The organism is Streptomyces griseiscabiei (assembly GCF_020010925.1).
In the GTDB taxonomy this organism is placed as follows: domain Bacteria; phylum Actinomycetota; class Actinomycetes; order Streptomycetales; family Streptomycetaceae; genus Streptomyces; species Streptomyces griseiscabiei.
The window spans coordinates 285,365-399,565 of sequence record NZ_JAGJBZ010000003.1 but is presented as its reverse complement, the minus strand read 5'-3'; the positions used below and the strand labels follow the sequence as shown (position 1 = coordinate 399,565).

General features: G+C 71.7%; 103 protein-coding genes (2 of these 103 only partly in view). 37 read left to right on the top strand and 66 right to left on the bottom strand.

The annotated features are described in order from the left end of the window. The 3 genes from J8M51_RS35705 to J8M51_RS35695 all read right to left on the bottom strand — a co-directional run. A protein-coding gene (locus tag J8M51_RS35705; RefSeq protein ID WP_267299775.1) for a hypothetical protein crosses the window boundary here: on the bottom strand, window positions 1-337 show its 5' portion. It extends 176 nt beyond the left edge of the window; 337 of the gene's 513 nt are visible here — the first part of the coding sequence; its start codon is at window positions 335-337; its stop codon lies off the left edge, out of view. Between the two features lie 99 nt (window positions 338-436). Then, window positions 437-1,237: a TIGR03943 family putative permease subunit gene (locus J8M51_RS35700; RefSeq protein ID WP_086763698.1), complete on the bottom strand. Its 801-nt coding sequence runs from the start codon at window positions 1,235-1,237 to the stop codon at window positions 437-439. Then, window positions 1,234-2,217: a permease gene (locus tag J8M51_RS35695; protein WP_086763696.1), complete on the bottom strand. Its 984-nt coding sequence runs from the start codon at window positions 2,215-2,217 to the stop codon at window positions 1,234-1,236. The genes J8M51_RS35700 and J8M51_RS35695 overlap by 4 nt, the downstream gene beginning before the upstream one ends. Before the next feature lie 188 nt (window positions 2,218-2,405). Between J8M51_RS35695 and rpmF the strand changes: the two genes are divergently transcribed. Both rpmF and J8M51_RS35685 read left to right on the top strand, forming a co-directional pair. Then, window positions 2,406-2,576, top strand: a complete 171-nt coding sequence (gene rpmF / locus J8M51_RS35690; RefSeq protein ID WP_086763694.1) for a 50S ribosomal protein L32 — start codon at window positions 2,406-2,408, stop codon at window positions 2,574-2,576. Window positions 2,577-2,580: 4 nt separating this feature from the next. Next, window positions 2,581-3,732 carry a GTP-binding protein gene (locus tag J8M51_RS35685; protein ID WP_086763692.1) on the top strand — a complete coding sequence of 384 codons (1,152 nt, stop codon included), beginning with the start codon at window positions 2,581-2,583 and terminating at the stop codon, window positions 3,730-3,732. A gap of 110 nt (window positions 3,733-3,842) precedes the next feature. Here the strand turns inward: J8M51_RS35685 and J8M51_RS35680 are convergent, their stop codons facing one another. Continuing rightward, a complete protein-coding gene (locus J8M51_RS35680) occupies window positions 3,843-5,825 on the bottom strand; it encodes an NAD-binding protein (RefSeq protein ID WP_267299903.1) in 1,983 nt (660 codons plus the stop codon). Between the two features lie 283 nt (window positions 5,826-6,108). On the opposite strand from J8M51_RS35680, the gene J8M51_RS35675 reads away from it, so the two are divergent. Together J8M51_RS35675 and J8M51_RS35670 are read left to right on the top strand one after the other, a co-directional pair. Continuing rightward, window positions 6,109-6,879 (top strand): hypothetical protein, encoded by a 771-nt coding sequence (locus tag J8M51_RS35675; RefSeq protein ID WP_179202947.1) that lies wholly within the window; start codon window positions 6,109-6,111, stop codon window positions 6,877-6,879. A gap of 273 nt (window positions 6,880-7,152) precedes the next feature. Beyond that, window positions 7,153-7,782: a sigma-70 family RNA polymerase sigma factor gene (locus J8M51_RS35670; protein WP_086753777.1), complete on the top strand. Its 630-nt coding sequence runs from the start codon at window positions 7,153-7,155 to the stop codon at window positions 7,780-7,782. A gap of 92 nt (window positions 7,783-7,874) precedes the next feature. Here J8M51_RS35670 and J8M51_RS35665 read toward each other — a convergent pair whose 3' ends face one another. Beyond that, window positions 7,875-9,707, bottom strand: coding sequence for a S9 family peptidase (locus J8M51_RS35665; RefSeq protein ID WP_179202946.1), 1,833 nt, complete (start codon window positions 9,705-9,707; stop codon window positions 7,875-7,877). Between the two features lie 153 nt (window positions 9,708-9,860). Here J8M51_RS35665 and J8M51_RS35660 point away from each other — a divergent pair, with 153 nt between their 5' ends. Continuing rightward, window positions 9,861-10,253 carry a nuclear transport factor 2 family protein gene (locus tag J8M51_RS35660; RefSeq protein WP_086753773.1) on the top strand — a complete coding sequence of 131 codons (393 nt, stop codon included), beginning with the start codon at window positions 9,861-9,863 and terminating at the stop codon, window positions 10,251-10,253. Between the two features lie 62 nt (window positions 10,254-10,315). Then, window positions 10,316-11,176, top strand: coding sequence for an SURF1 family protein (locus tag J8M51_RS35655; protein WP_086753771.1), 861 nt, complete (start codon window positions 10,316-10,318; stop codon window positions 11,174-11,176). Between the two features lie 81 nt (window positions 11,177-11,257). Here the strand turns inward: J8M51_RS35655 and J8M51_RS35650 are convergent, their stop codons facing one another. From J8M51_RS35650 to J8M51_RS35635, 4 genes are all read right to left on the bottom strand, one after another. Further along, complete coding sequence (locus J8M51_RS35650) at window positions 11,258-12,760, bottom strand: hypothetical protein (RefSeq protein WP_236067840.1); 1,503 nt, start codon at window positions 12,758-12,760, stop codon at window positions 11,258-11,260. Beyond that, entirely contained in the window at window positions 12,757-13,434 is a 678-nt protein-coding gene (locus J8M51_RS35645) for a SigE family RNA polymerase sigma factor (protein WP_086753769.1), read from the bottom strand. Before J8M51_RS35645 ends, J8M51_RS35650 begins: the two co-directional genes overlap by 4 nt. A gap of 545 nt (window positions 13,435-13,979) precedes the next feature. Continuing rightward, complete coding sequence (locus tag J8M51_RS35640) at window positions 13,980-15,065, bottom strand: aspartate-semialdehyde dehydrogenase (protein WP_086753767.1); 1,086 nt, start codon at window positions 15,063-15,065, stop codon at window positions 13,980-13,982. Beyond that, complete coding sequence (locus J8M51_RS35635) at window positions 15,065-16,345, bottom strand: aspartate kinase (RefSeq protein WP_086753207.1); 1,281 nt, start codon at window positions 16,343-16,345, stop codon at window positions 15,065-15,067. The genes J8M51_RS35640 and J8M51_RS35635 overlap by 1 nt, the downstream gene beginning before the upstream one ends. 361 nt (window positions 16,346-16,706) lie before the next feature. On the opposite strand from J8M51_RS35635, the gene J8M51_RS35630 reads away from it, so the two are divergent. Together J8M51_RS35630 and J8M51_RS35625 are read left to right on the top strand one after the other, a co-directional pair. Beyond that, window positions 16,707-17,426: a response regulator transcription factor gene (locus tag J8M51_RS35630; RefSeq protein ID WP_086753765.1), complete on the top strand. Its 720-nt coding sequence runs from the start codon at window positions 16,707-16,709 to the stop codon at window positions 17,424-17,426. Continuing rightward, window positions 17,423-18,811: a HAMP domain-containing sensor histidine kinase gene (locus tag J8M51_RS35625; protein WP_086753763.1), complete on the top strand. Its 1,389-nt coding sequence runs from the start codon at window positions 17,423-17,425 to the stop codon at window positions 18,809-18,811. The genes J8M51_RS35630 and J8M51_RS35625 overlap by 4 nt, the downstream gene beginning before the upstream one ends. A gap of 117 nt (window positions 18,812-18,928) precedes the next feature. Here the strand turns inward: J8M51_RS35625 and J8M51_RS35620 are convergent, their stop codons facing one another. The 4 genes from J8M51_RS35620 to J8M51_RS35605 all read right to left on the bottom strand — a co-directional run bounded on the left by J8M51_RS35620 (window position 18,929) and on the right by J8M51_RS35605 (window position 22,613). Next, on the bottom strand, window positions 18,929-19,429 hold the full coding sequence (locus tag J8M51_RS35620; RefSeq protein ID WP_086753761.1) for an SgcJ/EcaC family oxidoreductase: 501 nt from the start codon (window positions 19,427-19,429) through the stop codon (window positions 18,929-18,931). A 152-nt stretch (window positions 19,430-19,581) separates the two neighbouring features. Then, window positions 19,582-21,636 (bottom strand): tetratricopeptide repeat protein, encoded by a 2,055-nt coding sequence (locus tag J8M51_RS35615; RefSeq protein ID WP_179202945.1) that lies wholly within the window; start codon window positions 21,634-21,636, stop codon window positions 19,582-19,584. Window positions 21,637-21,681: 45 nt separating this feature from the next. Continuing rightward, entirely contained in the window at window positions 21,682-21,864 is a 183-nt protein-coding gene (locus J8M51_RS35610; protein WP_179202944.1) for a DUF397 domain-containing protein, read from the bottom strand. After that, the gene (locus J8M51_RS35605) at window positions 21,864-22,613 is read right to left on the bottom strand and encodes a helix-turn-helix domain-containing protein (protein ID WP_086753781.1); all 750 of its coding nucleotides are present in this window, start codon (window positions 22,611-22,613) and stop codon (window positions 21,864-21,866) included. Before J8M51_RS35605 ends, J8M51_RS35610 begins: the two co-directional genes overlap by 1 nt. A gap of 141 nt (window positions 22,614-22,754) precedes the next feature. On the opposite strand from J8M51_RS35605, the gene J8M51_RS35600 reads away from it, so the two are divergent. Next, on the top strand, window positions 22,755-23,180 hold the full coding sequence (locus J8M51_RS35600) for a hypothetical protein (RefSeq protein ID WP_086753755.1): 426 nt from the start codon (window positions 22,755-22,757) through the stop codon (window positions 23,178-23,180). Further along, window positions 23,177-24,019 (top strand): alpha/beta fold hydrolase, encoded by an 843-nt coding sequence (locus tag J8M51_RS35595; protein WP_086753753.1) that lies wholly within the window; start codon window positions 23,177-23,179, stop codon window positions 24,017-24,019. Before J8M51_RS35600 ends, J8M51_RS35595 begins: the two co-directional genes overlap by 4 nt. Here J8M51_RS35595 and J8M51_RS35590 read toward each other — a convergent pair. Together J8M51_RS35590 and J8M51_RS35585 are read right to left on the bottom strand one after the other, a co-directional pair. After that, complete coding sequence (locus J8M51_RS35590) at window positions 24,016-24,951, bottom strand: M56 family metallopeptidase (RefSeq protein WP_267299774.1); 936 nt, start codon at window positions 24,949-24,951, stop codon at window positions 24,016-24,018. The two genes, J8M51_RS35595 and J8M51_RS35590, sit on opposite strands and share 4 nt — an antisense overlap. Before the next feature lie 218 nt (window positions 24,952-25,169). Continuing rightward, the gene (locus tag J8M51_RS35585; RefSeq protein ID WP_267299773.1) at window positions 25,170-25,613 is read right to left on the bottom strand and encodes a hypothetical protein; all 444 of its coding nucleotides are present in this window, start codon (window positions 25,611-25,613) and stop codon (window positions 25,170-25,172) included. A gap of 120 nt (window positions 25,614-25,733) precedes the next feature. Between J8M51_RS35585 and J8M51_RS35580 the strand changes: the two genes are divergently transcribed. Next, complete coding sequence (locus J8M51_RS35580; protein ID WP_086763315.1) at window positions 25,734-26,465, top strand: sulfite exporter TauE/SafE family protein; 732 nt, start codon at window positions 25,734-25,736, stop codon at window positions 26,463-26,465. A gap of 74 nt (window positions 26,466-26,539) precedes the next feature. Here J8M51_RS35580 and J8M51_RS35575 read toward each other — a convergent pair whose 3' ends face one another. The 3 genes from J8M51_RS35575 to J8M51_RS35565 all read right to left on the bottom strand — a co-directional run bounded on the left by J8M51_RS35575 (window position 26,540) and on the right by J8M51_RS35565 (window position 28,252). Then, window positions 26,540-27,205 (bottom strand): DUF5063 domain-containing protein, encoded by a 666-nt coding sequence (locus J8M51_RS35575; RefSeq protein WP_086763313.1) that lies wholly within the window; start codon window positions 27,203-27,205, stop codon window positions 26,540-26,542. Continuing rightward, window positions 27,198-27,797, bottom strand: coding sequence for a recombination mediator RecR (gene recR, locus J8M51_RS35570; protein WP_216591758.1), 600 nt, complete (start codon window positions 27,795-27,797; stop codon window positions 27,198-27,200). The genes J8M51_RS35575 and recR overlap by 8 nt, the downstream gene beginning before the upstream one ends. 110 nt (window positions 27,798-27,907) lie before the next feature. Then, complete coding sequence (locus J8M51_RS35565; RefSeq protein WP_216591757.1) at window positions 27,908-28,252, bottom strand: YbaB/EbfC family nucleoid-associated protein; 345 nt, start codon at window positions 28,250-28,252, stop codon at window positions 27,908-27,910. A 278-nt stretch (window positions 28,253-28,530) separates the two neighbouring features. Here J8M51_RS35565 and J8M51_RS35560 point away from each other — a divergent pair, with 278 nt between their 5' ends. After that, entirely contained in the window at window positions 28,531-29,298 is a 768-nt protein-coding gene (locus J8M51_RS35560) for an SLATT domain-containing protein (RefSeq protein WP_216591756.1), read from the top strand. 189 nt (window positions 29,299-29,487) lie between these two features. Here the strand turns inward: J8M51_RS35560 and J8M51_RS35555 are convergent, their stop codons facing one another. From J8M51_RS35555 to J8M51_RS35545, 3 genes are all read right to left on the bottom strand, one after another. Further along, window positions 29,488-31,809: a serine/threonine-protein kinase gene (locus J8M51_RS35555; RefSeq protein WP_086754779.1), complete on the bottom strand. Its 2,322-nt coding sequence runs from the start codon at window positions 31,807-31,809 to the stop codon at window positions 29,488-29,490. 143 nt (window positions 31,810-31,952) lie between these two features. Further along, window positions 31,953-32,480, bottom strand: coding sequence for a MarR family winged helix-turn-helix transcriptional regulator (locus tag J8M51_RS35550; RefSeq protein WP_086754778.1), 528 nt, complete (start codon window positions 32,478-32,480; stop codon window positions 31,953-31,955). Beyond that, window positions 32,477-33,088: a DJ-1/PfpI family protein gene (locus J8M51_RS35545; RefSeq protein ID WP_086754777.1), complete on the bottom strand. Its 612-nt coding sequence runs from the start codon at window positions 33,086-33,088 to the stop codon at window positions 32,477-32,479. Before J8M51_RS35545 ends, J8M51_RS35550 begins: the two co-directional genes overlap by 4 nt. 334 nt (window positions 33,089-33,422) lie before the next feature. Between J8M51_RS35545 and J8M51_RS35540 the strand changes: the two genes are divergently transcribed. The 4 genes from J8M51_RS35540 to J8M51_RS35525 all read left to right on the top strand — a co-directional run bounded on the left by J8M51_RS35540 (window position 33,423) and on the right by J8M51_RS35525 (window position 38,872). Continuing rightward, window positions 33,423-34,784 (top strand): aspartate aminotransferase family protein, encoded by a 1,362-nt coding sequence (locus J8M51_RS35540; RefSeq protein ID WP_086759495.1) that lies wholly within the window; start codon window positions 33,423-33,425, stop codon window positions 34,782-34,784. Between the two features lie 154 nt (window positions 34,785-34,938). Beyond that, a complete protein-coding gene (locus J8M51_RS35535; RefSeq protein ID WP_086759493.1) occupies window positions 34,939-35,664 on the top strand; it encodes a GntR family transcriptional regulator in 726 nt (241 codons plus the stop codon). After that, window positions 35,661-38,120 carry a dolichyl-phosphate beta-glucosyltransferase gene (locus J8M51_RS35530; RefSeq protein WP_086759491.1) on the top strand — a complete coding sequence of 820 codons (2,460 nt, stop codon included), beginning with the start codon at window positions 35,661-35,663 and terminating at the stop codon, window positions 38,118-38,120. The genes J8M51_RS35535 and J8M51_RS35530 overlap by 4 nt, the downstream gene beginning before the upstream one ends. Before the next feature lie 101 nt (window positions 38,121-38,221). After that, window positions 38,222-38,872 carry a hypothetical protein gene (locus J8M51_RS35525; RefSeq protein ID WP_086759490.1) on the top strand — a complete coding sequence of 217 codons (651 nt, stop codon included), beginning with the start codon at window positions 38,222-38,224 and terminating at the stop codon, window positions 38,870-38,872. Between the two features lie 35 nt (window positions 38,873-38,907). Here J8M51_RS35525 and J8M51_RS35520 read toward each other — a convergent pair whose 3' ends face one another. After that, entirely contained in the window at window positions 38,908-39,201 is a 294-nt protein-coding gene (locus J8M51_RS35520) for a DUF3303 family protein (RefSeq protein WP_086759488.1), read from the bottom strand. 118 nt (window positions 39,202-39,319) lie between these two features. Then, window positions 39,320-40,603: an adenylosuccinate synthase gene (locus tag J8M51_RS35515; protein ID WP_086759486.1), complete on the bottom strand. Its 1,284-nt coding sequence runs from the start codon at window positions 40,601-40,603 to the stop codon at window positions 39,320-39,322. Window positions 40,604-40,800: 197 nt separating this feature from the next. Between J8M51_RS35515 and J8M51_RS35510 the strand changes: the two genes are divergently transcribed. Beyond that, complete coding sequence (locus tag J8M51_RS35510; protein WP_267299772.1) at window positions 40,801-42,012, top strand: diacylglycerol kinase family protein; 1,212 nt, start codon at window positions 40,801-40,803, stop codon at window positions 42,010-42,012. A gap of 560 nt (window positions 42,013-42,572) precedes the next feature. Then, entirely contained in the window at window positions 42,573-43,130 is a 558-nt protein-coding gene (locus tag J8M51_RS35505; RefSeq protein ID WP_216870057.1) for a hypothetical protein, read from the top strand. A 92-nt stretch (window positions 43,131-43,222) separates the two neighbouring features. Here J8M51_RS35505 and J8M51_RS35500 read toward each other — a convergent pair whose 3' ends face one another. Continuing rightward, window positions 43,223-43,729, bottom strand: a complete 507-nt coding sequence (locus tag J8M51_RS35500; protein ID WP_086756604.1) for a GNAT family N-acetyltransferase — start codon at window positions 43,727-43,729, stop codon at window positions 43,223-43,225. Window positions 43,730-43,845: 116 nt separating this feature from the next. Here J8M51_RS35500 and J8M51_RS35495 point away from each other — a divergent pair, with 116 nt between their 5' ends. Together J8M51_RS35495 and J8M51_RS35490 are read left to right on the top strand one after the other, a co-directional pair. Next, window positions 43,846-44,406, top strand: a complete 561-nt coding sequence (locus J8M51_RS35495; RefSeq protein WP_086756602.1) for a YciI family protein — start codon at window positions 43,846-43,848, stop codon at window positions 44,404-44,406. Window positions 44,407-44,488: 82 nt separating this feature from the next. Then, window positions 44,489-44,917, top strand: coding sequence for a DNA-binding protein (locus J8M51_RS35490; RefSeq protein WP_086756600.1), 429 nt, complete (start codon window positions 44,489-44,491; stop codon window positions 44,915-44,917). 62 nt (window positions 44,918-44,979) lie between these two features. Here J8M51_RS35490 and J8M51_RS35485 read toward each other — a convergent pair whose 3' ends face one another. Continuing rightward, window positions 44,980-45,543, bottom strand: coding sequence for a GbsR/MarR family transcriptional regulator (locus J8M51_RS35485; protein ID WP_086756598.1), 564 nt, complete (start codon window positions 45,541-45,543; stop codon window positions 44,980-44,982). A gap of 123 nt (window positions 45,544-45,666) precedes the next feature. Between J8M51_RS35485 and J8M51_RS35480 the strand changes: the two genes are divergently transcribed. From J8M51_RS35480 to J8M51_RS35470, 3 genes are read left to right on the top strand one after another with little or no spacing between them, the layout of a single operon-like run. Further along, window positions 45,667-46,608, top strand: coding sequence for an ABC transporter ATP-binding protein (locus J8M51_RS35480; protein ID WP_086756596.1), 942 nt, complete (start codon window positions 45,667-45,669; stop codon window positions 46,606-46,608). Continuing rightward, a complete protein-coding gene (locus J8M51_RS35475; protein WP_086756593.1) occupies window positions 46,605-48,224 on the top strand; it encodes an ABC transporter permease in 1,620 nt (539 codons plus the stop codon). The genes J8M51_RS35480 and J8M51_RS35475 overlap by 4 nt, the downstream gene beginning before the upstream one ends. Window positions 48,225-48,283: 59 nt before the next feature. Continuing rightward, entirely contained in the window at window positions 48,284-48,598 is a 315-nt protein-coding gene (locus J8M51_RS35470; RefSeq protein WP_267299771.1) for a hypothetical protein, read from the top strand. Here J8M51_RS35470 and J8M51_RS35465 read toward each other — a convergent pair. The 20 genes from J8M51_RS35465 to J8M51_RS35370 all read right to left on the bottom strand — a co-directional run bounded on the left by J8M51_RS35465 (window position 48,581) and on the right by J8M51_RS35370 (window position 70,406). Further along, window positions 48,581-49,798, bottom strand: coding sequence for a cytochrome P450 (locus tag J8M51_RS35465; RefSeq protein ID WP_086756592.1), 1,218 nt, complete (start codon window positions 49,796-49,798; stop codon window positions 48,581-48,583). The two genes, J8M51_RS35470 and J8M51_RS35465, sit on opposite strands and share 18 nt — an antisense overlap. Window positions 49,799-49,895: 97 nt before the next feature. Then, window positions 49,896-50,561, bottom strand: coding sequence for a response regulator (locus tag J8M51_RS35460; RefSeq protein WP_086756590.1), 666 nt, complete (start codon window positions 50,559-50,561; stop codon window positions 49,896-49,898). Beyond that, entirely contained in the window at window positions 50,558-51,907 is a 1,350-nt protein-coding gene (locus tag J8M51_RS35455; protein WP_179203142.1) for a sensor histidine kinase, read from the bottom strand. Before J8M51_RS35455 ends, J8M51_RS35460 begins: the two co-directional genes overlap by 4 nt. A gap of 122 nt (window positions 51,908-52,029) precedes the next feature. Beyond that, window positions 52,030-52,704: a response regulator gene (locus tag J8M51_RS35450; protein WP_086756588.1), complete on the bottom strand. Its 675-nt coding sequence runs from the start codon at window positions 52,702-52,704 to the stop codon at window positions 52,030-52,032. Continuing rightward, the gene (locus tag J8M51_RS35445; protein WP_236067990.1) at window positions 52,701-54,140 is read right to left on the bottom strand and encodes a sensor histidine kinase; all 1,440 of its coding nucleotides are present in this window, start codon (window positions 54,138-54,140) and stop codon (window positions 52,701-52,703) included. The genes J8M51_RS35450 and J8M51_RS35445 overlap by 4 nt, the downstream gene beginning before the upstream one ends. 10 nt (window positions 54,141-54,150) lie before the next feature. Beyond that, the gene (locus J8M51_RS35440) at window positions 54,151-55,344 is read right to left on the bottom strand and encodes an acyltransferase family protein (RefSeq protein WP_216591137.1); all 1,194 of its coding nucleotides are present in this window, start codon (window positions 55,342-55,344) and stop codon (window positions 54,151-54,153) included. 187 nt (window positions 55,345-55,531) lie between these two features. Continuing rightward, on the bottom strand, window positions 55,532-56,566 hold the full coding sequence (locus tag J8M51_RS35435) for an alpha/beta hydrolase family protein (RefSeq protein WP_267299770.1): 1,035 nt from the start codon (window positions 56,564-56,566) through the stop codon (window positions 55,532-55,534). Between the two features lie 196 nt (window positions 56,567-56,762). Continuing rightward, window positions 56,763-57,665: an alpha/beta hydrolase gene (locus J8M51_RS35430; RefSeq protein ID WP_267299769.1), complete on the bottom strand. Its 903-nt coding sequence runs from the start codon at window positions 57,663-57,665 to the stop codon at window positions 56,763-56,765. Window positions 57,666-58,113: 448 nt separating this feature from the next. Next, window positions 58,114-59,439, bottom strand: coding sequence for a kynureninase (locus J8M51_RS35425; RefSeq protein ID WP_267299768.1), 1,326 nt, complete (start codon window positions 59,437-59,439; stop codon window positions 58,114-58,116). After that, window positions 59,432-60,277: a tryptophan 2,3-dioxygenase family protein gene (locus J8M51_RS35420; protein ID WP_216591826.1), complete on the bottom strand. Its 846-nt coding sequence runs from the start codon at window positions 60,275-60,277 to the stop codon at window positions 59,432-59,434. The genes J8M51_RS35425 and J8M51_RS35420 overlap by 8 nt, the downstream gene beginning before the upstream one ends. Window positions 60,278-60,430: 153 nt before the next feature. Beyond that, window positions 60,431-60,844 carry a DUF3151 domain-containing protein gene (locus tag J8M51_RS35415; protein ID WP_216591827.1) on the bottom strand — a complete coding sequence of 138 codons (414 nt, stop codon included), beginning with the start codon at window positions 60,842-60,844 and terminating at the stop codon, window positions 60,431-60,433. A gap of 138 nt (window positions 60,845-60,982) precedes the next feature. Next, entirely contained in the window at window positions 60,983-62,512 is a 1,530-nt protein-coding gene (locus J8M51_RS35410) for an MFS transporter (RefSeq protein ID WP_267299767.1), read from the bottom strand. Between the two features lie 174 nt (window positions 62,513-62,686). After that, the gene (fbaA, locus tag J8M51_RS35405) at window positions 62,687-63,709 is read right to left on the bottom strand and encodes a class II fructose-bisphosphate aldolase (RefSeq protein WP_086762451.1); all 1,023 of its coding nucleotides are present in this window, start codon (window positions 63,707-63,709) and stop codon (window positions 62,687-62,689) included. A 174-nt stretch (window positions 63,710-63,883) separates the two neighbouring features. Next, window positions 63,884-64,438: an orotate phosphoribosyltransferase gene (gene pyrE, locus J8M51_RS35400; protein WP_086762453.1), complete on the bottom strand. Its 555-nt coding sequence runs from the start codon at window positions 64,436-64,438 to the stop codon at window positions 63,884-63,886. A gap of 32 nt (window positions 64,439-64,470) precedes the next feature. Then, the gene (locus J8M51_RS35395) at window positions 64,471-65,265 is read right to left on the bottom strand and encodes an aldose epimerase family protein (protein WP_086762455.1); all 795 of its coding nucleotides are present in this window, start codon (window positions 65,263-65,265) and stop codon (window positions 64,471-64,473) included. 89 nt (window positions 65,266-65,354) lie between these two features. Continuing rightward, complete coding sequence (locus J8M51_RS35390) at window positions 65,355-66,182, bottom strand: SRPBCC family protein (protein WP_179203434.1); 828 nt, start codon at window positions 66,180-66,182, stop codon at window positions 65,355-65,357. A gap of 130 nt (window positions 66,183-66,312) precedes the next feature. Beyond that, window positions 66,313-67,953 (bottom strand): polyamine aminopropyltransferase, encoded by a 1,641-nt coding sequence (locus J8M51_RS35385; protein ID WP_267299766.1) that lies wholly within the window; start codon window positions 67,951-67,953, stop codon window positions 66,313-66,315. A gap of 295 nt (window positions 67,954-68,248) precedes the next feature. Next, a complete protein-coding gene (locus tag J8M51_RS35380; RefSeq protein WP_086763925.1) occupies window positions 68,249-68,770 on the bottom strand; it encodes a DUF2617 family protein in 522 nt (173 codons plus the stop codon). A 494-nt stretch (window positions 68,771-69,264) separates the two neighbouring features. Next, window positions 69,265-69,690 carry a hypothetical protein gene (locus J8M51_RS35375; protein WP_267299765.1) on the bottom strand — a complete coding sequence of 142 codons (426 nt, stop codon included), beginning with the start codon at window positions 69,688-69,690 and terminating at the stop codon, window positions 69,265-69,267. Between the two features lie 497 nt (window positions 69,691-70,187). Next, entirely contained in the window at window positions 70,188-70,406 is a 219-nt protein-coding gene (locus tag J8M51_RS35370; protein ID WP_216588473.1) for a hypothetical protein, read from the bottom strand. Between the two features lie 119 nt (window positions 70,407-70,525). Here J8M51_RS35370 and J8M51_RS35365 point away from each other — a divergent pair, with 119 nt between their 5' ends. Next, entirely contained in the window at window positions 70,526-71,740 is a 1,215-nt protein-coding gene (locus J8M51_RS35365) for a pyridoxal phosphate-dependent aminotransferase (RefSeq protein ID WP_267299764.1), read from the top strand. A 63-nt stretch (window positions 71,741-71,803) separates the two neighbouring features. Here J8M51_RS35365 and J8M51_RS35360 read toward each other — a convergent pair whose 3' ends face one another. Both J8M51_RS35360 and clpB read right to left on the bottom strand, forming a co-directional pair. Further along, on the bottom strand, window positions 71,804-72,349 hold the full coding sequence (locus J8M51_RS35360; protein WP_086757441.1) for a YbjN domain-containing protein: 546 nt from the start codon (window positions 72,347-72,349) through the stop codon (window positions 71,804-71,806). A 149-nt stretch (window positions 72,350-72,498) separates the two neighbouring features. Beyond that, entirely contained in the window at window positions 72,499-75,129 is a 2,631-nt protein-coding gene (gene clpB, locus J8M51_RS35355; protein ID WP_086757440.1) for an ATP-dependent chaperone ClpB, read from the bottom strand. A gap of 151 nt (window positions 75,130-75,280) precedes the next feature. Here clpB and J8M51_RS35350 point away from each other — a divergent pair, with 151 nt between their 5' ends. Then, window positions 75,281-75,694 (top strand): pyridoxamine 5'-phosphate oxidase family protein, encoded by a 414-nt coding sequence (locus tag J8M51_RS35350; RefSeq protein ID WP_179203183.1) that lies wholly within the window; start codon window positions 75,281-75,283, stop codon window positions 75,692-75,694. A gap of 209 nt (window positions 75,695-75,903) precedes the next feature. On the opposite strand, the gene J8M51_RS35345 is transcribed toward J8M51_RS35350, so the two are convergent. Further along, complete coding sequence (locus J8M51_RS35345) at window positions 75,904-76,239, bottom strand: Rieske (2Fe-2S) protein (RefSeq protein WP_086757438.1); 336 nt, start codon at window positions 76,237-76,239, stop codon at window positions 75,904-75,906. A 315-nt stretch (window positions 76,240-76,554) separates the two neighbouring features. On the opposite strand from J8M51_RS35345, the gene J8M51_RS35340 reads away from it, so the two are divergent. Further along, window positions 76,555-77,565: a helix-turn-helix transcriptional regulator gene (locus tag J8M51_RS35340; protein WP_256965155.1), complete on the top strand. Its 1,011-nt coding sequence runs from the start codon at window positions 76,555-76,557 to the stop codon at window positions 77,563-77,565. 19 nt (window positions 77,566-77,584) lie between these two features. Further along, the gene (locus J8M51_RS35335; RefSeq protein WP_267299763.1) at window positions 77,585-78,583 is read left to right on the top strand and encodes a helix-turn-helix transcriptional regulator; all 999 of its coding nucleotides are present in this window, start codon (window positions 77,585-77,587) and stop codon (window positions 78,581-78,583) included. Here the strand turns inward: J8M51_RS35335 and J8M51_RS35330 are convergent. Then, the gene (locus tag J8M51_RS35330) at window positions 78,540-79,601 is read right to left on the bottom strand and encodes a helix-turn-helix transcriptional regulator (RefSeq protein WP_267299762.1); all 1,062 of its coding nucleotides are present in this window, start codon (window positions 79,599-79,601) and stop codon (window positions 78,540-78,542) included. The two genes, J8M51_RS35335 and J8M51_RS35330, sit on opposite strands and share 44 nt — an antisense overlap. Before the next feature lie 347 nt (window positions 79,602-79,948). Between J8M51_RS35330 and J8M51_RS35325 the strand changes: the two genes are divergently transcribed. Further along, window positions 79,949-80,758, top strand: coding sequence for a response regulator transcription factor (locus J8M51_RS35325; protein ID WP_086763818.1), 810 nt, complete (start codon window positions 79,949-79,951; stop codon window positions 80,756-80,758). Window positions 80,759-80,810: 52 nt separating this feature from the next. On the opposite strand, the gene J8M51_RS35320 is transcribed toward J8M51_RS35325, so the two are convergent. The 3 genes from J8M51_RS35320 to J8M51_RS35310 form a co-directional block, all read right to left on the bottom strand. Next, window positions 80,811-82,976, bottom strand: a complete 2,166-nt coding sequence (locus J8M51_RS35320; protein WP_267299761.1) for an ABC transporter permease family protein — start codon at window positions 82,974-82,976, stop codon at window positions 80,811-80,813. Then, complete coding sequence (locus tag J8M51_RS35315; RefSeq protein ID WP_086763374.1) at window positions 82,973-83,659, bottom strand: ABC transporter ATP-binding protein; 687 nt, start codon at window positions 83,657-83,659, stop codon at window positions 82,973-82,975. Before J8M51_RS35315 ends, J8M51_RS35320 begins: the two co-directional genes overlap by 4 nt. Before the next feature lie 158 nt (window positions 83,660-83,817). After that, complete coding sequence (locus J8M51_RS35310) at window positions 83,818-84,204, bottom strand: hypothetical protein (protein ID WP_086763376.1); 387 nt, start codon at window positions 84,202-84,204, stop codon at window positions 83,818-83,820. A gap of 578 nt (window positions 84,205-84,782) precedes the next feature. Between J8M51_RS35310 and J8M51_RS35305 the strand changes: the two genes are divergently transcribed. Continuing rightward, window positions 84,783-85,691, top strand: a complete 909-nt coding sequence (locus J8M51_RS35305; RefSeq protein ID WP_086763378.1) for an aminoglycoside phosphotransferase family protein — start codon at window positions 84,783-84,785, stop codon at window positions 85,689-85,691. 107 nt (window positions 85,692-85,798) lie between these two features. Here J8M51_RS35305 and J8M51_RS35300 read toward each other — a convergent pair whose 3' ends face one another. From J8M51_RS35300 to J8M51_RS35270, 7 genes are all read right to left on the bottom strand, one after another. Beyond that, complete coding sequence (locus J8M51_RS35300) at window positions 85,799-86,317, bottom strand: hypothetical protein (protein WP_216588455.1); 519 nt, start codon at window positions 86,315-86,317, stop codon at window positions 85,799-85,801. 286 nt (window positions 86,318-86,603) lie between these two features. Beyond that, a complete protein-coding gene (locus J8M51_RS35295; RefSeq protein ID WP_086757760.1) occupies window positions 86,604-87,761 on the bottom strand; it encodes a sugar ABC transporter substrate-binding protein in 1,158 nt (385 codons plus the stop codon). Between the two features lie 541 nt (window positions 87,762-88,302). Beyond that, entirely contained in the window at window positions 88,303-88,809 is a 507-nt protein-coding gene (locus J8M51_RS35290; protein WP_086757762.1) for a hypothetical protein, read from the bottom strand. A gap of 192 nt (window positions 88,810-89,001) precedes the next feature. Next, entirely contained in the window at window positions 89,002-89,265 is a 264-nt protein-coding gene (locus J8M51_RS35285) for a DUF6406 domain-containing protein (RefSeq protein WP_086757764.1), read from the bottom strand. 313 nt (window positions 89,266-89,578) lie between these two features. After that, window positions 89,579-89,860: a DUF6406 domain-containing protein gene (locus J8M51_RS35280; protein WP_086757766.1), complete on the bottom strand. Its 282-nt coding sequence runs from the start codon at window positions 89,858-89,860 to the stop codon at window positions 89,579-89,581. An 81-nt stretch (window positions 89,861-89,941) separates the two neighbouring features. After that, a complete protein-coding gene (locus J8M51_RS35275; RefSeq protein WP_086757768.1) occupies window positions 89,942-91,684 on the bottom strand; it encodes a C2 family cysteine protease in 1,743 nt (580 codons plus the stop codon). Continuing rightward, window positions 91,681-94,518 carry an ATP-binding protein gene (locus tag J8M51_RS35270; protein ID WP_107473756.1) on the bottom strand — a complete coding sequence of 946 codons (2,838 nt, stop codon included), beginning with the start codon at window positions 94,516-94,518 and terminating at the stop codon, window positions 91,681-91,683. The genes J8M51_RS35275 and J8M51_RS35270 overlap by 4 nt, the downstream gene beginning before the upstream one ends. A gap of 508 nt (window positions 94,519-95,026) precedes the next feature. On the opposite strand from J8M51_RS35270, the gene J8M51_RS35265 reads away from it, so the two are divergent. Next, complete coding sequence (locus J8M51_RS35265) at window positions 95,027-97,123, top strand: hypothetical protein (protein ID WP_086757769.1); 2,097 nt, start codon at window positions 95,027-95,029, stop codon at window positions 97,121-97,123. A gap of 115 nt (window positions 97,124-97,238) precedes the next feature. Here the strand turns inward: J8M51_RS35265 and J8M51_RS35260 are convergent, their stop codons facing one another. From J8M51_RS35260 to J8M51_RS35240, 5 genes are all read right to left on the bottom strand, one after another. Beyond that, a complete protein-coding gene (locus J8M51_RS35260) occupies window positions 97,239-97,718 on the bottom strand; it encodes a heat shock protein transcriptional repressor HspR (RefSeq protein ID WP_398857537.1) in 480 nt (159 codons plus the stop codon). Next, complete coding sequence (gene dnaJ, locus J8M51_RS35255; protein WP_086757772.1) at window positions 97,715-98,893, bottom strand: molecular chaperone DnaJ; 1,179 nt, start codon at window positions 98,891-98,893, stop codon at window positions 97,715-97,717. The genes J8M51_RS35260 and dnaJ overlap by 4 nt, the downstream gene beginning before the upstream one ends. A 54-nt stretch (window positions 98,894-98,947) precedes the next feature. Beyond that, window positions 98,948-99,634, bottom strand: a complete 687-nt coding sequence (gene grpE / locus J8M51_RS35250; RefSeq protein ID WP_086757774.1) for a nucleotide exchange factor GrpE — start codon at window positions 99,632-99,634, stop codon at window positions 98,948-98,950. After that, window positions 99,631-101,484 carry a molecular chaperone DnaK gene (gene dnaK / locus J8M51_RS35245; RefSeq protein ID WP_216591614.1) on the bottom strand — a complete coding sequence of 618 codons (1,854 nt, stop codon included), beginning with the start codon at window positions 101,482-101,484 and terminating at the stop codon, window positions 99,631-99,633. The genes grpE and dnaK overlap by 4 nt, the downstream gene beginning before the upstream one ends. 162 nt (window positions 101,485-101,646) lie before the next feature. Beyond that, window positions 101,647-102,831 (bottom strand): MraY family glycosyltransferase, encoded by a 1,185-nt coding sequence (locus J8M51_RS35240; RefSeq protein WP_267299760.1) that lies wholly within the window; start codon window positions 102,829-102,831, stop codon window positions 101,647-101,649. Window positions 102,832-103,078: 247 nt separating this feature from the next. Here J8M51_RS35240 and J8M51_RS35235 point away from each other — a divergent pair, with 247 nt between their 5' ends. Beyond that, on the top strand, window positions 103,079-105,358 hold the full coding sequence (locus J8M51_RS35235; RefSeq protein WP_086763822.1) for a (Fe-S)-binding protein: 2,280 nt from the start codon (window positions 103,079-103,081) through the stop codon (window positions 105,356-105,358). Between the two features lie 108 nt (window positions 105,359-105,466). Here J8M51_RS35235 and J8M51_RS35230 read toward each other — a convergent pair whose 3' ends face one another. Next, the gene (locus J8M51_RS35230) at window positions 105,467-106,297 is read right to left on the bottom strand and encodes a DUF6281 family protein (RefSeq protein ID WP_086763828.1); all 831 of its coding nucleotides are present in this window, start codon (window positions 106,295-106,297) and stop codon (window positions 105,467-105,469) included. A 255-nt stretch (window positions 106,298-106,552) separates the two neighbouring features. On the opposite strand from J8M51_RS35230, the gene J8M51_RS35225 reads away from it, so the two are divergent. Both J8M51_RS35225 and J8M51_RS35220 read left to right on the top strand, forming a co-directional pair. Further along, window positions 106,553-108,028: an FG-GAP-like repeat-containing protein gene (locus J8M51_RS35225; RefSeq protein ID WP_086763824.1), complete on the top strand. Its 1,476-nt coding sequence runs from the start codon at window positions 106,553-106,555 to the stop codon at window positions 108,026-108,028. A gap of 75 nt (window positions 108,029-108,103) precedes the next feature. Beyond that, a complete protein-coding gene (locus J8M51_RS35220; RefSeq protein ID WP_086763826.1) occupies window positions 108,104-109,483 on the top strand; it encodes an FG-GAP and VCBS repeat-containing protein in 1,380 nt (459 codons plus the stop codon). Between the two features lie 83 nt (window positions 109,484-109,566). Here J8M51_RS35220 and J8M51_RS35215 read toward each other — a convergent pair whose 3' ends face one another. Further along, the gene (locus J8M51_RS35215; RefSeq protein ID WP_267299759.1) at window positions 109,567-110,436 is read right to left on the bottom strand and encodes a class I SAM-dependent methyltransferase; all 870 of its coding nucleotides are present in this window, start codon (window positions 110,434-110,436) and stop codon (window positions 109,567-109,569) included. A 219-nt stretch (window positions 110,437-110,655) separates the two neighbouring features. On the opposite strand from J8M51_RS35215, the gene J8M51_RS35210 reads away from it, so the two are divergent. The 4 genes from J8M51_RS35210 to J8M51_RS35195 all read left to right on the top strand — a co-directional run. Next, window positions 110,656-111,051: a nuclear transport factor 2 family protein gene (locus J8M51_RS35210; protein ID WP_086763591.1), complete on the top strand. Its 396-nt coding sequence runs from the start codon at window positions 110,656-110,658 to the stop codon at window positions 111,049-111,051. 171 nt (window positions 111,052-111,222) lie between these two features. Then, entirely contained in the window at window positions 111,223-112,701 is a 1,479-nt protein-coding gene (locus J8M51_RS35205) for an integrin alpha (RefSeq protein ID WP_256966294.1), read from the top strand. 112 nt (window positions 112,702-112,813) lie between these two features. Further along, window positions 112,814-113,854, top strand: a complete 1,041-nt coding sequence (locus J8M51_RS35200) for a Yip1 family protein (RefSeq protein WP_086763595.1) — start codon at window positions 112,814-112,816, stop codon at window positions 113,852-113,854. Between the two features lie 190 nt (window positions 113,855-114,044). Beyond that, window positions 114,045-114,201 carry the 5' portion of a hypothetical protein gene (locus J8M51_RS35195; RefSeq protein WP_256966295.1) on the top strand. It continues 674 nt past the right edge of the window, so only the first 157 of its 831 coding nucleotides appear in the window; its start codon is at window positions 114,045-114,047; its stop codon lies off the right edge, out of view.

Sequence of the window (114,201 nt, the reverse complement as noted above, 5' to 3'; positions counted from 1 at the left end):
GGTCGGTCAGCCGCTCCTGGAACTTGCTGGGCGTGCCGCCGGGAGCCCCGGCCCCGCCGGACGGCGGTTGCGGCGCGGCGGCGGCCGGCGGGTCGTGCCGCTCCCACCCCCCTCCCCCGGGCCCCCCGCCCCCCGGACCCCAGAGCGTGACGGCCGGATCGGCGCCGCGGGCCCGCAGGGTCTGGGTCATCTCGCCCACCGCGTACGCCACGGGGAAGCGGTAGGGCGACTGGGCGCCCACCCGCCAGGAGGCCGAGGAGGGCTCGTAGAACATCGCGACCCAGCGCGGGGCGCCGGGCGGCTGCGGACTCTCGGGACGTGTCTGCACGGGGCTCATCCCTTCGGATACGGCGTTGCGGGCGACCATAACTGACGGACCGTCAGCTATCCAGGGCGCGCGGACGCCCGCCTCGGCGGTGCGGCGGCGGGGGTGCGCTCAGCCGTTCCAGGCCTCGTCGTACGGGTCCTGGGGAGCCTTGACCGGCCTGGTGGTGGTGACGTGGAGGTACGGGACGGCGGTGCCGTTGAGGGGGTCCTTCGTGCGCTTCGGGGTGTAGGTGCCGGTGACCTCGATCCAGGTGTCGGGCTGGAGGACGGCCGGGAGTTCGCCGGTGAGGGCGACCTTCACGGGCTGGGCGTCGGCGGCACAGCAGTTGAGGGCCATGCGGACGAGGTACGGGGTGCCGGAGCCGTCGAACGCGAGGAAGCCGGTGACCTTGAGCGGGCGGCCGGCGAGGGCGCGGCCCTTGTCGTAGACGGCGCGGCCGGCGTAGTCGGCGACGCTCAGGCGGAGGGGGCCGTCGGCGGGGAGGTCGGGGTAGCCCCAGGGCTGTTTCTGGAGGGCCGTGCCGGTGCGCATCGCGGTGTAGGAACCGGCGGCCGGCGGGGCGACCAGGACGAGGGCGAGGAGAGGGAGGACGAGGAGCCAGGAGACCCGGGGTTCGCGGTGGGCGTGCGGCTCGTCGGCGTGGGCGTACGGCTCGTCGGCGCCGGTGCGGGGCTCGCCGTCCTGAGTGTGCGGCTCGCCGTCCTGGGTGGGCCGCTCGGCGTCCTGGCGTCGCGCCCGGCGTTCGTACCAGAGCGTGGCGACGGCGGCGGCTATGAGGACGACGCCCGCGCCGATGAGGAGGGGGCGCAGCCCTGCCTTGACGTAGCGGAGGTACAGGTCGGTGAAGCCGGCGTGCAGGAGGGCGCCGCCGGTGAGGAAGAGGATGACGGTCTGGGCCTGGCGGTTCACAGGAGCACCGCCCCGACGAGGGCCGACACCAGGATCGCGAGGGCGAAGGTGGCGGGGGCGAAACGCAGCGCGAAGGCGCGGCCGAAGGTGGCGGTCTGCATGGCGAAGAGTTTCAGGTCGATCATCGGGCCGACGACCAGGAAGGCCAGCCGGGACGTCAGGGAGAACTGGGTGAGCGAGGCCGCCACGAACGCGTCCGCCTCCGAGCAGATCGACAGCAGGACGGCCAGGACGGCGAGGGCGAGGATGGCGACGACGGGGTTGTCGGCGGCGGCGTTCAGCCAGGTCGCCGGGACGACCGCCTTGAGCGTGGCCGCCGCCATCGCGCCGACGACCAGGAAGCCGCCGGCGTGCATCACATCGTGGCGGACCGAGCCCCAGAAGGCGGCGCCCTTGGTCTGCCCCTCGTAGGAGGGGCGCTCGGGAGGGCGCATCCACTCGCCGCGCCCCAGCCCCTGCCACAGCCAGCCCATCGCGCAGGCCACCAGCAGGCTCGCCACGAGCCGGGCCAGCACCATCTCGGGGTTGCCCGGGAAGGCCACGGCGGTCGCCGTCAGCACGATCGGGTTGATCGCGGGGGCGGAGAGGAGGAAGGCGAGCGCCGCCGCGGGCGTCACACCCCGGCGTACGAGGGCGCCCGCGACCGGTACCGAGGCGCACTCGCAGCCCGGCAGCACCACCCCGGCCACGCCCGCCGCAGGTACCGCGAGCGCGGGGCGCTTCGGCAGGGCGCGGGCGAAGAACGACGCGGGCACGAACACGGCGATGGCCGCGGACAGCAGCACCCCGATGACCAGGAAGGGCAGGGCCTGCACCACCACCGCCACGAAGACCGTCATCCAGCTCTGCGTCACGGGCGCGGACAGCAGACCGCGCAGCGGGCCCTGCGCGACCACCGCCAGCACGAGCACCATCGTGAGCAGCAGGGGCGGGTCGAGATGCCTCCCTCGCCGGGAGGCTTCTTCCTTGATTGTGGCCACGGGGGACGGTACCTCCGTAGGGAACGGCTGCGGCGAGCGGGCCTGTTCGACCCTTTCCTCCCATACGGCGCCCGGAGCGGGGTTGCTCACGGTCGCCGCCCTCAAAGGCGGGGCCATTTTTAGTAATGGGATCCATTTTCATGTAGCGTCCGGTCCATCACCCTGTGGACCCTGTGGAGGAGGACCCCATGGCCGTACCCAAGCGGAAGATGTCCCGCAGCAACACCCGTCACCGTCGCGCCCAGTGGAAGGCGAGCACCCCGGCGCTGGTGCCGTTCACCGTCGACGGCACCACCCATCTCGTACCGCAGCGGCTGCTGAAGGCGTACGAGCGCGGGCTGCTCCACCCCGAGGGCTGAGGCCGTGACCACCGCGGTCCCGGCACGGCTGCCCGTCACCGTCCTCTCCGGATTCCTCGGCGCGGGCAAGACCACCCTGCTCAACCATGTCCTCGCCAACCGCGAGGGGTTGCGGGTGGCGGTGATCGTCAACGACATGAGCGAGATCAACATCGACGCCGCGCTCGTGCGGGGCGGCGAGGCGGCGCTGTCCCGCACCGAGGAGCGGCTCGTCGAGATGACCAACGGGTGCATCTGCTGCACCCTGCGCGACGATCTGCTGGAGGAGGTGGACCGGCTGGCGCGGGAGGGGCGTTTCGACTATCTGCTGATCGAAAGCTCCGGGATCAGTGAACCCATGCCCGTCGCGGCCACGTTCGCCTTCGCGCGCGACGACGGGGCCACGCTAGGGGATCTCGCACGGCTCGACACCATGGTGACGGTGGTCGACGCGGTGAACTTCCTGCCGGAGCTGGCGGGCGGGGACGAGCTGGTGGAGCGGGGGCTCGACCAGTACGAGGACGACGAGCGCACGGTCAGCGATCTGCTCATGGACCAGGTGGAGTTCGCCGATGTGATCGTGCTGAACAAGCTCGACCTGGTGGACACGGCGGCCGCCGGGCGGCTCGCGGCGGCGCTGGCGCGGCTCAATCCGGCGGCGCGGATCGTGCCGGTGAGCCATGGGCGGGTGCCGGTGGCCGAGGTTCTCGGCACGGGGGCGTTCGACCTCGAACGGGCGCAGGGGGCGCCGGGGTGGGTGCGGGAGCTGAACGGGGAGCATGTGCCGGAGACCGAGGAGTACGGCATCTCGTCGATGGTCTTCCGCGCCGAAGCCCCCTTTCACCCCGGGCGGTTGTGGGATTTCGTGACCGAGGGGCTCGACAGCGGCGCGTTCGGGCAGGTGCTGCGGTCCAAGGGGTTCTTCACGCTCGCCGGTCGGCCGGGGGTCGTCGGGTTGTGGTCCCAGGCCGGGTCGGTGGCCCGGTTCGAGCCGACCGCCGCGCAGGATGAAGAGGCGCCGTTCGCGCAGGAGTTGGTGTTCATCGGGACGGGGTTGCGGGTGGACGCGCTGCGGGCGGCTCTGGACGGGTGCGTGGTGGCGGAGGCCGAGGGCGGGTGCGGGGTCTTTGACGACCCGTTTCCGGCGTGGGACGCGCAGGGGGTCGTCTGCGGGTGAGTCGCCTGCGGATGAGTGGGGCGGAGGGTGCGGTTCCCCGCGCCCCTGAAAAGCCGGGGCTGCACGCGAAGCCCCCCCGTCGGCCGGCAGCCGACCGGCGGCCCGACCGCCTACGCCCCCGCTCCCGCCCGCCTCCCCAGCAGCTCCGCCAGCCCCCGCCGCGTCGCCGCCAGGACCACGCGGTCCTCGGCGCGGAGCACGTATGTGGGCGGGAGGTCCCAGACGAGGCCCGAGGGCGGGCCCGGTTCTCCGGGGGTGGCCATGTCCAGGGCCAGGACCCGCCAGGCGCCGGGGCGGAAGGCCTCGGCGAGCGTGCGGCCCTCCAGACGGGCGTGGCCGCGGACCTCGACTGCGGCGAAGAGCAGGACGCGGCGTTCGACGGGGATCGCGCCCAGGATCTGGCGGCCCATCATCGCGCCGGCGAAGGCGGGGGCGGCGAGATGGGTGACGCTGCGGCTGCGGGTGAGCGCGCCCGGGTGCGCGGCGCGCAGGGTGCGGTAGACGGCGGTGGCGAAGTCGTCGTCGTACAGGCGCAGGACGACGCGCAGATCGGGGCGTACGGAACGGGCGTACAGGCCGGCTTCGAGGTTGGTCGTGTCGGAGCTGGTGACGGCGAGGAGGGCGTGGGCGCGGTGGATCTTGGCGGCCTCCAGGACGCCCTCCTGGGTCACGTCGCCGAGGATGACCGGCACCCGCAGCCGACGGGCCTCCGGGAGGCCGCGCGCCTCGGGGTCCTCCTCGACGCAGACGACCGGGATGTGGAGTTCGCGCAGCCGGGCGAGGACGCGGGTGCCGATCTTGCCCAGGCCGAGGAGGACGACATGTCCGGACAGGCCACGCGGCGGCTTGCGCAGGGCGGTGCCGCTGCGGAACGTGCCGAGCGCCTCCAGCACGGCGGCCAGCAGCACGGGCAGCAGGAGTAAGCCCATGAGGCCGGAGAGGAGTTGGAGGATCTGGCGGGAGTCGCTCTGGTCGGTGGCCGGGTCGGCGATCCCGAAGAGGTCGAGGAGGGTCGCGTACGTCGCCTGGAGCGGGTGTTCCCCGGTGATCAGGATCTGGGCGACGGCCAGGGCGAACACGCATCCGATCATCCCCGCGAGGGACCAGCGCAGCCGCCGGGAGAGCAGGGTCCCGAAGGCGCCCAGCGATCCGCCGCCCGCGCGGCCGGGCGGCAGCGCGGGTCCGGCGTAGCGCACGGTGTCGAGGACGACGGTGCCGCGTCCTGTCGCCTCGGCCACCGCCCGTTCGTCGGGCAGGAGTTGGGGGCCGCGCTCCCCGCTGCCCTCGGAACCCTCGGTTCCGGCGGGGTCGTTGGTGGTGGCCGACAGGAGCGCGAGCGTGCACAGGCCACCCGGGCTCTGACCGGCGCGGCCGGGCGGGCGTTCGACGGCCCGCAGCATCAGCCCGTCCGTCTGGACCACCTTGCTGGTACCGGCGACGGCGGTCGCGGCCAGCGCGGGCGCGGCCGTGTCGGCGTCGGAGAGGACGGTCGTCGAGGCGCCGAACCCGTCGACGCCGTCGGTGGCGTCACCGCCCGTCGCCAACGCCGAGGCCTGGTCGAGGAGTTCCTCGATGTGCTGCCCCAGCCGGCGGTTGTAGAGCCGCAGGACGAGCCGCAGCCGGGGGTTGAGGCGGCGGGCGGTGAGGGCCGCGCGGATGTTGGTCTCGTCGTCGTCGTACACGAGTGCCAGCGCGGCGGCGCGTTCCACCCCGGCCTCGGCGAGTACGGCCTCGGTGGCCTCGCCGGCCTCCAGGATCCGTTCGGTGGCTCCGGCGCGGTCGCCCTGGCCGCCTGCGGGGCCGTGTCCGCCGTGGCCGCCCGCGGGGCCGTGGCCGCCGCCGCGTGCGCCGCCGTCGGGGGTGGCCGGTTCGCCGGTCCGGTCGCCCGTCGCCGGATCGCCGTTGCCCGCCGCCCGGTTGACCACCGCCGTCACCCGGTCGAGGAGGGAGGCCGCGGTGCGGGCGCGGCCGACGACCGGCCGCTGCGCGATCCGGGCCGTGGGCGGTACGACGAGGGTGACCTGTTCCCGGTACACGGTCCGCAGTTCGGCGGCGAGCCGGTGCGCCAGCCCGTCGTCCCCGCAGACGACCATGTGCGCCCCGGCGTCGGCGGCCGGTCTGCCGCGCCCGCCGGGGACGGGCAGCCGGCCCACGCGGAGCGGACCGGACGGTGCGCCGGAACCGGACGGCGCGCCCGGACCGATACGGCTGTTGTGCTGCGACGGGGTCCCCACGAAGCAGAAGACTGCCTCATCAACGGGGCCGGTTCCCGCGTGATCCGGATCACAGTTGGCGGTGTGAGTGCGACGCCGGGTGGAAATCCGTACTCAAGAGGGACGGGATGACGACGGTGTCCGGATGCGAGGATGGGGCGCCATGACCGCAGGGTGGGGTTCGCGCACGACACGCGCCGCGATGTTCGCGGCCGTCTGTGTGCTGCTCGCCGCCCTGGGCCACGTGCTGATGTCCGGCCGGCATGTCCCCTGGTGGGCCCTGGCCGCCGGGGTCGTCGCGACCGGTGCCGTCGGCTGGTGCCTGGCCGGGCGTGAGCGCGGGCTCCCCCTGATCACGTCCGTCGTGGTGGCCGCCCAGACGGCCCTGCACTCGGGCTTCGAACTGACCCAGTCCTCGGCCGCGATGGCCCACAACGGCCTCATGGGCGCGATGAGTTCATCGGGTTCGATGGGGTCGACGGGTTCGACGGGTTCGGCGAAGCTCATGGACATGGGTTCCGCCCACATGATTCACACGGTCCCCACGGGCGCGGCCGGTCACCTGGACCATGTGGACCACACCGGGTACCTCCTGGACGGCTCGTCCGCGTCCTCCTCGTCGCTCCTGTCCTCGCTGCTGTCGTCGCTCGCGTCCATGTACGCGTCCTCGTCCGGCATGTTCGCCGCGCATCTGCTGGCCGCGCTGCTGTGCGGGCTGTGGCTGGCGTACGGCGAGCGCGCCGCCTTCGGGCTGCTGCGGGCCGTGGCCGGCTGGCTGGCCGCACCGCTGCGGCTGTCGCTCGCGCTGCCCGTCGCCGCGGAACGGCCGCGTCCCCGGGTGCGCCGGGGCCGCTCGGACCGTTCGCCGCGCCGGCTCCTTCTCGTCCATGCGATCACCTCTCGGGGTCCGCCCGCCGGGACCGCTGTCATCTGACGACAGCCGGTGACCCGACGCAGCCACCGCGGCTCGCGCTTCGGGCTACGGCCGTACGCCGCCGCCGCGCGAGCCGTACGGCCGCCCCCTTCCTCACCGGACCGCCGACGCGTTCCCGTGCACGGACGCCCACGCCCACCTGCCCGTCTGCCCGACTGCCCGTCCGTACGACCAGTGCGGCCGGTGCGGCGGTGTCCTGCGGCCGTGTGCGTCCGTGTGCCCATGGGGCCCCGTCGGTGGTCCGGATCCCCGGATGACCTTGAAGGACACCAGGTGATCACTCTTACTCCCCTGCCCTCGTCGGTCCCGTCGGCCCGGTCCGCGACCGACGAGTCGATAACCGCCTGGGCGCTCGCCGCCCGTGGCGGTGACCCGGAGGCCGTCGAACGGTTCGTCGGTGCGCTGCACCGCGATGTGCAGCGGTTCGTCGCCCATCTCTGCGCGGACCCCCAGGCGGTGGACGACCTCGCCCAGGACACGTTCCTGCGGGCGCTCGGCAGCCTGCACCGGTTCGAGGGGCGCTGCTCGGCCCGTACGTGGCTGCTGTCCATCGCCCGGCGGGCGGTGACCGACAGCTTCCGGTACGCGGCGGCCCGGCCCCGGCCCGCCGATGTACCGGACTGGCGGCTGGCCGTCGAGCACGCTCAGCCGCGCGGGCTGCCCGGCTTCGACGACGGTGTCGCGCTCACCGATCTGCTGGGGGCGCTGTCCGAGGAGCGGCGGGAGGCGTTCGTGCTCACGCAGATACGGGGGCTGTCCTATGAGGACGTGGCGGAACTGACGGGGTGCCCCATCGGCACCGTGCGGTCGCGGGTGGCTCGGGCCCGGGCCACGCTCGTGGGGTTGCTGGCGGCGGCGGAGGAAGGGGTTCGGGAGGGGGAGGTGTTGGCCACCGCCGCCTGACGGGGCCCGGTACGTGCGGGTCGGAGCGGGTCGGTGCGGGCTGGTCGCGCGGTTCCCCGCGCCCCTGGCGGGGCGCGGGGGGGTGTGTTTTGTCAGGTGGCCGCCGGGTTCAGGTGGCGTGCCGCGAAGTCCAGTTCCAGGCGGAGTTGCTTGATGCGCTCGTCGACCACGAGGGACCCGTGACCCGCCTCGTACCGGTACACCTCGTGGACGGCGGAACGGGCGGCCAGCCGGTCGACGTAGTTGTCGATCTGGCGGATGGGGCAGCGGGGGTCGTTGACACCGGCGGAGATGTAGACGGGGGCCTTCACCTCGTCGACGTACGTCAGCGGCGACGACGCCTCGAACCGCTCGGGCACCTCCTCGGGCGTCCCCCCGAGCAGGGTGCGGTCCATCGCCTTGAGGGCCTCCATCTCGTCGTGGTACGCGGTGACGTAGTCGGCGACGGGCACCGCGGCGATGCCGAGCGTCCACGCCTCCGGCTCGGTGCCGATGCCGAGGAGGGTGAGGTAGCCGCCCCAGGAGCCACCGGTGAGGATCAGCCGCTCGGGGTCGGCGAACCCGGAGGTCACCGCCCACTCCCGGACCGCCGCGATGTCCTCCAGCTCGATCAGCCCGACCCGGTGCTTGAGCGCGTCGGTCCAGGCCCTGCCGTACCCGGTGGAGCCCCGGTAGTTGATCCGGATCACCGCGTACCCGTGGTCCAGCCAGGCCGCCGGGCCCGCCGCGAAGGCGTCGCTGTCGTGCCAGGTCGGGCCGCCGTGGATGTCGAAGACGGTGGGGTACGGGCCGGGGACTCCCGCCGGGCGCTGGACGAGGGCGTGGACACGGCCGCCCGGGGTGTCCACCCAGACGTCCTCCACCGGCACCGAACCGGGGGACCTCAGGCCGGGCGGATCGAGGACGACCTCGCCGGTGGTGGAGCGGACGACCGGCGGCTCGGCGGCCGAGGACCACAGGTACTCCACGCTGCCGTCGGGGCGGGGCGTGGCCCCGGAGACCGTGCCGCGCGGGGTGTCCACCCGCTCCAGGGCCCGGGTCGCCAGGTCATAGCGGAACAGCTCGCTGCGGGCCTCGAAGCTGTGGGCGACGAGCAGGGCGGAGCCGTCCGGGTACCACTCGGCGCTCAGGTCGCCCTCCAGCCGGTCGGCGAGCCCGAGGTCGGTCTCCTCGCCGGAGACCACGTCCCAGACCAGAGGCTCCCAACGGCCGCCCCGCTGGTGGCCGATGAGCAGCCGGGTGTCGCCGTCGACGGGCGCGAAGCCCATCACCTCCAGGCCCAGCTCGATCGTGCCGCCCTTGGTGTCGTCCAGCTCGGCGACCGCCGTGCCGTCCGGGCGGACCACGCGCAGCGCCGAGTGCATCGCGTCGCCGTGCTCGGTGTGCTCGATCGCGATCAGCGAGCCGTCGTGCGAGAGGTCGCCGACGCCGGCCGACTCGCGGTGGCGGTAGATCTCGACGGGGGTCTCGCCCTGCCGGGACAGATGGATGGTGGAGCCGTCCTCGTCGGTGGAGCGGCCGACGACCGCCGTACGGCCGTCGCGGCCGAGGGCCAGGCCCGCCGGGTACGACGGCTCCAGGCCCGGTGCCCCCTCGTCGTCCGGGCCGCCCCCGAACGGCTGGCGGCGCCAGACGCCGAACTCGTCGCCGTCCTTGTCGTCGAACCACCAGATCCACTCGCCGTCGGGCGAGAGCACCCCGTCCGTCGTGCCGTTGGCCCGGTTCGTGGCCTGGCGCTGCTCGTCCGTGGCACGGTCCCACGCGTACAACTCGTAGGTCCCCGTGGCGTTGGAGACGAACAGCGAGCGGTGCGGCGCGTCCTCCGCCCAGTCCGGCAGGGACACCCTCGGTGCCCGGAACCTCTTCTCCCAGTCGGGCATGGACCCGCTCTGCTCCTGCGGGGTGGACCCGTTGCTCTCAGTCATGGCCCCATACTGCCCCTCCGGCACGACAATGTGCCGCCGAGGTCCCCAGCCTGTGGATAACTTCCGCCGCGGACGGCTCCGGCTGTGGACGGCACTGACCGCCGCGGGTCTCCGTCCGGGCCGATTGTCAGTGGCCGGGTGCAGACTCGCCGCATGACCTCAACGACCTCGGGCACCGATCTGCGCAAGACCGTCGAGAGTTTCTGGGCCACCGCCGAGAGCCGGGACTGGGCCGCGTTCGCCGAGACCCTGGCGGCGGACGTCGTGTACGACCTGCCGCAGACGCGGGAGCTGATCCGCGGCCGGGAGCGGTATCTGGAGTTCAACCGTGACTACCCGGCCGACTGGCACGCCCGGATCGAGCGGATCGTCGCCGAGCCGGGGCAGGTGGTCACCTGGATCCATGTCACCGTGGGGCTGGAGGAGATGTACGCGATCTCCTTCTTCACGGGGGACGAGGACGGCCGGATAGCCGCGATCACCGACTTCTGGCCCGAGCCGTACGAGCCGCCGGCCGGGCGGGAGCACCTCGTCGAGCGGTACTGAGCGGTACTGAGGGGGCGACCCCGGGGCCCGGGGCCCCGCGCGGGCCCCGTACGGTGGAAGGCGTGTACCGGTTTCTGCTGACGCCCCGATGGTGGGGGATCAACGTCTTCGTGCTGCTCGCCATCCCGTTCTGCGTGTTCATGGGGTCGTGGCAGCTGAGCCGGTTCGAGGACCGGATGCAGGACCATCGCGCGGCCACCGAGCGGATCGACCCGGCGGACCGTGCCCCGGCCCGCCCGCTGGCCGAGTTGCTGCCGGTGGACAAGGAGACCTCCGGTGAACTGGCCACGGTGACCGGACGGTACGGCGAGCAGCTCCTCGTGCCCAACCGCGAGGTGGACGGCAGGAGCGGCTTCTACGTACTGACGCTGCTGCGCACCGACGGGGGCAAGGCCCTGCCGGTCGTACGGGGCTGGTTGCCCGGCACCGCGGACGCCGGACGTGCCCCGGCGGCGCCCTCCGGCGAGGTCACCGTCACCGGTGCGCTCCAGTCGGCCGAGACCCCGGGGTCGAACGGCGTGCCCGTGCAGGGCGGGCTTCCGGCCGGGCAGACCTCGGCGATCAGCGCGGCCGCCCTGGTGAACCTCGTGCCGGACGACCTGTACGACGCCTGGATCACGCTGGACAAGGCCGACTCGGGCATGAAGGCCGTGCCCGCGACCGCCCCGCAGGACACCGGGCTCGACCTCAAGGCCTTCCAGAACCTCGGCTACACCGGCGAGTGGTTCGTCTTCGCCGGCTTCGTCGTCTTCATGTGGTTCCGCCTCGTCCGCCGCGAGATCGAGTTCATCCGCGACACGGAACTGGGCCTCGTCCCGGACACGGACCTCCCGGCCGAAGACCGGTCGGCGGACCAGTCCGCGGGCCCGTCGGCGGACCCGTCTGCCGAGCCCCGGTCCCGGGAGGCCGAGCCGGCGCAGTAGGACGGCGGACCGGCCGGCCGCCCGACGGATCGGCGGTCCTCCCCCGCCGGGCGCGCTGCGGCGCCCGGTCCGGCCGCCCGGTCAGACGCCCGTCATCAGCCCCGTGCGGTAGACCACGCCCGCGCAGGCGTTGCTGACGGCCGTGGTGAAGGTGGCGACACCGCCCTCCGCGGTGTGGGAGACCAGCACACTGCCGTCGACCGCGCCGTCCTCGGTGAAGAGCTGGGTGGAGACGGAGTTGGAGCCGTCGGTGGTGGTGCCGGGCGTCTCCTCCCCCGTGGGCGTCGGGTCCGGTGACGGGTCCGGGTCACCGGTGCCGCCGTCGGTCGTACCGCCGCTGGTGGTGGGACAGGGCTCGGACGGCACCCAGGCGAACTGCACCTCGTACGCCGACCCCGGCGCCAGCATCAGCTGGGTCAGGGACAGCGACGGATCGGGCAGTCCGGCCGCGACGTCGCCCGCGACATGGTTCAGCACGCTGATCTTCGACCCGTCCGCGGCGCCCAGCGGGGAGGCGCTCACCCCGCCCGCGCCGGTGACCGTACAGCTCGTGCCGGAGATGTTGGAGACGCGGAACGTGCCGTAGACGGCGCCGCTGGAGTCCGGTGCGCCGACACTGCCGCCGCCGCCGAGCTGGGCCGCCGTGCACAGGGCCGAGGCGGCGGTCGTGGGCGTCGCCTGGGCGCCGCCCGTGGAGCCGTTGCTCTCGCCCTTGCCCTTGTCGCCCTTGCCCTTGCCGGTGTCCTTGCCGGACTCCTTGGAGCCGCCGGAGGAACCGCCCGAGGTACCGCCCGCGCCGGTCTGCCCCTTGGACTGGCCGGCCGATTCCTGCGTCTGCGAACCGTTGCCCAGGAGCGAGGGGTTGACGTCGGAGCCGGTGGAGTTGGAGACGTGGACGAGGGCCGGGATCGCCGTGCCGATGAAGAGCGCGGCGGCGGCCATGCCGACGACGGCCTGCCGCTTGCGCGCCCGGCGCGCCGGTACCGCCCGCCGCAGATGCTCCAGCGTGCCGTCCCGGGGCTCGATCTCCGACACCGCCCGCTGCAGCAGATCGCGCAGCTCCGGCTCGTCCGACCCGGTTGCGGAGCCGTCGGAACGCGAGCCGTTGGAACGCGAGCCGTTCAGGCCCGCCGACGGCAGCGCGCTCAGGCGCAGGCTCTCGAAGACCGGCCGCTCGGCCGTGTCCGAGGGTCCCGGTCCCGCATCGGCGTCGTCCGCGTCACCGGCATCCTCGGGCGCGCCGTCCGTACGCGCGCCGTCCGTGCTCCGGCCGTCCGTGCTCGGGTCGTCCGCAGGCGGGGCGCTCGCGGGCAGGACGCTCGTGGGCGAGTCGTCGCCGTCCTCGCCGTCCGCATCCAAGTCGTCCGGAGCGCGGCCTTCGAGATCCTGGCCCTTGGGGTGGGGGCCTTGTTCTTCGGGGCCGTGATTCACAGTTCCGTTCCCAGCGTGCGATGGCGTTTCTTCGTGCTCTTCGGACCCGCGCCCCCCGGCGTGCCCGTCCTGCTCGTCCTCGTCCCGGCGTCCCCAGGAGGCGCGCCTCCTGGCTCCGGGGTCGTCCTTGCCGTTCGTGCCGTTCGTGCTCATGCCGGCGCCTCCATGGCGACCCGCAGTGCCGCGATGCCCCGGGAGCCGTACGCCTTGACCGAACCCAGCGATATCCCGAGCGTCTCGGCGACCTGGGCCTCGGTCATGTCGGCGAAGTAGCGCAGCACGAGAACCTCGCGCTGGCGCCGCTGGAGCCCCTTCATCGCCTTGATGAGGGAATCGCGTTCCAGCTGGTCGTACGCGCCCTCCTCCGCGCTCGCCATGTCGGGCATCGGCTTCGAGAGCAGCTTCAGACCGAGGATGCGGCGGCGCAGGGCGGAGCGCGAGAGGTTCACGACCGTCTGACGCAGATAGGCGAGCGTCTTCTCCGGGTCACGGACCCGCTTGCGCGCCGAGTGCACGCGGATGAACGCCTCCTGGACGACGTCCTCGCAGGAGGCCGTGTCGTCGAGGAGAAGCGCCGCGAGACCGAGGAGCGAGCGGTAGTGGGCCCGGTAGGTCTCGGTGAGATGGTCGACCGTCGTACCGGAGGCCGGCACCGTCGACGTGTCGTCCGCGCCGTCGCGCTGGTTGGGTATGCGGGTCGGCCGCGCCGCAGGCATCGGCGCGATCACCGGCATGCCGCCGGCCGAACCGGGCAAGCGGGGACGGCGGGGTGGACGAAGGGCGGTGCCCCTCGTCTGTACCGCGGTGAAATCGAGTACCTCTGCCACGCCTGTTGGACCCGCGTCCCCCCCTCGGGGTTGTACGCGCCAGGCATCTCTTTTGCGTCAGACCGCACACGTATCCGCATACGCATCCCCATACGTATCCGTGCACGTGTCCGTATGCCACATGCGCCGGTCGGTACGGCCCGCCGAACACCGGACAGCGCGTCGAACGCCCTCATGCGTACCAGCTCTTCCCCTGTGCCCCGAGTGTTGGCGCCCAGCCCCGCCGAAGGGCGCCCGTGAAAGACGCTCCCCGTCCGCCGCGCGGTTGCGGCGGACGGGGAGAAAAAATCCTCGATCACCGGGAGGCCTGAATCAACCCGGAAATCCGGCGACGGCCCGGCCGGAAATCCTCCGTCCGCCGAACCTCCGACTCGAAGAACTTACACGCCGATACGGACAGAGGCCCACGTTGATGTGTTCGGGGAGGGCGGGTACGTCTGCGACCGCAGGCCCGCCAGGGCCTGCGGCCCTCAAGGGGCGCGGGGAACTGCGCGAGCAACCCCCACCGGACCCGCGGTCGCAGACGATCCCGCACCCCGGAGGGCCTACGCCCCCTTGACCACCAACTCCGCCACCTGCGCCGCGTTCAGCGCGGCCCCCTTGCGGAGGTTGTCCCCGCAGACGAACAGCTCCAGCGCCGTCGGATCGTCGAGGGCCCGCCGCACCCGCCCCACCCAGGCCGGGTCGGTGCCCACCACATCCGCCGGGGTCGGGAACTCCCCCGCGCCGGGATCGTCGTAGAGGACGACGCCCGGCGCCGTGGCGAGGATCTCCCGCGCCTTGGCGACCGTGACCTCGCCCTCGAAGCGGGCGTGCAGCGTCAGGGAGTGCGCGGTGACCACCGGCACCCGGACGCAGGTCACGGCGACCGGCAGCTTCGGCAGTCCGAGGATCTTGCGGGTCTCGTCCCGGACCTTCATCTCCTCCGAGGACCAGCCGTCCGCGCGCAGCGACCCGGCCCACGGCACCACGTTCAGCGCCACCGGCTCCGGGAACGGCCCGGTGTTGTCGCCCACGGCCCGCCGTACGTCACCGGGGGTGGTCCCCAGCTCCGTACCGGCGACCAGGGCGATCTGCTGCCGCAGGGTCTCCACGCCGGCCCGGCCCGCGCCGCTGACCGCCTGGTACGAGGAGGCCACCAGCTCACGCAGCCCGAACTCGGCGTGCAGCGCGCCGAGCGCCACGATCATGGAGAGGGTCGTGCAGTTGGGGTTGGCGATGATCCCGCGCGGCCGGTTGCGGGCGGCGTGCGCGTTGACCTCGGGGACGACGAGGGGCACCTCCGGGTCCATCCGGAAGGCGCCCGAGTTGTCCACCACGACCGCGCCCTTGGCGGCGGCGATCGGTGCCCAGCGCGCCGCGACCTCGTCGGGTACGTCGAACAGCGCGACGTCGACCCCGTCGAAGATCTCCTCGGCGCCCTCTGTGCCCTCTGCCAGAGCCGTCACCTCGACCTGCTCCCCGCGCACGGCCAGCTTGCGGCCGGCCGAGCGGGGGGAGGCGATCAGACGGATCTCGCCCCAGATGTCCGCCCGGTGGGACAGGATCTGGAGCATGACGGTGCCGACGGCACCGGTGGCGCCCACGACGGCGAGCGTCGGCCTGCCGGTACGCCCGGCGTCGACGGCCATCAACGACCGGTGCCCCCGTAGACGACGGCCTCGTCGCTGTCGGAGTCGAGTCCGAAGGCGGAGTGCACGGCGCGCACGGCCTCGGGGACGTCGTCGGCGCGGGTGACGACCGAGATACGGATCTCGGAGGTCGAGATCAGCTCGATGTTCACGCCCGCGTCGGAGAGGGCCTCGAAGAAGGAGGCGGTGACGCCCGGGTTGGTCTTCATCCCGGCGCCGACCAGGGAGATCTTGCCGATCTGGTCGTCGTAGCGCAGGGAGTCGAAGCCGATGCCGGCCTTGTTCTTCTCCAGGGCGTCGATGGCCTTGCGGCCCTCGGTCTTGGGGAGGGTGAAGGAGATGTCCGTCAGCCCGGTCGTCACGGCGGAGACGTTCTGCACCACCATGTCGATGTTGACCTCGGCGTCCGCGATGGCGCGGAAGATCGCGGCGGCCTCGCCCGGCTTGTCCGGGACGCCGACGACCGTGACCTTGGCCTCGGAGACGTCGTGGGCGACTCCGGAGATGATGGCGTGCTCCACCTTGTGGTCCCCTTGCGACTCGGGCTTCTCGTTGCTGACCCAGGTGCCCGGCAGTCCGGAGAAGGACGAGCGGACGTGGATCGGGATGTTGTAGCGGCGGGCGTACTCGACACAGCGGTGGAGCAGCACCTTCGAACCGGACGCCGCCAGTTCGAGCATGTCCTCGGAGGAGATCCAGTCGATCTTCTTCGCCTTCTTCACGACCCGCGGGTCGGCGGTGAAGACGCCGTCGACGTCGGTGTAGATCTCACAGACCTCGGCCTCCAGCGCGGCGGCCAGCGCGACGGCGGTCGTGTCCGACCCGCCGCGGCCGAGGGTGGTGATGTCCTTCTTGTCGGCGCTGACACCCTGGAAACCGGCGACGATGGCGATGTTGCCCTCGTCCAGCGCGGTCCGGATGCGGCCGGGCGTGACGTCGATGATCCGGGCTTTGTTGTGGACCGAGTCGGTGATGACGCCGGCCTGGCTGCCGGTGAACGACTGGGCCTCGTGGCCCAGGTTTTTGATCGCCATGGCCAGCAGCGCCATGGAGATCCGCTCTCCGGCGGTCAGCAGCATGTCGAACTCACGCCCGGCGGGCATGGGTGACACCTGCTCGGCGAGATCGATCAGCTCGTCCGTCGTGTCGCCCATCGCGGAAACGACGACGACCACCTGGTGGCCGTTCTTCTTCGCTTCCACGATCCGCTTGGCGACGCGCTTGATGCCCTCGGCATCGGCTACGGAGGAGCCTCCGTACTTCTGCACGACAAGGCCCACGTGCGCTCCTCGCTCCGTTTCAGTCCCTTATCCGCTCATACGCACGTACAGACGCAGTTTCCTGCGCACTCGGACGTGCCGCGGCGGTCGGCTCAGTCTAACGAGCGGCCGAATATCCCTTCCCTGGTATCGCATGGTGAGATGTCCCGCTCACCCTTTGATCGCCTGGGTTTTCTCCGGACGGTCCACCGATTTCAACCGGCTTCTCGCCCCGAACCCTCGACCGCTCCGGGAACGTCTCTGCCCAGGCCGTCGCCGAACAGTCGGCGGGAACATGGAAAAGTGCCCGGCGTCACACCAGGGGCACAGCCGGACCGCCCTTGACGACGGAACGCCAACTTTCAAGCACTAGGGTCGTGCCGTGCGCGTACTTCTGGTGGAAGACGACGAGCCGGTCGCCGAGTCCCTGCGACGAGGGCTCCTGCGGTACGGCTTCGAGGTGGAGTGGGTCAACACGGGCGGGGCGGCGCTGTCGTACGACGGTCCGTACGACGTCGTCCTCCTCGATCTCGGCCTGCCCGACACCGACGGTCTCGACGTCTGCAAGGCCCTGCGGGGCCGCAGCCAGGTGCCGATCATCGTGATCAGCGCCCGCAGCGACGAGACGGACCGCGTGGTCGGCCTGGAGCTGGGCGCCGACGACTACGTCTCCAAGCCGTTCGGTGTCCGCGAGGTGATCGCCCGCATAAGGGCGGTGATGCGCCGCGTCCAGCCGCGCGCCGCCGACGCGCCCCCGGCCGGCCCCGACCGCTACGGCCCCCGCCTCACCGTGGACCGCAAGGCCGCGCGCGTGCGTCTGGACGGTACGGAGGTGGCGCTCGCGCCGAAGGAGTACGACCTCCTCGCCTTCCTCACCGAGGAGCCGGGCGCGCTGATGTCGCGCGAGCAGATCATGGAGGCGGTCTGGGACGCGAACTGGTTCGGGCCGACGAAGACGCTGGACGTCCATGTGGCGGCGCTGCGGCGGAAGCTGGCCGGGGCGATCACCATCGAGGCGGTCCGGGGTGTCGGCTTCCGGCTCATCGTCAGCGAGGAGACCGGGGCCGCCGGCGCTCCGCGTGAGGGCGACGGCACGTCATGATCCGTCAGCTCATCCGCAGCTATGTGCTCCTCGTGGCGGTGGCGATCGCCCTGTTCACGATCCCGGTGGCGTTCACGCTCACGGATCAGCTGCGGGACGACACGAGCGAGGCCGTGCGGCGCGAGGCCCAGACGATGGGCCGGCTGCTGGGCGTGGGGGACACCGCCTCCTGCGAGGCACTGGCGCAGTTGGCCGGGGCGTACCCGGCCAAGGAGGAGAAGGTCGAGGTCACCGCGACCGACCGGTGTGCGCCCGAGCGGCTGGGGGAGCCGAAGGCGGATGCGGCGCTCGCCAGGGCCTTGGAACGCGGTGAGATCACCGTCGACTGGGGTTCCGACGTCATCTGGGGCGAGAACCTGGTGGTCACCGTGCCCGCCTTCGAGCGCTCGCCGGACGGGCGGACGCAGACGGACGAGGTCGTCGGGGCCGTCCGGATCAAGTTCTCCACCGACCACCTCACGGCCCGGCTCTGGCAGATCTGGGGTTTCCGGGCCGGCCTCGCCGTACTCGTCCTCCTGGCCGCCGCAGGCATCGGCGTCTTCGCCGCCCGGCGCCTGACCGCGCCGCTGCGCCAGCTCAACGAGATGGCGAGCAAGATGAGCGACGGCGACCTGACGGCCCGCTCCCCCGTCACCGGCCCCCAGGAGACACAGACCCTGGCACGCACGCTCAACCAGGCGGGCGAACGGCTCGACACGCTGATCGCGTCGCAGCGGATCTTCGTCGCCGACGCCTCCCACCAGCTCCGTACGCCCCTCACCGCGCTGCGGCTGTCGCTGGACAACATCGCGGACGGCACGGACGACGAGTTCGTACGGGAGGACGTGGAGCAGGCCACCGCCGAGGTCGTCCGGATGAGCCGCCTGGTCAACGGCCTGCTGGTGCTGGCGCGGGCCGAGGCGAAGGTGACGGCGGCGGAACCGCTGTCCCTTCGGGAGGTCATCCGGGAACGTCTCGACGTGTGGAGACCGGCCGCCGACGAGCGCGGAGTCACCATCACGCTCAGGGGGAGTGCCGACGGCCGGCCGCTTGTGCTGGCCAGTCCCGGTCATCTGGACCAGGTCCTGGACAACGTGCTTTCGAACGCCCTGGAGGTCTCGCCGGACGGTGCGACCATCACGGTCTCGGTGGAGACCCGGGGCGACGAGGTGGTGCTGTCGGTGCTGGACCAGGGGCCCGGGATGTCGGACGCCGAGAAGTCCCGGGCCTTCGACCGCTTCTGGCGCGGTCAGGGCCTCACCGGTAAGGGCGGTTCGGGCCTCGGCCTCGCCGTCGTCAAGCAACTCGTCACCGACGACAACGGCACCGTGACCCTCAAGGACGCGCCCGGGGGAGGTCTGTGCGTCGCGCTCACCCTGCGGGCGGCGCGGCACGGGGGTGGCTGAGCCGGGCAGGGTGGCCCAGCCGCCCCCGGACGACCGGGCCGGGAGAGGTGGCCCGGCCGGCCCCGGTGGCCGAGCCGGGGGGTGGCAGGCTCAGCCACGGTCGGGGAGGTCCGGTGATCAGCCCTCGGGCATCGCGGACGAGTGGTGGTTGACGATCTTCCACACGCCGTTCCGCTTCTCGTACTCGTAGGTGTAGCGGGCGTCGACGCGCTTCTTCTCGCCGGTCTTCGGGTCGGTGAGGATGAAGTAGTACGAGCCGGTGTCGATGGCCGAGTTGGCGTCCAGGACGTTGATGATCGTCTTGGTCTTCTTGCCGACCGGCTTGTTCTCCAGGAAGTGGTTGAAGTAGTCGACGATGCCGGCGCGGTCGGTGCGGATCTTGTTCGACACCGTCGGCAGGAGCACCGCGTCCTTCGCGTAGCGGTCCGCCACCTTCTTGCTGCTGCCCGTCTGGAGCGTCTTGTTCCAGCCGTCGAAGAGCGCCGCGATCTCCTTCTTGGAGGGCTTCTTCGGCGCGGCCTCGGCCCCGGCGGTGCTGACTCCGGCGGTGACCGTACCTGCGGTGACGAGTGCGGCGGCCGTGACGATGGCGGCGCGTATGCGGTTCTTCCTGGTCATCGCGATCTCCCGTATGAGGTGGGGGTGTTACTGCCTCCGCTTCTTGTGCGGTGGAAGTGACTCAAGATTCGCGTGACGGCGGTTAGGGGCTGGGCAGGGGAGATACAGCGGGGGGACAAGGGTCGTACAAAGCACGGAAGGTGAGGGTCTGATCACTCTTCGTCGGGGGCGGACCGGCCGGAGAGCCGCTCGATCAGGGCGAGGACCCAGCTCATCTGGCTACGGGTCCCCGGGATGTCGTCGACGCGCTGTTCCAGGTCGGCGAGCAGAGGGAGCAGCAGTCCCATGACGCGGGCCGTCTCGCCCAGGTCGGCCAGCAGACGGACGTGACGCAGGCGGAAGTTCAGGGTCAGCGCATCGGTGTCGCCGAGGATGGCCCGGCTCCGTTCGACCACCCTCTCCGCCAGCGCCGCCGCCTTGTCCAGTTCCCCGGCCTCGGCCAACGCGTCGACGAGATCGTTCTCCACACCGATGTTCTCCATGTCGCCCTCGCCGAACAGCCCGTGCGCCCTCCTGAGCCGGGATTCCAGGGTGGGCAGGTCCGGGCGCCGCTCCGTGATGTCACGCAGGGCCGCCTCGGCGTTGAACGTCAGCCGGTGCTCCGCCCCCAGTGCGCCGGACGCCGTCTCGACCGCCTGTTCGGCCAGGGCCAGGGCCCGTTGGGGGTCGGTGTGTCGTATGGCCCTCGCAAGCGAGATGAGGGCGGTGATGGTCTGTGGGTGCGCGTCACCCAACGTGCTTTGCCTGACCGTGAACTGCCGCTCGGCCAACGGGATTCCACGAGCCCGTTCGCCGTTGAGGACATAGAGCGCGAGCAGCGCGTCGTAGGTACTGTCCGCGCTCCCCCATTCCGGATGGCGTGCGAGGGATCTGGAGACTCGGTCGGCCAGTTCGACGCTGCGCCGGGGATGTTCCCGCGCGAAACCGGCCCCCGCCCGCACGAGCAGGATCGTCAGCAGTTCTGTGTCGTGCTCCTCCCCCAGGCAGCCGCCGAGCGCCTCGGTGTGGGTCGCCCACAGCCGTGCGGCGGCGTCGGCGATGATCGCCTTCGGCTGATGCCCGACCAGCACCGCCACCGCCTCGTCCCGCGCCGCGTCCACCTCCTCCGGCCCGCCCGCCCGGCTCACCGCCTGCACCAGCCGGTGCACCGACAGCGCATCCCCGCTCACCTTGATCATGCTGTGGGCCGCCAGCCGCCGTACGGCCTCGGTCACCTCCAGCGGGGTGCCGATCTCCGTCAGGTACGACCGTGGGATGTCGTCCGGCGCCCACCAGGCGATGAGCCGCAGGATCGCGGCGGCGGCCGGGGTGTCCGTGAGCGCGTCCAGGGTCACCTGCCACAGCCGGGCGACCGTCCGCTGCGCGTCCTCGCCCTCCGCCGTGGCCGCGTACATGTCGGCCGGGTAGCGGGCGAGGAGGTCGAGGTACGCGCGCGGGGTGACCCCGGCCTCGCGGCAGTACGCGGCGGCCTGGTCCACGGCCAGCGGCAGGTGCCCCAGCTCGGCGCACAGCTCCTCGACCCCGTCGGCGGGGCCGTCGTAGGTGCCGGTGAACAGCTCGACGGCCTCGTCCGGCGCGAGGACGTCCAGGTCCAGGGTGCGGGCGAGGCCCCGCCAACTCACGGGCCCCCGGCGGGTGGTGACGAGGAACCGGCCGCGCGAGGCCCGTGCCAGCAGGGGTTTGATGACGGCCGGGTCGGAGACGTTGTCGAGGACGATCAGCCACCCGTCGTTCGACGCGAGCCACTGGACCGTACGTTCGCGGAGGGCCTCCTCCGTGAGGATGCCGACCAGGGCGGGCTGGAGGGCCCGCCCCAGTGCGGAGAGACCGGCGTCGAGGTCGGTCGCCGTCTCCGCGGTGATCCACCAGACGGGGTTGAAGTCGGCCGCGTGGGCGCCGGCCCAGCGCGCGGCGAGCGTCGACTTGCCGATGCCGCCGAGCCCGTGGACGGCGTGGACGACGACACCGCCCGCCTTCCCGAACGTCTCGTCGAGCAACCGGAGTTCACGTTCGCGGCCGACGAACTGCCCCGGCCGGTCGGGCAGATGACGCATCCCGGGCGGGCAGGGGCCGAGCGAGAACGCCTCCGCCGGAAGCACCGTGGCCCGCGCGATCTGGGTGACGAAGTCACCGGTGGCCGCGTTGCCGATGTCCCGCCCGGCAGCCACGGCCCGCTCTCCCGACGCCTCCGTCGCCCCGTCGCTCATGGGGGACATCATGACGTGCGTGACCCCTTGCCGGGGCGGCTCAGGTCACGTACCCGCGGAGACGAAGGCGACCCAGGCCGGGGCGGTGAGGGTGAGGGTGGGGCCGGTGGGGTTCTTGGAGTCGCGTACGTGGACCGTCAACCGAGCGTCGGGGACGGCGACTTCTACGCAGTCGCCACCCTCGTTGTCGCTGTAGCTCGACTTGAACCACGCCAGCTGATCACTCATCACTCGTTCACCATCCGCTCGATGAAACGGGCCGATTCAGCGGGGCTGAGGGCCTGCGCGCGGATCATGCTAAGCCGCTCACTCACGCGACTGACAATGCTGGGATCGGCCGACAGTTCGCTGACGAACGGGCCTTCCGTGAAGGCGAATCGCTCGTGCTCGCGGGTCTCCAGCAGCACCATCGGCCCCATGAGGGCGTCGCTGATGACGCGCTCGAAGGGCAGCACCTGCAACCCGACGTTGCGCAGGCGGGACGCTTCCAAGAGCCGGTGCAGCTGCTCCGTACCCACCTGCGGAGTACGCAGAACCGCCTCGTAGAGCACGAAGCTGAAGGCCACCGGCGGCTTGCGCTCCGTGAGGATGGCGTGCCGCTCCATCCGGGCCGCGATCCTCTCCTCCACGGTCTCCTCGTCCAGGGGCGGCAGCCGGTTCTCGATCAGCGCTCGCGCATACGCCCTGGTCTGCAACAGACCCGGCACCAGCGCCACCTCGTACGACCACCGGCTGATCGCTTCCCTCTCCCGCTCCATGAAGTGCTGGGCCCGCGCCGGAAACTTCTCCCTCTGCAAGTACTCCTTCGCCGAACTCAGCAACCCCTGCGCCCCGCACAGCTCATCAGCCACATCCAGCACCCTCGGGGTCGGCATCCGTACCCCCTGCTCCATGGACTTGATGGTGTCCGGTGAGTAGTTCGCGGCCTCGGCCAGCTCCTCACGGGTCACGTTCGCCTTCGTGCGCCAGCGTTTCATCTGGTTGCCGCCGTAGCGCCAAGCCACCGGCGAAGGGGAGTTGTACTGGGCTGACACCGCGCGCACCTCCGACCGATACACACCGGCGTGTATCACCTCAGTCACTACCGAGCGTAGCCCCGCCCTCGCCACCGTGTGACCATGACGAACGCAATTCACCGGCCCCCGTGGGTACCCGTGGCGGGACACCGGCTGCGGGTGATCGGTGTGCACTTCGACGCCGTACGGATCGAGGGCGGGCGCGGGGAACTGGTCGCGCGGGAGTTGGTCGCGCGGGCCGACGGGGACGCCGGGCCGGTCGTGCTCGAACAGGCCGGGTTCCGGTGGATGTACTTCCTGCTGCGGCCGGGGACGGTGCACAGATACGCGTGGCTGCCGGGTGTGCAGCGGTTCGGGCCGAGTACGGGGAACATGCGGACGGTGACCTACGTCGGCATCCCGGCCCTGGACGGCAACACCTTCCCGCTGCGCTGGTTCTCGGAGCCGACCCCCGAAACAACTTACGTCGATCCGGAGTTGCTCCTCGCAGCGGTGACCGCCGTACCGAGAGGAGCAGCACGGCCATGAGCGAAGTGCGACTGAGCGAGACCTTCCGCAGTGCGTCGGGGGATGTGCGGTGGGGCCGGGCCGGGGAGCCCGGACGGCGACCGGTGGTGCTGCTGCACGGCACCCCCTTCTCCTCCTACGTCTGGCGTGGCGTCGCCCGCGCGCTGGCCGGGACCGGGAGGTACGAGGTGTTCGTGTGGGACATGCCCGGCTACGGGGAGTCGGAGAAGTACGCCGGGCAGGACGTGTCCCTGGCCGCGCAGGGGCGGGTGTTCGGCGAGCTGCTGGCGCACTGGGGGCTGGACGAGCCGCTGGTCGTGGCGCACGACTTCGGCGGGGCCGTGTCGCTGCGGGCGCATCTGCTGCACGGGGCGCGATACCGGGCGCTCGCGCTCGTCGATCCGGTGGCGCTGGCCCCCTGGGGCTCGCCGTCCTTCCGGCTGCTCGGCCGCCATGCCGAGGTCTTCGAGCAGCTGCCGCCCTCGCTGCACCGGGCTCTCGTGCGGGAGTACGTGAGTTCGGCGAGCGGTCCCGGGCTGCATCCGGCGGTCCTCGACCGGCTCGTGGAGCCCTGGCTCGGCGAGGACGGGCAGCCCGCCTTCTACCGGCAGATCGCCCAGGCGGACCAGGCCCACACGGACGAGATCGAGGGGCGGTACGGGGAGATCGGCATCCCGGCGCTGGTGTGCTGGGGCGAGGCGGACGGCTGGATCCCGGTCGCCAGGGGGCGGGAGCTGGCCGACCGGATTCCGGGGGCGCGGTTCGTGCCGATCGCCGGGGCGGGGCACCTCGTCCAGGAGGACGCGCCCGCCGAACTCACGGGCGCCCTGCTGGAGTTCCTCGGCGGCGACGGACTTTAGAGCGTGCCCAGCGCCGGGGCGAACGCGATCAGCAGCGGGAGCAGGGCCAGGAGCGCGGCGGCCGTCGTGGTGGCCGCGCGGTGGGTCCGGTCGAGGCGGGGCGGGGGCTCCAGCAGCCGCTCCACCCGGTCGCCCAGCAGACGGCGGGTGTTGGAGCAGCTCAACACGCCCCGGTGCTGGTTGAGTTCGATGAGGGCGAGGGCGGTGGTGAGGTGGCCGCAGCGGCGGGAGGCCGTGTCGTCGGCGGCGAGTTCGACCAGGCGGTGGGTCTGGTCGGCGAAGTGGGCGAAGAGGGGGATGCGCGGGAAGCCCGTGGCGAGGGCGGTGGAGAGGTGGAGCAGCCAGTCGTGGCGGGCGCGGGCGTGGCCGAGTTCATGGGCGAGCACGGCGTTCAGCTGACGGTCGCTCAGCTTGCCCAAGGCGCCGGTGGTGACGACCAGTTGGGGCGGCGCGCCCGGCATGAGCCAGGCGTCGGGGTACTCGTCCTCCAGCACCAGCAGCGGCCCCTTCGGCTGCGGCAGGCCCGCCGGGAGGTCGGGCGCGCGCTCCCGCAGGTGCTCCCGGCGCAGCCGGCGCCGGCGCCGGGCCTCGACCAGCTCGCGGGCCAGCATCGCACCGCTCCACGCCGCCCCGAGGGCCAGCGCCAGCGTCAGGACTGCCGTCCAGGGCGGCGCGGCCGTGAGGTCGTACGCGGCGGTCACGGCCGGGGGCGCGGGCGCGAAGGCGTGCGTCCGTACCGTCTCGAACACCGCCGCCGCCCCGAGCACGAGCGCCGCGAGACAGCTCAGCAGCGCCGCCGCCACCAGGCACTGCCACGTCCACAGCGCGACCACGGGTTCCCGCTCGGGCCACACCGCCTTCACCAGGGCACGGGGGCCGAGCACGGCGGCGGTCAGCGCCACGGCGGCGAGGAGGAGCAGGAGAACGGTCACGTCATTGGTCCGGTTCCTGGTCGGGGGCGGGCGGGCCGTGCGCGAGGGACCGGGCGGGTGGGGCTGGTGGGTGGGACTCACCCATGGGTGCCGCGGCCTCGACGGCCGGGTGACACGCTACCGGTGAACGGCACGGACGCCATCACCCACGCGTCCCGGACCCCCGACGGCCAAGCGGACGATCAGGCGGGTGATCAGGTGGGTGATCAGGTGGGTGATCAAGTGCCTGTCGACGCCGATCCGATGTCGCCGCCCGCCGCGATGGACCCATGACCGGAGGCGGTCACGCTCGTGCTCGGGCCGGGGGCCGCGCCGGAGGAGGGCGGGGTGGCGGGCGGGGTGGCGGGCGGATTGCCCTGGGGCGGCGGGGCCGTACCACCCGTGGAGGCCGAGCCGATGCTGCCTCCGGCGGCGATCGCGCCGGTACCGGACGCCTCGACGCCGCGCGGCCGAGGCGCGGGAGCGGGCGGGACCGGAGGGGCGGACGAGCCGCCGAACTGCGCGATGGCGGCGAGGACGAGGCCGATCACGCCCACGGAACCACCGGCCACGCTCGCGATCTGATCGGCCGCCCCCAGATCGACGAAGGCGAACCCGACCAGCGTGACCACGCCCGCCCCCGCGATCCCCAGACCGGCCCATGCCCACGGCTTCAGTGTCATGGGGGCATTGTCGCGAACGGCTGTCCCCACGGGGAGAGTTACCGCCGGGCACGGATCACCGGCCCGGGATCGGTTCCCGGTGTTCCACCGGGCGGGGCGCACCCGGCAGGATGCCCCTTCGTGACAGATGGGTGGGCGGCGAACGTACCGCTGGTGCTGATCGTGCTGCTCGGCTCCTCCGTGCAGTGGCTGACCGGGATGGGGTTCGCGCTGGTCGCGGTGCCCGCGCTCGTGCTGCTGCTCGGGCCCGCCGAGGGGGTCGTGCTGGCCAACTGCGCGGCCGGGGTGATCTGCGCGGTCGGGCTGGCCGACGGATGGCGGCAGGTGCGGACGAGGACGATGGTGCCGTTGTGCGTCGCGGCCGTGTGCACCGTGCCCGTCGGGACCTGGGTGGCCCGGCGGCTGTCCGCGCCCTGGCTGCTGACCGGGACGGGCGCCCTCGTCGTCGTGGCCGTCGTCGTGGTGATGTGCGGGGTCCGGGTGCGTGCGCTGCGCGGGTCCGGGGGCGCTGTCACCGCCGGTGCGCTCGGCGGGTTCATGAACGCGGCGGCGGCCGTCGGCGGACCACCGGTCTCCCTCTACGCCGTCAACGCGGGCTGGAGCGTACGGGAGTTCGTGCCCAACGCGCAGTTCTACGGGGTCGTCGTCAACGCCGTGTCCGTGGCGTCGAACGGGGTGCCCCGGCTCGGCCCGTCCGTGTGGGCGCTCGTGGCCGGCGCCATGGCGGTGGGCGCGCTGCTGGGGCGGGAACTGGCCGGACGCGTGCCGGAGAAGGGGGCGCGGTTCCTCGTACTGGCGCTGGCGCTCGGGGGCGGGGCGAGCGCCCTCGTGAAAGGGGTCCAGGGTCTGTGACGCGGACGGACCCCACCGCGTCGGACGGGGCCCGGTCCCGGACCGGCCGGCTGCCGAACAGCCGGCCCGGACGGCTAAGTGACCTTCCTGCCCAGCCCCAGCGGTCCCGCGATCTCCTCGGCCATGACCTGGCCCGCCTCGAACTCCAGGGTCTCGTCGCCCATGAGTTCCTGGTCGGTGTCGAGACCGTCCAGTTCGGCGAGGGGCTGGTTGAGGCGGACGTGCGCGACCAGGGACTGCAGGGCGCGGAGGGTGGCCGAGGCGGTGGAGCCCCAGTTGGAGAAGTAGGAGAACTGCCACCACCACAGGGCCTCGGTGGTGCGGCCCGCGCGGTAGTGGACCATGCCGTGGCGGAGGTCGGCGATGACGTCGGCGAGGTCGTCGGAGATACGGGCCGGGACCGGCGCCTTGCGGGGCTCGTAGGGGTCGAAGACCTCGGAGTAGACGTCGACCGGGTCGAGCATCAGGGCCAGGCGTTCGCGCAACTCGTCCACGTCCGGTTCGAAACCCGGGTCGGGCTCGTAGCGCTCGTCCGGCACGATGTCCTCGTGCGCGCCGAGGCGCCCGCCGGCCAGGAGCAGCTGGGACACCTCCAGGAGGAGGAAGGGGACGGCCGAGTCCGGCTCGTCGCCCTTGGCCACCTCGGTGACGGCGACCAGGAAGCTCTCGATCTGGTCCGCGATCTGGACCGCGAAGTCGTCCGGGTTCAGGTCCGTCGCGTGCAGCGTGGCGTCAGACATCCAGCAATCGTCTCCCCTCGAAGGCGCGGCCGAGAGTCACCTCGTCCGCGTATTCCAGGTCGCCACCCACCGGGAGGCCGCTGGCCAGGCGGGTGACCTTGAGGCCCATGGGTTTGATCATGCGGGCGAGGTACGTGGCCGTGGCCTCGCCTTCCAGATTGGGGTCCGTGGCCAGGATCAGCTCGGTGACCGTCCCGTCGGCCAGCCGGGTCAGCAGCTCCCGTATGCGCAGATCGTCGGGGCCGACGCCCTCGATGGGGCTGATCGCGCCGCCGAGCACGTGGTACCGGCCCCGGAATTCGCGCGTGCGTTCGATCGCGACGACGTCCTTCGGTTCCTCCACGACACAGATGACCGAGACGTCCCGGCGCGGGTCGCGGCAGATGCCGCACAGCTCCTCCTGCGCCACATTTCCGCAGGTCGCGCAGAAACGGACTTTCGCCTTCACTTCGAGGAGGGCCTGCGCGAGGCGCCGTACGTCCGTCGGCTCCGCCTGCAGGATGTGGAAGGCGATCCGCTGCGCGCTCTTGGGACCGACGCCGGGCAGCCGCCCCAACTCGTCGATGAGGTCCTGGACCACGCCTTCGTACACGGACTGCCGTCCTTCCTGGTGTCTTTCCGTACGTACCGTAGTCGGCCGCCGCCGCTCCGAGGAAGGCGGTACGGGGCACGGATGGGCTCAGAGGGGGGTCGCGGAGGTGCTCAGAACGGCAGGCCGGGAATGCCCGCGCCGCCGCCGAGACCCTGGGCGAGGGGGCCCAGCTTCTGCTGCTGGAGGGTCTGGGCGTTCTCGTTGGCCGCCTGGACGGCCGCGACGATCAGGTCGGCGAGGGTCTCGGTGTCCTCCGGGTCCACCGCCTTGGGGTCGATCTTCAGACCGCGCAGCTCGCCGGAGCCGTTGACCGTGGCCCTCACCAGGCCGCCGCCCGCCTGCCCGTCGACCTCCGTCCGCGCGAGCTCCTCCTGTGCCCTCGCCAGGTCCTGCTGCATCTTCTGGGCCTGCTGGAGCAGCTGCTGCATGTTGGGCTGGCCACCACCGGGGATCACGTTCGGCTCCTCGTGAGTACGGATATGTCTGCGGGTACGTCTGGGGGTACGTCTGTACTTCACTTCTCTATTCCGGTCGCCACGAGCCTACGTGGTCGGCCCGGCCCGCGCCGGGCCACTCTTTCGAGTGAGTCGGCCGGGGATTCGTATACCTGATCAAGGGCATCTTCCAGGGGAAAAGCGGTGAAAACACCATCTTCGCCACCCATTGGGCGGTAGGAAGGGTCCGGCCGCGTCAGGGTGGTGCGTGAGCGCCGTACGTACGTAGGGAGTGCCGGGTGAGCCAGCCGGAGATGCAGCCCGAGGGGGGACCCCAGGACGGGCGGGGTGAGGGGTCCGGGCTGTGGGCGGAGCCATGGGTGCCGGGGACCGGGCCGTGGGTGGGGGACCTGACCGGGCGGCCGTTTCCGCAAGGGGACTGGGGGGCGCCGGCCGAGCGGCTGGAGGAGCTGTACCACTGGGTCGAGCGGGCGGCCCTGGAGACCGCCGCGTGGTATCTCGCGGACCGGGTGTGGAAACGGACGGTGGCGCGCGTGCTGCGGATCGGGGCGGCGGCGGGGGCGCTCGCCGGGGCGGCACTGCCGTTGCTCGACCTCACCGGGGCGGTGGGCGGGGTGGCGCCCTGGGGGTACCTCGCGCTGCTGTCCTGTGCCGCCTGTGTCGCGGTGGATCGGTTCTTCGGGGTCACGTCCGGATGGATGCGGGATGTCGCCACGGCCCAGGCGGTGCAGCGGCGGCTGCAGGTCCTGCGGTTCGACTGGGCGTCCGAGAGCGCGCGGGAGGTGCTGGGCCCTGCGGAGGGGACGGCCGGGGAGGCGGCTGAGCGGTGCCTCGGCGTCCTGCGGAGGTTCTCCGAGGACGTGACGGAATTGGTGCGGGCGGAGACGGCGGACTGGATGGTCGAGTTCCGGGCGGGTCCCGCGCCGCTGGGGGTGCAGGTGGGGGGTGTGGTCGCCCGGCCAGAGGTGGGGATGAACGGACGGATCCCGCTGCCGCCGGGGGCTCGGCCGAACATGCCCCGGCAGCGGCCGCCGGAGGCTAGGTAGCGGGCTCGGTAGGGGGCTCGGTAGCGGTCGGGGGTGCGGGATTCGTCGGAGGGTGCGGGTGGGTGGGGGCTGGTCGCGCAGTTCCCCGCACCCCTGAAAAGCAGGGCTGAGCTTCTGAGGGACGCGAGGGACCGCGCGAGCGACCACGGCGCGCCCGCTGCCCGCCGACGAACCCCGCGCCCCCGGAGGTCAGTCGGTCTTCGTGTACGTCACCGACTTCCCCGCCGTGTCGACGCGCCGCAGTTGCCCGTCGGGCAGGAGGGTGACGGTGGTGGCGGCGCCGGGGGAGCAGGAGGCGGCCGGTTCGCCGGTGGTGACGGTCGAGGGGCCGATCTCCAACGGGCCGTCGTCGTCCGGTTCGTCCGTCAGCGCGGCCTCGAACACGCAGTGGTACGTCCCGCCGCCGTCGAGCGGGCCGTCCGCCGTGAGGGAGAGCACGGTGTCGCCGACCTCGCCCTGCTGGATGACGAGTTGACGGGTGTTCCCGCCGCCGGAGCCGTCGAGGGTGGCGTCCCAGGTGCCGAGGAAGTCCGCCGGGATCGGGCCCGCGTCGGGCGACTCGGTGGTGGGGTCCGGCGAGGTCTCCGGATCCGTCGGCTGTTCGCCGGTCGGTTCCAGGGTCCGCGGCGCGCTGGTCGCCCTACCGCCCTTCGCGTCGTCCTCCTTCCCTCCGTCGCCCCCCTTCTTCATCAACGCGTACACCGTGCCGCCGGCGCCGAGCGCGACCACCAGCGCGACGACGACGAGCAGCGCGGAGGAGCGGCGGTTGCCGCGCGCGGGTTCGGGGCCCGCCCCGGGCCCGTAGTTCGGGTCGGGTCCGTAGACAGGTTCGGGGCCGTACGGCGGGGTCGCTCCCAGCCCCGTCCCGGTGGCTCCTCCGGGGCCCGGCCCACCGCCGTAGGGCCCCTGCCCGTACGGCGCCTGCGGCGCGCTGTACGGGTAGCCGTAGCCGGGGGCGGTGCCGCCGGGGTGCTGCGGGTAGCCGGAGGCGGGGGGCTGCTGCCCGTATCCGCCACCGGCCGGCTGCTGGGTGTACGGCGGAGGGAAGCCGTACCCGGCGGGCGCGGCACCGGGTCCGCCGGGTACGGGCCCCGGCGGAGCGGTGGGCGGCGGCGGCGCTCCCTCCGCCCCGACGACCTGCGTCGGCATCCGGTCGAGCGACGAGGCCCCGGGCGCTCCCGGCGGCGGCGGTCCGGCCCCCTCGGGCGCGGCGGCCGGGTGCTCGGACGGGGGCGCGGCACCGCCGGGAGGGGCACCCGCCCCACCCGCCTGCGATGCACCGGCCGGTGCCCCCGAACCACCGTACGGAGAACTGGGATCGCCCAGCGGATACACGGGCGGGGTCGACGGCGGCGGCCCGGCGGGAACGGGCGGCATCGCAGAAGCGGAAGCGGATGCGGGCGTGGGTGCGGGCGTGGGTGCGGGCGTGGACGGGGACGGGGTGCCGGAGGCAGGACCGGCCGGGTCCACGGAAGCCGACGGTGACGGGCTCGCGTCACCCGAAGCCGCCGCCGGACCACCCGCGGCGGCGACACCCGCGGCGCCCGCCGGCTCCCCCGATCCGCCGGGCTCCCCCGGCCCCCCGGACTCCTCCGGATCCTCCACCTCCAGCAACTGCACGGCGTGCCGCCCCAGTTGGGCCACCAGCGCGCTCGGCAGCCAGGGGTCGCGGGAGCGGCCCGCGAAGACCGTGTCCTCGGCGCCGGTGCGCTGGAGGATCTGGGCGAGGGTGGGACGGGCGGCGGGGTCCTTGCGGAGGCAGTCGCGGACGATGTCGTACAGGCCCTCCGGCAGCCCCTCCAGGTCCGGTTCCTCCTCGGCGATGCGGAACATCAGGGCGTGGACACCGGAGTTGGCGGCGCCGAAGGGGAGGTTGCCGGTGGCGGCGTAGGAGAGGACCGAGCCGAGGCAGAAGACGTCGCAGGCGGAGGTGATCCGGTCGCCGCGCACCTGCTCGGGTGCCATGAAGCCCGGCGAACCGACGAGCGCGCCGGTCCGGGTGAGCCCGCCGTCCGTGACGGTCTCCAGCGCCCGCGCGATCCCGAAGTCGATGACGCGCGGCCCGTCGATGGTCACCAGCACATTGGACGGCTTGAGGTCCCGGTGGATGAGTCCGGCCGCGTGGATGTCCTCCAGCGCGTGCGCGAGCCCCGCCGCGAGGATGCGTACGGACCGCTCGGGCAGCGCCCCGTGGTCCCGGCCGACGACGGCCTGGAGGGAGGGCCCGGCGACGTATCCGGTGGCGACCCACGGGATGCCCGCCTCGGTGTCCGCGTCCAGCACGGGCGCGGTCCAGTACCCGCCCACCTGCCGCGCGGCCCGCACCTCCTGCCGGAACCGCGCCCGGAACTCCTCCTGCTCCGCCAGTTCCTGACGCACCAGCTTCACGGCGACGGTACGGCCGCGCTCGGAGCGGGCCAGGTACACGTTGCCCATCCCGCCGGCCCCCAGCCGCGCGAGCAGCCGGTACGCCCCGATCCTCTGTGGATCCCCGGCCCCGAGCTTCTCCATCGCCACGCCCCCGTCTTCCCCGCGCCACCCCTGCGCACGACACGACACGATCCGTATGTGTACGCGTACGTACGGGTACGTCGTGTACGTGCGCAACGGACCGATCGTAGTGCGGCCGTGAGAAGAGGCGGATGGACCGGTGTCTACGGTTCCGTAACAGCGGCGGGCGCCCCGCCGTCCCCCTGTGCCGCCGCGAGACCGTCCAGGGCGCCCGACAGCCGTTCGAACGCCTGTACGGCCGCCGCGAACCCCTCCTCCCCCAGCGCCTCCGTCAGCCGGGCGGCCAGGGCGGCGTGGCCGGGCTCGATCTCCGCGATCGCGGCGCGCCCGGCGGGGGTCGGGGCGAGGAGCTTGGCGCGGCGGTGGGCCGGGTTCGGCACGTACACGGCGAGCCCCTTGCCGACGAGGAGGTCGGCGACCCGCTGCACGCTCTGCCGGGTGATGCCCATGACCCGGGCCACCCCGGCGACGGGCAGCGGCTCGGGCAGCACCGCGCCCAGCACCTGCCACCAGGCGGCGGTCAGGCCCGCCGGACGCGCCAACTCGTCGGCCACGGAAAGGAACTGCCCGTTCAGCCGGAACACCCCGAGCGCGGCCCGGCTGAGAAGATCCTGCTGCTTCTGCCGCTCCTGCTGCTGTTGCTCCCGCTGTTCCTGCTTCTCCCGGCTCACTGTCCCGCCGCCTCCAGCACGGCGTACGCCTCCGCGTCCGAGTCGTGGAAGAGCCGGTACCAGGCGTCGAGAACCTCTCCCTCGTACACACCGAGCAGCCGGAAGACCTCACGGGCGAGGGCGACGGGTTCGGTGGGCCCGGCGGTGACGAGCAGCCCGGACGCGTCGGTCACGGCGTCCGCGTCCATGTACCGCTCACCGCCCGCGTATCCGGTGGCGGCGAGATAGAAGGGGGCCGCGCTGGTGTGCTCCCGGTCGTCCAGCAGCCCCTCCCGCGCGAGCCCGGCGGTCGCCCCGCAGATCGCGGCGACGGGCACGCCGGCGGCCAGGAACTCGCGCGCCTTCCTGGCGAACGGTGCGAGGTCGTCACCCGCGTCCCACAGATCCGCCCCCGTGAGGATCAGCAGCGAGCTCTCCTCGGGCCGCAGCGCCGCGAGCGTGTCGTCCGGCAGGATGCGCATCCCCGCGAGGGTGCGCACACCGTCCGGGCCCGCCCCGACCGTCCGGACGTCGTAGCCGTTCCGCGCGAGCCATGCGGTCGTGTGCCCCGTCTCCCAGTCCGCGTAGGTGTCGTAGACGGCGAGATGCACGGGCTTGTGGTCGCTCATGGTTCCTCCTGCGGTTTCCGCCGATCCTTATGACAGCAGACTGCCATCTCGACAGCATGCTGTCAATAGAGTGAGGGGGTCGGTCGTCCGCGGGTCCGGTGGGGGCTTCTCGCGCAGTTCCCCGCGCCCCTCAAGGGCCTACGGCCCTTTCGGGCCGAAAAGCAGGGGCGCAGCCCCGCTTTTCAGGGGCGCGGGGAACTGCGCGACCAGCCCCCACCGGACCCGCACCCGACATCGCACCCCCCACGGGGGCGACACACTGTCGCGCCCGAGCAGCCGCACGCTGACAAACCGCCGATATCCGCCCCCCGCACCCCACCCCTAGCCTCACCCCATGACCCCTCACCCGGCCCCCAGCCCTGCCACCGGCGCCACCGTGAAGGCCACCGACCGCGCCCACGTCTTCCACTCCTGGTCCGCCCAGGACCTCATCGACCCCCTCCCCGTCGCCGGCGCCGAGGGCTCGTACTTCTGGGACTACGACGGCAACCGCTACCTCGACTTCACCAGCGGCCTCGTCTACACGAACATCGGCTACCAGCACCCGAAGGTCGTCGCGGCCATCCAGGAGCAGGCCGCCACGATGACGACCTTCGCCCCGGCGTTCGCGATCGAGGCCCGCTCGGAGGCGGCCCGGCTCATCGCGGAACGCACTCCCGGCGACCTCGACAAGATCTTCTTCACCAACGGCGGCGCCGACGCGGTCGAGCACGCCACCCGCATGGCCCGGCTGCACACCGGCCGCCCCAAGGTCCTCGCCGCGTACCGCTCGTACCACGGCGGCACCCAGCAGGCCGTGAACCTCACGGGCGACCCGCGCCGCTGGGCCTCGGACACCGGCACGGCGGGGGTCGTGCACTTCTGGGCGCCGTTCCTCTACCGCACCCGTTTCCACGCGGAGACGGAGGAACAGGAGTGCGCCCGCGCGCTGGAGCACCTGGAGACGACGATCGTCTTCGAGGGGCCGCAGACGATCGCCGCGATCATCCTGGAGACCGTCCCGGGCACCGCCGGGATCATGGTCCCGCCGCCGGGCTATCTGGCCGGCGTCCGGGAGCTGTGCGACAAGTACGGAATCGTGTTCGTGCTGGACGAGGTGATGGCGGGCTTCGGCCGGACCGGCACCTGGTTCGCCGCCGACCTCTTCGACGTCGTACCCGATCTGATGACCTTCGCCAAGGGTGTGAACTCCGGCTATGTCCCCCTCGGCGGTGTCGCCATCTCCCCCGCGATCGCCGAGACCTTCGCCCGCCGCCCCTACCCCGGCGGTCTGACGTACTCCGGCCACCCGCTGGCCTGCGCCGCCGCCGTGGCGACGATCGAGGTCATGGCGGAGGAGGGGGTCGTCACCCACGCCGCCTCCCTCGGCGCCTCCCTCGTCGGGCCCGCCCTCCATGACCTCGCCGCCCGGCACCCCTGCGTCGGCGAGGTGCGCGGCACCGGCATGTTCTGGGCCCTGGAGCTGGTGCGGAACAAGGAGACCCGCGAACCCCTCGTCCCCTACAACGCGACCGGCGAGGCAGGCGCCCCCATGCTCGCCTTCGGCGCCGCCGCCAGGGCGAACGGTCTGTGGCCCTTCATCAACATGAACCGCACCCATGTCGTCCCCCCGTGCAACATCACCGAAGCCGAGGCCAAGGAGGGCCTCGCCGCCCTGGACGCGGCCCTGTCCGTGGCGGACGAACACACGGTGTAGACCCGGGTGCGGACCCGGAAGTCCGCGGTGCCGAGCGGTAAGGGCGAAAACTCCTCCCCGAAACCCGAACGCGTAAGGTGACGTGCTCGTAAGAGAACTCAGAGAGCACACACAGGACGCGTACGCGTTACGCGGATGGGGGACCCAGACCACGATGCCCGGCACCGGCGGCGGCAATGGCGCCGTGACCCGCAGCACCCTGCGGCAGCAGCTCGCGGACGCGCTCCGTGACGAGGTGCTGGCCGGCAGACTCAAGCCGGGGCAGGAGTTCACGGTCAAGGAGATCGCCGAGCAGTACGGCGTCTCGGCGACACCCGTGCGCGAGGCCCTGGTGGACCTGTCGGCGCAGGGGCTGCTGGACGCCGTGCAGCACCGGGGTTTCGAGGTCCACGCGTACTCGGTGGCCGACTACCGGAACATGGTCGAGGCCCGCATCCTGGTCACCGACGGCATGTTCCGGCGGCTCGGGGACCGCAAGGTCGATCCGCGGACGGCCGCCGCGCTCGCCGGGGTGCGGCGGCGCGGCGAGGAGGCGCGGCGGGCCGCGACCGCCGGGGACCTGGACATCCTGATCGGCTACGACCTGCGGTTCTGGCGCGAGCTGAGCGCCCTGTTCGGCAACCCGTACCTCACCGACTTCCTGCACCGGCTGCGCGTCCAGGCCTGGGTGTGCGCGGTGCAGCACCTCCGCCAGGGCGACGACGGCGCGGCCGGGACGGTCGGCACGGCCGGCACGGACGATCTCAAGGGCCGGCTGTGGGCCGACCACACCGACCTCGTCGACGCGCTCACCCGCCGGGACGCCCAGAGCGCCCAGGAGATCATCGCCGGGTACGACGAGCAGTCCCTGACCCTGGTGGAACGGCTGGCGGACGGATGAGCACCACCTCGCAGCCGGGCGGCGGCGGACAGGTGAGCGTCGACCTCTCGGTCGTGGTCCCCGCCTACAACGAGGAGGCCCGCCTCGCCCCCAGCCTCGACGCGATCATCGCCCACCTCACGGCGACCGAGGCCGCCGCCCGCTGGGAGATCATCGTCGTCGACGACGGGTCGAGCGACGGCACCGCCGAGGTCGTGTCCGCCGTCACCGCGCGCGACGCCCGCGTCCAGCTGGTCTCCGGCGGGCCCCGCAACCGGGGCAAGGGCCACGCCCTGCGCCTCGGGGTGCTCGCCTCGCACGGCCGCCGGGTGCTGCTGACGGACGCCGATCTCTCCGCGCCCATCGACGAGCTGGAGCGCCTGGACAAGGCGCTCTCCGACGGGCACACGGCCGCGATCGGCTCCCGCGAGGCGCCCGGCGCGCACATCGAGCGCCATCAGCACCGGCTGCGCGAGACGCTGGGCCGGGCCGGGAACCTCCTCATACGCGGGGTCGCGGTGCCCGGCATCCGCGACACCCAGTGCGGTTTCAAGCTGTTCGACGGCGACCGCGCCCGCGAGGCGTTCGCCGCGTCCCGGCTCGACGGGTTCGGCATCGACGTGGAGATCCTGCGGTTCTTCCGCCGCAGCGGCTGGCCCGTCGCCGAGGTCCCCGTCCGCTGGTCCCACCAGCCCGGCTCGAAGATCCGGCCGCGGGACTACGCCCGCGTCCTCGGCGAACTCGCCGCCCTGCGGGCCCGTTCCGTGCGCCGCGCCGACGTCCTCGCGGTCCTCGGCTTCCTCCTGATGGCGGTGGCGCTCTACAGCGGCCGCTGGCTCGACCCGAACGGCCGCTACCTCCCGGACTCGCTCCAGGACCAGAACCAGTGGGAGTGGTTCTTCGCGGTCACGGCCGACAACCTCGTCCACCTCCGCAACCCGCTCTTCACCACCTTCCAGGGCTTCCCCGACGGCGTGAACCTGATGGCCAACACGGTCATGCTGGGCCTGTCCGTCCCCTTCGCGCCGGTCACCCTCCTGCTGGGCCCGGCCGTCACGCTCGCCCTGGTGATGACCCTGGGCCTCGCCGCCACCGGCGCCGCCTGGTACTGGCTGATGGTCAAACGGGTCGTACGGCACCGGGGCGCGGCCTTCGCCGGAGCGGCCCTCGCCGCGTTCGCGCCGCCGATGGTCAGCCACGCCAACGCGCACCCGAACTTCGTCGTCCTGTTCATGATCCCGCTGATCGTCGACCGGGCGCTGCGCCTGTGCACGGGCGCCCGCACCCGGCACGACGGGATCGTCCTCGGTCTGATGGCGGCCTACCAGATCTTCCTCGGCGAGGAACCCCTCCTCCTCGCCGCCATGGGCATGCTGCTCTTCGCCGCCGCGTACGGCGCCGCCCGCCCGGACGTGGCCCGCGAGGCGTGGCGCCCGCTCCTGAAGGGCCTCGGCGTCGCGGCCCTCGTCACGCTCCCGCTGGTCGCCTTCCCGCTCTCCTGGCAGTTCTTCGGCCCGCAGAGCTACGGCAACATCGCGCACGGCGACAACGCCGGCAACAGCCCGCTCGCCCTCCTCTCCTTCGCCGAACGCTCCCTCCTCGCGGGCGACCGCGAGCGCGCGGACGCCCTCTCCCTCAACATCACCGAGCAGAACGCCTTCTACGGCTGGCCCCTGGTCCTGCTGGCCGTCGGCATCGTCGTACGGCTGTGGGAGCGGGCCCTGGTGAAGGCGCTGGCCTGCACGGCGGTCGCGGCGGCCGTCCTCTCCCTCGGCAAGGAGTTCCGGCTGCCGCAGACGGACCTCGTGCTGCCCGGCCCGTGGGCGCTGCTCGCCGAGAGGCCGCTGTTCGAGTCGGTCATCGAGGGCCGGGTGGCGATGATCTGCGCCCCGGTCCTCGGCATGCTGCTGGCGATCGCCTGCGAACGGCTCGCGGCGGCCCCCGGCCTCGGCACCCGCTATCTCGGCTTCCTGGCCGTGAGCCTCGCCCTCCTCCCGATCGTCCCGGCCCCGCTGAGATCCGTGGAGCGCGCCGAGGTCCCGGCGTTCATCGCGGACGGCGCCTGGCGGTCGTACGTCGACACGGCGGCCGGCGAGACGCTGATGCCCGTGCCGCTGCCGGACCCGGGCAACGCGGAGGCGCTGCGCTGGCAGACCGCGGCGGACTTCGGGTTCCGGATGCCCGGCGGCTACTTCAACGGCCCGTTCGGCGAGGACCGCGTCGGCATCTACGGCGCCGTCCCCCGCCACACCTCCAATCTGCTGCGTGACGTCCGCTACACCGGCAAGGTCCCGGTGATCGGCGTGAACTGGCGGGCACAGGCCCGCAAGGACTTCGCGTACTGGCACGCGGGCGCCCTGGTCCTGCGCCCGCAGCCCTACGACGAGCAGCTGCGGGAGACCGTGGAGAAGCTGGTCGGGCGACCCGGTAGGTGGGTGGGCGGTGTGTGGGTATGGGACCTGCACGACGGGGACTGAAGCCGCGTTCAGCGACTACGCTTCCCTGACCACTGTGTGCCGTACGCGAACGTAGCCCTACCGTGCGTGTGCGTACGGCCGGACGACCGAGGAGTTCTCCTTTGGCCTGTGACCTCTGGCTGGTCCCGCTCGTCGACGTGCTGTGCCACACGCCCGACAACCCCTTCGCCGACGAACTCGCGCTCTACAACAAGCTGCTGGGTGAGGCCGGGCTGCCACCGGTTCCGGTGTACCAGTACATGCCGGGTCTGACCGGTGAGGTCGCCCCGGTCGCGGGCTTCGACTACGACGCGCTGCACTTCCTGCGCCGGGCCTATCTGCTGCAGGTGTGCGGCCTGGAGGTGGCCCCGGTGGACGCGCTGGGCGGGGACTACGAGCAGCTGCTGGAGATGTTCGAGGGCACGGCCCAGCAGTCGCATCTGGTCTGGCACTACGACCACGCGGGCGCCTATGTGCCGGTCGACTTCCCGCAGCCCCTCTCCAGCGACGAACTCCTCGCCGGGGGCGGCCCCCTGGGTTCCGCCCAGGGCCTGCTGCGGGAACTGGAGTTCGTGGCCCCGGCCATCGGCATCGACCCGGCGAACCCGCCCTCCCCTCCCGAAGCGCCGCTCACGCCCACGGAGTTGGAGGAACCGGCCGTCCCGGCGCCCTACGACCCGAGCCCCTTCGCCCGCGAGCGGCACGTCTGGCTGGGCCTGCACGCCGCGGCGACCCGCAGCCTGGCCCAGGGCTCGATGATCGTCTTCAGCTGAGGACCGACGGTCCCGAAGCCCCACGCTCCCGAGGCTCAGCGCCCCAGTGCCGCGAGGCCCTTCTGCATGTCCTCCGGGTTCATGACCGGGGTGTACGTGACGTCCGCGCCCAGTTCGAGGAAGAACGGCTCGGCGATCGCCGGCATCTGGGAGCTGTCCTGCATGTCGAAGACCATGTAGCAGGTGCGGTGCCCCTCGTCGGTGGTGAAGTAGGCCGCCTCCGGCTTGACCTGCTCCAGGGAGGCCTGCATCAGCTTCCCCAGCGTGCCGTTGCGGATGGCGTCGTTCGACTTCTCGGTGTCGAAACGTGCCTTGAAGAGAACGCGCATCGCACTCACTTCCTCCGGTCGCCCGATATGCGTAAGTCTGCGCACTTTCCAGAATAGGCCCGGCCGGGCACGCCTGCGCGTGCCCGGCCGGTGTCCGCCCAGAGCGAGCGGGGTGGGGCTAGATGAACGAGTTGATCTCGATCGTCTCGTCGCGGCCCGGGCCGACACCGATCGCGGAGATCGGGGCGCCGGACATCTCCTCCAGCGCCTTGACGTACGCCTGGGCGTTCTTCGGCAGGTCGGAGAAGGACTTCGCCGACGTGATGTCCTCGGACCAGCCCGGCAGGGTCTCGTAGATCGGCTTCGCGTGGTGGAAGTCGGACTGCGAGTACGGGAGTTCCTCGACGCGCTTGCCGTCGATCTCGTAGGCGACGCAGACGGGGATCTGCTCCCAGCCGGTGAGGACGTCGAGCTTGGTGAGGAAGAAGTCCGTCAGGCCGTTCACCCGGGTCGCGTAGCGGGCGATGACCGCGTCGAACCAGCCGCAGCGGCGGTCGCGGCCCGTGGTCACACCCCGCTCGTGACCGATGCGGCGCAGCGCCTCGCCGTCCTCGTCGAACAGCTCGGTCGGGAACGGGCCCGCGCCGACCCGGGTCGTGTAGGCCTTGAGGATGCCGATGACCCGGCTGATCTTCGTCGGTCCGACGCCCGTGCCCGTGCAGGCACCGCCCGCGGTGGGGTTGGAGGAGGTGACGAAGGGATAGGTGCCGTGGTCGATGTCGAGGAGCGTGCCCTGACCGCCCTCGAAGAGGACCACCTTGCCGTCGTCGAGGGCCTGGTTGAGGACCAGGACCGTGTCGGTGACGTAGGGCGCGAGCTTGTCCGCGTAGACGAGCAGCTCCTCGACGACCTGGTCCACGGCGATCGCGCGGCGGTTGTAGAGCTTGGTGAGGAGCTGGTTCTTGACGTCGAGGGCCGCCTCGACCTTCTGCGTCAGGATCGACTCGTCGTACAGGTCCTGGACGCGGATGCCGACCCGGTTGATCTTGTCGGCGTAGGTCGGACCGATGCCTCGGCCGGTCGTCCCGATCTTCCGCTTCCCGAGGAAGCGCTCGGTGACCTTGTCCACCGTCACGTTGTAGGGCGTGATGATGTGGGCGTTTCCGCTGAGCAGGAGCTTGGACGTGTCGACGCCGCGCTCGTTCAGACCGCTCAGCTCGGAGAGCAGGACCGACGGGTCGACGACGACACCGTTACCGATGACCGGAGTGCACTCCGGAGTGAGGATCCCGGAAGGGAGAAGGTGGAGGGCGTACTTCTGGTCACCCACGACTACCGTGTGGCCGGCGTTGTTGCCGCCCTGGTAGCGCACCACATAGTCGACGGACCCACCTAGCAGGTCCGTCGCCTTTCCCTTGCCTTCGTCACCCCACTGAGCACCGAGCAGCACAAGTGCGGGCACGCGCGTACACCCCTTCCGGGCGGGGCATGTCCAAGGTCGGGGGCGTACGCGATGGCTCATTACCGTCGCGTGCGCCGCGACCGCCGTTGGTCGCACCTGTCGGACCCGGATGCCCCGGAATAGACGAAGCCCCTGGCGCAATAGCGCAAGGGGCTCTTGCACAAAGATGCTACCCGAGGAAGCGAGGCAGGACCGAGGTGGCGACTGACGACCAGCTCCTCGTGGTCATCGACCCCCTCGCCCGTCGCACGGACGGCGAGGCCGTACGGATCGCGAAAGACGTGCTCAGCGCGGGTGCGGCGAGTACGAAGGTGTGCCTTCCGGAGGGCCCCGAGGAATTCGCGCGGGCGCTCGTCCGACGCGGTTCACGGCGCCCGGTGGTGGTCGGCGACGACCGCGCGCTGCTGCGGACGGTGGCTCTTCTGCATCGGCGGCGGGAGCTGGGGGCGTGCGCCCTCTCCCTGATCCCCGTGGGCTCCGCCCTGGGCCTCGCCCACTCCCTCGGCGTGCCCACGGGCGCGGTCGCGGCGGCCCGCGCCGCCCTCGACGGCGTCGAGCGCCGGCTCGATCTGCTCGTCGACGACAGCGACGGGGTGGTGCTGGGCACCCTCCGCATCCCGGTCCTGCCGGGCACACCCCTCTCACCGGACCACGTGGACGGCCTCGGCGGCACGGACGGCACGGGGCCGGGGACGGAGGCGGGCCAGGGGACGGCCGACGGCACGGGCCCGGCGTTCGGACTGGGCCTCGGGCTGGGACTGGGGCTGGGCAGAGGGAAGAGCCCGGCGGCAGGACCGGGGGCGAACCCCGGGACGGGAGCAGGCACGGGGAGAGGTGCGGGGAGGGGCCCGGGGACGGAGACGGGAGCAGGAACGGGTGATGGCTCCGGCACGGGAAACGGCTCCGGCGCGGGCGGTGGCCCGGGGGCGGGCCACGGGGCCGGGGCCGGGGCGGGAGCCGGGGACGCGGCCGAGGAGCACGGCTCGTCGTCCGGCCAGCACTCCTGGCTGCGCGCCTGGCCGCAGTCCCTCGCCCGTACGCTGTCGACGCGCCCGGTGCGGCCCGCCCGGATGTCCCGTCCGCTGCGGCCCTCGCGCATACGGGTCTCCGCGGGCGGCGGTGCCGGGCCGGCGCGGCTGCGGGTGGAGGTGGACGGGGTGATGCTCGTCGACCTCGACCAGCCCGTGGAGGCCGTGTCGATCACCCCCGGCGTCGACGGCGGCGCCGACGTGGAGATCCGGCCGGTGTCCCTCGGCGCCGAGGCGTCCCCGCTGCACGCGACCGGCCACCGGGTGACGGTCTCCGGCGCGGACTTCCGCTACCGGGCGGACTCCCTGGTGGCCGGACCCGTACGGACACGGACGTGGACGGTACGGGAGGGGGCGTGGGGGCTGACGCTGCCGGGGTGAGGGCGGCGCGGAGGGCGCGGAGGGCGCGGAGGGCGCGGAGGGCGCGGAGGGCGCGGAGGGCGCGGAGGGCGCGGAGGGCGCGGAGGGCGCGGAGGGCGCGGAGGGCGCGGAGGGCCGATCACGATAGGCGCGAAGGAGCACGGAAAAGCGCGCGACACGCCGCTGCCGCGCATTTCTCGGCGCGGAATTCACGCGGGGGGCCGCATCGCGTATTCATCTCGCCCTGAGGCTTCTTGAGACGCCGTCAGCTGCGCGCGGCAAGGAGCGACCTGACGAGCACTCAGGAGGAAGGGTGCTCACAGCACGTCCAAGAGAGTGACGACGCGTCAGCGCGCTCCGAACAGACACTCCCGTCAGATCAAAGTGCCAGCTCATTGCCATATTTTGATGAGACGTCAGGCGCGCCGACCGTCACCCTCCGGGGCGACATTTCACACGGCCGTTCAGCCCTATTTTCACACTTCTCCGAGCCCGCTCGAAATGACAGCCGAATTGGCCGTCATTACGTTCGTTCTCGTCGGCAGGTCCTGTCGACGAGAACGAAGAGAAGGGGAAGTGCATTGCGCACTCGTAAAGTCACAGTGATCGCCGCCTCCGTCGGCGTGGCAGTCGCGGCCGCCACCGGTGTCACCTACGCCAGCTCCGCCCTGGAGTCCGCTCCCCGGTCGACCTCGATGGTCCAGGACGCCGCCCCCGCCCCGGCTCCGCGCGGCGGCAACGGCACCGGCACCGAGGCCGGCTCGAACGCCGCGTCCGACTCCGGAGGGAAGGAGAACTGGAGCGGCAAGCGGGGCGAGGGCCGCGGCGAGCGGGGTGACAACCGCGAAGAGGGCCGGATCTACATCAACGAGCGGTCGTACTCGGCCGACCCGGGGTCCTGCATCGTCGTGGTCAACGTGAACAGCCAGATCGTCCCCGGGGTGAACACCAACAGCTTCAACATCCGGAACGAAAGCGACCGGACCGTCGAGTTCTACAACGGGGTCACCTGTGACAACGGCGCTCCCGTCGCCACGGTCGGCCCGCGCAGCTCCAGCCACTCGGTCGCCGCGCAGCAGCCGCTTCAGCCCCTGGCGGTCGTGGGCAGCTTCCGCGTGATCAACAACGGACACCACTGATCCTGACATCTGAACAACGGAGCCCGAAAGGCTTCGTCGCACCACTGGAAACCCCGGCTCGCCGTAATCGAGCCGGGGTTCCGGCATGCATGTTAGTCAGTGCGAGATGCCTGGACGGCCGGGGCCCGGGCCGCGAGTGCGCCGAGCGGCTCGCCACTGAGGCGGCACACTCTCCATTCGTCGAGGAATTCGACGTCCAGCGACTTGTAGAAGTCGATCGTCGGCTCGTTCCAGGCCAGCACCCACCATTCGAAGCGTTCGTAGCCATTGCGCTCACAGAGCGCGGCGAGGGTCGCGAGCAGGGCCTTGCCATGCCCTCCACCCCGTGCGTCCGGACGTACGTAGAGGTCCTCCAGGTGCATGCCGCGCGTGCCGGTCCAGGTCGAGAAGAGCGGGAACCACAGGGCGTAGCCCACCGGTTCGCCCGTGTCGTCGTCCTGCGCGATCAGCGCGTACGCCGCCGGGTGCTCGCCGAACAGCGCCTCGCGGAGCTGCTCCTCGGTGGCCCGGGCCTGGTCGACGGCCTTCTCGTAGGCGGCCAGTTCACGGATCATCACGATGATCTCCGCGACGTCGTGCACGGTGGCGGTACGAATCATGCGGGGATCATCCGTCACCTCGTCGAACCGCGTCCACTGGCCGATTCCGTACGCCCGTACATCCCCACGCCCGTAAGTCCGTTGAGACCGCGGGAAGGACCGGAGAGGCTTCGGGCATGGAGTTCTTCTGCTTTCACCGTGACCGCGCCGGCACCCTCGACCTCCGTGAGGGGCTGGTGGAGGCGCACTGGTCGTACATGGACGGGTACGAGAAGGAGCTGATCGCCCGCGGCCCGACCTTCGCGGCGGACGGGGAGACGCCCACCGGGAGCGTGCACATCGTCGACCTGCCGGACCCCGCCACGGCCCGCGCGTTCGCCTTCGACGAGCCCAACCACCAGGCCGGTGTGTTCCGGGACGTGCTGCTGCGCCGCTGGCGGAACCTGCTGGGCCGCACGATGTGGGAGTTCCCGGGCGGACGCACCGGCGGCGGCCGCCGCTACCTGGTGCTCGGCCTCGGACCGGACCCCGACATCAGCTCCGGGGTCGCCGTACCGGCCGCGTGGCGGGACGAGTTGATCGCGTACGGGCCGCTGCTGTCCGACGACGGCACGGCCTGGCTGGGCACGGCGGCACTGGTCCGCGCCTCGGACGGGGACGCGGCGAGCGCCGTACTGGCGGGGGAACGGTACGCCGAGATCGAGGTACGGGAGTGGGAGTTCGGCGGACGACGATGACCCGGACGCCACGACAGGACGCGAGGCAGGCAAGGAGCAATAACTCGTTGACAACAGAATGTTTGCATTTCACGCTGGACGCATGACGTCACCCACCGATCCGTTCACGCCCCCGAGCGCGGACGAGGCGCGCGCCCAGCGGGTCCCCACGTCCCTGTTCCGTATCGCCGAGCGGCACGCGGGCACGGCCGAGCGGCGGAACCGCCAGGTGCACCCGTACGTCCTCGGTCCGCATGAGGCGATCCGGCTGGTCTCGTACCTGCTCAGCGGCGCCGCGCTCCTCGGCGACGGCGAGGAGGAGGTCGATCGCGCCGACATCACCGCCGCCCTGACCCTGATCCCCCTCGCGCGGGGCGAGATGGACGAACTGGAGGTCGGCCTCCTCGACATGGCCCGGGGCCGTGGCATGACCTGGCCGGAGATCGCCTTCGGCCTCGGCCTCCAGACCCCTCAGGCGGCACGCCAGCGCCACGAACGCCTGACGAGCCGTACGGAGAAGACCGACCGATAGCCCCGCCAACAGCCCCGAAGCCCGCCGCCGGACTTCGACCGGCCATGCACTCCGGCCGGGTGTCAGCCCCGGCCGAACAACTCCTCGCGGCGTACGCGCCAGCGGCCCATCATCTCCTCGACCTCGGTCTCGACGAACTCGAAGAAGGCTAGGGTCTCGGCGAGCCGACGGCCCGCCGGGCTGTCGGCGCCCAGGCTGACGACGCCCTCGCCCAGCGCCTCCTCCCAGCGCTTCATGATGGCCTCGCGGTTGGTGAGGGCCTCGTACCACTGGTCGCTGTGGACGCGGTAGCGCTCGCGGCGCGAACCCGGCTCGCGCTCGCGTGACACCAGGTGCACCTGGGCGAGGTAGCGGACCCCGCCGGAGACGGCGGCCGGGCTGATCTTCAGCTGTTCGCCCAGTTCGGCGGAGGTCAGCGCGCCGGTGTCGGAGGCGAGGAGCGCGGCGAAGATCCGGGCCGCCATGCGCGGCATCCCGGCCTCGACGAGCTGCGCCGCGAAGTGCTCGACGAAACGGGAGACCGACTCGGGATCACGCCCCCCGGTCGCCACCTCAGCCTCGGCCTCCACCTCGGCCTCCACCTCGGTCGCCGACCCGGCCTCCGCCCTGGCCTTCGAATCCGCCATCCCTGGATCAACTCCCTCGGTATCCCCTCGATACCCCCTGGTCAGACACCATGGCCAGCCTACCGTTGATTCATACGCTTCCTTAACTTCACAAATTTCTGAAGTAAGCGTACGTTCTGAAACATGACGAAGGCCATCACCGTCGCCGGACTGCACAAGTCCTTCGGACGGACCCCTGCGCTGGACGGCCTCGACCTCACCGTCGAGACCGGCGAGGTCCACGGCTTCCTCGGCCCCAACGGCGCCGGAAAGTCCACCACCATCCGCGTCCTGCTCGGCCTGCTGCGCGCCGACTCCGGTGCCGCGCAGGTCCTGGGCCGCGACCCGTGGACGGACGCGGTGGAGGTGCACCGCCGGATCGCGTACGTCCCCGGCGACGTGACCCTGTGGCGGAACCTCTCCGGCGGCGAGGTCATCGACCTGTACGGCCGGCTGCGGGGCGGCCTGGACACCGGGCGCCGCGCGGAACTCGTCGAACGCTTCGAACTGGACCCCGCCAAGAAGGGCCGCACCTACTCCAAGGGCAACCGCCAGAAGGTCGCCCTCGTCGCCGCCTTCGCCTCCGACGTCGACCTCCTCATCCTCGACGAGCCGACCTCGGGCCTGGACCCGCTGATGGAGGAGGTCTTCCAGCGCTGTGTACGGGAGGAGCGCGACCGGGGCCGTACGGTCCTGCTCTCGTCCCACATCCTCAGCGAGGTCGAGGAGTTGTGCGACCGGGTGAGCATCATCCGCAACGGCGTCACCGTCGAGAGCGGCTCCCTCGCCGACCTGCGCCATCTGACCCGCACCACGGTCACGGCGGAACTCGCCGGTCCGCCGAACGGGCTGGCCCGCCTCCCCGGCGTCCACGGCCTCGACGTCCGGGGCCACCGGGTGCACCTCCAGGTCGACACCGACAAGCTCGACGCCGTCCTCCGCTCCCTGACCGACACCGGCGTACGGTCCCTGACGTCCACTCCCCCGACCCTGGAGGAACTGTTCCTGCGGCACTACCAGGTGGGAGACCATGCGGGAGGCCAGCCGGGCGACCAGGCGGGACTGACAGAGGTGAGCGCGCGATGACCGCCACCGCGACCGCGGCCGACCCGCTCGCCGTACGGTCCGGCGGGACCCGCGAACTGGCCGGTACGGGGACCCTGTTGAGGTTCGCCCTGCGCCGCGACCGGGTGATGGTGCCGGTCTGGGTGCTGGTGACGGCCCTGATGGTCCTCTCCATGCCGAACAGCCTGGAGAGCCTGTACGGCACCGCCGCCGAACGCGCCGACCTCATGCGCCAGATGACCACCAACTCCTCGCTGCGCGCCCTGGTCGGCCCCGTCTTCGACGACTCCCTCGGCGCCCTGACCGCCTGGCGCGTCGGCGTCTACGCCGGTCTCCTCGCCGCCGTCATGAGCCTCCTCGTCGTCATCCGCCACACCCGCGACGAGGAGGAGAGCGGGCGCCAGGAACTGATCGCCTCCGGCATGGTCGGGCGCCGGGCTCCCCTGACCGCCGCCCTGCTCACGGCCGCCGTCGCCAACGGCGGACTGGCGCTCCTCGTCACCCTCGGTCTGGCCGGGCACGGCACGGCGGGCGCGCTCGCCTTCGGGCTGGGGATCGCGGGCGTCGGGATGGTGTTCGCGACGATGGCTGCGGTCGTGGCCCAACTGACGGAGAGCGCGCGGCTGGCACGAGGGCTCACGGCGGGGGTGCTGGGCGCGGCGTTCGTACTGCGGGCGGCGGGCGACGCCTCCGAGAACGAAGGTTCGTCTTTCTGGACGTGGGTGTCGCCGCTGGGGTGGCTCGAAAACGAGCGTTCGTTCGCGGACGAGCGGTGGTGGGTGCTGCTGCTGTTCGTGGCCGCGGCGGCGCTCCAGGGCGCGGTGGCGTACTCCCTCGCCGGCCGCCGTGACGTCGGCATGAGCTTCCTGCCGACCCGGCCGGGCCCGGCGGCCGGACGACTGGGTACGGCCGGCGCGCTGGCCTGGCGGCTGCAACGCGGCAACGTCCTCGGCTGGAGCATCGGCTTCTTCCTCACCGGCCTCGTCTACGGCGGGCTGACCGAGGGCACGGCCGACTTCGTCGGCGACAACAAGGGCGCCCGCGAGATCTTCGAGCGCATGGGCGGCCGGTCCGGCCTCACCGACGCCTTTCTCGCCTCGATGATCGGCATGCTCGGCCTGATCGCCGCGCTCTACGTCGTCGGCGCCGTGCTGCGTCTGCACGGCGAGGAGACCTCCGGGCGCGCCGAACCGCTCCTCGCGGGCGCGGTGGGCCGGCTCCGCTGGGTCGCCGGGCATCTGGCCGTCGCCTTCGGCGGAACCGTGTGGATCATGCTCCTCGCCGGCGTCGGCTTCGCCCTCGGCTACGGCAAGGAGGCCGGCCCGATCCTGGGCGCCTGTCTGGTCCAGGTCGCCGGGGTCTGGGTCGTCGGCGGCGCGGCCGTCCTGTGCTACGGGCTCGCCCCCCGAGCCGCTCCGGCCGCCTGGGGTCTGGCCGGAGCCGTCCTCCTCGTCGGCTGGATCGGCCCCGTGCTCGACGCCCCCCAGCTGATCCTCGACCTCTCCCCCTTCGGCCACCTCCCGAAGCTGCCGGGCGCCGGGATGCGGTGGACTCCGGTCCTGGCCCTGACCGGGATCGCGGCGGTGCTGGTGGCGGGCGGTCTGGCCGGGCTGCGTCGCCGGGATCTGACCAGCTGAGGGCAGGGCCCCTCCGGAGGACCAAGAACCACCGCCGAACACGACGCGTCCCTCCGGTCATGGACCGAACAGGACCGGAGGACCGCGGGCCGGAGCGGCAGAGTGTGTGGGGGTGCGGGGGGTGTGTGCTGTCGGTGGTGGGGGCGTTGGCCGCGACGCTCGTCTGGAGCACCTCGGACCGCACCCGCCGCCATCTCCGGGGCGGCTTCGAGGGCGAGGACATGGACTACACCGTCCTCGCCACCGAGCTTCCGTTCGTGGTCCTCGTCGGGGCCGCCCTCCCGGCCGCCGTCTGCCTGGCGATCGCGCTGGTAACGACCCGGCGAAGGGGGCCGGGGGCAAGCCGTGGGGGTTCCTCAGGTCCGGACGGATAGGCCGTCCAGGCCCCGGATCACGAAGTTCGGCTTGCGGGTCGGTTCCGAGGCGAGCGCGAGGGTCGGCGCCTTCTCCAGGAGAGCCGTCATCGAGGCCGCCAGTTCGATACGGGCCAGGGGTGCGCCGATGCAGTAGTGGATGCCCGCGCTGAACGAGATGTGCGGGTTCTCCCTGCGGGTGAGGTCCAGCTTCCCTGGGGCGGCGAACACCGCCGGGTCGTGGTTGGCCGAGCCGAACAGCATCGCGATCTCCGCGCCCCGGGGCACCGTCGTCCCGTCGATCTCGATGTCGTCCAGCACCCACCGCTCGAACAGCTGCAGCGGGGTGTCGTACCGCATCAGCTCCTCCACCGCCGCCGGCACCAGAGTGTGGTCCGCCCGCAGGGCCGCCAGCTGCTCCGGGTTGCGGAACAGCGCCCACCAGCCGTTCACCGTGGCGTTCACCGTCGCCTCGTGCCCCGCGTTCAGCAGCAGCACACAGGTCGAGATCATCTCCTGCTCGGTGAGCCGGTCCCCCTCGTCGTAGGCGGCGATCAGGCCCGAGATCAGGTCCTCGCCGGGCTCGGCCCGCCGGTGCGCGATCAGCTCCCGGAGATACTCCGAGAACTCCACCGACGCCCGCACCGCCCGCTTCGCCGTCTCCTGCGAGGGGCTCAGCTCGTACATCCCGCAGATGTCCGCCGACCAGGGCCGCAGCTGCGCCCGGTCCGACTCGGGGATCCCGAGCATCTCGGCGATCACCGCCACCGGCAGCGGCTCCGCGACATCCGTCAGCAGGTCGCCCCCGCCGGCCTCCACCAGCCCGGCCACCAGCTCACCGGCCAGCTCCTCCACATACGGCTTCAGCCGCTCCACCGTGCGCGGCGTGAACGCCTTCGACACCAGCCGCCTGATCCGCGTGTGGTCCGGCGGCTCCAGGTCCAGCATCCCGTGGTCGTTCAGCGTGTGGAACGGCTCGTGCTCCGCCGGCGGCGCCGTCCGCCCGAAGTCCTCGTGCGTGAACCGGTGCTGATACGTCCGCCCGAGCCGCCGGTCCCGCAGCAGCGCCGAGACGTCCGCGTGGTGCGGGACGAGCCACTGGTTCGTGGGCTCGAAGTACCGCACCCGGCCCTTGGCCCGCAGCTCCTCGTACGCCGGGTACGGGTCGGCCACGAAGTCGGGGTCCCACGGGTCGAAAGCGAGGTCGAGAGCAGCTGCCATGGAGCGACGCTAGCCCGGTTCCCCCGTTCTGACCAGGGGTGTCCTGCCGGTGCGGGCCATCCTGCCGCCCGGGACCGGCTCCGCCCGCCGCGACCGGTCAGCCCGGGGTGACCAGTCTCGCCTCGTACGCGAACACCGCCGCCTGCGTACGGTCGCGCAGGCCCAGCTTCACCAGGACACGGCTCACATGGGTCTTGATCGTGGACTCGGCGACCACCAGACGCTCGGCTATCTCCGAGTTGGACAGGCCCTGCGCGATGAGGACCAGGACCTCGGTCTCGCGGTCGGTGAGCTCGCCGTACGCCAGCTGGGAGGCCGCCGAGGGGCGGGGGGCCTGGGCCAGCTTGGAGAACTCCGTGATCAGACGCTTGGTGACGGACGGCGCGAGCAGTGCCTCACCGGCGGCCACCACCCGGACCCCGTCGGCCAGCTGCCGGGCGGAGGCGTCCTTGAGGAGGAAGCCGGAGGCCCCCGCGCGCAGCGCCTGGTACACGTACTCGTCGAGGTCGAACGTGGTCAGCACCAGCACTCTCGCCCCGCCGTCCGACGCCACGATCTCCCGGGTGGCCTCGATGCCGTTCAGCTCGGGCATCCGGATGTCCATCAGGACGACGTCCGGTGACAGCTCCCGGACCCGGTCGACCGCGTCCCGGCCGTTCACCGCCTCGCCGACCACCTCGATGTCCGGCATCGCACCGAGCAGGACGGAGAAGCCCTCGCGGACCATCATCTGGTCGTCGGCGATCAGTACGCGGATCGTCATGCGTCGGCCTCGCTCGCACTGGACACCGGCAGGAACACCGTCACCTCGTAGCCCCCGTCCTCCGTCTCGCCCGTCGTCATCTCGCCGTTCAGCATCGCGACCCGCTCGCTCATTCCGGTGAGGCCGTGGCCCGTGCCGTGGGTGGACTTCACCAGGGTCACCTCCGGCGACGGGCCGTTGACTATGCGCAGCCCCAGTCCGCCCAGGACGTAGCCGATCTCCACACGGGCGGTCGCGCCGGGCGCGTGCCGCAGGGTGTTGCTCAGGGCCTCCTGCACGATGCGGTACGCCGACAGCTCCACGCCCTGCGGGAGTTCACGGACCGCTCCGGTGACCACCTTGTCGACCGGGAGGCCGGCCTCGCGCACATTGGCGAGCAGGCCGTCGAGGTCGGCGAGGGTGGGCTGCGGGGCGTCCGGGGCCTCGTAGTCCTCGGCGCGGACCACGCCGAGGACGCGGCGCAGCTCGGTGAGCGCGGCGACCGCGTTCTCCCGGATCGTGGCGAAGGCCTGCTCCAGCTCCGGCGGCGGGTTCTCCACGCGGTAGGGCGCGGCCTCGGCCTGGATGGCGACCACCGACATGTGGTGGGCCACCACGTCGTGCAGCTCGCGGGCGATGGTGGTGCGCTCTTCCAGGAGGGTGCGCTTGGAGCGCTCGTGCTCGGTCACCGTCTGCTGCGCGGTCACCTCGCGCTGGGCGGTGCGGCGTATGGTCAGCGCGGAGGCGGCCAGCAGGGACATCGCTGAGACGACCAGCAGCGCGCCCGTGTTGGACCCGTAGTGCCCGGCGCCGAGGACGCCCTCGATGACGATTCCGTAGGCCGCGGTCAGTCCCCACATCCAGGCGGCTATGCGCGGCCGGGTGCGCAGTGCCACGACCGTCATCACCACGAGCTGGGCCGCGAAGCTGCCGGGCGCCCACGGCCAGTCGCTCCACATGCTGGCGAACGCGGCGGTGACCGGTGTCGCCGCCATGGACACCCAGAACGCGCCCACGGGCCGGACCAGTGTCAGCAGGACCGGGCCGAGCGCGAGGACCGCGACCAGCAGCACACCGAGGTCCCCGGCGCTGTGGCTGGAGGAGGACGCGATGATCGCCGTGAGCAGGCCGGCCGCCACCACCGTCGCGTGCGGGGTCCAGGCCCCGTACTCGCGGAGGCGGCCGGAGAGACGGCGGGTGAACAGGCCGTCCATCTTCAGGGGCGGCAGTGGTCGGTAGGCGAACGCGTCGTGGAACAGGTCCTGTCGCAGCCTGCGCCACGCGTCCATCGCCACCTGGAACTCCGGGCTGCTTGTCCTGCCCCCGCCGCGCGAGGGCATCGTCTGCGTCTGGGTCGTCTCGGTCACAGGTAAAACGGTAGGCGGAGGGCGGGGTCGGCGTCGTCACCAGTGAGGAGGGTCTGTCCGGGTCCGTCTCAGGTACTACGGGTACGGCGGGTACGGGTAAGGGGTACGCGGGTGGCTGTTCCTCAGTAGCCCGTGGGGCGGACGAGGCCCGACTCGTAGGCGAAGACGGCCGCCTGGGTGCGGTCGCGCAGGCCCAGTTTGACCAGGATGCGGCCCACGTGGGTCTTCACGGTCTGTTCGGCGACGACGAGGCGCTGGGCGATCTCGGCATTGGACAGGCCCTGCGCGATCAGGCCGAGCACCTCCGTCTCCCGCTCGGTCAGATCGCCGACGCGGTCCTTGAGCGGGGCGCGGGGCGCGGTGCCGAGGCGGGAGAACTCGGCGATGAGACGGCGGGTGATCCCGGGTGCGAGCAGGGCGTCGCCCGCCGCGACGACCCGTACCGCCTCGGCCAGCTGGTCGGCGGAGGCGTCCTTGAGGAGGAAGCCGGACGCGCCCGCGCGCAGCGCCTCGTACACGTACTCGTCGAGGTCGAAGGTGGTGAGCACGAGGACTCTGATGTGCGGGTGCTCGGTGGTGATGCGCCGGGTGGCCTCGATCCCGCCCAGCTCGGGCATGCGGATGTCCATCAGCACGACGTCCGGGGCGAGCTCGGTGACCTTGTCGATCGCGTCGAGGCCGTGCACCGCCTGGCCGACGACGTCGATGTCGGGCTGGGTGTTGAGCAGCACCGAGAAGCCCTGCCGGACCATCTGCTGGTCGTCGGCGATCACTACACGGATGGCGCTGCGGGTCATGGAGTCGTCTCTCCTGTCGTGTCCGGTGCGCGTTCCAGGGGTTCGCCACCGGGGTCGCCGTTGCGGGGAAGGAAGGCCACGACGGCGAAGCCGCCGTGGGAGGTCTCGGTCGCCATGAGCGTGCCACCGAGCATGGCGACCCGCTCACGCATGCCGAGCAGCCCATGGCCGGCGCCGGGCGACGGCGGGGCCCGGTGCGCGGGACGGGAGTTGATCACCCGCACCTGCAGGCCGCGCGGGAAGTGGGTCAGCTCCACCCGAACGGTCGACCCGGGTGCGTGCCGCAGCGCGTTGCTGAGGGCCTCCTGCACTATCCGGTACGCCGACAGCTCCACGCCCGGCGGCAGCGGTCTCACCTCCCCGTCGATCTCGGTGACGACCGTCAGGCCGGCCGCGCGGGTGTTGTCGATGAGCGCGTCGAGCCGGTCCAGGGTGGGCTGCGGGGCGTGCCGGGCGGTGCCCTCGGCGGTCGTGCCGGGCGGGTCGTCGGGGCCGGTGTCCGACGGGTTCTCGGAGCGCAGGACGCCGAGGACACGGCGGAGTTCGGTGAGGGCCTCCAGCGCGTTCTGCCGGATGCCGTGGAGGTTCTCCCGTAGCTCCTCGGAGGGGTTCTCCACGAGGTGCGGGGCGACCTGGGCCTGGATCGAGATCACCGACATGTGGTGGGCGACCACGTCGTGCAGCTCGCGCGCGATACGGCTGCGCTCCTCCAGGAGGGTGCGGCGGGCGCGCTCCTCGGCGGTGATGCTCGTCTGCTCGACGAGCTGGGAGCGGGCCTCGCGACGGCCGCGCATGGCACTGCCGAGCAGTGCGGCACCGACGAACAGGGCCAGCGCCAGCGGGCTCGTCGACGCGTACGCGTGGGAGCCGGCGAGGCTCTGGAGGGCGAAGGTGCCCAGTGTGGTCAGCACCAGCACCTCGATCACCACGCGGTTGGGCAGGCGCAGCGCGAGGAGGAAGAGGATGAGCGCGTGCGCGACCAGCCCCATCGGGCTCCATGGCCACGGCACGTCGTGGTCGACCGCGCCCTGGGGAAGCGGACCGGTGAGTCCCGTGCCGGCGTCGGGGGCGTCGGGCCGCTCGAAGCGTGAGCCGGGGTCGGTCTGTTCGGCGAAGAGCCTGGCCCGGACACCGAGGGCGACCACAGTCGTGACGACCATGGAGGACCACCACGCGGGAACCGGCCACCAGAGCGCGAGCACCACGGCCACCGCCTGCGCCAGCGAGCACAACAGCGTGTATTCGCCGCCCAGTTGGTAGCGGTCGTCCATCTGGTCGATGTTGCCGAGCATCGTGATGAACGCGAACACGGCGACCATGCCGTGCGGAAGCCGGCGCAGCCGGGCGGAGGGGGGCAACGGGTGCGGCTTGGCGCTCCACAGGTCCTCGCGCAGCAGCCGTAGCCCTCCGGTCAGCCGCTCCTCCACCGCCCTCATCCCCCACACCCTAGGCATGGCGCACCGCTCGGGACGGTGGGTTCTGCGGTTGGGGGGTGGTGGGAGATGAGGTGGAGCGGGGTCGGGTCGTGCGGGACGTCCCGCGCGGGCGGCGGTTCTCGTAGCCGTGGAACGCGGACCGGCAGAGGAGGAGGACGAGGGTGAACACCGGCAGCCAGGCCAGGCGGGCCGCCACCCACGTCAGGTCGTCGGGCAGGGTGTGCAGGCCGGGGAGGCGTCCCGCCGCCAGGCCTGTCGCGGTCGTCGCCATCATCGCCGTCTGGTGCCAGAGGAACACGGTCATCGCGGAGAGGTTGACCATCGCCACCGCCGCCCAGGCCGCCGGGCGGCGGCGCAGCGTACGGCGGAGGGGGTCGCGCAGGAGGAGGGCCAGGCCGCACTGGGCCAGGCCGAAGGTGACGGCGGCCAGGGTGGGTGGGTTCAGGTTGGAGACCGGGGCACCGGGGACGCCGACCATCGACGCCGGGTAGCCCGCCCAGAGGATCAGGCCCGCCGTCGCCGCCGTGCCGGACAGCAGCAGGGTCCAGCCGGCGCGCGGGCGTTCCAGTTCACCTCGGGTCCAGGCCGCGCCCAGGGTGTACGGGACCAGCCAGCCCGCCGCCAGGTTGAGCCAGCCGACGGCCTGGGGGCCGCCCAGACCGAAGCGGACGAGGTCGACGTGGAGGACCACGGCCAGGGGCCAGAGCGGGTTGAGGCGGGTCAGGAGAGGGGTGGCCGCCGTCAGTGCCGCGAAGACCAGGAGGAACCACAGCGGGGACAGCGCCAGCTTCAGGAGGGTGTGGACCGTCTCCATACGGGTGCCGGTGGCCAGGAGGGTGAGTGTGATCGCCGTCCAGAGGGTCAGGAGAGCGGCGACCGGGAGGAACAAGCGGGTCAGGCGGGTGCGGAGCCAGTGGGTGTACGGGGTGCCCCGGGTCTGGGCGGAGGTGTAGCTCCTCGTGGCCACGTGGCCGCCCACCAGGAAGAAGACGGCGAGGGTCTGGAACAGCCAGGAGATGGGGGCCAGGTGCGGCAGGTACTGGAGGGGGCTGGTGGTGTGGAGGGCGGTGCCGTCGGCGACCAGGGCGGTGACCAGCCAGTGGCCCAGGATTATGCCGAGTATGGCGAGGGCGCGGAGGGCGTCCACGGCGCGGTCTCGGTGGGGTGGGGTGGCGGTGTCGATGCGGTGGACGGCTCGGTGGATGGGGGTGAGGGCGGGGCGGCGGCGGGGTGGGAGTGACGTCGGTAGTGGGGTGGGTGCGAGTGGCCCCTGTGGGGGTTGAGCGCCATCGGCGCCTGCGGCTTCGGTTCCGTTGTTCGTCGCGGTTTCGCGTGGGTTGGCCCCTGTCGGGCGTCGGTGGGCTGTAGCCGTTGGCGTCGGTGCGTGGTGGTTACGCATGGGCGGGCTCCGGGAGGGTGCCTCGGGCTATGTGGGCGAGGCTTTCCAGGGAGGTGGAGTCGGGGGTGAAGTAGTCGCTGTGGCCGGCGGGGCCCGACGGGAAGACGTGGGCGCCGAAGGAGGGGGAGGTGGGGTCGGGGCCGAAGCCGATGGTGGTGCCGAAGAGGTCGGCGCGGGTGTGGGGGACCATGGCGATCCAGTCGTCCGTGCCTCGGGTCGCCCAGACGCGGGCCGAGGTGTGCAGGGCCGCCGCGCTGTCCACGCCCGTGCCGGGGCTGCCGATCAGGGCCAGGTCGTCGATGTCGTCGAGACCGGTGGCCGCCCGGGCGCAGACGACCGAGCCGTAGGAGTGGCAGAGCAGGGCGACGCCGGTCGAGTCGCCCACCAGGCCCCGTAGTTCGCGGACGAACGCGCGCAGGTGGGGCGATGCCCGGTCGGCTCGGGCGGGGGTGAGGACCGTCGTGCTGATCGTGCCCGGCGTCTCGTAGCCGAGCCAGGCGATCACCGCTGTGTCCGGGCCCGTGCGGTCGTGCAGGGCGGCGGCGGCCTCGTGGAAACGGTCGTACGTGTCCAGGCTGGTGTCCGAGCCCGGGACCAGGATCGCTATGTGGTCGGCCGTCAGCAGGTCGCCCAGGACCTCCACGGCCCGGCCGGGGCCCCGGCCGTCGAACGTCAGAAGCTGTCGGGCGGGTGAGGCCAGCCAGCGGTCCGTCGCGGCCCGGCTCCGGTCGCCGTGGGCGTCGGCCCTACGGGACGCCTCTTCGGCGTTCGCGCGGTTGGCCTCGTACGTCGACCGGAGCGTCGTCGGGGTCGGTGGGGCGAGCGGCGCCGGGGGCGGGGCGGGGATATGGGGGCGGGCCGCGGCGGAGACCGGGACGATCACGGCCGTGGCCACGAGGAGGGCGAGGAACGTCCGGCGTAGACGCGCCGGCCAGGAGGTGCGGGCTGCGAGCGCCCGTGGTGGTGCCGAACCGCTCGGTTCCGTGGGTGGTCGGAGCTCCGCCTCCGGCCATGTCGCGACCCTCATGTCACCCGCCCCTTCCCCCTCCGCGCCGCCCGTCCGCCGGGCCGCTCCGAGAAGGAAGTTATGGATCGGAAGGCATCGTCGGCGTCCCGCCAGGGAGCTCACCTCGGAGGTAGCTCCCAGGTACTACGGGTATCGGCGGGGGTGGCTCAGGGGCATGGCTCAGGGGCGTAACTCAGGGGCGTGGCTCAGGCTCTGTTCACCAGGCCAGTTGTGCGATCTCCTCCACCACGACCGCGCACGCGTCCGCCGCCGGGTCGATCAGGGGGAAGTGCCCGACGTCCTCCAGCAGGGTCAGGCCCACGACCTCGCCCGCCTTGGCCGCGGCGTCGGCGTACGCCTCGGCGACGGTCTGGGGCACGACGATGTCCGAGCGGCCCTGTACGAGGGTGGTGGCGATGCCGGTCGGGAGCAGGAGCGCGGGGTCGGCGTAGGGGCGGCGGTCCGCGAACTTGGCCTGCCCGCCGAGGAGTTGGACGGCCGCGCCGCCGCAGACGTCCAGCTTCTCCGCCACGGCGAGGTCGGCGATGGGGGCGAGGGCGACGACGCCGCGGAGAGGGGTGGGGCGGGGGGTGCGCCACGGGGAGTCGGACGGGAGCACATGGCGGGCGGCGGCCCACAGGGCGAGGTGGCCGCCGGCGGAGTGGCCGGTGAGGACGGTGCGGCGGGGGTCCGCCTGGGGCAGGGCCCGGCGTACGAGGTCCGGCAGGGCGTCCAGGGCGGCGGCGATGTCGTCGAACGTCTCCGGCCAGCGGCCCGCGACCGGGGCGGGGGTGCCGGTGGGGCCGGACTGGGCGGGGAGGGAACTCCCCCGCCGGTACTCGATGTTGGCCACCGCGAAGCCGTGGCGGGCGAGGAAGTCGGCGAAGGGGGTGATGTGGTGACGGTCGTGGGGGGTGCGCCAGGCGCCGCCGTGCAGGACCGCGACGACAGGGGCCGTGCCCGTGCCCTCAGCCGGGTCTGGGGTGCGCGGGGCGTAGAAGTCGATCACCTGGTCGGGGTGGTCGCCGTAGGCGGCCGTGGAGTCGGGGGTGACCGGTGGGTGGGAGAAGGCGGATGCCTCTTCGGCGGCATCGCGGAGTGCGGCGTCGTCGTCGGGCATGCGCCAACCTCTCGGGGAAACGGATTTGGAAGGGTTTGGGTGGGCGGGCGCCTGGGAAAGGGGCGCCTGCCGTTGGCGGGGACGGTATCAGGCCCGTGACGTGCGCTGACACGGGGATGTGACGCCGGGTCAGGGGCTGGGGTGCAGGGGTCAGGGAGCGGGGCTCGGCGGCCAACGCCCGCCGGGCGGAGGGCGGTTGCGCTCACCGGCGCTCGCCGGGTGCCGCCGCGCCCACCCGCGCAGCCCCGGCGGCACGACTGCCCGCAGTCAGAACGGGCCGGGGAGGCGCGACGATTGCCCGCAGTCAGGACGGGCCCGGGGGCGTGGCGGCCGCCCCCGCCGAGGCAAACCGAACCACCACCACCGCCCCCGGCCCCGGCCCCGGCCCCAGCCCCAGCCCCGGCCCCAGCCCCAGCCCCAGCCCCAGCCCCAGCGGACCGGACAACCGCTAGCCCGTCGGGTTCAACGTCTCCCCCAGTACTCGCGCCGCTCGTTCCACGTCGGCGAAGCCGACGTAAAGAGGGGTGAAGCCGAAGCGGAGGACGTCGGGGTGGCGGAAGTCGCCGACGATGCCCTGGTGGACGAGGCGTTTCATGACCTCGCCGGCGTCGTCGCAGCGGAGAGCGACCTGGCTGCCGCGTTCCGCGTGGGCGGTCGGGGTCAGGGACTCGACCCGGCCCTCGGGGACGTACGCCGCGACACAGCGCAGGAAGAAGTCCGTCAGGGCGAGGGACTTGGCGCGGACCGACTCGATCGTCACCGCGGGCCGGGAGGCGGCCCCGTCGGCGGAGTCGCCGTCCCGTCCCCCGTACCAGACGTCGAGCGCCGCCTCCAGCGCCAGCATCGACAGGATGTCCGGGGTGCCGACCCGGCCGCGCACCGCGCCCGGTGCGGGAGCGTACGCCGGCCGCATGGCGAAGGGCTCGGCGTGGGAGGTCCAGCCCGGGAGGGGTGAGTCGAAGCGGGGCTGGAGGTCGCGGCGTACGTAGAGGTACGCCGGGGAGCCGGGGCCGCCGTTGAGGTACTTGTAGGTGCAGCCGACCGCCAGGTCCACCCCGTGTTCGTCGAGGCCGACCGGGAGGGCGCCCGCGCTGTGGCAGAGGTCCCAGACGGCGTACGCCCCGGCCTCGTGGATCGCCGCGGTCAGGCCGGGCAGGTCGTGGAGGCGGCCCGTGCGGTAGTCGACGTGGTTGAGGAGGACGGCGGCCGTACGGTCGCTCAGGGCGGCCGGGACCTCGGACGGGGTCACGGGGCGGATCGTGCGGCCGGTCATACGGGCCGCGGACTCCGCGATGTAACCGTCCGTGGGGAACGTCGTCGCGTCGACCAGGATCTCGTCGCGACGGCCGGCACCCCGGCCTTCCGTCTTCCCTGCCTTCCCCGCCTGCTCCGCCTCCCCCTCCTCCTCCGCCTGCTCCGCCATACGGACCGCCGCCACGACCGCCTTGAAGACGTTGACGCTCGTGGAGTCGCCGACCACGATCTGGCCGGGGGCCGCGCCCACCAGCGGGGCGATACGGTCGCCGATCCGCTCGGGCGCGCTCCACCAGCCGCTCTCGTCCCAGGAACGGATGCGCAGTTCGCCCCACTCGCGGTACACGACGTCCGTGAGGCGGCCGGGGACCGACACCGGCAGGGCGCCGAGGGAGTTGCCGTCGAGGTACACGGCGTCGTCGAGAACGAAACGCGTACGCAGACCGGACAGTTCGTCGACCGCGTCCAGCTCTCTCGCGAGGGAGGCCAGCGCGGTACTCATCACGGTGGGCTCAGACATGGGAGCGCGCCGTCCACAGCTCGGGGAAGACGTTCTTGCGGGCGCGCTTCTCCAGCCAGGCCACGCCGGCGGAGCCGCCCGTGCCGGCCTTGGCGCCCATCGCGCGCCGGGTGGCGACGAGGTGGTCGTTGCGCCAGCGCCAGACGAGCTCGGCGACATCGGTCAACGCCTCGCCGAGGCGGGCGAGTTCGTGGTCCGGGTCGCCGGAGTACAGCTCGGTCCACACCTCCTCGACCTCCGGGGAGGGCTCGTAGCGCTGGGAGACGTCACGGCGTACGACGGACTCGGGGATCGCGTGGCCGCGGCGGGCCAGGAGCCGCAGGACCTCGTCGTAGAGGCTCGGCTCGTGCAGCGCCTTCTCCAGCTCGGCGTGGACGCGCGGGGCGCCCCGGTGCGGGACGAGCATGGAGGCGGACTTCTCGCCGAGCAGGAACTCCATCCGGCGGTACATCGCCGACTGGAAGCCGGAGCCCTCGCCGAGGGCGGCGCGGTAGGAGTTGAACTGCGCGGGCGTGAGCTGGGCGAGCGGGCGCCAGGAGGCGTTGAGGGCCTCCAGCTCGCGGACGGAACGCTTCAGCGCGTCCTTCGCCGTCGCGACGTCGTCGTTGCGCACGGCCGCGGTCGCGGTCTCCCACTCGTGGACGATGACGGTGAACCACAACTCCATGACCTGGGTCGTCACCAGGAAGACCATCTCGCCGGGGTCGTCGGAGAGGGGGTGCTGGAGGTGGGTGAGGACGTCCGCCTGGACGTAGTCCTCGTACGGGGTCGTGCCCTGGAAGTCGAGATGCGGGGTCTCGGGCTCCGAAGCCTCGTGGGGCTGAGCCGGAAGGGACATCGCTGTCTCCTGTTTGTACTCCGGGTAGCGGTCCGCCCCTGCCGAATTCCGACACGGGGGCCCCGGTCCCCACCGGAATGGTCGGTGATACCACCCCCGCACCGCAAGGTCCGCCCGGTCACACCAGGCGGACCCGCACGAACAAACCTTCGATCAGCTCAGCGTCTGGGCCGCCGTCGGGGAGGAGTCCTTCAGGAACTGGGAGCAGCGCTCGTACTCCTCCTGCTCACCGATGTCCCCCGCGGCGCGCGCGAGGGCGTGCAGGGCGCGCAGGAAGCCGCGGTTCGGCTCGTGCTCCCAGGGGACCGGGCCGTGGCCCTTCCAGCCGCTGCGGCGCAGCGCGTCGAGGCCGCGGTGGTAGCCCGTACGGGCGTAGGCGTACGACTCCACGACGCTGCCCCGCTCATAGGCCTCGTCGGCGAGCTGGGCCCAGGCGAGGGAGGAGGTGGGGTACTTGGCGGCGACGTCGGAGGGGGCGGTGCCGTTCGCGAGGAGTTCGCGGGGCTCCGGGTCGTCGGGGAGGTGCGTCGGGGGCGGGCCCCCGAGGAGGTTCTCGTGAATCGTCATGGGTTCCAGTCTGGCGCATGGACGCGGGTGCGGGTGCGGCGTGGGTGGGTGGGCGCGGGTCCGGTGGGGGCTGGTCGCTCAGTTCCCCGCGCCCCTTGAGTGCCTACGGCCCTCCAGCCCCCACGCACCGCCGGCCGACTACGCGCCCCTCGGCTGCTCTCCCCTCGGCTGCTCCCCCCGTGGCTGCTCCCCCTCCAGCGGCGGAGCCGTCACGCAGCCGTGGGTGCGGCATTCGGGGTGGCTGCAGTCGGGGGCGGGGCGGCGGACCGTGGCGTAGGCGACGGCGGAGGCGGCAAGGAGGACGACCGCGCAGACGATCATGGCCGTGTTGAAGGCACTGTCGAACTGGGTGGCCGAACGGTACGCCTCCGGGCCCATGCCCGCGATGAGCGGGAGCGCGGCCACCGCCAGGAGGCCCGCCGCGCGGGCGGCGGCGTTGTTGATACCGCTGGCGAGCCCCGCGTGGTCGGTGGTGACGGAGGCGAGGACCGTGGCGGTCAGGGGCGCGACCAGGGTGACCATGCCGAGGCCCATGACCAGCAGGGCGGGGAGGACGTCCGTGAGGTACGAGGCGTCCTGGCCCACGCGGAGCATCAGCAGGACGCCCGCCGCGCACAGCAGGGGGCCGACGGTGAGGGGGATGCGCGGGCCGACGCGTTCGCCGAGGGCACCGGCGCGGGCGGAGAGGAGCAGCATCAGGACGGTGATGGGCAGCAGGGCCGCACCGGCGCCGAGGGCGGAGTAGCCGGAGACCACCTGGAGCTGGAGTGCGGCGAGGAAGAAGAAGCCGCCGAAGGCGGCGTACACGAACAGGGTGACGATGTTGACCGCCGTGAACTGGCGGGACGCGAAGATCTCCGGCGGCATCATCGGGTCGGCGCGGTGGCGTTCGACGTACACGAAGGCCACGGCGGCCGCCACTCCGGCGAGCGCGGTGACCGCGACCGCGAGGGTGCCCGTCCGGGCCTCGATCAGCGCGTACGTGATGAACGCGAGGGACGCGGCGCCGAGCACCGCGCCCAGGATGTCGAAGCCGCGGTCATGGCTACGACCTCCCCCGCTCTCGGCTTCGCTCGAGCGGGAGGTGCCCCCAGCGGACTCGGGTACGTGCCGCAGGGCGATGGGGACGCAGAGGAGGGCCAGGGGGACGTTCAGCAGGAAGACCCAGCGCCAGCCGGGGCCGTCCACCAGCCAGCCGCCCAGGAACGGGCCGACAGCCGCGCCTATGCCGCCGAAGCCGGACCAGAGGCCCACCGCCCTCGCCCGGTCGTCGGGGTGGAACGAGGCCTGGATGAGGGCGAGGGAGCCAGGGGTGAGGAGCGCGCCGCCGACGCCCTGCAGGGCCCGGGCGGCGATCAGTACGCCCCCGTTGGGGGCGATGCCGCAGAGCAGGGAGGCGGCGGCGAACCACACCACACCGACGACGAACACCTTGCGGCGCCCGAAGCGGTCGCCGAGCGCGCCACCGAGGAGGATCAGGCCGGCGAGGGTGAGGGTGTACGCGTTGACGATCCACTGGAGGCTCGCGAGATCGGCGTCCAGGTCGAGGCCGATGCGAGGGAGGGCGACGTTGACGACGGTCGAGTCCAGCATCGCCATGCTGGAGCCGAGGATCGTGGTCAGCAGGATCCATCTGCCCCGGGGGGAGGAGAGGCGTACGTCGGGCATGGACGGATCATCCCGCGCCGGAGGTGTCAGGGCCAGGTGTGCGGTGGGGTGGTCGAGCGGAGTCCCGGGACCCGGGGCTGTGAGGCCGAGCGGTGCGCGCGCGGGTCCACCGCACATGCGGCTGCCCGCGGCCGAACAGAGTCGGTCGCGGGCAGTCGCGTCGTGCCGTGCCGGTTACTTGATCTTCGTGCCCGCCGAGCGCAGGTTGCCGCAGGCCTCGACGACGCGGGCCGCCATCGACGCCTCCGCGAGCTTGCCCCAGGTGCGGGGGTCGTAGGTCTTCTTGTCGCCGACCTCGCCGTCGACCTTCAGGACGCCGTCGTAGTTCTGGAACATGTGGGCCGCGACGGGGCGCGTGAAGGCGTACTGGGTGTCGGTGTCGATGTTCATCTTGACGACGCCGTTCTCCAGGGCCGTACGGATCTCGTCCTCCGTCGAACCCGAACCGCCGTGGAAGACGAAGTCGAACGGGGACTCCTTGCCGAAGCGGGAGGCCACGCCCTCGTTCAGCTCCTTGAGGAGGTCGGGGCGCAGGACGACGTTGCCCGGCTTGTAGACGCCGTGGACGTTGCCGAAGGACGCGGCGAGCAGGTAGCGGCCCTTCTCGCCGAGGCCCAGCGCCTCGGCCGTGCGGATCGCGTCGTCGACCGTCGTGTAGAGGGAGTCGTTGATCTCGTGCGAGACGCCGTCCTCCTCACCGCCGGTCGGGGTGATCTCGACCTCAAGGATGATCTTCGCGGCGGCGGCGCGGGCGAGGAGCTCCTCGGCGATGGAGAGGTTGTCGGCGAGGGTCTCGGCCGAGCCGTCCCACATGTGGGACTGGAAGAGGGGGTTGCGACCGGCCTTGACCCGCTCCTCCGACACCGCGATCAGCGGACGTACGTAGCCGTCCAGCTTGTCCTTCGGGCAGTGGTCGGTGTGCAGCGCGACCGTGACGGGGTACTTCTCGGCCACGATGTGCGCGAACTCGGCCAGGGCGACGGAGCCCGTCACCATGTCCTTGCTGTACTGGCCGCCCAGGAACTCGGCACCGCCGGTCGAGATCTGGACGATGCCGTCGCTCTCCGCCTCCGCGAAGCCCCGCAGCGCGGCGTGCAGCGTCTGGGTCGAGGTCACATTGATGGCCGGGTAGGCGAACTTGCCTGCCTTCGCCCGGTCGAGCATCTCGTTGTAGACCTCGGGGGTTGCGATGGGCATGGTCCGCTCCTTGTATGTGCGGGTGGCGTTGTGCTTACGGTCCCTGACCTAGGGTCGCGACATCATCGTCGGCCCCATCCTTCCAGACGGGACCCGATGCTCCGGCCAGGGTGTCCGGAACTGTTCGGTAACCCCTGACCTTGGTGTTCTTGTCCGCTGATCGACTGATCGACCTCAGTCGAGGCCCAGTTCGTCCTTCGAGAACGCGAACCGGTACGGGACCCCGGCGCCCTGCTCGATCTTCTCGGCGGCGCCGGTCGCCCGGTCGACGATGGTGGCGACGGCGACGACCTCGGCCCCGGCCTCGCGCACGGCCTCGACGGCGGCCAGCGGGGACCCGCCGGTGGTGGAGGTGTCCTCGACGACGACGACGCGGCGGCCCGCGATGTCCGGCCCCTCCACCTGCCGCTGCATACCGTGGGCCTTGGCCGCCTTGCGGACGACGAACGCGTCGAGCCGCCTGCCCCGGGCGGCGGCGGCGTGCAGCATCGAGGCGGCCACGGGGTCGGCGCCCATCGTGAGACCGCCGACCGCGTCGAACTCCAGATCGGCGGTCAGGTCGAGCAGCACCTGTCCGACCAGCGGGGCGGCCTCGCCGTCGAGGGTGACGCGGCGCAGGTCGACGTAGTAGTCCGCCTCCAGACCCGACGACAGGGTCACCTTGCCGTGCACCACGGCCTTGTCCTTGATCTGCTGCAGCAAAGATCCACGTACGTCCACGTCAGTCATGGCAGCCAGCTTAAGGGGGCCCTTATGTCCGCTTACAGGCGACGCCAGGTCCAGGTCGTGGCCGCCTCCAGCGGGTCGATGGGGGTGACGAGGCGGGGGTGGGTGTTGAGGCCGTTGGGCGGCCCGGTCTGCGGTTCGACGCAGACGGCCTCCGTCTGCTCGTCGTAGACCACGACCCACTCCTGGCGGGAGGCGACCTTCAGCTCCAGCCGTTCCGGCCAGGTGAGGGTGACGTCGACGCCGTCGGGCATGCCGAAGCAGTCGTCCCAGGGGCCGGGCTTCGGGTCGACGCGGTTGCCGGTGGGGAGGTGGTCGGCGCCGCGCTCCTCCTGCCAGGCGGGCGTGAAATCGATCCGTACGTCCTCGCCGCCGCCGGTGAGGCTCCGGTTGAACCAGGGGTGCCAGCCGATCTGGGCCGGGAACGAGGAGTCGTACGCCTCCACGGCCATGGCGAGGGTGAGGCTGTCCGGGGTGAGGGTGAACACCTGGGTGACGCGGCCGGGGTAGGGCCAGGGCGCGACCAGGTCGTACGTGAGGACCGCCTCGGTGGCGCCGTGGCTCGCGACGCGCCAGGCGCTCTCGCGGGTGGTGCCGTGGATGGCGTGGGGCGGGGCGTTCAGGGGCAGTTGCCGGACGCTGCCGCCGTCGCGGAACCGGCCGTCCCGGACCCGGCCGCACCAGGGCACCATCGGGAAGCAGCCGAACCGCTCGCCCTGGCGCAGCAGTTCGACCCCACCGATCCGGAGTCCCGCCACCCGGCCGCCGTTCCCCGGCGCCAGGACCACCTCCGCGTCACCCGCGGCCAACCTGATCTCTTCGCTACTCACCCCTCGACCCTACTGGCCGCCACGGCGGGGCAGTTGCCGAACACCACGGCGCGGGACGGGTGCGCCCGGTCCGGGCCCGGCCGGACCCCTCAGCGGCGTTTGCGCAGGGCGCGGCTCACGATGATGGCCGAGGCGACGGCGAGGGCGGCGGCGGGGGCCGCCCAGCGGAGCGTGGCGCTCGCGGAGACGGCTTCGGGGGCCGGGACCGGGGCGTACCGGCCGCGCGGCGGGGCGTGGTCCACCTCCTCCGCGCTGCGGCCGATCATCGTCCGCCGTGCGTGCGCGGCCTCGGCGGGCGGCTCACCTCCGGCGACGAAGTCCCCCTCGGCATAAGGGTCCAGCGCGGACGGCGGGACGTCCGTCTCGAAGAGGGAGGCCGAGGGCTCGTCCTGCTCCTCCGGCTCGCCGGCGGCTTCCACGGCCTCAGCGGCGCCGGCCTCCGCCTTCGGCGTCTCCTCGGGCCTGGGCCCGGGCTCGGGCGCGGGCTCGGCAGGTGTCGCCAGGTTCTCCGTGAACCTGGTCAGCAGCCGGGTCAGTGCCGAGGCCACCGCGTCGGAGGGCAGCTCGGTGATGCGGCCGTCGGCGGTGGAGGTGGCGGTACCGGTGTACGTGAGGGTGGTGCCGTCATCGGGTGCCGGGGCGAGGCGGAGCGTGAGGGCGAGGGTCACCGTACCAGTGCCGCGGACCTCGGCGGCGTCGCCCTCCATCGCGTACGTGCCGTCGTCCCGGGCGGTGACGCGGAGGGTGCCGCGGTAGGTGATGGTGTGACCGGCGGCCCGTACTTTCAGGCGCCCCGCGACGGGTGGGGTGCCCGCCTCCTGCTGGAGCCCGGGTACCGCTCGGGCCACCCGCTCGGGGTCGGACAGCGCCTCCCGGAGGCGGCCGACGGGAACCGGAACGAACACCTCATGCTCCATGGAATCCGAGCCTACCCAGGTGACGCCGCCGCGCACCCGCACATACGCGTTCTTGCTCGTATTCCGCCCCTCCCGCCCACTCTCGTCCCCTCTCGTCCCTGCCTCTCCTCCCACCCCACGCGGACTCGGCTCAGCCGGTGTACCTGGGGTGCACCAGAGTCGACGCCGGCAGGTCCCGCATCCCGTCCGGGGCGACGAGGCCGGTACCGGCGCCGGGGGGCGGCGGGGAGCCGGGGCCGGCCCCGGTCCCGGGGCGGGTGGCGAGGACGAAGCCCCAGTCGTGGGGGGCGCGGGAGGTGTGGGCCGTACGGTCGGGGCCGGTGACGAAGCCGGGGTCGGCGGCGGTCACCCGGTAGGGCGTGGTGTCCAGTCCCGTGGCACGGACGGTCGCGTCGACCGTCCAGAACACCTGCCGCCGCGACGCCACGGGCCCCGCGTGCACGACCATGCGCCCGTCGGGGGCAAGTACCTCCCGGGCCAGACCGTAGAACTCCTGCGAGTAGAGCTTGGTGCTCGCCGTGATCCCGGGGTCGGGCAGGTCCGAGATCACGACGTCGTACGGCTGTGCGGGGTGGGCGCCGCGCAGCCAGGCGAAGGAGTCCTCCGTGTGGACGCGGATCCGGTCGTCGGCGTAGGCGTGGCCGTTGAGCGCGGAGAGCGCGGGGTCCGTGCGGGCCAGGCGCACCACGCCCGGGTCGATCTCGACGACGTCCACCCGGCGTACGTCGTCGTGGCGGAGCACCTCGCGGGCGGCGAGGCCGTCGCCGCCGCCGAGGACGAGGACGCGGGCGTGCGGGCCCGCGTTCATGGCGGGGTGGACGAGGGCCCGGTGGTAGCGCCCCTCGTTGTGGCCGCTGATGCGCAGCCGGCCGTCGAGGAAGAGGGAGAGCGGGCGTCCGTCCCGGCCCCCGGTGAGGACGACCTCCTGGACGCCGGTCTGCAGCGCGACCCGGACGTCCTTGCCGTACACCGCGCGCCGGGCCGCGCGCTCGAAGTCGTCGACGTGGACGGCGGCGGTGGCGAGGAGGCCGAGGACGGCGAGGTTGGTGGTGACCAGCAGCCAGCGGGCGCGGCGGCTCAGGTCGTGGCGGAAGAGGCCGAGGACGAGGGCGCCGCCGACGAGGGCGTTGACCGTGCCGGTGAGCAGGGCGCCGGTCAGCTGGCCCAGCCAGGGCAGGAGGAGGAAGGGGAAGGCGAGGCCGCCGACCAGCGCGCCCACGTAGTCGGCGGCGAACAGGTCGGCGACCGCGCCGCCCGCGTCCTGGCGGCGGATGCGCTGGATCAGCTCCATCAGCAGGGGGACCTCGGCGCCGATGAGCAGACCGATGGCCAGGGAGAACGCGACGAGGAGATAGCGGGAGCCGCTCGCCCACATCCCGCCCCAGTCGCCGGTCCAGGCGAACGCCGCGTACAGCGCGAGGGCGCTGCAGCCGCCGACCAGGGCGAGGGCGGCCTCGATGGCGCCGAAGCCGAGGGCCGCGCGGGGGCTGAGGCGTTTGGCGGCGAGGGAGCCGATGCCCATCGCGAAGACCATGACGGAGAGGACGACCGAGGCCTGGGTGACGGAGTCGCCGATCAAGTACGAGGCGAGGGCGACGAGTTCGAGTTCGTACACGAGTCCGCAGGCGGCGCAGACGAACACGCCGGCGAGGACGAGGAAGCGGCCGATGCCCGGGCGGACCGGCAGCCACGCCTGGGTGCCGCCCGGGCCGCCGTGGCCCCGCCAGGGGGGAGGGGCGCCGGGGGGTGCGGGGGCGTGCGGCTCGATCACTCCTCGCACGCTACCGTCACGGTCACGCTCTGTTGGGTCACCCACACGGGTGGTCTGCGACGCTGGGGCGGGCGCCTAATAGCTCGGGGGTTCGGGTGCGTGGGCGGGTGCGGGCCCGGTGGGGGCTTCTCGCGCAGTTCCCCGCGCCCCTGGAAAGCAGGGGCTGCGCCCCTTGCTTTTCCCCGCTTCCAGGCCCGCAGGGGCCTGGTCTTTCAGGGGCGCGGGGAACTGCGCGAGAAGCCCCACTCACCCGCACCCGCCCACGCACCCGAACCCCCGAGCCACTAGGCGCCCCTCACAACGCCACAGCCACTCTCGCCCCCACTCTCGTTCTCGTGGCGACCAGCTGCCCGTCCTGGGGGTACGCGTGCCAGGTGCGCCAGTGCACCTGCCCCTCGTGCCGCTGCGCGAGCATCGCCGTGAACGCGTGCGGGCTGCCGGGGAAGACACCGGCCAGACCGTGGGGATGGTCGGAGACGAGGGCCAGCAGCTCCTGCGCACGGCCGGCGAAGGACCCCGGGGACAGGACCTCGACGCGCGCGGCGAACTCGTACTCCCAGTCGCCCACGCGTTTGGCCACACCGAGCGGCAGGGGCGTGCTGGACCCCGGGATACAGGCGACCGTCTCCGAACAGTGGCCGCCCCGCTCCTCCTCCAGGAGTACCTGGTGGGACGCGCCGAGCAGTCTCAACTGCAGCTTCGCGCCCGTGAGTTCGAGGTCGAGCGTGGCGAGCGCGGGCAGCGGTTCACGCCCCAGGGCCCAGGCGAGGTCTGCCGCGCGCGTGTCGGTGTAGGCGGTGTTCAGGGTCGTGAGCATGGGTCGGCTCCGCAGCGACGCAAAGAGAAGAGGAGTGGGTCCGGCGCACCCCGGTCGGCACCGGGAGACAGGGTCCGGTCAGCCAGGTCGGGTGAGGACGACGTCCCAGTCGGTCCGGTCAGCCGTGTCAGGCCTGCCGGGAGGGACGTCCGGGGGCTGCGTTGGCGATTTATAGGGAATCATGAACTGTGGCACCACCACAGCGTTTTTACCCAACTTGACGTGCTTTCCATCCCCCCGAGGGCAGCCCAGCTCAACTGTTCAACCAGGCGTACGCCCCACCGGCCGACACGCTCCCCACGCGCCCGTCGCGCCAGGCGCGCGGACTCCGGGGAGCGCCCGCCGGACAACCGGGACCACCCGGCGTACTCAGGCGTGAACAACAGCCACACCCGTGCGCCTGCCCGATCCGCGGAGCACCACACACGCGAGCGCCCGCCGGGAAGTCGGGCTTCCCGGCGGGCGCTCGTGTCGTGAAGCTCAGCTGCCCCGTGTCAGCTGCCTCCACCGCATCCGCCCCCGCCACCGCCACCGCAGGAGGACCCGCCGCCGCAGGACGAGCCGCTGCTGCTGCCGCACGACGAGGAGCCGCCGCTGCCGCAGGACGAGCCGCCGCCCCCCGACGACGAACCCCGGTCGTCGTTCGACGACGAGTGGGAGGAGCCGCTGTCGCCGACACCGGCCGCCGCCCCGAGCACCCACCAGCTGCTGTCGGAACCGCTGTTGTCGGAACCGCTGTTGTCGGAACCGCTGTGGCCTCGGGTGCCGCGGTACGCGCTGCCGCCCCCGCGGCCGCCCGTCGAGCGGCGGCGAGCGGCCGCCCGCGCCGCGGCCCTCCTGCGGCTGCCGACGACTCCGATCACCGTCGTCAGCCCGACGACCGTCACCAGGACGAAGCCGATCACCACGGGTGCGTTCATGACGTCACCCTCCCCTCTTTCTTGCTGTGTCCCCCGAAGCGACCCCCCATGGGCGCCCCGCTCACTTGCCACTGCCCGTGTGTGCGTGCGCGGTCAGCTGCCGCCGCCGCACCCGCCTCCGCCGCCTCCGCCGCCGCCTCCGCCTCCGCCTCCGCAGGAGGACCCGCCCCCGCAGGACGAGCCACCCCCGCACGACGTGCTCCCGGACGACGATCCCCCGGACGAGCCCCCGCCCGCCCACCAGCTGCCGCGCCGTCCGCGCCGCCTGGAGTTCCTGACGACCCCGATGACGATGGCCAGACCGATGACGCCGAGCACCAGGATGATCCCGACTTCCGCCATGGCCCACCCTCCCCTCTTCCTTGCCTGTGTCCCCCGAAGCGACCCCCCGTCGGGCGCCTCGCTCACCTGCGTGTCGCGGGGATGCCCCCGCCGGTGACCGCTCAAAGCCGAGTTGAGCAAGTCCAGAGCTTGTGTCGCCGGTTTCGCCGTCGCGGTCAGCTGCCGCCGCCGCACCCGCCTCCGCCGCCGCAGGAGGACCCACCGCCGCAGGACGAGCCGCTCCCGCAGGACGCGCCCCCGCCGCCCCCGTGGGACGATCCGCTGTCGGCCCACCAGCTGTGCGAGCGGCGACGGCCCCGCCGCGCACCGCGGCCCCCCGAGACGATGCCGATCAGAGCGACCGCGCCCACGAAGAGGAAGAAGAAGATCTCCATCGCGGCACCTGCCTTTCGTTCCCCCTTGCAGACCCCCCGTGGGTCGTGCGTGACCTGGGAATGCCCCCGCGTCTCATCCGTCAAAGCGAAGTTGAGGAAGTCCAGAGGTTCGGCGCAGGATGACGGCCATGACCTCCAGCGCAAGCCCCGCCCAGCCCCCTCGGACCCCGCGGCCTCCGCTCAACCGGCGGCTCGCCGAGTTCGGGACGACGATCTTCGCCGAGATGTCGGCGCTCGCCCTGAAGACCGGGTCGATCAACCTGGGCCAGGGCTTCCCCGACACCGACGGCCCCGAGGAGATCCGCGAGGCCGCCGTACGGGCGCTGCGGGACGGCCGGGGCAACCAGTACCCGCCGGGTCCGGGCGTCCCCGAGCTGCGCGCCGCGATCGTCGACCATCAGCGGCGGCGGTACGGGCTGACGTTCGACCCGGACACGGAGGTGCTGGTCACGGCGGGGGCGACGGAGGCCATCGCCGCGGCACTGCTCGGTCTGCTGGAGCCCGGCGACGAGGTGGTGGCCCTGGAGCCGTACTACGACTCGTACGCGGCCTGTATCGCGATGGCGGGCGGGACGCGCGTACCGGTGACGCTGCGGCCGTCCGAGGGACGTTTCCGGCTGGACCTCGACGAGCTACGGGACGCCGTCACCGACCGGACCCGGCTGCTGCTGATCAACACCCCGCACAACCCGACCGGGACCGTCCTCACCCGCGAGGAGCTGACGGCGATCGCCGAGCTGGCGGTGGAGCGGGATCTGCTGGTGGTGACGGACGAGGTGTACGAGCACCTGGTCTTCGACGACGCCGAACATCTGCCGCTGGCGTCCTTCCCCGGGATGCGGGAGCGCACGGTGACCATCGGGTCGGCGGGCAAGACGTTCTCGTTCACCGGGTGGAAGGTGGGCTGGGTGACGGCCGCGCCCGCGCTGGTGACGGCGGTGCGCTCGGCGAAGCAGTACCTCACCTATGTGGCGTCGGGGCCGTTCCAGTACGCCGTCGCCGAGGCGCTCGCGCTGCCGGACGACTACTTCGACGGGTTCCGCGCCGACATGCTGGCCAAGCGCGATCTGCTGGCGGCGGGGCTGACGGACGCCGGCTTCGGGGTGTTCCACACCGCCGGCACGTACTTCATCACCACCGACATCCGCCCCCTCGGCGAGAGGGACGGCTTCGCCTTCTGCCGCGCCCTGCCCGAACGCGCGGGCGTGGTGGCCATCCCGAACGCGGTCTTCTACGACCACCACGAGGCGGGCGCGCCGTTCGTACGGTTCGCGTTCTGCAAGCGCGCGGAGGTGCTGGAGGAGGCGGCGAAGCGCCTGAAGGCGGCGTTCTGACGCTCTCCGCGCGGCCACCGGGGGCGGACGACCGGCCGGTGGCCACGGAGGTGTGCGGGGCGGTTACTCGTCGCCCTCGTCGTCCTTCTCGTCCTTGGGCTTGTCGGCCTCGTCGACGTCCTCGGCCAGGCCGAGCTGCTCGACGAGCCACTTGTCGAACTCGATGGCGGCGCGCACCCAGCTCACCGTCGACGAGACGAAGTGCTCCAGGCTGACGCCGGTGCCGATCAGCAGCTGGGCCTCGCCGATGAGACGGACCGTGCCGTCGTCGTGGGTGTGGCTGTAGACCTTGGGCCACAGGGTGCGGCGGTTCCAGTCGTCGATGGTCTCCAGCAGGGCCGGCTTCTCGTCGATCTGGTGCGGGCGGTCGTAGAACGTGCGCACCGAGAAGACCTGCTGGTCACCCTCGCCACGGAACATGAAGTACGTACGGAATTCCTCCCACGGCGCCGCGAGGTCACCCTCGTCGTCGACGACGTACTTCAGCTCCATCTGGTCCAGGAGCTGCTTCACGAGGTCCTGATCCGGGACGACGGGGCCCGCCGGCCCTTGGGGCTGCGGCTCGGGCTGGCCCCCGAAGTTCGGAATCGAGGACGGGTCGATGCTCACCGTGATTTTCCCTTCGTACGGATTCCGCCATCCTCCCCCATGCGGGGCGGGGGGTGGCAACCCCTGCCCCGCGTGGTTCGTCGCCCTTGGCCGGATCCGGAACGGGATTCAGCTACGAGCGTGGCGGGGAACCTTTCGGGTACCCCGGATCACGCCTTCTTCTCCATCGACGGGCCCGTCACGGGCCCCACGATCAGGCCCTCTCCCTCGCCGAACGTGTCCACCCGGACCGTGTCGCCGTCCTTGACCTCACCGGAGAGGATCTCCTTGGCGAGGCGGTCGCCGATGGCGGTCTGGACGAGGCGGCGCAGGGGGCGGGCGCCGTAGGCCGGATCGTTGCCCTCCTCGGCGAGCCAGGCGAGGGCGGCGGGGGTGACGTCCAGCGTGAGGCGGCGTTCGGCGAGGCGGCGCGCGAGGCGGTCGAGCTGGAGCCCGGCGATCCGCTCCAGCTCCGCCTTGTCCAGGGCGGAGAAGACCACCAGGTCGTCCAGGCGGTTGAGGAACTCCGGCTTGAAGGAGGCCCGCACCACGTCCATGACCTGCCGCTTCTTCTCCTCCTCGCTGGTGACCGGGTCGACCAGGTACTGGCTGCCCAGGTTCGAGGTGAGGATCAGGATCGTGTTGCGGAAGTCGACCGTACGGCCCTGTCCGTCGGTGAGCCGGCCGTCGTCCAGCACCTGCAGCAGGATGTCGAAGACCTCCGGGTGGGCCTTCTCCACCTCGTCGAGCAGGACCACCGAGTACGGGCGGCGGCGGACGGACTCCGTGAGCTGGCCGCCCTCCTCGTAGCCGATGTAGCCGGGAGGCGCGCCGACGAGGCGGGCCACGCTGTGCTTCTCGCTGTACTCCGACATGTCGATGCGGATCATGGCCCGCTCGTCGTCGAAGAGGAAGTCGGCGAGAGCCTTGGCCAGCTCCGTCTTGCCGACGCCCGTCGGGCCGAGGAAGAGGAAGGAGCCGGTGGGGCGGTCCGGGTCGGCGATGCCCGCGCGGGAGCGTCGTACGGCGTCCGACACCGCGCGTACGGCCTCGGTCTGGCCGATGAGGCGGCGGCCCAGCTCGTCCTCCATGCGGAGCAGCTTCTGGGTCTCGCCCTCCAGCAGACGGCCGGCCGGGATGCCGGTCCAGGAGGCCACGACGTCGGCGATGTCGTCGGAGCCGACCTCGTCCTTGACCATGGTGTTCTTGGAGTGCTTGGACGCGGCGGCCTCCTCCTCCGCCTCGGAGGCCTCCTCCAGCGCCCGCTCCAGGGTGGGGATCTCGCCGTAGAGGAGCTTGGAGGCGGTGTCGAAGTCGCCGTCGCGCTGGGCGCGTTCGGCCTGGCCGCGCAGTTCGTCGAGCTTCTCCTTCAGCTCACCGACGGCGTTGAGGGACTGCTTCTCCTTCTCCCAGCGGGCGGTGAGGCCCCGCAGCTCCTCCTCCCGGTCGGCGAGGTCGCGGCGCAGCTTCTCCAGGCGCTCGCGGGAGGCGGCGTCGGTCTCCTTGTCGAGGGCCATCTCCTCCATGCGCAGCCGGTCCACGGACCGCTGCAGCTCGTCGATCTCGACGGGCGAGGAGTCGATCTCCATGCGGAGCCGGGAGGCGGACTCGTCGACCAGGTCGATGGCCTTGTCGGGCAGGAAGCGGGAGGTGATGTACCGGTCGGAGAGGGTGGCGGCGGCGACCAGCGCCGCGTCCGCGATCACCACCTTGTGGTGGGCCTCGTAGCGGCCCTTGAGTCCGCGCAGGATCGCGATGGTGTCCTCGACGGTCGGCTCGGCGACCAGCACCTGCTGGAAGCGGCGCTCCAGCGCCGGGTCCTTCTCGATGCGCTCGCGGTACTCGTCGAGGGTGGTCGCGCCTACCATGCGCAGTTCGCCGCGGGCCAGCATCGGCTTCAACATGTTGCCTGCGTCCATGGCGGAGTCGCCGCCGGCGCCGGCGCCCACGACGGTGTGCAGCTCGTCGATGAAGGTGATGATCTGCCCGTCGGAGTCCTTGATCTCCGCGAGGACCGTCTTCAGCCGCTCCTCGAACTCGCCCCGGTACTTCGCGCCGGCGACCATCGCGCCGAGGTCGAGCGAGACCAGCCGCTTGTTCTTGAGGGACTCGGGCACATCGCCCTTGACGATCCGCTGGGCGAGCCCCTCGACGACGGCGGTCTTGCCGACGCCCGGCTCACCGATCAGCACGGGGTTGTTCTTCGTACGGCGGCTGAGCACCTGTACGACCCGCCGGATCTCCTGGTCCCGGCCGATGACGGGATCGAGCTTCCCCTCCCGCGCGGCGGCGGTGAAGTCGGTCCCGAACTTCTCCAGGGCCTTGTACTGGCCCTCCGGATCGGCTGTGGTCACCCGGCGTCCTCCCCTTGCCTGCTGGAACGCCTCCTGCAACTTCCTGGCGTTCGCCCCCTGCCGGGAGAGTACGTCCCCGGCCTGGCCGCCCTTCTCGGCGATCCCGATCAGCAGGTGCTCGGTGGAGACGTACTCGTCGCCCAGCTCCTTCGCCTTGGCCTGGGCGGCGGCGACCACGCCGAGCAGTTCGCGGTTGGGCTGGGGCGGCGAGACGGTGGCGCCGGTCACGCTGGGCAGGCCGGAGAGGATCTTCTCCGCGCCGGCGCGTACGGCGGCCTGGTCGGCCTCGACGGCGGCGAGCAGATCGATGATGTTCTCGTTGTCCTGCCCCTGGAGCAGAGCCAGCAGCAGGTGGGCGGCGGTGAAGTCGGCGTGTCCCTCGGACACGGCCCGGTTGCTGGCCGCGTTGATCGCGTCCCGGCTCCTGTTGGTCAGCTCGGCGTCCACGTTCGCGTTTCCCTCCTTGCGTCAGCCGTCAGTCAGCGGCCGTCGGCCGTCGGTCATCAGCCGTCGTAACAGTGACTTGGGCAACGTACACAAAGTTGAGTCTATTCCACTCAAGGTGGAGCGGGGAGTCTTCCCGCTAGATTCCAGGACCGTGAGCATCTATCGAGTGGACCCCGGTGAGCCCGACGCCGCGTATCTCGCCTTCTGGCGGGAGCGCCACCTCTGCACCCTGACCACCCTCCGCGCCGACGGCAGCCCGCATGTCGTGCCCGTCGGTGTCACATACGAACCGGAAGCCCGGCTCGCTCGGGTGATCACCCGCACAGGGAGCGCGAAGGCACGGCATGTGCGCGCCGCGGGCGACGCGGGCGCCCGCGTCGCGGTGTGCCAGATGGAGGGGCCGCGCTGGGCCACGCTGGAAGGGCTCGCCCGGGTGTACGAGGACCGGGAGCGGGTCGCCGAGGCGGAGCGGCGCTACGCGGAGCGGTACGGCCGGCAGCCGGAGCCCAATCCGCTCCGCGTGGTGATCGAGATCGAACTCACCGGGGCACTGGGGCGCGGCTGACCGGCAGGGCGGATCGGAGGGGCGGACGGTGACCGCCCGGTTCCGGTTGACCTTTTTTCGGACAGATGAACGGGCGGGGGCCCGTGCCGATACCGGTGGGCATCCTGAAATGTCCCCCGAACCTGCAGCGGCGTCACCGTGTTCAGGTCACGGTGACGCCGCTGCTGGGGGGAAGCGCCTGAGCGATTTGAAACGACGGGGGAATCGCTTCAGGCACTGCGGGGGGTGGCTGAGACGGCCGTGGAGGCCGTGGTCTCCGGCTCGGCGAGCCGGTGGTCGCGCTGGTCGAGATTGACGAAGACCATCCCGTACCGAACGGCACACCGCACTGGCTGCGGCGCGCCGCGCGGTCGCCGCAGACACCGGTACGCCCGGATGTCCTCGTCCTCGTCCCGCGTCACCACCACCGGTTCGCCGAACACGGTCACCATCAACGAGTCACCGCTGTGGGGGATGGCGGTGGCCAGGTCGATGAAGTGCCAACCGGAGCGATAGGCGGTGGCCATCTCGCGGCGGAAGGAACGGTCGTCGGGAGGAGTCGTCATGTCATGCCTGCACAGTCTCGTCCGAACCCTGTGGCGCCAATGGCCAGATACTGTCGCCGGGCACGACGGTGTCCATCTGCACCACCGCCCCACCCCAATAGCTGTCCGCAGGCGCGTCGCTCTTCGCAGCGGAGTGCACACTCACCACTCCGAAGGCCATAACGGCGGAGAAGGCGGCGACAAGCACCGAGCGAAGCAATCCCTTACGCATAGTCGGCTTCGTCCTCACTTGAAGGTCCCCTCTTCCCCCGTCGTGTACGACGATGGCTCATTCGGGCACGTCATGGCCACATAATCGGTGCATCATGTTCCTGCATGTTCAGGACCCTGGGGGGTGGAGATTTGGCAACAAGCTGGACCAAAGGGACACATCCTCACACGGTGACCGAACTGTGCGAGGACGGCAGCCGTCTCTATGCGAATGCTCTTCGCGCGGGACGTATCGACCGTGCGGATGTGGAGACGGCTCCATGTCTGATGGAGTTCGGCCTGCTTCAGCCAGATCTCGACGATGCGAACTGGCTGCGCCCCATTCCTCCGTCGGCCGCCTTGGCTCAGCGGCTGCACCCGCTGGAACGTGAGATCACCGAGCGTCGGCGGCTGACCACCGAACTGGCGGAGACCTTCGAGCCGTTCATGGCCCTCAGCGCCCGGGTGGCCAGCGACACCCATTCGATCACCGTGCTGGAGGGAAGCGACCGGATCAACGCGGCACTCGACCTGGCCACGTCCCAGTGCCAGAGCCAGATGCTCACGGTCCAGCCGAGCACCAACCGCCCCGAGCGCAGGATCGTCCAGGGGCTGGAGCGGGACCGACCGCTGCTCGAACGCGGCGTCAGCATCCGGACGCTCTACCAGCACACCGCCCGCTACAGTCCCGCCAATCTGGCGTACGTGGATCAGGTGGCCGGCAAGGTGGAGATACGCACCATCGACGAGCTGGTCGAACGCCTCATCGTGTGCGACGAGACGGTGGCCTTCATCCCCACCCGCGACGACCGGCAGGTCGCTCTGGAACTCCGCCACCCCGGTCTGGTCCGCTACCTGATCAAGGTGTTCGAGTTCATGTGGTCCCGCGCCGTCCCCCTCACCGCCGGCGCCCCCTACGAAACCGCCCCCGACGGCATCACCGACATCCAGCACTCCATAGCCAAGCTGCTCGTCGAGGGCCACGTCGACGAGGCCATCGCCCGCCGCCTCGGGATGAACGTCCGCACCTGCCGCGCCCATATAGCGAAGCTGGCGACCGCGCTGGGCAGCGGCAGCAGGGCGCAGCTCGGCTATCTCATCGCCCAGTCGGGGCTGCTGGAGCAGGAAGCCGACTGATGTGGGAAGCGAGCCACAGGTGACCGCTGAGCCCCACGGGCACGCGGCCGACGAGCTGTGTGAGGCCGGCGCGGCGCTCTACGCACGGGCGCTGCGGGAAGGCGGCGTAGCCGCCGAGGAAACCGCCGCCGCGCCTTGCCTGATCGACATCGGTCTGCTGCACCCGGCCATCGGGACCCCGCACCGGCTGGAGCCGGCCGCCCCCGTGACCGCCCTGCACCGGCTGCTGCGCGGCATCGAGGACCGGGTCGCCGAGGAGCGGCGCCGGGAGGAACGGCTGACGGCGGCCTTCGAGCCGCTGCTGCGGCTGGCGGACACGCACACGGCAGTGTCCGACACCGGTACCCCTGCGGTCACCCTGCTCAGTGGCGTCGGGCAGATCAACGCCGCCATCACCGAAGCCATGGCCGAGGCGACTCGGGAAATGTTCTGCATCCAGCCACACACCCACCAACACGGCCGACGCGGCCAAGATGGCCAGGCCGGTTCCCTCGGACGCGACCAAGCCATGCTGTCCCGGGGCTGCCGCATCCGTGCTCTCTACCCACACACTCTCCGGCACTCCCCGCTCATCGCGACCCGCTACGAACAACTGCGTGGCGACGCCGAGGCACGCACCCTGGACCAGGTCACCGACCGCCTCATCCTCCTCGACCGCACGGTGGCCTTCATACCGGCGGACACCGAGCGGACCTTGGCCCTGGAGGTCCGCCACCCCACGCTGATCTCGTTCTTCGCCACGACCTTCGACCGCTTCTGGCACCTGGCGACGCCCATGTACCCCGACGCGGTCCAGCTCCCTGTCATCGACGGCGTCACCCCCCGCCAACGCGCCATAGCCACCCTCCTCGTCGAAGGCCACACCGACGCCGTCATAGCCGACCGCCTCGGCCTCAACATCCGCACCGCCCGCGTCCACATCGCCAAACTCGCCTCACTGCTCGGCAGTGAGAGCCGGGCCCAGCTCGGCTACCTCATCGGGCGGTCGGGGATTCTGGAGCGGGGACCGGGAGCGTAGGGGAGGGAAGGGCGGGGAGGTCGTCCGGTGGGGTGGTGCGGGGCGGGCCTTCGAGGCCGGCCTCGGCTATGCGGACGCCGAGCTGGGTGCGGCTGGCCGCGCCGAGGCGTTCGGAGAGGCGGGCGATGTGGGCCCGGCAGGTGCGGACGCTGATGCCGAGGCGCTCGGCGACCACCGCGTCCTGATGCCCCTCCGCGAGCAGCGCGGCGATGGACCGCTCCCGGTGGGTGATGCCCGCGACGCCGGTCGAGGGGAGGGACGCGGCCAGCGGGACGGCGAGGCGCCAGAGGCGTTCGAAGACCGTGACCAGGTACTCCACCAGCGCGGGGTGACGGATCTCCAGGGCCATGGTGCGGTCGCTGTTGGCGGGGATGAAGGCCACCGTACGGTCGAAGACGATGAGGCGCTCCACGACCTCGTCCAGGGTGCGGGCCTCCGCCGACTCCCCCATCAGCTCCATGTAGTTGTGCAGGCCCTGCCCGTGCCGGGCCACATGCGTGTACAGGTCCCGCATCCGCACGCCCCGCCGGCACATCGCCAGCGCCCGGTGCAGCCCCTCACGCAGCTCGTCCTCGCGCCGGATGCCGCCCGGCTGCACGGTCAGCACCTCGGTCGCACAGCGGTCGGTGGCCTCGTCGATCGCCGCGCGGATCCGGGCCAGCCCGTCGAGCACCCGGATCGCGCTGCTCTCCCCCGGCTGCCGGGCCCGGGAGCTGCCGAGGCCCGCGTACCACTCGACGGCGTCCACCGCCGCGCCCATCCGGGCCTGGCTGGCGCTGACCTCCGCGTGGACGCCGCGCAGCAGCCGGGTCATGACCTCCTGCGGGGAGGTCGGGATCAGCCAGCCCATGTCGTCGGGGTCGGGGTGCAGCAGGGCGAGTTCGAGGAGGCAGGGCACGGCGTCGGCGTCCTCGCGCGGGACGCGGCCCCGCCGTACCGCTCTGGAGTACACACGGTCCCCGGCCGCGCAGAGCCGGTCGGCACCATGCGGATGCTTTTCGGTCGTGTGCCCGGCCATCGCCCAATTCACCCCCGGTTCCGACCTGTTCGCAGCGCAACTATGCGCGGCCCGCACCGGCACCGCAACACGGCGGATCCATCACAATGACCTGATACCGGATGGTATTCGCCGTTAGATCCACCCCTCAGGCAGTTCGCCCTGCAACAAGCTGAAGATAGCGGTGAGGTGTACATGCCGTGCAGGGTGAGTGAACTCATGGAGACCGAACGCCCGGTGAGGTATGCGCGTGCGCACCCCTCCGCGGGAGGGCCTTGTGACGTCCAGGACGTCGGCGAGCGACTGGTCGGACGGCGGCTCCGCGTCAGGCAGGTTCTCCAGATGCCGCGAAATCGAGGGGGACGAACATGCTGCATGTGGGAGTGATCGGGCGTGTGTCACTGGAACGGGCGGGAGTTCGGCGCGTTCTGGAGGAGGACGAGCGCATCCGGGTCGTCGGCGAGGGACCGGCCGACCAGTCGTCGCTCCTGGTACGGACGTCCAGGCCGAACCTGCTCGTCACCATCCACGACAGCCCGAGCGAGGCACTGAGCATGCTGCGCGCGACGGCCCCGGCCCTGCCGAGCATCGTGCTGGTCAGTCATCTGACGGAACAGACCACCAGGATGCTGCTGCGCCGCGGCGCCAACGGAATCCTCCTCCGCGAGGACTCCGTCAGCCATCTGCACTGGGCGGTGCGGGCCGCCGCCGCGGGCGGTCTCGCGCTCGCGCCCACTGCCGCGGCATTCGTGACCGCCCGCCTCACGAGGCCCGACCGGCCGGCCGAGGAAACGGTCACCGCGCTGAAGCTGGTGGCCTTACTCAGCCCTCGTGAGAGGGAGATCCTGCGATTCCTGGAGAAGGGCGTCGCGAACGCGGAGACAGCCGACACGCTGAACATCAGCGGACACACCGTCAAGGACCACATCCGTGCCATCTACGCGAAACTGGGGGTCGACAACCGCGTCCAAGCCGCCCGTATCGCCTGGCAGGCGGACAGCGGCTGTTCCACCGGAACGGATGCCCAGGCAGGCATCTCCGCCGAACCCGGTGCCCGAGTCGGCGCGAGCGCCACAGCCGACGCGGAGGCCCGGGCCGGCCTTTCCCACACGGCCGCCAGCAGGGGAACCGGATTCCGGCCGAGCGGCGCGGCGATGCCTCATCCGTACCGACGATGAGAGCTGAGGGCCCTGCCCAACAAGCGCGGGACCTCAGCCCACGGCTGCGATGTCAGTCGTTGCGCGGGCGCCAGACAGAGCCTGTGGCCGCCGCCGTACGGGCACCCCACCACGCCATCGCCGCGGCGCAGAGCAGTCCCGCGCCACCCACCGCGGACAGCGCGGACAGCCGACTCGCCGAGCCGGCCATGAGAGGCGTGGTCACGAACCAGGTCACGGCGACCGCCGCACACACCGCGAAGACGACGGGTGCCAGCAGGGACCACACAGAGACCGCGTAGTACACCCGGCTGTCACCGGTCAGCACGGAGACCGGCCCCAACTCACGTCCCGCACGCACGAATTGGGCGACGGACCCGATGCCCGCCACCACCACGATGACCAGCACCCCGGCAACGGAGAGCAGTTCGAGCCACTGCCGCGCGGCTACTCCCTCGCCGCTCCCACCGAGCGTGCCGGCCGCGGCGAAGACGGTCACCTTCGTCGCCATCGCCAGATACTCGTTCGCGGCCCGGTGCACCCCTGCCGTCGACAACTCCCGGCCATCGTCGGCGAGAACCATCAGGATCGGGTCCTCGGTCGTCCGTACGGCCTCGCCGGCGTCCCCCGTCACGGCGTACAGCCTCACCCCCACCGACCTCTCCAGCTCCACGGCTTGCGCGAGGCCGGGGTGCCGTGCGGTGCGCAGCTCGGTGGCCGTCTCGGGGCAGGGGAGATCCAGCCCTCGCCACACCACGCAGGGGGCCACGAGATCCATCCGGCCCTTGTGCAGGTCCTGCCGTACGGCGAACACTCCGGTCCCTGAGCCCAGCTCACGCTCGAAGGCGGTCATGTCCGCCGATCGCGTGTCCATCGTGGTCGAGACCCGCAGCACGCTGGTGCCCAGGTGGTTCTCCATGGCGTCGACGCGGTCGCTCATCTCCGTGAAGAGGCTGATGGCGATCTGTCCCTGGGCAGCCAGCCCGATCGCGATCACCACCGCGGCGACCAGTCGCGCGACCGGGCGCGCCCCGGCCGCGAGTCGGCGCCCGGAGATCAGCATGCCGATCCGGCCGCGCGCCGCCCCGACCCGCGCCATCGCCGGGCCGGTCGCCGCAACCACCGCCCCGACCACTCCGGGAAGCAGCGCGATGGTGATGACGGATCCGGTCGCCAGCACGGGCAGCCGCAGGTCGTACGGGGCCAGGCCGGTGCCCTGGACCGTGCCGAACAGGGCGATGGGGAACAGCCACAGCGTCCATTCCCGACGCCGTCGCGCCACGGCCGGCCGGGTCGACCGGCCGGGCCGGTAGGGCGGCTGGAGCAGCACCACGGCGGCCAGCACCGCGAACGGAACCGCGAGGGCGGCAACGGCCAGGGCACCGAACGCGGCACGGGCATCGGGTCGGTGGAGCACGAAGTCGACCAGGGGCAACGGAATGTCGACAGCGAGCACGGGGGCGACCGCCAGGACCCCCAGCAGTCCACCGAGAGTGACGGGAACGACGGCCTCTCCCACGGTGAACCAGGCACGCGCACCGGTGGACGCTCCGAGAGCAGTGAGAACCGCGGTACGCCGGTCACGCGCCGCAGCGCCCACCCGGGCCGCGATCACGACGAACAGCGCGGCGGGCAGGCCGAACAGCGCCAAATAGGCCCAACGGAACTCTCCGGGACCAAAGTTGTACAGATGCTCACCGAGAGGTGGCGACCAGGTCACGCCGAAACCCGTCACCTCGGCCATCGATGCGGGGTCGAGGCGCTCGGCGGACGGTCGCACGTAGACGAAGTACTCGCCGGGCGCCTCCAGTCCGGCGACAGCGATCGTTCCCACGGGTTCGCCGTACTCGTGTCGTACCTCGGGATGGGCGGCCATGAGCGCCGGTGAGAGGACGGCCTCGCCGGGCCGGGGCCATCGGTCAAGGCCGGGCGGCAGCGGAGCGTCGGCGGTACGGGGCTCGATGTAGACCACGTCGTACTGCCGGTCGGTGACGGTCGCGACCGTCGCCTTCCACAGCAGTTCGCCCGTTCCGGTCTCGGTGACCTGAGGCCACCGGGCCGCACTGCGCTCGGCCCGGCCGTCGAAAGAGGCAGAAGCGAGGAGGTGTCCGCAGACAGCGAGAACCGCCACCGCGGTCGCCGCGAACAACGCGAAGAAGCGGATCCGGCCCGCCTCGGCGGTCCAGGAGGCGGCCCGGCCCATGCGCAGCAGCTGCCGACGCAGCCCACCCCCGCTCACCGGACCTCCTCAGCCGGGACCAGTCGGCCTTCGTCGAGATGCAGTCGCATGTCCGCGCGGCTCGCCACCACCGGATCGTGCGTGACCACGACCAGGGCACATCCGTGGTCACGGGGCGTCCTGAACAACAGGTCCGCGACGGCCCCCCGGTGGTCCCCGTCGAGGGAGCCGGTCGGCTCGTCCGCCAACAGCAGTTCCGGAGTGTTCACCAGGGCACGGGCGACGGCGACGCGCTGGCGCTCGCCCCCGGAGAGATCCTGGGTGGCCGTGCCCAGCGGTACTCCCAGGCCGTCGAGGAGTTCCTCTGCGCGGGAGCGGGCGGCGGTGACCGGATCCCCGGACAGCAGGCTCGCGATCATCACGTTCTCCACCGGCGTGAGTTCGGGCAGTAACTCCCCGAACTGGAACACCATGCCGATGTGCCGACGCCGGTGCGTGGCCAGGGCCCGGGACGACATCCGGGCGAGGTCCTCGCCCATGACCTCGACCAGGCCCGACTCGGGACGTATCAGTCCCATGAGGCACATCAGCAGCGTGGACTTCCCACTGCCGGACGGCCCCATCACGGAAACGGAGCGGCCGGCCGGCACGGTGAGATCGGCGCCCGCGAGCAGTCGTCGTTCGGATACCCCGTAGACGACGTCACTCAGACGCAGGACGGGCTGGGTGGAGGGTGGGGTCACACGAGGCTCCCTCGATCGAAGGGCAGAAGGGGGAAAAGTGACAGGGCGGCGCGGACGGCGAACACGTCTGACCGAGAGGCACTGTCGGCCTCTCGGTCAGATCGGACTCGAGGAATCAGAATCGCCGGGACCGATCCCTCGTCCCGCGCGTCACGGGGTCAGTCCGTGAACCACGAGGTGTGATAGTCGGGCAGGTTGTTGCGCGACACCGTGCCCCGCGCCTTGAAGATCTCGGAGTGCTCGCCGCTCTCCACCGTGCCCCGGTTGCCGTCGTTGTCGGCCGGGCCGTTCGGGCCGTCCTTGTTCCACAGGGTGAGCTTGTCGTCCGCGTGAGCCACACGGTAGTACTCCGCCTTGACCCAGTGGTCCTCACCCGTGTCCTTGATGTTCATGATGCCGCGGTCCGGGGTGCCCTCGGTCCAGAACCTGAGCTCGCCGTCGTACGCGTGCGGCCCGATCTCGTAGGCCATGGCCGGCGCGGCCGTGCCGAACGCCAGGGCGGCGACGATGCCGACTCCCAGACGCCTTGCGATGGTGACGTTCACAGAATCTTTCCTCTCTCCGGATGCTCCGGCCGCCCCCGCGGTGGACGAGACAGAGCCGTCCGCACGGCTCGTTCCGTGCGATCCCTGCGGACATCACTCTGCCCGCCGGTGATCTCCACGAGAATCCACCCGGCGGGGGGTCTCCCACCCGATCGCGGGGTGGCGGATGCCGTCGTTCCCTCACGGTCGTCCCGCAAGGTGTCGGAAAGTTACTGATGATCAGGGAGATGCCTGAGCGGCCTGGTGAGGTCAGGACCTCCCGTGCGCCGGTACGGCCGACGCTGCGGCCCATGGAACGGGCGCATTGCGGTTCAGGGCGGACCAGACCTGGTGCGGCGTATCTCGCGGACGCGTGCAGGTCGTGCCGGTCCTTCGAGGACAGGGCCGGTGCTGGAGCGCGACGTCCGGTTGCCGTCCTGAGCGTTCGTGTGTCATCGAGAACCGGTGGGCGACGGCGACCCAGGGCTTGCCTTCCCTCTTCGCCCGCTCACCGCCTTCCGGGCCCCGCACCCGGCGGCATCCGCGCACCCGGGCGCGCGAGAACCGCTCCGACTGCCGCCTGGGTACTGTGACTTCGTATGACCGACACCGAGATCGAGATCACCGCCGGCCTGGTCCGCGACCTGCTGCGGGAACAGCATCCGGACCTCGCGGGGCTGGCCGTCCGTGAGGTGGCGGGCGGGTGGGGCAACCAGATGTGGCGTCTCGGGGACGAGTTGGCCGTACGCATGCAGCGGATGGACCCGACCCCGGAGCTCCAGCTCAACGAGCGGCGGTGGCTCCCCGTGCTGGCTCCGCGCCTTCCCCTCCCGGTGCCGACCCCGGTGCGGTGCGGCGAGCCGTCCGCGCGCTTCCCCAAGCACTGGACCGTGATGACATGGGTCCCCGGCGAGCCGCTGGACCACGGCTCGATCAGCCGCGGCGACCACGCGGCCGACACGCTGGCGGGTTTCCTGCGGGCGCTCCATGTGGAGGCGCCCGCCGACGCGCCGGTCGCCCGGGACCGCGGTGCCCATCCCAAGGAGTGCACGGAGGGCTTCGAGCGCTTCATGGGAGCCGTGGACCCCGGCGCCGTCCCGGCCGGGGTCCGGGCCGTCTGGGACGACGCCGTCGCGGCCCCCGCGTGGGAGGGACCGGCGGTGTGGGTGCACGGCGACCTCCACCCCGCGAACGTCGTCGTCTCGGACGGGACGCTCTCCGGCGTCGTCGACTTCGGCGACATCTTCGCGGGCGACCCGGCGTGGGACCTCGCCGCCGCATGGGTGCTGCTCCCCGCGGGGACGGCCGCGCGGTTCTTCGACGTGTACGCGCACGCGGACGGGGCGGCGATCCGGCGCGCCCGGGGGCTGGCCGCCATGAAGTGCCTCTTCCTGATGCTCATGGGGCAGAACGGAGACCGGGGCCTGCCCGGCGGCAAGCCGCACTGGGGGCCCTTGGGCCGGGCGGCACTCGACCGTGTCCTGAAGGGCGTCCGGCCTGGTCCCTAGGGCTGCCCGACGATTCCCTCCGTCGCCCGGAGGGCTGCCTCGCGGCCCGCCCTCCGGGCGGACGACGGGACTTCGCGGACACGGCCTGGTGGAGGCCTGGTGGAGGCCTAGTAGTTCTCCTCCTCGTCCTGCCGGGCGTAGTCCGTGAGGACGCAGCCCGCCTCGCCCTCGTCCTGCCGGTAGGTGCTCGGTATGTCCACGCCCGGGTCGCAGACGAGGTAGAGGAGGCCGGCGTCGAGGAGGGCCTCGGCGGCCTTGTCGTCGTCGGCGTCGACGGCGAAGGTCATGCCGACCATCAGGCCGGTGTCGTCGACGATCTCGGAGTTCACCACGTCCTTCTGGAAGTCACCCAGCCTGGAGAAGTGCACGAAGTCCATGTCGGTGTTCTCGCTGACGTCGCACTCACCGGCGCTGTCGACCGCGTAGCTGATCTCGGCGCGGAACTCCTGCAGATCGTCGCCCACGTAGTAGTCGGTGTCCTGGCATCCGACGTGCTCGTCCAGGAAGAGGGCGACCGCCTTCGCGTCCTTGGCCAAGGGCAGCATCCCACCGTCGTCGTCGCCGCAGGCGGAGACGGTGAGGGCGAGCAGCAGGGCGCAGGCGGACGAGGTGAGGGCGGCGGGCATGCGGCGACGGTGGCGGGGCCGGTCCGGCCGGGCGGGGGTGCGCAAGGAGGGTTCCTCTGGGATCTCGGCGAGCGGAAGGGCACGACGCACTACGCGACTACCTCGCGTACGGCTGTCCCAACTGCTCCGAGACAAGCGACAGTCGTCCCCCGTGATCACGACATGACAAACAGTCACCCTAGACCATGGAGAAACGGTTCGGCCCGGCAGGGTGGGCCGCCGGGCCGAGGTCCGGTCCGGCGGTGGCCCTGCCGGGCCGAGGGGGCGTGGAGGCGGGGGCCGGGGGTCAGTCCAGCTTGGCCGCGTCGCAGGCGGACTTGAAGTCGGCGGTGCAGATCTGCTTGACGGTGTAGATGCCGTCGGCGACGACCGTGTCCTTGATGTTGGACTTGGTCAGCGCGACCGGGGGCACCAGCTGGGCCGGGATCTTCTTGGTGGTCGGCGAGTCGATGCTGTCCTTGGCCAGGGCGTCGAACTCGATCGAGCGGCCCTGGACCTTGGCGACGGCCATCTCGGCGGCCGCGGCGGCCTGCGTCGGGAAGGACTTGTACACGGTCATGTACTGGTCGCCCGTGAGGATCCGCTGCACGGCGTCCAGGTCGGCGTCCTGCCCGGTGACCGGCGGCACCTTGGAGACACCGGCGGTCTTCAGCACGTCGATGACCGCGCCGGCGATACCGTCGTTCGCCGCGTAGACGGCGTCGATGTTGTCGGCGCCCAGCTTGGCGACGGCGTCCTCCATGTTGACCTTGGCGACCTTGGGGTCCCAGTCCTTGGTGTCGAACGACTCGGAGATCGTCACCTTGTCCTGCAGCTCGGAGAGCGCGCCCTCCTTGAACATCGCGGCGTTCGGGTCGGAGAGCGACCCGTTCATCATGACGATCTTGTTGGCGGCGCTGTCGCCCAGGTCCTCCACCAGCGAGCGGCCCTGCACCTGTCCGACCAGCTCGTTGTCGAAGGAGACATAGCCGTCGATCGGGCCCTCGGCCAGCCGGTCGTACGCGATGACCGGGATACCCGCGTCGTCCGCGGTCTGCACGGCGGGGGCGATCTTCTTGGAGTCGACGGCGTCCACGATGATGATGTCGACCTTGTCGGCCACCATCTGTTCCATCTGGGTGTTCTGGGTCTCCGGGTCCTTCTCCGCGTTGGCGTACTTGGTGACGCCCTTGTTGTCCGTGAGCTCGGCGATCTTCTTCTTGATGTTGGGGTAGTCGAACTGCTCGTAGCGCTTGGTGTCCTTGTCGGGGAACAGCACGCCCACCGTGATGTCGTCGCCCTTCGTGGGGCTCGCCTCCGCGCTGTCGCCGACGTCCACGACCCCGCAGGAGGCGAGGGAGACGGCCGCGGCCGAGGCGGCGAGGGCGGTGGCGGTCCGGCGCAGAGCGGTGGTGCGACGACGTATACGAGTGCTGGGGGTGGTGCGGGTGGTACGGGCGTTCACATCAAGGGCCTTCCGGGCGTGGGTGCAGCAACTGCGACCCAGGTGGCTGAAAGCCAACGCGGTGATCACCTCAGCGTCAAGGACTAATCACTTAACGAGATGACAACAGCCTTGTGTGGTCTCGGTGTGAAGAGGGTAAAGCAAAGGGCCCCCGCTGTCGCCGCTCGGCCTTCACGGAACGGGGGCCGGCGGCTGTCGCCGACTCCGCCGCGTCATCAAGGGGTGCCGTACGGGCGGGGGTTGAGGACGAAGGGGGTTCGTAGTGGTGCGGGCGGAAGTCCTGGAGGTGCGGGCCGCAGGTCAGCGGGGTGGCCGATCGCCGACGGGTCGGACATGGCCAGGGCGAGGGCCGGGCTCGACGGCGTCCGGGATCAGCGCCGTCCCCACGGTGTCGGTCAGCACCACCGCTCGACGGGACGTACGCGCCGGGTGGCGGACCTCACGTGAACGCGGACCTCATGCGGGGCCCGGTCCTCGATGAGCGGCAGCCGCCCACGCTCCTCGACCAGCCGCCCCCGCACGGCACGCGCCGGCTCGCGGCTCAGTCCCCGGTCGCCCACGTCCGCAGCAGGGCCTCCCGCACCTCGCGCCGCGGGGTCCCCTCGGCGGCGTGGACGCGGCCCCACTCCGCGAGGGTGTCGACCTCCGCCGTACCCGCCGCCAGGCGCTCCAGCAGGGCGACGGAGAGGTCGTACTCGGACTGGACGTAGCCGCCGAGGGAAGCGGCCAGCTGTGCGTTCAGCTCGACGGTCCTGTCGGCGGTCTCCAGGTGCACCTCGAACGCAGCCGCGGCGTCACCACCCCCCGCGACGGCGTTGAGGGCGAGGTCGACGGCCGTGGTGGCGAGCAGCCTGGCGCCGGACCTGATCCGTACGTACCGCACGGCGACCGACCGGATCTCCGACCAGCCCCACACGGCGCTCTGGTCGGTCCCGAGCGCCTCCACCCAGTCCCGCGTCAGCCGCACCCCGTACCCGTACCCCTCCGGCCGCGCCCCGACGTACACCCCGCCGTCCTCGGCGATCCAGAACAGTCCGACCATGGCCATGTGCGCCTCCCCGACACCGATGTACGCGTTTCCCCTGGTGAGACGCTGTCCCCGGCCCCTTGGTTCAGCGACCCGGCGCCGACCACGGGGCACCTTCCCGATCGGCCCCGCGACCCGGCCGGTGATCATGGCCACGTCATGCGTCGGGTGTCTCCGGGGAGGTGGAATCCTCGGGCACAGTGATCGAGACGGCTACGTCTGCGGGACCGCCACGGCCGCCCACCTGCCGTCGGCGAAGTGCGTGACGTCCATCAAGCGCCAGGTCTCCGAGCCCACGGGGAAGGTGTCGTCCAGCCCCAGGCGCTCCTTGTGTTCCGTGCCGTCGGCGTCGACAACCGCCAGCTTCACGCGGGCAGGTCGCGACTCGGTGGCCGATGCGCTGCTCACCCCTCCGACTTTTCCCTCTTCGGTCCTCGTGAGCTGCCCGGAGCGGATCACCAACTTGTCCCGTGTCATACGAATCTCCTCTCCACATACTCCGAGCGGGAGTGTTTTCCGGGTTGTCCGCATGCCCTGGCCGCCCTTCACCGATCACCGGCCAAGATCGTTCTGCTGTCCGCGAGCTGCCGCCGCAGGTGCACCTCCAGCGCGGGGACGGCGTTCTCGATGGCTTCGGAGCGGTGCCCCGCGGGAGCAGTGTCACCTCGCCAGTTCCGCGTCCGCCTCCCGGTTTCCCACCAGGATCGGCATTCCGTCGTCCGGCTGATGTGTGACAGGTGTGCAGATCACCTGAAGTCGGACCGGTCCCGCGCCGTCGAACCGCCTCGGCTCATGCGTCGGGGAGAGCCGAAACCGCCGGTACGGCCACGACCGCCCACTGCCCGGCACTCGAGTACCGGATGTCCGTGAGGCGCCATGCCTCGCCGTCCACCTCGAAGGTGTCGCCCACGTGAAGCTGCTCATATCGTTCCGTGCCGTCCACCTCACTGATGGCGAGCCTCGCCTCGGCCCGTTCCGATCCGGTGGGGGGAGCACTGCTCAACCCACCGATACGGCCACCTCCGACTGTGGTGGTGACCTGTCCGGAGTGAATGACCAACTCGTCCTGCATCTCTTCTTTCCCTCTCTCCGTGCGCTGGATACTTCCGCATGTTCCGGTACGTCCGGATACGCCCTTGTTCGCCAAGGTGAGTTACGCGAGCGTGGCGTAGTAGCCCCACCCTTTGTAGCTGCAGCTCTCGATGAACTCCTCGGCCTTCACCGGCTCCGGGTGAGCCATGTTCCACGGGTTCCGCAGACGCACGAAGCCGTCCTCCGCACCGACCACCTCGTACACGTGCCCGGCGACCAGATTGTTCGGCAGTGCCTGCTCCCCCGCCTCCGTGTCGAGCGGACGCGTTGCGGCCAGGATCGGCTTGCCGTCCGCGAGTCGCTGCCGTAGCTGGCTCTCCAGCGCGGTGTCTGCGTCCGCGCCCTGGGGGAATCGGTACACGGCGCTGTCCTTGCCCGTGAGCTGAGTGAGTATCTCGGCCTGGCCCCACTGGTCGAGGCCCTGGTTGAGCCGCTCGTAGCCGGCCGGGATGGGGCCGTCGGAGGCTCCGGACTTGGGGTTCGCCTGCCAGATCGTCTCCCATCCGCTCCTGCGACCGTCTTCCCATGTCTGGTCGACACCGGCCATCGACTTCTCCAGTACCGCGCCCCACGCGGAACCTCTCAACGCCGCGAAGACCGGCGTGCTCGGGTTGCCCTCGACAATGGGCAGGTCGGGCTTGACGAGAAGTTCGATCCGTCGTTCCGTGGCTCGGCAGATGCCGTCCGCGCCGAAAGCCGCGCCGTACAGCGAGACCGTGTAGGTGCCATCGGAATTTTCCTGAACAGCGTTCGTGATCACCTCGGGTCTGTGGCCGGCCACGGCTCCGATCGACGCGATGACACCGCAGTCGCCCAACCGGCCTTGTGCGGTCTGCTCCCGCGTGGGCGGTCCGTCGAAGAGCGGCACCTTGCCCGCGGGGTTCTCGTTGATCGGGTCCCCATATGTCAGGCCCTTGATCTCAAAGCCCTTGTCGAAACGCATGTTCGCGAGGGGAGGTCGATCGACGGTCTCCTGAATGGTGTCACCGGAGTCGCTGGGCTCCACCGAGCCGCCCTCTTCGGTGTCCTCCGTCCCCTGCTCACCGTCCGGGGAATCGGCCGACTCCGGCTCTCCGTCCACTGAGGCGAGCCCGTCTGCATCGTCAGCGGCGTCATCACCGTCAGCGGCGTCATGCTCCGTGTGTTCCTCCGGCTCCGGCTCCGAAGGGCCTTCCGCCTCCAGTTCCTCAGGCTCCTCTGGGACTGCGAACTCCTCCGGGTCCTCCGAGTTCTCCGTGTTCTCCGACTCCCCGGGAACTTCCGGCTCCTCGAAGCCCTGTGGCTCCTCCGGATCTGCCAGGTCCTCAGGTTCCGCGGGCTCCTCCGGATCTGCGAACTCCTCCGTCGCCTCCGGCTCTTCAAGATCCTCCGAGTCTTCGGACTCTTTGGGGCCCTCCGGCTCCTCCTGATCCTTCTGATCGTTCTGATCGTTCTGATCGTTCTGATCGTTAGAAGCCTCAGGCCCGTTGGGCTCCGCCGGCTCTGCGGACTGCGTCGACTCCTCTGGCTCCTCTGGCTCCTCTGGCTCCTCCGAAGCCTCAGGCCCGTTGGGCTCCGACGGCTCTGCAGACTCCGTCGACTCCTCCGGCTGCCCCCACTCCGCAGGTTCCCAGGGCTCCGCGGGCTCCTCCGGTTCAGCGGGTTCGCCTGGTTCCAGTGGCTGGCCACCAAGCGTGTCGTCACCCGAGTCGGGGAAGGACTCCGCGGTCTCCGGTTCCGGCGGTGCGGCGGTGTCCGCCGACTCCCACGGCCGGGGGGCCGCCTCCGGCGCGGGCGAACGGTCGGCCCCTTGAAGCTCACTCACGCCCCGGACCCCTTGATGTCGACGGTCACTTCGTGCCCCCTGCTCATGACCGGCCGGTCACCCCGCGTCCGCCTCGGTACCCGTTCGAAGCAGGTGAGGACTCGGGAGAACTGCTCGGACCACCTCTCCGAAGGATCCGCACACCCGACGATCCGTTCCAGCACGGACGGCGTCGCGAGGCGTCCGTGGTAGTAGGCCCTGGTGCCCGTACCCTTCGCCGCCTTGAATCGCGGCTCCGCCACCGGACATGGATCCTGTCCGTCGAGTTGGGCGCGCATCATCGCGGCCACGTGTTCGGCCAGTGCCTCCGGGGCCGCGGGCGCGCCCACTCGGCTGTGTACGGCGCGGTCGACGGCCTGGCCGATCGCGCAGTCCAGGAGACGGCCCCGGTGCGGCTCCAGGGCCCGCCGCACAACCTCGCCCGGCAGTGGCGTGGTCCACCCGAGCAGATGCGCCGCGACCGCCATCTCCGCCCACAACGCGATCCGGAGTTCGGGCTGGTCCATCAGCCGCTGGGCCCTGCGCAGATCACGCAGGGTGCACGGATCCGGTGTGCAGCAGGGGCCGCACGTGCGGCTGCGATCGCCCGTCAGTGTGGCCGCCGACGCCGGGCGGATCGCGCCCGCGTCCTCGCGGGCCGTCCCGTCCCGCATACGCACCAGCAGCGGGTAGTCCATGCCGTCCGTGAAGACCGCCGCCTCGCCCGGCCGAAGGGTGACCAGGTACTCGGACTGGGCCGGCGTGATGTTCATGGTCGCGCCGACCGCCTCGCGGTCGTCCTGGGCGGGGAGGCGGTGGACGACCTTGGCCGCGGTGTTCTTGATGACGTCGGGAAGGAGCTTGGAGGGGATCTGGTCGGCGATGATCAACCCTTCGCCGTATGCCCGGATCTCGGCCAGCAGACCCGCGAACATCTCCACGGCGTGCGCACCCGCGCCGCCCTCCTCCACGCGGCGGAGCAGCCGGTGCGCCTCCTCGAAGACGCTCAAGTGGCGCAGGGGAAAGGAGAGTCGGCGCGTGACGCGCTGTTCCATGCGCAGGTACTCGACGAGGCGGATGAGGATCGTGCCCATCAGGAACGCCTTGTCCTTGTCGTCACCGACGTCCTCGATCTCGAAGACGACGTTGCGGCGCAGCAGTTCACCGAAGTCGAGCGGACGGCCTCCCTCCAGGAAGCGCCCCGTCGTGCCGAGCCGCAGGCTGGCGAGGCGGATCTTGATGAAGCCCTGGACGTTGTCGGCGACCTCCTTGCCGTAGCCGATGTCCGTCACGACGCGCAGGGCCATGTGCTCCAGGTCCTCCAACGTGGGATAGCGCGGTTCGGTGCCGGGGACGAGCGGTTCGCCGAGGGTGAGGTCCCAGCCCAGGTCCTCGTAGCAGCGGGTCAGTGCGGCACTGAGGACCTGCGGGAACGGCTCCTGCGGGTCGAAGGAGGCCAGGAACAGCGCGCGCACCATGTCGAGATGCGTCTGGAGGGGGAAGCGCTCGCCGTTCGCGTACGCCGAGGGCTCCAGGGGGTTCAGGCCGGCCGGTAGCGCGTCGGGGTCGCCGGGTTTGATGACGACGACCTCGCTCGTGTCGCCGAGCCGGGCCGACATGAACCGGTACTCGGCCTTGGCCGGCTCCACCACCAGCCAGGGGATGCCCACCTGAGTGGCCGCCTCCAACAGACCCCGCACGGTCTGGGACTTGCCGCCGCCGGTCGCCCCGCACACGAAGGTGTGCCGGTTGAGGGTGGAACGGGTCAGCTCCAGGTCGCCCACGGGCCTGCGGTTGCGGTCGAGCACCGAGCCGAGGCTGACCGGCGCCGGAGCGTCGGGGGCAGCGGGTCGCCCGGTGGTCTCCGGAGTGACGTCGAACTCCGGCCGCAGGGCGAACCGTACGCCGGGTATCTCCTGGGCGGGCGGCCGGGCCAGTGTCGCGAGCAGGTCGGAACCGGCGTGGAAGGGGTACTGCTCGGGAGCGGGGAGGACTCCGCCGAGCGCCGAGGCCAGGTCCGCGACCCGTCCGGTCGGGCGGAGCGCGTACGGCAGGCCCTCCAGGTCCGCCGATGCGCAGACCAGCGCGGCCACCCGGGTCGCCTCCTCCGCCGTACGTCCTCCCGCCAGCAGCCGGATGCTCCACAGTCCGGTGGCCGACGCCTTGGCGAGTTCCTTGTGCCGGCGTTCCAACCGGGCCGCCGCGATGGCGTACTCGGGCGAACCGTCCGCCTTGGACTGGGCCCTGCGCTGCTCGTCGGCGACATCACCGGTGAGTTCATGGAGATCGGCGTCGGCCACCGGCTCGGCGAACACCAGCCAGGCGAAGGGTTCCTGCCATACCCCGAGGAGACAGTCCTCCAGGGTGGGCCGCAGGCGGGCGGCACCCGGCCCCGTGGCGTTGGCCGCTCCCGTGGCATTGACCGCGTCGTCCACGAGAAGCCCGTCGGTCACGCCCTCGACGACGCTCCAGTGGGGGAACTCCGCGAGCAGGGAGGCCGCCGCCCCCGTCGGCACGACGAGTCCGCGCGCTCCGGCGGGGAGCCGCAGGAGAGCCGTATCGCCGCCGTCCGCGTCCGCCCGGCCGCCGAGCAGCGCGCTCCCCCCGATCAGGACGTCGATCGGCCGGTCCACCGCCCGGCGTGCCCACCCGACGAACACCGCGCCGCCTGCCGGGTCATGGAACCGCCGTGTGTGATGGGCGGAGATCAGCGCGGCGAGCCGCTGCGCGTGCAGGTCGTCGCCGGACCCGGGGGCCCGGTCCTCGGCAGGCCGCCCGCGAGGGACCTCGCGCAGCAGACAGGTCTCCATGCCGGCGAAACGCTGCCACGTGCCGCCGGAAGCCGTGTGGTCCATGGGATCAGACCCCTCCCGCCCGCTGCCCGCGGATCGCGTAGCAGCAGTAACGGGTCGGGCGTACGGGACGCGCATACGCGGGCCCGCTTCCGTACGGCTTGAAGTCGCTGCCGGAGATGTCCGGCAGCGCGAAAGAAAGGGCGGGATCCTTCAGTTGGGCAGGCTCGTGCACGAGCGGCTTTGTTGGCAACTTCCCCCCCTGTTGTCGATCTTGCGCCTACACCTTAGAGTCGCGCGCGCCGAGGGCCAAGCCTTGCAACTGTGACGTCGCTCCGGGCACCATCGCTGGACTGGGAACGTGCTTTCGTGCAGCATGTCCCGGCTGTGGATCATCAGCTGGCTCTCCGCTTCGGCGGGCATGGAGGCGAGTTCAATCAACACAGGCGTATCTTCTGCCGCCCTCGCCCGATGAGGGTGTCCCGGCCGGGCTCATGTCCACGCATCCACTGTTCCATTGGCGCCTGCGCGCCCGAGACCTCTGTCGCCTGACCGGCCGGGAGCCCCACTCATGACCGTCGTAAGCACCGAGTCGGGACCTCTCGGCCGTTATCAGCGCCTCTTCGACCCCGGCCAGCGCCTCGGCTGGATCCACCGCGACCCCGAGTCGTTGCGTCAGCCCTTCGTCGAGCCCGAGCCCGAGCGTGAGGAGTTGCCTGCCGAGTACGACACCCGCGTGGAGGCCGCCCGGCTCAGCCGCAAGGCCCGCCTGCGGTCCGCGCTCGCCTTCGGTGTCAGTGCCGCGGTGGTGTGCTATCTGCTGAGCCTCCTTGTCGGCCCCGCCGTGAACGCGATCAGTGCGGCCGTGATCGCCTTCGGGGCCGCTCACCTGGCCTACGCCTCATGGCAGTTGCGCTCCGCCACCCGCGCCCGCGCGGCGCAGAAGACCACACAGGAACAGCGTTTCCAGCACGCGTGGCAGTCCTGGCACCAGCGTCGGCAGTTCCACGAGAGCCATCAGCAGCAGTGGATCGGCGGCATGGACGCCTGGGGCACACTCCCCTACGACCCGGACACCCGGCGGCTGGACATCTTCGGGGGCAGCCAGCGCGGCCGCGAGGGCTTCCTCTCGGTCTTCGGCACCTCGACTCTGCGCCACCGGCCGTTGATCGTGCTGGACCTGACACAGGCCCTGATCTGCCGCGAGCTGTCCGTGCTCGCCGAAGTCTGCGGTCTGCCCGTGGATGTGCAGTTGCTGCCCAGCCGGATGGCGGAAAGCGGCATCGTCAGCGCCCTCGCACCGCACGAGCTGGTGCAGGCCCTGGTCGAGGCCATGAACGGTGACAACGCCGAGTCCGGCCGGGCCGAGCGGGCCGTCTACGCCCGGGTTCTCACGCAGGTGTGCGGCGTGCTGGGCGCCGACGTCTCCCTGGCCCGGCTGGGCGCCGGGCTGCGTGTGCTGATCGGTGAGGACGACGACACCAAGGTGCTGAGCAGGGACGAGCGCAACATCATCGCGGACGACCTGTTCAGCGACAAGAACAAGGACCAGATACGGGACAGCCTGTTCCGGCTGGTGTCCTTCGTGGATCCACTGGTGGAACTGGGCACGGCGCGCGGGGGGCGCGGTCCGGGATATCTCACCTGTGTCGCTCTCGACCCCGGGGCCGGCTCGGCGAGCACGGAGCTGCTGGCCGACCTGGCCGTGCAGAGCGTGATGCGGAGGCTGTCCTCCTTCGAGGAGGCCGCCCCGTCCGTGATCGTGGCTCTCGGTGAGCAGGGTCTGCAGCGGCGCCATCTCGAACAGCTGGCTCAGGTCTGCGAGCGGCACGGCGCTCAACTCACCTTTGTGCACGCACACTTGAGGGACGCGGGAGAGCAGCTGATCGGCGGTGGCACAGTCGGCTTCATGCGGCTCGGAAACCATCAGGAGGCCATGATCGCCGCCGACTTCATGGGCCGTCACCACTCCTTCGTCCTGCACACCCTGACGGACACGGAAGGGCGGACCGTCAACACGTCCATCGCCAGCACGCTCGGCTCGTCCACGAGCAGGGGCACGACCCAGAGCAGTTCCGTCACCCGGGGCCGGAACAGCTCCTCCACCTATCAGGGCGCCTTCAACCCGCTCTCGGTGGCGAGTTCCACCAACTCCGGCCGCAGTCACAGCACGACGTCCGGCGTCTCCACCACCGTCACGCACGGCACGAACGAGTCCACGACCCGCACAACGGGTGAGAGCGACAGCACCAGCCTGGCCACCGGGCGGCAGCGCGTCTACGAGTACGCCCTCGAACCCACACAGCTCCAGGCTCTCGCCGAGTTCAGCCTGCTGGTGGTGGAGCGACAGGCGGGCGGGGCCGTGCAGGTGCACGCCGGGGACTGCAACCCGAACATCGTCCTGCTCGACCGGGTCAGTACCCAGCCGTTTCCCCAAGTCGACACACCCCCGCAGCAGCACAGCCCCGCCCCCGCCGAGCGAGCGTCCGTACCGCAGCATCAGCCGCACACGTCCATCCAGCCCCCGGTGACACCCCAGCAGCCGTACCCGCCCACGCCTCACCAGCCCGCGTGGCCGTCCCCGCCACCTCAGTCGCAGCCTCCGGCCGGCCGGACCCCGGTCACTCCGCCGAACCAGCCCGGACACCAGGGCGGCGGCTTTCGGTGACGGACCGCGAGGAACGCTGAATCGGATCAGGAGGGCTGGTCGTTTCAGCTACGCGCGGGGCCCGGAGGTTCAGGTGAACCTCCGGGCCCCGCGCGTACTTCGGACGTTCGGGCGGTCAGTCCGCGGTTGGCTGCCGCCCCTTCGGCCGCCACACCACCAACGCGCTGCTCTGCTGCACTTCCTGATACGGCACCAGGTCACGCCGGTAGGAGGCGTGGACCGCGGCCTCGCGCTGGCGCATGGCCGCGGCGGCGCCGTCGAGGGCGGCCTCCATCTCGGCGACCCGGGACTGGAGCGCGGCGACCTGGTTCTCCAGCTCGATGATGCGCTTGATGCCGGCCAGGTTGATGCCCTCGTCCTGCGACAACTGCTGGACGGTGCGCAGCAGTTCGATGTCACGGGCCGAGTAGCGACGGCCGCGCCCGGCGGTGCGGTCCGGGGAGACCAGGCCGAGACGGTCGTACTGGCGCAGGGTCTGCGGGTGCAGACCGGAGAGCTGGGCGGCCACCGAGATGACGTACACCGGTGTCTCTTCCGTCAGCTCGTACGCCCGACCCAGTGGATTCTGTCTACGGCGGCCGTCCATCACATTCATGCTCCCTTCGCGGCCTGGAACAGCTCCGCTCGCGGGTCCTCGCCCGCGGTCGCCTCGCGATACGCCTCCAGCGCGTCACGAGCCTTCCCCGACAGGTCCTGCGGGACACTCACCTCGACCGTGATCAGCAGGTCCCCGCGGGTGCCGTCCTTGCGGAAGGCGCCCTTGCCCCGGGCCCGCATCGTACGGCCGTTGGGGGTGCCCGGAGGCAGTTTCAGGGTGACCGGCGGTCCGCCCAGGGTCGGGACCCGGACCTCTCCGCCGAGGGCCGCCTCGGGATAGGTCACCGGGACGGTCACCGTGAGGTTGTCGTCCTTGCGGCCGAACACCGGGTGCGGGTCGACATGGACGACGACGTACAGGTCGCCCGCCGGGCCGCCCCGTTCACCGGGGGCGCCCTTGCCGCGCAGCCGGATCCGCTGGCCGTCGGAGACGCCCGCCGGGATCCTGACCTGCATGGTGCGGGAGGACTTGGCGCGGCCCGAGCCCTTGCAGATGTCGCAGGCGTGCTCGGCGATCAGTCCGCGGCCCTTGCAGTCCGGGCAGGGGTCGGTCAGGGAGAAACCGCCGCCGGAGCCCCGCGCGACCTGCCCGGTGCCGACGCACGTCGGGCACACCCGGGGGGTGCCGTTGGCGTCGCCGGTGCCCGAACAGGCCTTGCAGGGCGACTGCGAGGACATCCGCAGGGGCACGGTGGCGCCCTCGATGGCCTCGGTGAAGCTCAGCGTGACCTCGGACTCGATGTCCTGGCCGCGCCGGGGCTGCACCCGGGTGGTGCCGGAGCTGCCCCGGTTGAACAGGCCGCCGAAGACATCGCCGATGCCCCCGCCGAAGCCGCCCGCGCCCTGCTGGCCCTGGGCGCCGCCGCCGAAGAGGTCGCCCAGGTCGAAGTTGAACGAGCCGCCGCCGGCGCCGGGTCCGGGGCGGAAGCCGCCGTTGCCGAAGAGGGCGCGGGCCTCGTCGTACTCCTTGCGCTTCTTGGGGTCACCGAGGATGTCGTTGGCCTCGGAGATCTCCTTGAAGCGCTCCTCGGCCTTGGTGTTCCCCTTGTTGGCGTCCGGGTGGAACTCGCGGGCGAGCTTGCGGTACGCCTTCTTGATCTCGGCCTCGGTGGCGTCCTTGGGGACGCCGAGGACCTTGTAGTAGTCCTTCTCGATGAAGTCCTTGGTACTCATCCGCGACGTCCCTCCTTCCACTCACCGTGCACGCCACCGTGTACGCCGTCGGCGTCAGCCCTCGTCCGGGCCACCGCTCTCCTTGTCGTCGGCCGCCGCCGTCTGCTCCTCGGAGCCCTCGGCCTTGACGGTCTGCGCCCCCGGCTGCGGCTCGGCCACGGCCACCCGCGCGGGGCGGATGGTGCGCTCGCCGATGCGATACCCCGGCTGGAGAATCGCCACGCACGTCGTCTCGGTGACGTCGGGCGCGTAGCTGTGCATCAGGGCCTCGTGGATCGTCGGGTCGAAGGGCTCGCCCTCCTTGCCGAACTGCATGAGTCCCATCTTCGCCGCGACGGTCTCCAGCGACTCCGCGACGGACTTGAAGCCGCCGACCAGTTCGCTGTGCTCCCGCGCGCGGCCGATGTCGTCGAGTACGGGCAGGAGTTCGGTCAGGAGGTTCGCGATGGCGATCTCCTTGACCGTGATCCGGTCGCGCTCCACCCGGCGACGGTAGTTCTGGTACTCGGCCTGGAGGCGCTGGAGGTCCGTCGTGCGCTCACCGAGCGCCGTACGCACCTGGTCCAGCTGTGCCGTCAGACCGGCCACCTGGGCCGCCGCTGCCGCGTCCCCGGCCGGGGCCGCCCCCTCCTGGGGGGCGGCCTTCGGCTCGGCGTCGTTCGAGCCGGAGGGGACATCAGGCTGCTGCGGCTGAGCCGACTGCGGCTGCTGCTCGTCGAAGCCCGGGGTCTCCTCCGTCACGCGGCACCGTCCTTGCGGTCACGGTCCTCGTCGACGATCTCGGCGTCGACGACGTCGTCGTCCGCCTTGGCGTCACCGGCGCCGGGGCCGGCCTCGCCGCCCGCGGCCTGCGCGGCCTGGGCGTCGGCGTACAGGGCCTGGCCGAGCTTCTGCGAGACGGCCGCGACCTTCTCGGTGGCGGTGCGGATCTCGGCGGTGTCCTCGCCCTTGAGCACGTCCTTCAGCTCGGCGACGGACGCCTCGACCTCGGTCTTGATGTCACCGGGGACCTTGTCCTCGTTGTCCTTGAGGAACTTCTCGGTCTGGTAGACCAGCTGCTCGCCCTGGTTGCGGGTCTCGGCGGCCTCGCGGCGGGCGTGGTCCTCCTCCGCGTACTTCTCGGCCTCCTGGCGCATCCGGTCGACCTCGTCCTTCGGCAGCGAGGAGCCGCCGGTGACGGTCATCTTCTGCTCCTTGCCCGTGCCCAGGTCCTTCGCGGTCACGTGCATGATGCCGTTGGCGTCGATGTCGAAGGCGACCTCGATCTGCGGGACACCGCGCGGGGCGGGCGGCAGACCGGTCAGCTCGAACATCCCGAGCTTCTTGTTGTACGCCGCGATCTCGCGCTCGCCCTGGTAGACCTGGATCTGCACGGACGGCTGGTTGTCCTCGGCGGTGGTGAAGATCTCGGACCGCTTGGTCGGGATCGTCGTGTTCCGCTCGATGAGCTTGGTCATGATGCCGCCCTTGGTCTCGATACCGAGGGACAGCGGGGTGACGTCGAGGAGCAGGACGTCCTTGACCTCACCCTTGAGGACACCGGCCTGGAGGGCGGCGCCGATGGCGACGACCTCGTCCGGGTTGACGCCCTTGTTGGCCTCGTTGCCGCCGGTCAGTTCCTTGACCAGTTCGGCGACGGCGGGCATACGGGTGGAGCCGCCGACGAGAACGACGTGGTCGATCTCGGAGAGGGCGATCCCGGCGTCCTTGATGACGTTGTGGAACGGCGTCTTGCAGCGCTCCAGCAGGTCGGCCGTCAGCTGCTGGAACTGGGCGCGGGTGAGCTTCTCGTCCAGGTGCAGCGGGCCCTCGGCGGAGGCCGTGATGTAGGGCAGGTTGATCGAGGTCTCGGTGGACGAGGACAGCTCGATCTTGGCCTTCTCGGCGGCCTCGCGGAGGCGCTGGAGGGCCATCTTGTCCTTGGCGAGGTCCACACCGTGGCCGGCGCGGAACTGCTGCACCAGGTAGTCGACGACACGCTGGTCCCAGTCGTCACCACCGAGGTGGTTGTCGCCGTTGGTGGCCTTCACCTCGACGACGCCGTCACCGATCTCCAGGAGCGACACGTCGAAGGTGCCGCCACCGAGGTCGAAGACGAGGATCGTCTGGTCGTCCTTGTCCAGGCCGTAGGCGAGGGCGGCGGCGGTGGGCTCGTTGACGATGCGCAGGACGTTGAGGCCCGCGATCTCACCGGCCTCCTTGGTGGCCTGCCGCTCCGAGTCGTTGAAGTACGCCGGGACGGTGATGACCGCGTCCGCGACCTTCTCGCCCAGGTAGGCCTCGGCGTCGCGCTTCAGCTTCTGCAGGATGAAGGCGCTCATCTGCTGCGGGTTGAAGTGCTTCCCGTCGAGCTCGATCTTCCAGTCCGTACCCATGTGACGCTTGACCGACCGGATGGTCCGGTCCACGTTCGTGACCGCCTGGCGCTTGGCGACCTCGCCGACGAGCACCTCGCCGTTCTTGGCGAAGGCGACGACGGACGGCGTGGTCCTGGCGCCCTCTGCGTTGGTGATGACGGTGGGCTCGCCGCCTTCAAGAACGCTGACGACGGAGTTAGTCGTGCCCAGGTCGATGCCGACCGCACGTGCCATTTCAATTCCTCCAGCAATGACTTGAGTGGAACGGACTCAAGTGTGCATGACGCCCCCCGATGGGTCAACAGAGCTGAGTCGAGGAGGCTCAACTCTTATGTTTTGCTTATACGCAACCGAGGGCTGACCTGGGGAAATGAGAGTACGAGGGTGGGTGTCGCCCTACCCCACCCACCCCCTCCGCCCCAGTTCCGCCGCCTCCTGCTCGCGGAACCGCCGGGGCCGGGACGACGGAGCGGGCGCCCGCCCGCTCGGAATGGGCCGGGCACGATGGACCCCCGTGGGGACGGGCCGGGCGGCCGTGGCCGGCGGACGGCGGACCTCGGTCGCGGCGGCCGGGACCGAGCGGCCGGCCCGGGTCGCGGGGGCCGCGGGCGCCGGCCGGGGCGCACCGGTCGGCACGAAGAGCATCCCCAGGACCACCACCCCGGTCGCCCCCGCCACCCACCAGGCGAACCGCGGCTCCGTCCACAGCATGTGGATGGCGAGCCCGACCCCCGTGGAACCCGCCGCGCACACCCCGAGCACGACCACCGCCCCCGGCGGCGTGAGCCCGATCCGCCGCAGCCGGTGCGCGAGATGGTCCGGCCCGCCCCGCCACAGCTCCCGTCCCGCCCGTTTCCGCGAGACCAGCGCGAGGACCACGTCGGCGGTGGCCACGGCGGTGAGGGCGAAGGGCGCCCCGACGCCGGCGCCGTACCCGACGGCGTACACCTGCAGAACGCCCCCCGCGAGCACGAACCCCACGAACAGCGCCCCGCAGGTGCCGAGCACGACGCGCGCGGGCGGCCAGTTGTGCATCAGGAACCCGGTGAGCGCGGCGGCCAGCACACTGAAGAGGGTGGCCAGACCGTCCATGACCTCGGCCGCCGCGCACCCGCTCAGCGCGAACGCGGTGACCGCTCCGACCACGCCGAGCACCCCGTCCGACCGGGCCATCCCCTTGAACCCGTGCACCACGAGAGCGATCCAGCAGACCCCGGCCATCCCGCCCAGGACCCCCAGATCGCGGTACGGCACCACCAGCGCGGCGGCGACGACCACCCCCGCCGCCCCCACCACCGCCGGCAGCCGCCACACATCACCGACCAGCCCGAGCAGCCCGAGCCCGGCCCCCACGACGATCAGCCGCCCGGCCTCCTGGCCCAGCGGGGCGACCCCGCTCCACTCCCCCACCCAGGCCACGGCCCCCACCCCGGCCATCACCGCGACACCGCCGAGCAGCGGCACCCGCCGCCCCCGGCGCCGCTCGGCGATCCCCAGCCGCAGCGCGGGCAGACGGACGGCCGCCGAGAGCACGGCGGTCAGCAACAGGGCGGAGGCGGCGGCGAGGATTCCGTACAGCACGGATCCAAGTTAGGCGCGAATGTCACAATTTCGCATGAATAACACGATCGTTTTGAAATAACACGATCGCCCCGAAGTCGCCCCACGGCCGCCCCGGGGTATGACGGGGCCGCACTCAGGCAACCCTCAGCGACGCAGATCACCGCCCCCCTGGCTACAGTGCGGCAGGAGAACTGGGTAGTCTCAGACGGACTGCATAAGTTACCGCTTAGTAATGACTCCCCTCGCAGGCCCGAGGAGCCCCGAAATGCAACTCGCCGCGATCATCGTGTCGCTGGTCCTGACCGTGGTCGGCGTCGCGCTGATCTCGCGGGCCGTGGCGCAGATCTACCGGTTCGTGAAGCTCGGTCAGCCGGTACCGGCGGGCAGCCGGACGGACGACCCGAAGGCGCGCACGATCACCCTGGCCCGGGAGTTCCTCGGCCACACCCGGATGAACCGGTGGGGGATCGTGGGCTTCGCCCACTGGTTCGTCGCGATCGGCTTCCTGACGCTGCCGCCCACCCTCGCCCAGGCGTACGGCCAGCTGTTCCAGGCCGACTGGACGCTGCCGGTGATCGGCGGCTTCCTGCCGTTCGAGATGTACATCGAGTTCATCGGTGTGATGACGATCCTCGGCATCCTCGTGCTGATCGCCATCCGGCTGCTGAACCTGCCCTCCCGGGCCGGCCGCAAGTCGCGTTTCGCGGGCTCCAAGGCCTGGCAGGCGTACTTCGTCGAGTACGTCATCCTCACCATCGGCCTCGCCATCTACACCCTGCGCGGTCTCGAGGGCGCCATCCACCACGTGGAGCACTACGAGGCCGGGTACTTCGCCTCGTACCCGCTGGTCGTGGCCTTCCGGGACCTGGACCCGAGCACCCTGCAGAACCTGGTGTACCTCACCGCGATGATCAAGATCGGTGTCTCGCTGATCTGGATGATCACGGTCTCGCTGAACACCAACATGGGCGTCGCCTGGCACCGCTTCCTCGGCTTCCCGAACATCTGGTTCAAGCGCAACGCCGACGGCGCCACGGCGCTGGGCGGTCTGCAGCCGATGACCTCGGGCGGCAAGCCGATCGACTTCACCGACCCCGGTGACGACGACGTCTTCGGTGTCTCCCAGGTCGAGCAGTTCTCCTGGAAGGGCATCCTCGACTTCTCCACCTGTACCGAGTGCGGCCGCTGCCAGTCGCAGTGCCCCGCCTGGAACACCGGCAAGCCGCTCTCCCCGAAGCTGCTGATCATGTCGCTGCGCGACCACGCGCACGCCAAGGCCCCGTATCTGCTGGCCGGTGGCGGCAAGTCGATGGAGGGCGAGGAGAAGGCGTCCGAGGAGCAGCTGGCGGGCGTGCCCGCCGCGGCCCTGGCCGAGGCCGAGCGCCCGCTGATCGGGACCGTCGAGGAGAACGGCGTCATCGACCCGGACGTCCTGTGGTCCTGCACCACCTGCGGCGCCTGTGTCGAGCAGTGCCCGGTCGACATCGAGCACGTCGACCACATCGTCGACATGCGCCGCTACCAGGTGATGATCGAGTCCGCGTTCCCGTCCGAGGCGGGCACGATGCTCAAGAACCTGGAGAAGAAGGGCAACCCCTGGGGCCTGGCGAAGAAGCAGCGCCTGGAGTGGCTCAAGGAGCTGGACTTCGAGGTCCCGGTCGTCGGCAAGGACATCGAGGACCTCTCCGAGGTCGAGTACCTCTACTGGGTCGGCTGCGCCGGCGCCCTGGAGGACCGCGCCAAGAAGACCACCAAGGCCTTCGCGGAGCTGCTCCACATGGCGGGCGTCACGTTCGCGATCATGGGCGGCGACGAGAAGTGCACCGGCGACTCCGCCCGCCGTCTCGGCAACGAGCCCCTGTTCCAGGAACTCGGCATGGAGAACGTCGCCGCGCTGAACATGGCCTTCGGCGAGGACGACGAGGACGAGTCGACGAAGAAGCCGAAGTCGGCGAAGAAGATCGTCGCCACCTGCCCGCACTGCCTCAACACCCTCGGCAACGAGTACCCGCAGCTCGGCGGCGACTACGAGGTCATCCACCACACCCAGCTGCTCCAGCACCTCATCGACGAGGGCAAGCTGCTGCCGGTGACCCCGGTCGAGGGTCTGATCACCTACCACGACCCCTGCTACCTGGGCCGCCACAACAAGATCTACACGCCCCCGCGCGAGATCATGTCGGCCGTCCCGGGCCTGCGCCAGCAGGAGATGCACCGCCACAAGGAGCGCGGCTTCTGCTGCGGCGCCGGCGGCGCCCGGATGTGGATGGAGGAGCGGATCGGCAAGCGCATCAACAACGAGCGCGTCGACGAGGCCCTCTCCCTCAACCCCGACATCGTCTCGACGGCCTGCCCGTTCTGCCTCGTCATGCTCACGGACTCCGTGAACGGCAAGAAGAACGACGGCAAGGCCAAGGAGTCCATCACGGTCGTCGACGTCGCCCAGCTGCTGCTGGAGTCCGTCAAGACCCCGGTCCCGGACGACGAGCCCCCGGCGGGCGAGGCGGAGACGGAGAGCGAGCCGGAGCCGCAGCCGGTGAAGTAGGCGCCGCGCACGCGCACGGCAGTCGGTACGACGACGCCCCCGGTCCCCTCGGACCGGGGGCGTCGTCGTGGCACTCGCGCGGGCCACCGCGCCGACGGCCCGGCCGGCTCACCGCCCATCGATCGCCAGCAACTCCTCGACCTCGGGCGGCAGGTCGTCGCCCGAGCGCACCATGAAGTGGGGCTCCTCGTCCGCCGAGGAGCGGATGGCTATGGCATCGGCCGGGTCCAGCCCCTTGATCGTGTACGCCTGGAACAGCGCCGGCTCGGCCGAGGGGTCGGCCTCGCCGGGAGTGTCGTCGCACGGCACCGCGCGGGCCTTCCCGGCCTTGGCCCCCAGCTCGATCTTCGCGTCGCCCCGGTCGAGGTAGCTGTCGCCGCCGTAGTCCACGACGAACACACACTTCGCCGGAACCGGGCCGCTGCCGCTGTGGCCGCTGCCGGGACCGCCGTCACCGCCATCGTCCTCGGGCACCTCGTCGAGGGCGGTCGCGTCGTCACCCTCTCCGGCGACGTCACCCTCGCCGCCCCGCCCGTCCTTCCCAAAGAGGCGCTCGGCCGCCGCGTTCGTGCTTTCGTCCTCGGTGATGTGGACCAGGACGCGCACCTCGCCCCCCGGTGACTCACGGACCGCGATCGCGTCCTCGGTGTCCACGCCCTTGATGGCGTAGGCCGCGTAGACGGTCAGGTCCCCGGCCGCCACCCGGTCCTCCTCGCCGCCGCCCTGGTCCTCGCAGACCGAGTCCCGTGCGGTGCCCGCCTTCGCGCCGAGGACGACGTCGACCTCGCCCACCTCGACGTACTGCCGGTCGTCGTGGTCCACGGCGAACACGCACGAGGCCGAACTCGTGCCCCCTGTGTCCAGTGCCGCGCACCCGACGGCCGACGGGATCGTCGCCAGGACGGCCAGGGCGATTCGTACACGGGTACCGCTCAGCATCTCGTCTCCCACCGGTTCGACGGCCTGTCTGTCGTTGCCTCGCACCGCAGACGCGCCAGCGCGGCGGAACGTTCGGACCGCGCGACCCGCAGAACTTTCTCGAACTGCCGTACAACCCTCCCGCCACTCCACCGGTCTCCTGTTCGCCAACTTCCCGTGAACCCCGTACCAACTCCGGGCGAACACGGACAGGAAGGGCACCCCATTGACTGCGGACGTCTGCCAGGCGTCCCGCATGCAGCAGGAGATTCCCGCATGCACAAGCATCTGCGACTCGCCCTCGCGACGGCCTCCGCGGTCGCGCTGACGGGCGGTCTGCTCACGTTCTCGGCCGCTACGGCGACGGCGGCCGACTCGGTCCACCACCCTGTGGCGGACTTCAACAACGACGGGTTCGGTGACGTCGCGTACGCGGCAGGGTCCGCCACCGTCGGCGGCAAGAAGGGCGCCGGACAGATCGTCGCCCTCTACGGCTCGGCGAGCGGTGTGACCTCCGCCAAGCGCACCACGATCAGCCAGAACACGACCGGTGTGCCCGGCAGCGCCGAGACGAACGACGCGTTCGGCTGGGTCAGCGCGTACGGCGACTTCAACGGCGACGGCTACGACGACCTCGCCGTCTCCGCGTACCTGGAGGATGTCTCCGGCGACGCGGACGGTGGCACGGTCGCGATCGTGTGGGGCTCGTCGAAGGGCCTGTCAGGCGCCACGACGATCGCTGACCCGACGCCCTCCGCCCACGACAGGTGGGGCAAGTCCCTGGCGGCCGGCGACTTCGACGGCGACGGGACGGAGGACCTCGCGGTCGGGGCCACATCGAGCACGATCCACGTCTTCAAGGCCGGCATCAGCAAGTCCGGTACGGCGGGCGCCCGTTACACCGTCAAGCCGCCCATCATGTCGGGCGACGGCACCGGCCCGCTCAACCTCACGGCGGGCGACGTCAACGGGGACAAGCGGACCGACCTGATCGTCGACGGCTTCGAGACGGACAGCGCGTACAACTGGAACGCCAACTACTACGTGCCCGGCACGACCACCGGCCTGAAGGCCGCGTCCGCGCAGAAGCTGAAGCCCGGCATCATCACCGGCATCGGTGACGTCAACGGCGACGGTTACGGCGACATCGTGACCGGCTCCGAGTGGGACCCGTCCAAGGACGGCAGCGAGCCCTCCGTGCCCGAGTCCGCCACCGGTGGCAAGGTCCACATCGTCTACGGCTCGGCCTCCGGCCCGGCCGGCGCCACCTCGGTCACCCAGAACACCGGCAACGTCCCCGGCTCCTCCGAGCGCGGCGACTTCTTCGGCAACGAGATCTCGCTCGGCGACATCAACGGCGACGGCTTCCAGGACCTCGTGGTGGGCGCGGCCGGCGAGAACCTGAACGGCGTAGTCAACGCGGGCGCGGTGACGGTCCTCTACGGCTCGGCCTCCGGCGTCGACACGACCTCCGGTTACCAGTACCTCGCCCAGTCCACGGCGGGCGTCCCCGGCTCGGACGAGGGGGACGACTTCTTCGGCTCCGAGGTCAAGCTCACCGACGTCACGGGTGACGGCAGGGCGGACCTGACGGTCGGCGCGTACGGCGAGAACAGCGGCAACGGCTCGGTCGTCTACCTGCCCTCCAACGGCTCGAAGATCACCACGACCGGCTCGCGGTCTCTGTCGACGTCCTCGGTCGGCGTCTCGACGGACGCGTCCCCGCTGTTCGGCGGCAACGCGGCCAACTGACGTCTTCCGTCCACCGATCGGGCCCGCGCCCCCAAGGGTGCGGGCCCTCTCCCACCTCGTTCCGGAGCCCTCCCTTTGCGCACCCGCCCCTTCCTCCTGGCCGCAGGCCTCCTCGTCTCCGGCCTGACCCCACTCGCCCTGGCCACGCCCGCAGCCGCCGCCCCCGCCAAGTACGCCGACGACTTCAACGGCGACGGCCACCGCGACTACGCGGTCTACTCCCACGGCCCGGACTTCGCCAGCGAGGGCGGCGGAATCCTGGTCACCTTCGGCACGGCGGGCGGCGGGCCCGGTACGAAGACGCAGTTCATCGACCAGGCGAGCGCGGGCGTCCCCGGCGCCGACGAGAGGGACGACTTCTTCGGCGAGATCCGCACGGCCGCGGACTTCGACAAGGACGGCTACGGCGACCTCGCGGTCTCCGCCAACGGCGAGAACGTCGGCGCGCACAAGGACAACGGCACCGTCACCGTCCTGTGGGGCGGCAAGAAGGGCCTGTCCGGCGGCACGACCGTCCCGTTCAAGGGCCCGAAGGGCGTATCCGGCCGGGCGGCCGACCTCGCCACCGGTGACTTCGACGGCGACGGCCACCAGGACCTGGCCCTGGTCCGCGACAGCAGGACGTACGTCTACCGGGGCGCGATCACCAGGTCGGGGGTGAAGGGTTCGGTCACCGTCCTGGACAAGGAGAACACCTCCTTCTGGGCCACCGCCCTGGTCTCCGGCAAGGTCGACAAGGACGGCAGGACCGACCTGGTCGTCATCGGCGACGTGGTCACCGACACGTACATCGCCTCGGACGCCTGGTTCGTCAAGGGCGGCAAGACGAAGCTGTACCCCGGCAAGACCCTCCGCCTGGAGCGCCTGAACGGCGACGGCGGCCAGGCGGGGCGCGGCGGCGACGGCGTCATCGCCGACTTCGACAAGGACGGCTACGGCGACATCGCCATCGGCACACAGATCCACGACAAGGGCAAGGGCCGCGTGTCGGTCTGGTACGGCGCCTCGTCCGGCCCGTCGAAGAGCGCCCGCTTCACCCAGGACACCGCCGGGATCGCGGGCGGCGCCGAGCGCGGCGACCGGTTCGGCGCCTCGGTCTCCGCCGGTGACGTGAACGGCGACGGCTACCGCGACCTGGCGATCGGCGCGTACGGCGAGAAGATCGGCGACCAGGAGTACGCGGGCGGCGTCCATGTCCTGCACGGCTCCAGGTCCGGCCTGACGGGCAAGGGTTCGCAGTGGTTCGCCCGCAACAGCCCCGGCGTTCCCGGCGCCGTGGCCGACGAGTCCTTCGGCGGCACGGTCCGCCTCCGCGACACCGACCGCGACGGCAGGGCCGACCTGTACATCGCGGCGGGCAACGGCTCGCTGCTGCTGCGGGGTTCGGCGAAGGGCGTGACGACCGCCGGGGCGACCGTGGTGGGCGGCGACACCGTCGAGGGCATGCTGCAGTGACCCGGTGGCGGGCGGCCGACGGCGACACGGCCGCCGGCCGCCCGGCCGCCGCCGGTGCGGCAGACCGCCGCGGGCAGCCGCTGTCACCACTCGGCCCCTCCCTCCGGCACCGGGCCCGCCGCCGCGCCCCCGGCCCGCCGCCCCCGCGCGCTCACCATCGGATACGAGTTCACGACGAACCCCGGGTCGTCCAGCAGCTCCAGGAACCGGCGCAGTTCGCCGTCCCCGAACCAGGTCCCGCCGATGCGCGTGGCGCCGACCCGGGCCTCCGCCTCGCCGGTCCGCTCGACCGCCCGCTCGATGTTGGCTCGGTGCAGCCGGATGCCCTCGCCGCCCCCGGCCCAGGCCTCGGCGTACGTCGTCGCCGTCACCCCCCGCAGCCCCGCCCGTATCATCGCGCCGACCACCTGACGCCCCCACAGCGGCTGGGCGCCCACCATCTCCAGCGCCTGCAGCAGCGCCCGGTGCACCCGCTCGAAGAGCACCCCCGCCTCGTCCTCCGGCGCGGCCAGCACCGGCGTCCAGCCGCAGTCGAACTCCTCCAGCACCAGCCACCCGCCCGGCCGCAGCGCCTCCACCAGCCGCTCCAGCACCCGTAACCGCTGCGGCAGCCGGAGCAGCACCAGCCGGGCGTGCACCAGGTCGAACCCGTCCCCGGGGAGGGTGCCGCCGGTGATGTCGTGCGCCGACAGCCGTACCTGCGGGGGCAGTCTCCTCCGCACGGCCCGGCGGGGATCGACGCCGGTGACGACGACCTCCCCGCCCGGCCCCACCCGCTCCCCCAGCCAGCGCCCGAGGGTGCCCTCGCCGCCCCCGACCGCCAGGCATCTCCAGCCCGGCCCCACCCCGGTGCTCTCCAACGCCTTGCGCGACCCGTGGTCGTACCGCGCCTCCAGGACGGGGAGCCGCGCCCGCGCCCGGCCGTCCGCGTCGTCGAACAGGTAGAGCGACATGACACCTCCCACTCCTCTCATGGACACACGGTCACGAAAGCCCCACAGGAAATACTCACACCTCGCACGCGATCACTTACAGAGCGTAATGACTCGCTCGTGACGACCAGGTGGTGCGCCCCCGGCGCACACGCGAGCGCTCGCGAAGCCCCAGGTACGCGACGAGAATTGCCCCTACAGGCAGCAACCACCATGAGCAGCGGAAAGCCGGCGATCCCCATGGCCGAACACCCGAACGCAGCGCTCGTCCGCAAGGGCTACGAAGCCTTCACCAGGGGCGACATGGACACCCTCCGGGGCCTGATGGCCTCGGACTGCACGCACCACGTCCCCGGCAGCCACCTCCTGTCGGGCGACTACAAGGGGCAGGACGCGATCATCGGTCTCTACCAGCGGCTCTTCGAGGAGACCGCCGGAACGTTCAGCGTCGAGCTGAGTCACATCTGCGTGGACGGCCGGGGCCACGCGGTCTCCGTGCACCGCTACACCGCCGAGCGCGGCGGCAGGCGGATCGAGCAGAACGGCTGTCTCGTCTTCCGGATCGTCGGCGACAGGATGACGGACATCGACGAGTGCCAGGAGGACCTGGACAAGGAGAGCGAGTTCTGGGCGTAGCCCCGCCCCGGATCCGAGCCGTGGACCCGAGCCGTCGGCCCGAACCCTGGTCCCGAGCCCTCGGCCCGAGCCCGTGACCCCGCCCGCACAACCCCACGCGGCCTCCAGGTGTCACACAGGTGAACCAGCCACCACCCCACCCCGATATCCGGCCATCACCTGGAGCCCCCCGTGCACAGACGGACGTACGCCCTGGCCGCCACCACCGCGGCCACGGCAGCACTCGCGCTGGCCCTCGTCCCGTACCCGGCGACCGCCGCGCCCGCCCCCGCCTCCTCCCCCCTGACCAGCGACTTCAACGGCGACGGCTACGCGGACCTGGCCGTCGGCGTGCCCACCGGAACCGTGAGCGGCAAGGCGGCGGCCGGCTATGTGAACCTCGTCTGGGGCGGCCCGAAGGGCCTGGGCCGGTACGGGAGCATCCGGGTCAGCCAGGCCACCGCCGAGGTCCCCGGCAGCCCGGAGGCGGGCGACCGCTTCGGCGCGTCCGTCCTGCTGCGGGACCTGAGCGGCGACGGCCTCGCGGAGCTGATCGTCGGCGCGCCCGGCGAGGACGTCTCCGGCCGCGGCGCGGACGCGGGCGCGGTCGTCGTCGTCGGCGGCTCGGAGCGCGGCACCGGCCCGGGGTCCAACGCCCTGCTCGGCCCGTCGGCGAAGTCGGCGTACGGCTGGTCGGTCGCGGCGGCCGATCTGACCGGCGACGGCGGCCGGGATCTCGTCGTCGGCGGCCGGGACAAGGTCGTGATGCGGGCCGCCGTGGACAACGGCGAGAACCTCGTCGTCACCACCGTCCTCGCCACCCCGATGGGCGGTCGCGCCCCGCTCCTGGCCACCGGCGACTTCACCGCCGACGGCACGGACGACCTCGCCCTCGCCTACCACACGATCGACGTCCCCTTCACCCAGTCGCACGTCCGGCTGTGGACGTGGGACGAGGCGGAGCGCCAGATGACCAACACCTGGAACTCCGACAACGGCGCCGCCTCCGCGCTCGCCGCCGGCGACTTCGACGGCGACGGCCTGGACGACCTGGCCCTCGGCGAGTGCCGCGAGATCGCCGACGAGAACATCGACGACCCGTGCGGCCCGGAGTCGTACGCCAAGGGCGGCGGCATCCACATCGAGTACGGCGACGCGAAGGGCTCCTTCGGTCTGCGCTCCCAGACCCTCAACCAGGACACGGTCGGCGTGTACGGCGTCGCCGAGGCCGGTGACCGCTTCGGCGCCTCCCTCGCCGTGCTGGACGTCAACCGCGACGGCCGCGACGACCTGGTGGCGGGCGCCCCCGGCGAGGCCATCGGGAGCCGCAAGGCGGCCGGCGCGGCCACGCTGCTGCTGGGGCACGCCGGCGGCATCGTCGACAGGTTCGGCGAGGCGACCTCCGTGCCCTACCACCAGGACCGCCCCCACGTCCCCGGCGTGGCGGAGGCGAACGACGCCTTCGGCACCGCCGTCGCGACGGGCGACTACGACAAGGACGGCGTCCCGGACACGGCCGTCGGCGCCCCGGGGGAGAACGCGAAGTCCGGCGGCGTCTGGGTCTTCCCGAAGACCTCCGTCACGAACTCCCGCGCCCTCACCCCGAAGAACCTGGGCCTGCCGTCCCCCGCGTCGGCCCTGTCGTACGGCACGTACATGAGCAGCCACTGAGGCCGCGCGGGCCTGCGGGAACGCCTCCTCCGACCCACCCCGCACCCGCCTCCCGGGCATCCCCGGGCCTCCCTGACGGCTCCCTGATGCCTCCCTGACGACCCCTTAGGGGATGTCACAGCTCGGCCGCAAAGCCGGGCCGGTTGGCCCCGGCCCGGCACGCGGCCGCCCGGGACCAGGTACGTTCGATGACGTGGCTGGATTCAGGATCGGACGCGGCCGGGACAACGGCGCTCCTCAAACGCGACCGCACAACCCTCCGTACGGACAGCAGGCCCCGCAGGCCGGCGGCCCGTCGTACGGCTACCCCCAGACGCCCCCGGGGCCGCCGTACGGCGGTGGCCGGGGCGGCGCCCAGGGCGGCTGGCCGCAGACGCACGGCGGGCAGCGCGGCGGTTACGGGGCTCAGGGCAACCACGGGGGTCACCCGGGCCCGGGCAACCACGGCGAGCCGGAGTACTTCGGCGACGACGGCGGGCACCCGCACGGCGGCGGCGTGGACCCCTACGCGGCCAACAACCCGGGACACACCCAGATGTTCTCCGTCGGCGAGGACCCGTACCAGCAGGGCGACACCTACCGCGCGGGCAACGCCCCGGCGGCCCCACTCGGCCCGCGCCTGCCCTGGAAGGCCCTGCTGAAGGGCATCGTCACCAGCCCGAGCCAGACGTTCCTGGTGATGCGCGACTACGCGGTCTGGGGCCCCGCCCTCGTCGTGACGTTCCTGTACGGCCTGCTGGCGGTCTTCGGCTTCGACGGTGCCCGCGAGGACGCGATCAACGCGACCCTCTCGAACGCCGTGCCGATCGTCCTCGTCACCGCCGTGACGATGGTGGTGAGCACCTTCGTACTGGGCGTGGTCACCCACACCCTGGCCCGCCAGCTCGGCGGCGACGGCGCCTGGCAGCCCACGGTCGGCCTCTCCATGCTGATCATGTCCCTCACGGACGCGCCCCGTCTGATCGTCGCGATGTTCGCGGGCGGCGACGCCTCCTTCGTCCAGATCCTCGGCTGGATCACCTGGGTCGCGGCGGGCGCCCTGCTGACCGTGATGGTCTCCAAGTCCCACGACCTCCCGTGGCCGAAGGCGCTGGGCGCCTCGGCGATCCAGCTGGTGGCGATCCTGTCCCTGATCAAGCTGGGCACGTTCTAGAAGCCGGAGGAGGAACACCTCCGCCCCTCGTAACGGCAGGGCCCCGACGCAGTCGCTGCGTCGGGGCCCTGCCGTATGCCAGCAAACGAACGAAATGCCCCTCCACCCCATAAATCATCATCATTTATTCACATATCGTCAGATAACGTGACCGAGTCCTGAACCCTGAACACCTCCACAAGGAGTGCGTGTGAAAGCTCGATTTGGCGTCCGCCGGGGAACGGTGCTCCTGGCCACGCTGCTTGTCGCCCTGTCCGCGGCGGTACTCCCCGGAAGCGCGTCGGCCGACGGCCACGGGGGCGAGAACGGAAACGGAGACGGAAACGGAGGCGGCCACCAGGGCCGCT

Coding starts and splice junctions, on each gene's coding strand:
- J8M51_RS35435 (WP_267299770.1), bottom strand. CDS start 56,566: ATGAGGGTCGCGACATGGCCGGAGGCGGAGCTCCGACCACCCACGGAA.
- J8M51_RS35460 (WP_086756590.1), bottom strand. CDS start 50,561: ATGACGATCCGCGTACTGATCGCCGACGACCAGATGATGGTCCGCGAG.
- J8M51_RS35390 (WP_179203434.1), bottom strand. CDS start 66,182: ATGGAGCATGAGGTGTTCGTTCCGGTTCCCGTCGGCCGCCTCCGGGAG.
- rpmF (WP_086763694.1), top strand. CDS start 2,406: ATGGCCGTACCCAAGCGGAAGATGTCCCGCAGCAACACCCGTCACCGT.
- J8M51_RS35535 (WP_086759493.1), top strand. CDS start 34,939: ATGCCCGGCACCGGCGGCGGCAATGGCGCCGTGACCCGCAGCACCCTG.
- J8M51_RS35665 (WP_179202946.1), bottom strand. CDS start 9,707: ATGACTGAGAGCAACGGGTCCACCCCGCAGGAGCAGAGCGGGTCCATG.
- J8M51_RS35545 (WP_086754777.1), bottom strand. CDS start 33,088: ATGAGCGACCACAAGCCCGTGCATCTCGCCGTCTACGACACCTACGCG.
- J8M51_RS35410 (WP_267299767.1), bottom strand. CDS start 62,512: ATGCCCGACGTACGCCTCTCCTCCCCCCGGGGCAGATGGATCCTGCTG.
- J8M51_RS35520 (WP_086759488.1), bottom strand. CDS start 39,201: ATGCGCGTTCTCTTCAAGGCACGTTTCGACACCGAGAAGTCGAACGAC.
- J8M51_RS35600 (WP_086753755.1), top strand. CDS start 22,755: ATGACGAACGCAATTCACCGGCCCCCGTGGGTACCCGTGGCGGGACAC.
- J8M51_RS35280 (WP_086757766.1), bottom strand. CDS start 89,860: ATGCAGGACGAGTTGGTCATTCACTCCGGACAGGTCACCACCACAGTC.
- J8M51_RS35675 (WP_179202947.1), top strand. CDS start 6,109: ATGACCGCAGGGTGGGGTTCGCGCACGACACGCGCCGCGATGTTCGCG.
- J8M51_RS35225 (WP_086763824.1), top strand. CDS start 106,553: ATGCACAAGCATCTGCGACTCGCCCTCGCGACGGCCTCCGCGGTCGCG.
- J8M51_RS35660 (WP_086753773.1), top strand. CDS start 9,861: ATGACCTCAACGACCTCGGGCACCGATCTGCGCAAGACCGTCGAGAGT.
- dnaJ (WP_086757772.1), bottom strand. CDS start 98,893: ATGAGTACCAAGGACTTCATCGAGAAGGACTACTACAAGGTCCTCGGC.
- J8M51_RS35650 (WP_236067840.1), bottom strand. CDS start 12,760: ATGAGCACGAACGGCACGAACGGCAAGGACGACCCCGGAGCCAGGAGG.
- J8M51_RS35345 (WP_086757438.1), bottom strand. CDS start 76,239: ATGACGACTCCTCCCGACGACCGTTCCTTCCGCCGCGAGATGGCCACC.
- J8M51_RS35475 (WP_086756593.1), top strand. CDS start 46,605: ATGACCGCCACCGCGACCGCGGCCGACCCGCTCGCCGTACGGTCCGGC.
- J8M51_RS35625 (WP_086753763.1), top strand. CDS start 17,423: ATGATCCGTCAGCTCATCCGCAGCTATGTGCTCCTCGTGGCGGTGGCG.
- J8M51_RS35305 (WP_086763378.1), top strand. CDS start 84,783: ATGACCGACACCGAGATCGAGATCACCGCCGGCCTGGTCCGCGACCTG.
- J8M51_RS35640 (WP_086753767.1), bottom strand. CDS start 15,065: ATGGCCGTCGACGCCGGGCGTACCGGCAGGCCGACGCTCGCCGTCGTG.
- J8M51_RS35495 (WP_086756602.1), top strand. CDS start 43,846: ATGGAGTTCTTCTGCTTTCACCGTGACCGCGCCGGCACCCTCGACCTC.
- J8M51_RS35465 (WP_086756592.1), bottom strand. CDS start 49,798: ATGGCAGCTGCTCTCGACCTCGCTTTCGACCCGTGGGACCCCGACTTC.
- pyrE (WP_086762453.1), bottom strand. CDS start 64,438: ATGACTGACGTGGACGTACGTGGATCTTTGCTGCAGCAGATCAAGGAC.
- J8M51_RS35420 (WP_216591826.1), bottom strand. CDS start 60,277: ATGTCCCTTCCGGCTCAGCCCCACGAGGCTTCGGAGCCCGAGACCCCG.
- J8M51_RS35340 (WP_256965155.1), top strand. CDS start 76,555: ATGTTCAGGACCCTGGGGGGTGGAGATTTGGCAACAAGCTGGACCAAA.
- dnaK (WP_216591614.1), bottom strand. CDS start 101,484: ATGGCACGTGCGGTCGGCATCGACCTGGGCACGACTAACTCCGTCGTC.
- J8M51_RS35290 (WP_086757762.1), bottom strand. CDS start 88,809: ATGGCCATGGTCGGACTGTTCTGGATCGCCGAGGACGGCGGGGTGTAC.
- J8M51_RS35575 (WP_086763313.1), bottom strand. CDS start 27,205: ATGTCTGACGCCACGCTGCACGCGACGGACCTGAACCCGGACGACTTC.
- J8M51_RS35300 (WP_216588455.1), bottom strand. CDS start 86,317: ATGCCCGCCGCCCTCACCTCGTCCGCCTGCGCCCTGCTGCTCGCCCTC.
- J8M51_RS35375 (WP_267299765.1), bottom strand. CDS start 69,690: ATGAACGCACCCGTGGTGATCGGCTTCGTCCTGGTGACGGTCGTCGGG.
- J8M51_RS35450 (WP_086756588.1), bottom strand. CDS start 52,704: ATGACCCGCAGCGCCATCCGTGTAGTGATCGCCGACGACCAGCAGATG.
- J8M51_RS35480 (WP_086756596.1), top strand. CDS start 45,667: ATGACGAAGGCCATCACCGTCGCCGGACTGCACAAGTCCTTCGGACGG.
- J8M51_RS35230 (WP_086763828.1), bottom strand. CDS start 106,297: ATGCTGAGCGGTACCCGTGTACGAATCGCCCTGGCCGTCCTGGCGACG.
- J8M51_RS35365 (WP_267299764.1), top strand. CDS start 70,526: ATGACGGCCATGACCTCCAGCGCAAGCCCCGCCCAGCCCCCTCGGACC.
- J8M51_RS35585 (WP_267299773.1), bottom strand. CDS start 25,613: ATGACACTGAAGCCGTGGGCATGGGCCGGTCTGGGGATCGCGGGGGCG.
- J8M51_RS35235 (WP_086763822.1), top strand. CDS start 103,079: ATGCAACTCGCCGCGATCATCGTGTCGCTGGTCCTGACCGTGGTCGGC.
- J8M51_RS35615 (WP_179202945.1), bottom strand. CDS start 21,636: ATGAGCGACGGGGCGACGGAGGCGTCGGGAGAGCGGGCCGTGGCTGCC.
- J8M51_RS35680 (WP_267299903.1), bottom strand. CDS start 5,825: ATGGTCGTCTGCGGGGACGACGGGCTGGCGCACCGGCTCGCCGCCGAA.
- J8M51_RS35200 (WP_086763595.1), top strand. CDS start 112,814: ATGTCACAGCTCGGCCGCAAAGCCGGGCCGGTTGGCCCCGGCCCGGCA.
- J8M51_RS35285 (WP_086757764.1), bottom strand. CDS start 89,265: ATGACACGGGACAAGTTGGTGATCCGCTCCGGGCAGCTCACGAGGACC.
- J8M51_RS35270 (WP_107473756.1), bottom strand. CDS start 94,518: ATGGACCACACGGCTTCCGGCGGCACGTGGCAGCGTTTCGCCGGCATG.
- J8M51_RS35265 (WP_086757769.1), top strand. CDS start 95,027: ATGACCGTCGTAAGCACCGAGTCGGGACCTCTCGGCCGTTATCAGCGC.
- J8M51_RS35415 (WP_216591827.1), bottom strand. CDS start 60,844: ATGACGATTCACGAGAACCTCCTCGGGGGCCCGCCCCCGACGCACCTC.
- J8M51_RS35445 (WP_236067990.1), bottom strand. CDS start 54,140: ATGAGGGCGGTGGAGGAGCGGCTGACCGGAGGGCTACGGCTGCTGCGC.
- J8M51_RS35215 (WP_267299759.1), bottom strand. CDS start 110,436: ATGTCGCTCTACCTGTTCGACGACGCGGACGGCCGGGCGCGGGCGCGG.
- J8M51_RS35380 (WP_086763925.1), bottom strand. CDS start 68,770: ATGCTCACGACCCTGAACACCGCCTACACCGACACGCGCGCGGCAGAC.
- J8M51_RS35555 (WP_086754779.1), bottom strand. CDS start 31,809: ATGGAGAAGCTCGGGGCCGGGGATCCACAGAGGATCGGGGCGTACCGG.
- J8M51_RS35260 (WP_398857537.1), bottom strand. CDS start 97,718: ATGAATGTGATGGACGGCCGCCGTAGACAGAATCCACTGGGTCGGGCG.
- J8M51_RS35425 (WP_267299768.1), bottom strand. CDS start 59,439: ATGTCTGAGCCCACCGTGATGAGTACCGCGCTGGCCTCCCTCGCGAGA.
- J8M51_RS35500 (WP_086756604.1), bottom strand. CDS start 43,729: ATGATTCGTACCGCCACCGTGCACGACGTCGCGGAGATCATCGTGATG.
- J8M51_RS35620 (WP_086753761.1), bottom strand. CDS start 19,429: ATGACCAGGAAGAACCGCATACGCGCCGCCATCGTCACGGCCGCCGCA.
- J8M51_RS35530 (WP_086759491.1), top strand. CDS start 35,661: ATGAGCACCACCTCGCAGCCGGGCGGCGGCGGACAGGTGAGCGTCGAC.
- J8M51_RS35595 (WP_086753753.1), top strand. CDS start 23,177: ATGAGCGAAGTGCGACTGAGCGAGACCTTCCGCAGTGCGTCGGGGGAT.
- J8M51_RS35610 (WP_179202944.1), bottom strand. CDS start 21,864: ATGAGTGATCAGCTGGCGTGGTTCAAGTCGAGCTACAGCGACAACGAG.
- J8M51_RS35470 (WP_267299771.1), top strand. CDS start 48,284: ATGGACCGAACAGGACCGGAGGACCGCGGGCCGGAGCGGCAGAGTGTG.
- J8M51_RS35330 (WP_267299762.1), bottom strand. CDS start 79,601: ATGGCCGGGCACACGACCGAAAAGCATCCGCATGGTGCCGACCGGCTC.
- J8M51_RS35430 (WP_267299769.1), bottom strand. CDS start 57,665: ATGCCCGACGACGACGCCGCACTCCGCGATGCCGCCGAAGAGGCATCC.
- J8M51_RS35605 (WP_086753781.1), bottom strand. CDS start 22,613: ATGAAACGCTGGCGCACGAAGGCGAACGTGACCCGTGAGGAGCTGGCC.
- fbaA (WP_086762451.1), bottom strand. CDS start 63,709: ATGCCCATCGCAACCCCCGAGGTCTACAACGAGATGCTCGACCGGGCG.
- J8M51_RS35370 (WP_216588473.1), bottom strand. CDS start 70,406: ATGGAGATCTTCTTCTTCCTCTTCGTGGGCGCGGTCGCTCTGATCGGC.
- J8M51_RS35485 (WP_086756598.1), bottom strand. CDS start 45,543: ATGGCGGATTCGAAGGCCAGGGCGGAGGCCGGGTCGGCGACCGAGGTG.
- J8M51_RS35210 (WP_086763591.1), top strand. CDS start 110,656: ATGGCCGAACACCCGAACGCAGCGCTCGTCCGCAAGGGCTACGAAGCC.
- J8M51_RS35540 (WP_086759495.1), top strand. CDS start 33,423: ATGACCCCTCACCCGGCCCCCAGCCCTGCCACCGGCGCCACCGTGAAG.
- J8M51_RS35490 (WP_086756600.1), top strand. CDS start 44,489: ATGACGTCACCCACCGATCCGTTCACGCCCCCGAGCGCGGACGAGGCG.
- J8M51_RS35325 (WP_086763818.1), top strand. CDS start 79,949: ATGCTGCATGTGGGAGTGATCGGGCGTGTGTCACTGGAACGGGCGGGA.